Origin of the sequence: Actinobacillus delphinicola (genome assembly GCF_900638385.1) — a bacterium.
In the GTDB taxonomy this organism is placed as follows: domain Bacteria; phylum Pseudomonadota; class Gammaproteobacteria; order Enterobacterales; family Pasteurellaceae; genus Actinobacillus_C; species Actinobacillus_C delphinicola.
In genome coordinates this window covers 1153431-1268773 of record NZ_LR134510.1, presented here as the reverse complement: position 1 = coordinate 1268773, position 115343 = coordinate 1153431, and the positions used below count along the sequence as shown (strand labels likewise).

At 38.1% G+C, this 115343-nt stretch carries 115 protein-coding genes, 5 tRNA genes, 3 rRNA genes and 1 other RNA gene (2 of these 124 cut by a window edge); 42 read left to right on the top strand and 82 right to left on the bottom strand.

Annotated features, from left to right (window positions below):
* The 19 genes from terL to EL259_RS05920 all read right to left on the bottom strand — a co-directional run.
* Positions 1–392, bottom strand: the 5' end (the start) of a protein-coding gene (gene terL / locus EL259_RS06005; protein ID WP_126599908.1) for a phage terminase large subunit. 1237 nt of this gene lie to the left of the window's left edge; the window shows 392 of its 1629 coding nt (coding positions 1–392); its start codon is at positions 390–392; the stop codon falls past the left edge of the window.
* Positions 393–479: 87 nt separating this feature from the next.
* Entirely contained in the window at positions 480–980 is a 501-nt protein-coding gene (locus EL259_RS06000; protein ID WP_126599906.1) for a DUF1804 family protein, read from the bottom strand.
* 1 nt (position 981) lies between these two features.
* Positions 982–1212, bottom strand: a complete 231-nt coding sequence (locus tag EL259_RS05995; RefSeq protein ID WP_126599904.1) for a hypothetical protein — start codon at positions 1210–1212, stop codon at positions 982–984.
* Complete coding sequence (locus tag EL259_RS05990; RefSeq protein ID WP_172594227.1) at positions 1209–1445, bottom strand: DUF2730 family protein; 237 nt, start codon at positions 1443–1445, stop codon at positions 1209–1211. Before EL259_RS05990 ends, EL259_RS05995 begins: the two co-directional genes overlap by 4 nt.
* A complete protein-coding gene (locus EL259_RS08580) occupies positions 1438–1662 on the bottom strand; it encodes a hypothetical protein (RefSeq protein ID WP_172594194.1) in 225 nt (74 codons plus the stop codon). Before EL259_RS08580 ends, EL259_RS05990 begins: the two co-directional genes overlap by 8 nt.
* Positions 1663–1818: 156 nt before the next feature.
* The gene (locus EL259_RS05980; RefSeq protein ID WP_126599898.1) at positions 1819–2049 is read right to left on the bottom strand and encodes a DUF2644 domain-containing protein; all 231 of its coding nucleotides are present in this window, start codon (positions 2047–2049) and stop codon (positions 1819–1821) included.
* 17 nt (positions 2050–2066) lie between these two features.
* Entirely contained in the window at positions 2067–2546 is a 480-nt protein-coding gene (locus tag EL259_RS05975; protein WP_126599896.1) for an N-acetylmuramoyl-L-alanine amidase, read from the bottom strand.
* 72 nt (positions 2547–2618) lie between these two features.
* Complete coding sequence (locus EL259_RS05970) at positions 2619–3041, bottom strand: Mor transcription activator family protein (protein ID WP_126599894.1); 423 nt, start codon at positions 3039–3041, stop codon at positions 2619–2621.
* Positions 3041–3454, bottom strand: coding sequence for a gp16 family protein (locus tag EL259_RS05965; RefSeq protein ID WP_126599893.1), 414 nt, complete (start codon positions 3452–3454; stop codon positions 3041–3043). The genes EL259_RS05970 and EL259_RS05965 overlap by 1 nt, the downstream gene beginning before the upstream one ends.
* 92 nt (positions 3455–3546) lie before the next feature.
* On the bottom strand, positions 3547–3858 hold the full coding sequence (locus tag EL259_RS05960; RefSeq protein ID WP_126599891.1) for a hypothetical protein: 312 nt from the start codon (positions 3856–3858) through the stop codon (positions 3547–3549).
* A gap of 41 nt (positions 3859–3899) precedes the next feature.
* A complete protein-coding gene (locus EL259_RS05955; RefSeq protein WP_126599889.1) occupies positions 3900–4115 on the bottom strand; it encodes a hypothetical protein in 216 nt (71 codons plus the stop codon).
* 12 nt (positions 4116–4127) lie between these two features.
* Positions 4128–4646: a host-nuclease inhibitor Gam family protein gene (locus tag EL259_RS05950; protein WP_126599887.1), complete on the bottom strand. Its 519-nt coding sequence runs from the start codon at positions 4644–4646 to the stop codon at positions 4128–4130.
* Between the two features lie 95 nt (positions 4647–4741).
* The gene (locus tag EL259_RS05945; RefSeq protein ID WP_126599885.1) at positions 4742–5068 is read right to left on the bottom strand and encodes a hypothetical protein; all 327 of its coding nucleotides are present in this window, start codon (positions 5066–5068) and stop codon (positions 4742–4744) included.
* Complete coding sequence (locus EL259_RS05940; protein ID WP_126599884.1) at positions 5065–5514, bottom strand: hypothetical protein; 450 nt, start codon at positions 5512–5514, stop codon at positions 5065–5067. The genes EL259_RS05945 and EL259_RS05940 overlap by 4 nt, the downstream gene beginning before the upstream one ends.
* 12 nt (positions 5515–5526) lie before the next feature.
* Positions 5527–6405, bottom strand: a complete 879-nt coding sequence (locus EL259_RS05935; protein WP_126599882.1) for an AAA family ATPase — start codon at positions 6403–6405, stop codon at positions 5527–5529.
* Positions 6406–6571: 166 nt separating this feature from the next.
* Positions 6572–6724, bottom strand: a complete 153-nt coding sequence (locus tag EL259_RS08575) for a hypothetical protein (protein WP_172594225.1) — start codon at positions 6722–6724, stop codon at positions 6572–6574.
* A 60-nt stretch (positions 6725–6784) separates the two neighbouring features.
* Complete coding sequence (locus EL259_RS05930) at positions 6785–7147, bottom strand: hypothetical protein (protein ID WP_126599880.1); 363 nt, start codon at positions 7145–7147, stop codon at positions 6785–6787.
* A 2-nt stretch (positions 7148–7149) separates the two neighbouring features.
* Positions 7150–9126, bottom strand: a complete 1977-nt coding sequence (locus EL259_RS05925; RefSeq protein ID WP_126599878.1) for a Mu transposase C-terminal domain-containing protein — start codon at positions 9124–9126, stop codon at positions 7150–7152.
* 157 nt (positions 9127–9283) lie between these two features.
* Positions 9284–9478 (bottom strand): helix-turn-helix domain-containing protein, encoded by a 195-nt coding sequence (locus EL259_RS05920; protein ID WP_232019025.1) that lies wholly within the window; start codon positions 9476–9478, stop codon positions 9284–9286.
* A gap of 149 nt (positions 9479–9627) precedes the next feature.
* Here EL259_RS05920 and EL259_RS05915 point away from each other — a divergent pair, with 149 nt between their 5' ends.
* Together EL259_RS05915 and hpt are read left to right on the top strand one after the other, a co-directional pair.
* Positions 9628–10512 (top strand): ORF6C domain-containing protein, encoded by an 885-nt coding sequence (locus tag EL259_RS05915; RefSeq protein WP_232019024.1) that lies wholly within the window; start codon positions 9628–9630, stop codon positions 10510–10512.
* Between the two features lie 347 nt (positions 10513–10859).
* Positions 10860–11399 carry a hypoxanthine phosphoribosyltransferase gene (hpt, locus tag EL259_RS05910; protein ID WP_126599876.1) on the top strand — a complete coding sequence of 180 codons (540 nt, stop codon included), beginning with the start codon at positions 10860–10862 and terminating at the stop codon, positions 11397–11399.
* Positions 11400–11480: 81 nt separating this feature from the next.
* Here the strand turns inward: hpt and EL259_RS05905 are convergent, their stop codons facing one another.
* The 4 genes from EL259_RS05905 to rpe form a co-directional block, all read right to left on the bottom strand.
* Positions 11481–13439 carry an LTA synthase family protein gene (locus EL259_RS05905; protein WP_232019023.1) on the bottom strand — a complete coding sequence of 653 codons (1959 nt, stop codon included), beginning with the start codon at positions 13437–13439 and terminating at the stop codon, positions 11481–11483.
* A 174-nt stretch (positions 13440–13613) separates the two neighbouring features.
* Positions 13614–14615: a tryptophan--tRNA ligase gene (gene trpS / locus EL259_RS05900; protein ID WP_126599874.1), complete on the bottom strand. Its 1002-nt coding sequence runs from the start codon at positions 14613–14615 to the stop codon at positions 13614–13616.
* 14 nt (positions 14616–14629) lie between these two features.
* A complete protein-coding gene (locus EL259_RS05895) occupies positions 14630–15304 on the bottom strand; it encodes a phosphoglycolate phosphatase (protein WP_126599872.1) in 675 nt (224 codons plus the stop codon).
* 22 nt (positions 15305–15326) lie between these two features.
* Positions 15327–16001, bottom strand: coding sequence for a ribulose-phosphate 3-epimerase (rpe, locus tag EL259_RS05890; RefSeq protein ID WP_126600880.1), 675 nt, complete (start codon positions 15999–16001; stop codon positions 15327–15329).
* Between the two features lie 429 nt (positions 16002–16430).
* Here rpe and EL259_RS05885 point away from each other — a divergent pair, with 429 nt between their 5' ends.
* The 7 genes from EL259_RS05885 (at position 16431) to nrfF (ending at position 24478) form a co-directional block, all read left to right on the top strand.
* Complete coding sequence (locus tag EL259_RS05885; RefSeq protein ID WP_126599870.1) at positions 16431–17552, top strand: alanine dehydrogenase; 1122 nt, start codon at positions 16431–16433, stop codon at positions 17550–17552.
* Between the two features lie 172 nt (positions 17553–17724).
* Positions 17725–19230, top strand: a complete 1506-nt coding sequence (gene nrfA / locus EL259_RS05880; RefSeq protein WP_232019022.1) for an ammonia-forming nitrite reductase cytochrome c552 subunit — start codon at positions 17725–17727, stop codon at positions 19228–19230.
* A gap of 17 nt (positions 19231–19247) precedes the next feature.
* Positions 19248–19901: a cytochrome c nitrite reductase pentaheme subunit gene (nrfB, locus tag EL259_RS05875; protein ID WP_126599869.1), complete on the top strand. Its 654-nt coding sequence runs from the start codon at positions 19248–19250 to the stop codon at positions 19899–19901.
* Positions 19894–20571 (top strand): cytochrome c nitrite reductase Fe-S protein, encoded by a 678-nt coding sequence (nrfC, locus tag EL259_RS05870; protein WP_126599868.1) that lies wholly within the window; start codon positions 19894–19896, stop codon positions 20569–20571. The genes nrfB and nrfC overlap by 8 nt, the downstream gene beginning before the upstream one ends.
* Positions 20568–21530: a cytochrome c nitrite reductase subunit NrfD gene (gene nrfD, locus EL259_RS05865; RefSeq protein WP_126599867.1), complete on the top strand. Its 963-nt coding sequence runs from the start codon at positions 20568–20570 to the stop codon at positions 21528–21530. The genes nrfC and nrfD overlap by 4 nt, the downstream gene beginning before the upstream one ends.
* Before the next feature lie 4 nt (positions 21531–21534).
* Positions 21535–23421: a heme lyase CcmF/NrfE family subunit gene (locus EL259_RS05860; protein WP_126599866.1), complete on the top strand. Its 1887-nt coding sequence runs from the start codon at positions 21535–21537 to the stop codon at positions 23419–23421.
* Positions 23414–24478 (top strand): heme lyase NrfEFG subunit NrfF, encoded by a 1065-nt coding sequence (nrfF, locus tag EL259_RS05855; protein WP_126599865.1) that lies wholly within the window; start codon positions 23414–23416, stop codon positions 24476–24478. The genes EL259_RS05860 and nrfF overlap by 8 nt, the downstream gene beginning before the upstream one ends.
* A 37-nt stretch (positions 24479–24515) precedes the next feature.
* On the opposite strand, the gene EL259_RS05850 is transcribed toward nrfF, so the two are convergent.
* The 4 genes from EL259_RS05850 to EL259_RS05835 form a co-directional block, all read right to left on the bottom strand.
* Positions 24516–25676: an iron-containing alcohol dehydrogenase gene (locus EL259_RS05850; protein ID WP_126599864.1), complete on the bottom strand. Its 1161-nt coding sequence runs from the start codon at positions 25674–25676 to the stop codon at positions 24516–24518.
* Positions 25677–25880: 204 nt separating this feature from the next.
* Positions 25881–28124 carry a DNA topoisomerase IV subunit A gene (parC, locus tag EL259_RS05845; protein ID WP_126599863.1) on the bottom strand — a complete coding sequence of 748 codons (2244 nt, stop codon included), beginning with the start codon at positions 28122–28124 and terminating at the stop codon, positions 25881–25883.
* A gap of 87 nt (positions 28125–28211) precedes the next feature.
* Positions 28212–30107: a DNA topoisomerase IV subunit B gene (parE, locus tag EL259_RS05840; protein ID WP_126599862.1), complete on the bottom strand. Its 1896-nt coding sequence runs from the start codon at positions 30105–30107 to the stop codon at positions 28212–28214.
* An 86-nt stretch (positions 30108–30193) separates the two neighbouring features.
* A complete protein-coding gene (locus tag EL259_RS05835) occupies positions 30194–31135 on the bottom strand; it encodes a cupin domain-containing protein (protein ID WP_126599861.1) in 942 nt (313 codons plus the stop codon).
* A gap of 103 nt (positions 31136–31238) precedes the next feature.
* On the opposite strand from EL259_RS05835, the gene EL259_RS05830 reads away from it, so the two are divergent.
* The 3 genes from EL259_RS05830 to EL259_RS05820 all read left to right on the top strand — a co-directional run bounded on the left by EL259_RS05830 (position 31239) and on the right by EL259_RS05820 (position 33828).
* Positions 31239–31577 carry a carboxymuconolactone decarboxylase family protein gene (locus EL259_RS05830; protein ID WP_126599860.1) on the top strand — a complete coding sequence of 113 codons (339 nt, stop codon included), beginning with the start codon at positions 31239–31241 and terminating at the stop codon, positions 31575–31577.
* 138 nt (positions 31578–31715) lie between these two features.
* Positions 31716–32339 (top strand): fused MFS/spermidine synthase, encoded by a 624-nt coding sequence (locus tag EL259_RS05825; RefSeq protein WP_126599859.1) that lies wholly within the window; start codon positions 31716–31718, stop codon positions 32337–32339.
* Positions 32332–33828: a spermine/spermidine synthase domain-containing protein gene (locus tag EL259_RS05820; RefSeq protein WP_126599858.1), complete on the top strand. Its 1497-nt coding sequence runs from the start codon at positions 32332–32334 to the stop codon at positions 33826–33828. The genes EL259_RS05825 and EL259_RS05820 overlap by 8 nt, the downstream gene beginning before the upstream one ends.
* Positions 33829–33945: 117 nt before the next feature.
* Here EL259_RS05820 and gorA read toward each other — a convergent pair whose 3' ends face one another.
* The 8 genes from gorA to argR all read right to left on the bottom strand — a co-directional run bounded on the left by gorA (position 33946) and on the right by argR (position 39851).
* Complete coding sequence (gene gorA / locus EL259_RS05815; protein ID WP_126599856.1) at positions 33946–35307, bottom strand: glutathione-disulfide reductase; 1362 nt, start codon at positions 35305–35307, stop codon at positions 33946–33948.
* A gap of 39 nt (positions 35308–35346) precedes the next feature.
* Entirely contained in the window at positions 35347–35787 is a 441-nt protein-coding gene (locus tag EL259_RS05810) for a DUF2489 domain-containing protein (RefSeq protein ID WP_126599854.1), read from the bottom strand.
* Between the two features lie 9 nt (positions 35788–35796).
* Positions 35797–36363: a Der GTPase-activating protein YihI gene (yihI, locus tag EL259_RS05805; RefSeq protein ID WP_126599852.1), complete on the bottom strand. Its 567-nt coding sequence runs from the start codon at positions 36361–36363 to the stop codon at positions 35797–35799.
* A 162-nt stretch (positions 36364–36525) separates the two neighbouring features.
* Positions 36526–37293 carry a TIGR01619 family protein gene (locus tag EL259_RS05800; protein ID WP_126599850.1) on the bottom strand — a complete coding sequence of 256 codons (768 nt, stop codon included), beginning with the start codon at positions 37291–37293 and terminating at the stop codon, positions 36526–36528.
* A 7-nt stretch (positions 37294–37300) separates the two neighbouring features.
* Complete coding sequence (xthA, locus tag EL259_RS05795) at positions 37301–38104, bottom strand: exodeoxyribonuclease III (protein ID WP_126599848.1); 804 nt, start codon at positions 38102–38104, stop codon at positions 37301–37303.
* A gap of 8 nt (positions 38105–38112) precedes the next feature.
* A complete protein-coding gene (locus EL259_RS05790) occupies positions 38113–38403 on the bottom strand; it encodes a YcgL domain-containing protein (protein ID WP_126599846.1) in 291 nt (96 codons plus the stop codon).
* Positions 38404–38466: 63 nt separating this feature from the next.
* Complete coding sequence (locus EL259_RS05785) at positions 38467–39354, bottom strand: TIGR01777 family oxidoreductase (RefSeq protein WP_126599844.1); 888 nt, start codon at positions 39352–39354, stop codon at positions 38467–38469.
* Positions 39355–39386: 32 nt separating this feature from the next.
* Entirely contained in the window at positions 39387–39851 is a 465-nt protein-coding gene (argR, locus tag EL259_RS05780; RefSeq protein WP_126599842.1) for a transcriptional regulator ArgR, read from the bottom strand.
* 182 nt (positions 39852–40033) lie between these two features.
* On the opposite strand from argR, the gene EL259_RS05775 reads away from it, so the two are divergent.
* The 6 genes from EL259_RS05775 to aroA are packed head-to-tail and all read left to right on the top strand — an operon-like array spanning position 40034 to position 45137.
* Positions 40034–40324, top strand: a complete 291-nt coding sequence (locus EL259_RS05775) for an RnfH family protein (RefSeq protein WP_126599840.1) — start codon at positions 40034–40036, stop codon at positions 40322–40324.
* 29 nt (positions 40325–40353) lie between these two features.
* Positions 40354–41565 (top strand): ribosomal protein uL16 3-hydroxylase, encoded by a 1212-nt coding sequence (locus tag EL259_RS05770; RefSeq protein WP_408608238.1) that lies wholly within the window; start codon positions 40354–40356, stop codon positions 41563–41565.
* Between the two features lie 30 nt (positions 41566–41595).
* On the top strand, positions 41596–42462 hold the full coding sequence (gene rpoH / locus EL259_RS05765; RefSeq protein ID WP_232019021.1) for an RNA polymerase sigma factor RpoH: 867 nt from the start codon (positions 41596–41598) through the stop codon (positions 42460–42462).
* Positions 42463–42489: 27 nt separating this feature from the next.
* A complete protein-coding gene (locus EL259_RS05760) occupies positions 42490–43350 on the top strand; it encodes a virulence factor BrkB family protein (RefSeq protein ID WP_126599834.1) in 861 nt (286 codons plus the stop codon).
* Positions 43347–43781 carry a D-aminoacyl-tRNA deacylase gene (gene dtd / locus EL259_RS05755; protein WP_126599832.1) on the top strand — a complete coding sequence of 145 codons (435 nt, stop codon included), beginning with the start codon at positions 43347–43349 and terminating at the stop codon, positions 43779–43781. Before EL259_RS05760 ends, dtd begins: the two co-directional genes overlap by 4 nt.
* 57 nt (positions 43782–43838) lie before the next feature.
* Positions 43839–45137 (top strand): 3-phosphoshikimate 1-carboxyvinyltransferase, encoded by a 1299-nt coding sequence (aroA, locus tag EL259_RS05750; RefSeq protein ID WP_126599830.1) that lies wholly within the window; start codon positions 43839–43841, stop codon positions 45135–45137.
* On the opposite strand, the gene tilS is transcribed toward aroA, so the two are convergent.
* The 4 genes from tilS to EL259_RS05730 all read right to left on the bottom strand — a co-directional run bounded on the left by tilS (position 45121) and on the right by EL259_RS05730 (position 47782).
* The gene (tilS, locus tag EL259_RS05745; RefSeq protein ID WP_126599828.1) at positions 45121–46419 is read right to left on the bottom strand and encodes a tRNA lysidine(34) synthetase TilS; all 1299 of its coding nucleotides are present in this window, start codon (positions 46417–46419) and stop codon (positions 45121–45123) included. The two genes, aroA and tilS, sit on opposite strands and share 17 nt — an antisense overlap.
* Before the next feature lie 80 nt (positions 46420–46499).
* Entirely contained in the window at positions 46500–46769 is a 270-nt protein-coding gene (gene rpsO, locus EL259_RS05740; protein WP_126599826.1) for a 30S ribosomal protein S15, read from the bottom strand.
* A gap of 117 nt (positions 46770–46886) precedes the next feature.
* Positions 46887–47216 carry a hypothetical protein gene (locus tag EL259_RS05735; protein ID WP_126599824.1) on the bottom strand — a complete coding sequence of 110 codons (330 nt, stop codon included), beginning with the start codon at positions 47214–47216 and terminating at the stop codon, positions 46887–46889.
* Complete coding sequence (locus tag EL259_RS05730) at positions 47213–47782, bottom strand: VOC family protein (RefSeq protein ID WP_126599822.1); 570 nt, start codon at positions 47780–47782, stop codon at positions 47213–47215. The genes EL259_RS05735 and EL259_RS05730 overlap by 4 nt, the downstream gene beginning before the upstream one ends.
* Before the next feature lie 82 nt (positions 47783–47864).
* On the opposite strand from EL259_RS05730, the gene argS reads away from it, so the two are divergent.
* On the top strand, positions 47865–49598 hold the full coding sequence (gene argS / locus EL259_RS05725) for an arginine--tRNA ligase (protein WP_126599820.1): 1734 nt from the start codon (positions 47865–47867) through the stop codon (positions 49596–49598).
* A 69-nt stretch (positions 49599–49667) separates the two neighbouring features.
* Here the strand turns inward: argS and znuA are convergent, their stop codons facing one another.
* The gene (gene znuA, locus EL259_RS05720; protein ID WP_126599818.1) at positions 49668–50579 is read right to left on the bottom strand and encodes a zinc ABC transporter substrate-binding protein ZnuA; all 912 of its coding nucleotides are present in this window, start codon (positions 50577–50579) and stop codon (positions 49668–49670) included.
* Positions 50580–50595: 16 nt separating this feature from the next.
* A complete protein-coding gene (gene tcdA / locus EL259_RS05715; RefSeq protein ID WP_126599816.1) occupies positions 50596–51378 on the bottom strand; it encodes a tRNA cyclic N6-threonylcarbamoyladenosine(37) synthase TcdA in 783 nt (260 codons plus the stop codon).
* Between the two features lie 186 nt (positions 51379–51564).
* On the opposite strand from tcdA, the gene EL259_RS05710 reads away from it, so the two are divergent.
* Positions 51565–51641 (top strand) — tRNA-Met (locus EL259_RS05710).
* A gap of 68 nt (positions 51642–51709) precedes the next feature.
* On the opposite strand, the gene pnuC is transcribed toward EL259_RS05710, so the two are convergent.
* From pnuC to EL259_RS05695, 3 genes are all read right to left on the bottom strand, one after another.
* Positions 51710–52414, bottom strand: a complete 705-nt coding sequence (pnuC, locus tag EL259_RS05705; RefSeq protein WP_126599814.1) for a nicotinamide riboside transporter PnuC — start codon at positions 52412–52414, stop codon at positions 51710–51712.
* 132 nt (positions 52415–52546) lie between these two features.
* Positions 52547–52623: transfer RNA gene (locus EL259_RS05700), tRNA-Arg, on the bottom strand.
* Positions 52624–52645: 22 nt separating this feature from the next.
* Positions 52646–52722, bottom strand: a tRNA-Pro gene (locus EL259_RS05695).
* Positions 52723–52893: 171 nt separating this feature from the next.
* On the opposite strand from EL259_RS05695, the gene folD reads away from it, so the two are divergent.
* Positions 52894–53751, top strand: a complete 858-nt coding sequence (gene folD / locus EL259_RS05690; RefSeq protein ID WP_126599812.1) for a bifunctional methylenetetrahydrofolate dehydrogenase/methenyltetrahydrofolate cyclohydrolase FolD — start codon at positions 52894–52896, stop codon at positions 53749–53751.
* Positions 53752–53872: 121 nt separating this feature from the next.
* Here folD and rpsI read toward each other — a convergent pair whose 3' ends face one another.
* The 5 genes from rpsI to rnpB all read right to left on the bottom strand — a co-directional run bounded on the left by rpsI (position 53873) and on the right by rnpB (position 56715).
* The gene (gene rpsI / locus EL259_RS05685) at positions 53873–54265 is read right to left on the bottom strand and encodes a 30S ribosomal protein S9 (protein ID WP_126599811.1); all 393 of its coding nucleotides are present in this window, start codon (positions 54263–54265) and stop codon (positions 53873–53875) included.
* Between the two features lie 16 nt (positions 54266–54281).
* Positions 54282–54710, bottom strand: a complete 429-nt coding sequence (gene rplM, locus EL259_RS05680) for a 50S ribosomal protein L13 (RefSeq protein ID WP_126599809.1) — start codon at positions 54708–54710, stop codon at positions 54282–54284.
* 236 nt (positions 54711–54946) lie between these two features.
* The gene (locus tag EL259_RS05675) at positions 54947–55588 is read right to left on the bottom strand and encodes an OmpW family outer membrane protein (RefSeq protein WP_126599807.1); all 642 of its coding nucleotides are present in this window, start codon (positions 55586–55588) and stop codon (positions 54947–54949) included.
* A 160-nt stretch (positions 55589–55748) separates the two neighbouring features.
* Positions 55749–56276 carry an HdeD family acid-resistance protein gene (locus tag EL259_RS05670; protein WP_172594224.1) on the bottom strand — a complete coding sequence of 176 codons (528 nt, stop codon included), beginning with the start codon at positions 56274–56276 and terminating at the stop codon, positions 55749–55751.
* 61 nt (positions 56277–56337) lie between these two features.
* An RNA gene (gene rnpB, locus EL259_RS05665) (RNase P RNA component class A) lies at positions 56338–56715 on the bottom strand.
* A 269-nt stretch (positions 56716–56984) separates the two neighbouring features.
* Here rnpB and hemA point away from each other — a divergent pair.
* The 9 genes from hemA (at position 56985) to xseA (ending at position 67516) form a co-directional block, all read left to right on the top strand.
* Positions 56985–58250: a glutamyl-tRNA reductase gene (gene hemA / locus EL259_RS05660; protein WP_126599803.1), complete on the top strand. Its 1266-nt coding sequence runs from the start codon at positions 56985–56987 to the stop codon at positions 58248–58250.
* The gene (gene hemC, locus EL259_RS05655) at positions 58237–59820 is read left to right on the top strand and encodes a hydroxymethylbilane synthase (protein ID WP_126599801.1); all 1584 of its coding nucleotides are present in this window, start codon (positions 58237–58239) and stop codon (positions 59818–59820) included. Before hemA ends, hemC begins: the two co-directional genes overlap by 14 nt.
* Positions 59821–59833: 13 nt before the next feature.
* The gene (gene hemB, locus EL259_RS05650) at positions 59834–60808 is read left to right on the top strand and encodes a porphobilinogen synthase (protein ID WP_126599799.1); all 975 of its coding nucleotides are present in this window, start codon (positions 59834–59836) and stop codon (positions 60806–60808) included.
* A 16-nt stretch (positions 60809–60824) separates the two neighbouring features.
* A complete protein-coding gene (hemL, locus tag EL259_RS05645) occupies positions 60825–62117 on the top strand; it encodes a glutamate-1-semialdehyde 2,1-aminomutase (RefSeq protein ID WP_126599797.1) in 1293 nt (430 codons plus the stop codon).
* A 29-nt stretch (positions 62118–62146) separates the two neighbouring features.
* Complete coding sequence (hemE, locus tag EL259_RS05640; RefSeq protein WP_126599795.1) at positions 62147–63175, top strand: uroporphyrinogen decarboxylase; 1029 nt, start codon at positions 62147–62149, stop codon at positions 63173–63175.
* 15 nt (positions 63176–63190) lie between these two features.
* Entirely contained in the window at positions 63191–64552 is a 1362-nt protein-coding gene (gene hemN, locus EL259_RS05635) for an oxygen-independent coproporphyrinogen III oxidase (protein ID WP_126599785.1), read from the top strand.
* A gap of 67 nt (positions 64553–64619) precedes the next feature.
* Positions 64620–65555: a KpsF/GutQ family sugar isomerase gene (locus EL259_RS05630; RefSeq protein ID WP_126599783.1), complete on the top strand. Its 936-nt coding sequence runs from the start codon at positions 64620–64622 to the stop codon at positions 65553–65555.
* 9 nt (positions 65556–65564) lie between these two features.
* Complete coding sequence (locus tag EL259_RS05625) at positions 65565–66116, top strand: KdsC family phosphatase (RefSeq protein ID WP_126599781.1); 552 nt, start codon at positions 65565–65567, stop codon at positions 66114–66116.
* Positions 66117–66172: 56 nt separating this feature from the next.
* Positions 66173–67516, top strand: coding sequence for an exodeoxyribonuclease VII large subunit (gene xseA, locus EL259_RS05620; protein WP_126599779.1), 1344 nt, complete (start codon positions 66173–66175; stop codon positions 67514–67516).
* Between the two features lie 24 nt (positions 67517–67540).
* On the opposite strand, the gene EL259_RS05615 is transcribed toward xseA, so the two are convergent.
* The 3 genes from EL259_RS05615 to EL259_RS05605 form a co-directional block, all read right to left on the bottom strand.
* Positions 67541–68026, bottom strand: coding sequence for a SprT family zinc-dependent metalloprotease (locus EL259_RS05615; protein ID WP_126599777.1), 486 nt, complete (start codon positions 68024–68026; stop codon positions 67541–67543).
* A gap of 58 nt (positions 68027–68084) precedes the next feature.
* Positions 68085–69239: a methionine adenosyltransferase gene (gene metK, locus EL259_RS05610; protein WP_126599775.1), complete on the bottom strand. Its 1155-nt coding sequence runs from the start codon at positions 69237–69239 to the stop codon at positions 68085–68087.
* A 92-nt stretch (positions 69240–69331) separates the two neighbouring features.
* Positions 69332–70378, bottom strand: coding sequence for a glycosyltransferase family 9 protein (locus tag EL259_RS05605; protein WP_126599774.1), 1047 nt, complete (start codon positions 70376–70378; stop codon positions 69332–69334).
* Positions 70379–70570: 192 nt separating this feature from the next.
* Here EL259_RS05605 and rpsP point away from each other — a divergent pair, with 192 nt between their 5' ends.
* Genes rpsP through rplS form a run of 4 tightly spaced genes read left to right on the top strand, consistent with a single transcriptional unit; the run spans position 70571 to position 72579 of the window.
* A complete protein-coding gene (gene rpsP / locus EL259_RS05600) occupies positions 70571–70819 on the top strand; it encodes a 30S ribosomal protein S16 (protein ID WP_126599772.1) in 249 nt (82 codons plus the stop codon).
* Between the two features lie 25 nt (positions 70820–70844).
* Positions 70845–71375 carry a ribosome maturation factor RimM gene (gene rimM / locus EL259_RS05595; protein ID WP_126599770.1) on the top strand — a complete coding sequence of 177 codons (531 nt, stop codon included), beginning with the start codon at positions 70845–70847 and terminating at the stop codon, positions 71373–71375.
* 52 nt (positions 71376–71427) lie between these two features.
* Positions 71428–72216, top strand: coding sequence for a tRNA (guanosine(37)-N1)-methyltransferase TrmD (gene trmD / locus EL259_RS05590; protein WP_126599768.1), 789 nt, complete (start codon positions 71428–71430; stop codon positions 72214–72216).
* 12 nt (positions 72217–72228) lie between these two features.
* Positions 72229–72579 (top strand): 50S ribosomal protein L19, encoded by a 351-nt coding sequence (rplS, locus tag EL259_RS05585; protein ID WP_126599766.1) that lies wholly within the window; start codon positions 72229–72231, stop codon positions 72577–72579.
* Between the two features lie 124 nt (positions 72580–72703).
* Here rplS and EL259_RS05580 read toward each other — a convergent pair whose 3' ends face one another.
* Genes EL259_RS05580 through aroK form a run of 3 tightly spaced genes read right to left on the bottom strand, consistent with a single transcriptional unit; the run spans position 72704 to position 75206 of the window.
* On the bottom strand, positions 72704–73519 hold the full coding sequence (locus EL259_RS05580; protein WP_232019020.1) for a Dam family site-specific DNA-(adenine-N6)-methyltransferase: 816 nt from the start codon (positions 73517–73519) through the stop codon (positions 72704–72706).
* Positions 73520–73557: 38 nt separating this feature from the next.
* Positions 73558–74661, bottom strand: a complete 1104-nt coding sequence (aroB, locus tag EL259_RS05575; RefSeq protein WP_126599762.1) for a 3-dehydroquinate synthase — start codon at positions 74659–74661, stop codon at positions 73558–73560.
* A 17-nt stretch (positions 74662–74678) separates the two neighbouring features.
* The gene (aroK, locus tag EL259_RS05570; RefSeq protein WP_126599761.1) at positions 74679–75206 is read right to left on the bottom strand and encodes a shikimate kinase AroK; all 528 of its coding nucleotides are present in this window, start codon (positions 75204–75206) and stop codon (positions 74679–74681) included.
* 367 nt (positions 75207–75573) lie between these two features.
* Here aroK and fabI point away from each other — a divergent pair, with 367 nt between their 5' ends.
* The 3 genes from fabI (at position 75574) to pfkA (ending at position 79502) form a co-directional block, all read left to right on the top strand.
* Positions 75574–76365: an enoyl-ACP reductase FabI gene (fabI, locus tag EL259_RS05565; RefSeq protein WP_126599759.1), complete on the top strand. Its 792-nt coding sequence runs from the start codon at positions 75574–75576 to the stop codon at positions 76363–76365.
* Between the two features lie 54 nt (positions 76366–76419).
* Positions 76420–78396, top strand: a complete 1977-nt coding sequence (gene rnb, locus EL259_RS05560) for an exoribonuclease II (RefSeq protein WP_126599757.1) — start codon at positions 76420–76422, stop codon at positions 78394–78396.
* A 143-nt stretch (positions 78397–78539) separates the two neighbouring features.
* On the top strand, positions 78540–79502 hold the full coding sequence (gene pfkA / locus EL259_RS05555; RefSeq protein ID WP_126599755.1) for a 6-phosphofructokinase: 963 nt from the start codon (positions 78540–78542) through the stop codon (positions 79500–79502).
* A gap of 117 nt (positions 79503–79619) precedes the next feature.
* Here the strand turns inward: pfkA and ppa are convergent, their stop codons facing one another.
* The 15 genes from ppa to gmk form a co-directional block, all read right to left on the bottom strand.
* Positions 79620–80150, bottom strand: a complete 531-nt coding sequence (gene ppa, locus EL259_RS05550; RefSeq protein ID WP_126599753.1) for an inorganic diphosphatase — start codon at positions 80148–80150, stop codon at positions 79620–79622.
* A gap of 90 nt (positions 80151–80240) precedes the next feature.
* Complete coding sequence (gene murB, locus EL259_RS05545) at positions 80241–81266, bottom strand: UDP-N-acetylmuramate dehydrogenase (RefSeq protein WP_126599751.1); 1026 nt, start codon at positions 81264–81266, stop codon at positions 80241–80243.
* Between the two features lie 12 nt (positions 81267–81278).
* Positions 81279–82979, bottom strand: a complete 1701-nt coding sequence (narQ, locus tag EL259_RS05540) for a nitrate/nitrite two-component system sensor histidine kinase NarQ (protein WP_126599749.1) — start codon at positions 82977–82979, stop codon at positions 81279–81281.
* Positions 82980–84370: 1391 nt separating this feature from the next.
* Positions 84371–84730: an arsenate reductase family protein gene (locus EL259_RS05535; RefSeq protein WP_126599747.1), complete on the bottom strand. Its 360-nt coding sequence runs from the start codon at positions 84728–84730 to the stop codon at positions 84371–84373.
* 70 nt (positions 84731–84800) lie between these two features.
* Positions 84801–85283, bottom strand: a complete 483-nt coding sequence (locus EL259_RS05530) for a hypothetical protein (RefSeq protein ID WP_126599745.1) — start codon at positions 85281–85283, stop codon at positions 84801–84803.
* Between the two features lie 731 nt (positions 85284–86014).
* Positions 86015–86130, bottom strand: a 5S ribosomal RNA gene (gene rrf / locus EL259_RS05525).
* A gap of 147 nt (positions 86131–86277) precedes the next feature.
* Positions 86278–89178 (bottom strand): 23S ribosomal RNA (locus EL259_RS05520).
* A 214-nt stretch (positions 89179–89392) separates the two neighbouring features.
* Positions 89393–89468, bottom strand: a tRNA-Ala gene (locus EL259_RS05515).
* Between the two features lie 49 nt (positions 89469–89517).
* Positions 89518–89594: transfer RNA gene (locus EL259_RS05510), tRNA-Ile, on the bottom strand.
* A 73-nt stretch (positions 89595–89667) separates the two neighbouring features.
* Positions 89668–91210 (bottom strand): 16S ribosomal RNA (locus EL259_RS05505).
* Together the 16S, 23S and 5S rRNA genes with 2 tRNA genes alongside form the textbook arrangement of a ribosomal RNA operon.
* 435 nt (positions 91211–91645) lie before the next feature.
* Positions 91646–92440, bottom strand: coding sequence for a glutamate racemase (gene murI / locus EL259_RS05500; RefSeq protein WP_408608223.1), 795 nt, complete (start codon positions 92438–92440; stop codon positions 91646–91648).
* Positions 92441–92519: 79 nt separating this feature from the next.
* The gene (recG, locus tag EL259_RS05495) at positions 92520–94601 is read right to left on the bottom strand and encodes an ATP-dependent DNA helicase RecG (RefSeq protein ID WP_126599743.1); all 2082 of its coding nucleotides are present in this window, start codon (positions 94599–94601) and stop codon (positions 92520–92522) included.
* Positions 94601–96718: a bifunctional GTP diphosphokinase/guanosine-3',5'-bis pyrophosphate 3'-pyrophosphohydrolase gene (gene spoT / locus EL259_RS05490; RefSeq protein ID WP_126599741.1), complete on the bottom strand. Its 2118-nt coding sequence runs from the start codon at positions 96716–96718 to the stop codon at positions 94601–94603. The genes recG and spoT overlap by 1 nt, the downstream gene beginning before the upstream one ends.
* A 120-nt stretch (positions 96719–96838) precedes the next feature.
* Positions 96839–97108: a DNA-directed RNA polymerase subunit omega gene (gene rpoZ / locus EL259_RS05485; RefSeq protein WP_126599739.1), complete on the bottom strand. Its 270-nt coding sequence runs from the start codon at positions 97106–97108 to the stop codon at positions 96839–96841.
* 89 nt (positions 97109–97197) lie between these two features.
* Positions 97198–97824: a guanylate kinase gene (gmk, locus tag EL259_RS05480; RefSeq protein ID WP_126599737.1), complete on the bottom strand. Its 627-nt coding sequence runs from the start codon at positions 97822–97824 to the stop codon at positions 97198–97200.
* Between the two features lie 254 nt (positions 97825–98078).
* On the opposite strand from gmk, the gene gap reads away from it, so the two are divergent.
* On the top strand, positions 98079–99086 hold the full coding sequence (gene gap, locus EL259_RS05475; RefSeq protein ID WP_126599735.1) for a type I glyceraldehyde-3-phosphate dehydrogenase: 1008 nt from the start codon (positions 98079–98081) through the stop codon (positions 99084–99086).
* 153 nt (positions 99087–99239) lie between these two features.
* Here gap and cadA read toward each other — a convergent pair whose 3' ends face one another.
* From cadA to queA, 3 genes are all read right to left on the bottom strand, one after another.
* Positions 99240–101372, bottom strand: a complete 2133-nt coding sequence (cadA, locus tag EL259_RS05470) for a lysine decarboxylase (RefSeq protein WP_126599733.1) — start codon at positions 101370–101372, stop codon at positions 99240–99242.
* A gap of 511 nt (positions 101373–101883) precedes the next feature.
* Positions 101884–103020: a tRNA guanosine(34) transglycosylase Tgt gene (tgt, locus tag EL259_RS05465; RefSeq protein ID WP_126599731.1), complete on the bottom strand. Its 1137-nt coding sequence runs from the start codon at positions 103018–103020 to the stop codon at positions 101884–101886.
* A gap of 89 nt (positions 103021–103109) precedes the next feature.
* A complete protein-coding gene (gene queA, locus EL259_RS05460; protein WP_126599729.1) occupies positions 103110–104186 on the bottom strand; it encodes a tRNA preQ1(34) S-adenosylmethionine ribosyltransferase-isomerase QueA in 1077 nt (358 codons plus the stop codon).
* A gap of 600 nt (positions 104187–104786) precedes the next feature.
* On the opposite strand from queA, the gene EL259_RS05455 reads away from it, so the two are divergent.
* Positions 104787–105389 (top strand): opacity family porin, encoded by a 603-nt coding sequence (locus EL259_RS05455; RefSeq protein ID WP_126599727.1) that lies wholly within the window; start codon positions 104787–104789, stop codon positions 105387–105389.
* An 8-nt stretch (positions 105390–105397) separates the two neighbouring features.
* Entirely contained in the window at positions 105398–105838 is a 441-nt protein-coding gene (locus tag EL259_RS05450) for a DUF2846 domain-containing protein (RefSeq protein ID WP_126599725.1), read from the top strand.
* 43 nt (positions 105839–105881) lie between these two features.
* On the opposite strand, the gene trhP is transcribed toward EL259_RS05450, so the two are convergent.
* From trhP to lexA, 6 genes are all read right to left on the bottom strand, one after another.
* Positions 105882–107246, bottom strand: coding sequence for a prephenate-dependent tRNA uridine(34) hydroxylase TrhP (gene trhP / locus EL259_RS05445; protein WP_126599723.1), 1365 nt, complete (start codon positions 107244–107246; stop codon positions 105882–105884).
* A gap of 158 nt (positions 107247–107404) precedes the next feature.
* Positions 107405–107854 carry a 50S ribosomal protein L9 gene (gene rplI, locus EL259_RS05440; RefSeq protein WP_126599721.1) on the bottom strand — a complete coding sequence of 150 codons (450 nt, stop codon included), beginning with the start codon at positions 107852–107854 and terminating at the stop codon, positions 107405–107407.
* 18 nt (positions 107855–107872) lie between these two features.
* Positions 107873–108100, bottom strand: a complete 228-nt coding sequence (gene rpsR / locus EL259_RS05435; protein WP_126599720.1) for a 30S ribosomal protein S18 — start codon at positions 108098–108100, stop codon at positions 107873–107875.
* Positions 108101–108112: 12 nt separating this feature from the next.
* On the bottom strand, positions 108113–108367 hold the full coding sequence (priB, locus tag EL259_RS05430; protein WP_232019098.1) for a primosomal replication protein N: 255 nt from the start codon (positions 108365–108367) through the stop codon (positions 108113–108115).
* Between the two features lie 57 nt (positions 108368–108424).
* Positions 108425–108802, bottom strand: coding sequence for a 30S ribosomal protein S6 (rpsF, locus tag EL259_RS05425; RefSeq protein ID WP_126599718.1), 378 nt, complete (start codon positions 108800–108802; stop codon positions 108425–108427).
* A 173-nt stretch (positions 108803–108975) separates the two neighbouring features.
* The gene (gene lexA / locus EL259_RS05420; RefSeq protein WP_408608222.1) at positions 108976–109599 is read right to left on the bottom strand and encodes a transcriptional repressor LexA; all 624 of its coding nucleotides are present in this window, start codon (positions 109597–109599) and stop codon (positions 108976–108978) included.
* Between the two features lie 152 nt (positions 109600–109751).
* Here lexA and plsB point away from each other — a divergent pair, with 152 nt between their 5' ends.
* Entirely contained in the window at positions 109752–112184 is a 2433-nt protein-coding gene (plsB, locus tag EL259_RS05415) for a glycerol-3-phosphate 1-O-acyltransferase PlsB (protein ID WP_126599716.1), read from the top strand.
* A gap of 48 nt (positions 112185–112232) precedes the next feature.
* On the opposite strand, the gene plsY is transcribed toward plsB, so the two are convergent.
* Positions 112233–112832, bottom strand: coding sequence for a glycerol-3-phosphate 1-O-acyltransferase PlsY (gene plsY, locus EL259_RS05410; RefSeq protein WP_126599714.1), 600 nt, complete (start codon positions 112830–112832; stop codon positions 112233–112235).
* Positions 112833–112915: 83 nt separating this feature from the next.
* Between plsY and folB the strand changes: the two genes are divergently transcribed.
* A complete protein-coding gene (gene folB / locus EL259_RS05405; protein WP_126599712.1) occupies positions 112916–113281 on the top strand; it encodes a dihydroneopterin aldolase in 366 nt (121 codons plus the stop codon).
* Between the two features lie 54 nt (positions 113282–113335).
* Here the strand turns inward: folB and EL259_RS05400 are convergent, their stop codons facing one another.
* Both EL259_RS05400 and ccmI read right to left on the bottom strand, forming a co-directional pair.
* Positions 113336–114460: an SEL1-like repeat protein gene (locus tag EL259_RS05400; protein ID WP_126599710.1), complete on the bottom strand. Its 1125-nt coding sequence runs from the start codon at positions 114458–114460 to the stop codon at positions 113336–113338.
* A gap of 196 nt (positions 114461–114656) precedes the next feature.
* Positions 114657–115343, bottom strand: the 3' portion of a protein-coding gene (gene ccmI / locus EL259_RS08775) for a c-type cytochrome biogenesis protein CcmI (protein WP_126599708.1). Its footprint extends 270 nt past the window's final position; 687 of the gene's 957 nt are visible here — the last part of the coding sequence; its start codon lies beyond the right edge, outside the window — the gene reads right to left on this strand; its stop codon occupies positions 114657–114659.

Here is a 115343-nt window from a genome sequence, read left to right as displayed (position 1 = left end):
TAAGCTTGGTCGATACTATCCATGACAATTAAAGCGTAATGTTTTTTCTGTGTAATTAAACACCACAGTACAAATAGTTGCGACACGATAGTGGACTTCGCTTCGCCACGAGGAGCAGCGATAGCGTCAAGGCATTTATTCGGGCTTTGAATAATTTCAGGTAAACGCTTAAACAAATATTTATGTAGTTCACTTTGATGTGGCGAGCGGACATAGTGGGGAAAATAGTTTTGCACAAAAAAAGCAAAACCATTTTTACCATCAAACACACTTTCACGGCGTTTTTGAACCGCTTTTGCACTATCGTCCCAGTGGTTGTAACTAGCCTCAATGGTGCGTTGCAGTTGGGAGCGAAGGGCGGCGAGTTCGACGCTAAATTCTTTTGCTTTCATTGTGGTTCCTTAGCTAGGCTAGATTTTTTTGAGAAAATTTTGTAAAAAATTCCAGAGTTGCTTTTGGTTTTAAATGGGGTTTAAAGGCTATTTAAACTGGGTTTGTACGCGGCGTTCCATTTCGTCTAGCAGTTCTAGAAAATCACTGAGTAAGTGTGGCTTTTTCTCTTTAACCACGTTGGCAAAGAGTTCAATGACTTTCATTGCTGTAGCCATTTCTGTAGTTTGTGGAATGAGTTTTTTGCTCGCTGCTGTCATTTTTGAAAAACTATCAGATAACGAACTTAATAATTGTACTTTTTCGGTACTGGCGATTTCTTCATTGTTTTGTAATTCATCCATTGTGGTACGATATTGAATGATGAAACCAGCAAGTAACCCTTTTGAAATATCTTCAATTTCTGCTCCTGCCATGACTTGTACGTCTCTGGCTTTTTCCCAGTCATCACCTGCTAATTCTGCCTCTCGTTTCCAACGACGAGCAGTACCAAAAGATACCTCCGCACGTTCAGCACTTTGCTCTAAAGTTAAGCGTTCGAATACATAATAACGGCGTAAGTTCGTTTTAACTTGCGGATCAAATGCCACATTATCCCCCTAATTTCATACGAATCAGTTCAAACCCAATGGCAGCAATCCCACCGCCTAAACCACCTGCTAATAAGGCTTGTTTTCGATTACGTTTTTCCATTTGATCAATAAGTTCACGTAAGCTACCCATTTCCTTACGTAAATTGACAATAGCGGTTTCTTGTTCCGTTACACTATGATGAATCTCACGAGTAAGCGATAATAATTCATCAAGTTTGTCATTGTTCATTTGTTTAGCTCCTTTTTCATTAGCATATTTAAAATTTCTTGGCTTTTTTGTATGTGAACTTCGAGGGTCGTCATCGTTTTTTCAATGCGCAACAACGATTGCCGTAGTTCATGTAGATCATTTTTCTTGGCATAACGTGCATCGAGTTTTAACCAGACGAAAGGGCTAACAACAGTAATGATCCCCACTAAAAATCCCCAGTATTCTTTAAGCCACATCAGTATCTCACTCATTTTTCTTACCTTGTTTACCGCAAATTTTTTCATAAATTTGATTATGGGTTAGAATTTGGCGTTTTGTGTCGGTCGTATCTTTCTTACTTGCATAAATAAGCCTGAAACTTGCACAGTTATTCACTTCTAAAATATCCACTGTTTTGCAATTTGTTATCAACATCGTCATCAGACAAAGTACGGTTAGTTTGATTAATTTTTTTTGCCAACATTGCATTGTCTAACTCCTTTTGGATGAGATTTAGATGCCGTTTTAATTCATAATTTTCTTGTTTTAAATGTGTATTTTTAGATCGTAAAACCCATATAATTAAACTCATCACTAAGATAAGTCCCAAGCATCCTGTCATTGCATAGGTAACCATCATTCCCATCATTCACCCTTATATTCTGGTCTATCTCTACGCTGGATTGCTTGGGCAAACCCTTTTGTGGCAGCGCCTCCACCGCAAAAGGCGGCGAATGTTATGTATAATTCGCCTACATAGGAACGGTCTAAGTACACTGCGTACACTAAAATGGCTGCCATTAGTAATGCACCGCCGAATTGAATAAATGCTGTAGTCGACAAGCGACCATCACCATTGGTAATAAGTTCTTTCATTAAATTTCCTTTTAAAACTATTCACACAAATGGGCGTTAACCACCTTATCCATATCGAATAAATAATCTTTCACACTGAAACCAGGGCAACTTTTGTGGACGTTTGGAAAATCTCTATGCCCTACAATTTGGGCGTTAGGATATTTGTCTTTCAATTTATCTAAGAGACGTGCGAGGGCATGCCATTGCTGACGTGTAAATTTGTCAGTACCTACTAGACAAATCCCTAAAGAATTTTCATTCCAGCCTTTAACATGGGCGCCTTGTTCCCAGATAGCACGTCCAGTGTATTGTTGACCGTCCGTATCGATGACGAAGTGATAACCGATAGCGGCTAATTCATAATTGAAATAATGACGAGCTTGCACCGAACGGTGAAAGCCACGTTCTTGATGCCAGCCATCAATGATTTGAGATGCAGTTGCAGCATTATGGGATAACTTTTTACCATTTTGCGTCGCCGCACAATGGATTACAATATAGTTAATTTTTTCCATTAAAAAACTCGCTTTAATTAGTATTTAAAGCGAGTTTAAAGGTAATTGAATATGAATACGTGATGAGGGTGTTCAGCGAGCAAATAAATCCCCTTGTGGTGAATGGTGACGCATTGAAGATATAATTTTCCAACCATAACGATCGCTAATTTTATATTTAGGGCAAAGCTCAATCATAGCAATTCTAGCACTTTTACCTTCAGTGTCAGTCAAATAGCAAAAATCACGGTAAAATCGAAACTTTTTAAGCTCCTGTAATGCTCGTTTACATTGGGGAATATAGATTTTTTCACATTGAAAATAATGATAAAACCGTGCCGCATTATTTTCACCAAGTTTTTCTTTCAAACGTTGATAATATACATTCCCGTTAGAAAAATTAAATGTTGTACCACCAAAATTTTCCACTAATTTTTCTGTAAGTTCTAATCCCATTACATCAATCATTTCTTTAATAATTGGTGGTAAATATTCTTCAACAAAACTTAAATTCATTATTTTACTCGCTTACCTTGTCTATGTAGGTGGGATGCTAGAATTTGAATGACAGTGTACAATTCTTCACTCGTACACCACTGTAATCGTTGTTTTTTTACTGCTTTGCGACAAATTCCTGTAGCGTATTCCCAACTTAATTTATTATCTGAGATCATTGCTTCAATTTTATTTAAATAGCTTTGGCATAATTTTTCATTAGCGCCAATAGTTGGACGTTTATATTTTTTTGCATTTGGTTTAAAACCCGCTTTTTTCATCGTATTTAATACTAAATTTAATTCGGGTATAGTCATATCCTTACAACTTGTTTTACTTGTAATACGATTTAATAAAAAACGATAAGTATCATCATCAAGATTGAGTTCTTTTTTACCAATATGAATTTTTGTTATGAGTGATTTTCTTTGCATTTTTATCTCCTTATTCAGTCGGAATTTGTGAAAAAATTTTAATAAAAATACTTTCAAAAATTTCGAGAAGGGGGCATCCCCTTTATTAATTTTTATTTACACTTAGGATTATTCTTTTCTTGTATAATTTTGATTGCACGCAACAAGATCTGCTGATCTTCCTTGGGTAAGTCGTTTAAAACCTTTCTATTGTCTAATAATAATTGTACACATACATATATCACTGCCTCCTTGTATTGATTAGATATGCCTTTAAAAACATATTTACCTAATAACGTTTTAAAAAATTTTACGACTGTTCTCATTGCCCACTGATATGTTTCTTTTTCGTCCATTTTTATTTTCCCTATTGTTTGTTTTTTTAAATGAATATTTCCAAAGTCTTCTACAGGTTTTACTTTCATTGGTTTCTGTCTACAAGGGGGTCCCTCCCCTTGTATTAGGTCTAGCCAACGAATTGGCAAGTGGCAACTATATCTTTCGCCTGTTTAATAATATCAACCGCACGTTGCAAATCGTTTTCCAATGTTGGATTTTCACTAAGTAAACCTACTTCAATTGCCTCTTGTGCAAAAACTGCTAAACATCTCACAGCGAGTGGATAGGCTTTTTGCATTTCTTCTAAATATTCTTGCTCTTCTGCTTCAGTTAATTTTTTCATTTTCTATCCCTACTATTGTTGTTCAAAAGGAGTAATTACAAAGTCTTCTACTCCCTGTTTAATACTGATACCGTTTACAGTGTTAGCGAGATCAGGTTCTAGTAACATTGCTTCCTTGTTGATCTCTTCCTTATTGCGAATAAAACGACTTAACCCTAAAAGTTTTAAATTTTCCAAAATGGTTGGTATGCCACGTGCTATTACGCTTGGCGGACATTGTCGCCATTGCACGTTACCAGTGTTGAATTTCGCAGTTTTACTCTTGCCGTTTTGAGTAAGTTCCGCTCGATTTGCCTCACACCACGCTTGCACGGCGTCTTGCAAATGGGTAATTTGTTCCTTGTACGCCAATAATTTTGGGGCGTAATGGTCAGTAATTTGGGCGATTTCATCATTCTGTTGTACTTGTAAACGTAAGTATTCACGCTGCAAGTTACCAATTTTAGTAATTGCTACTTCTACCTCTTCACGACAGTGAATGGTTTCAGTGAGTGCTGGTTTTTTCAACCGTACTTTGGTTGGTTTTGCCATAGATTGCTCCTTAGTTTTGGCTTGATTTGATACTTTTCAAAAGGACTTTAAGGAACCTTAAAACCCTTTTGAAAAGCAGGTAACCCTGCTTTTGTTTATTGCTTACGGCGAAAATGAACAGTAATGCTTTCGTTATCTGGGATCATAAATTCGTACAAATTAAAATATTCTTTACCATTGAACACCCGTCCATATAACGGATCTTGTGTTGTTCGTAGTGCGACTTGTAAGGCATTAAAAGATCCTAAAACTTCAATTCGTACACAGTGTGGAGAAACAATATTCACGTTAATTACCTGTAATCTATTTACAGTTAGCCATTTAATTGCTTGCTGAATTTTAATTTGTTGATAGTACATCTCACGGTTTTGAGAGCATCCCCATTTAATTCGTGCTACTATTTGATGTTGCGTATTCATCATTTTGTTTCTCCCCCCTCAATCGTTCTTAAATGCTCTTGTTTATTAGCTTCAAAATTTTCTTTAATTTGTTTAGAAATTTCTGCTATTTCTTTAGAAAAAGTAACTCTAGAACTTGCTAAACAGGTTTCATATAATTTCATAAAATCAAGAACAGCAATGAAACCTGCAATAAAGTAATCTTCGTTGTTATTTTCAAAAAGTGCTTTATCACATGCGAAGGCAGCAAACAGACCAAGATCATCAGTTTCTATTTTTTCATTCATTTGTTGTGCCGTTAAAAGCTGTGTTAATTTTTCAATACCTTCCTTAATTGTGATGCTTGCTTGATTTTTGTATCCGTCGAGTTCTTGATAGATGGCAACTTGTAAGAGGTCGCAAATATCTGATAAATCACCGCATCTATTTAGTTTTACTGTCGTTTCATCAGTCAGTTGTTTTGCTTGCATTGCTTTATCCTCCTAGTTAATGAGTTTTTTACTAAATTGTTGAATTAATGCCTCGTTGATTGGACGTTCATTGAGTTTTGCGGTGCGAACTACGCCTCGAATAAGTTTTGATAAACGTCTTGCATTTCCTTTGGCGGCTTTCATTAGTGGAGCGTTAAATTCATTGGTGCCAAGTGTTTGTTCAATTAGTAACGCCATATCATCATCGTTTAAGGCTTGCCCTAAGTTTTGGGCTGTTCCTACGCGGCTATAAAGTTGGGCTAACTCGTTATTTTTGCCTTGTAGATTCACTAATAAACGTGGCATTCCAGCAAGCACTACACCAATATTTGCCTTGTCGTGAATACGGCGTAGAAATTCGAGAGAGCGAGTGTTTAACAACTCCGCCTCGTCTACCAACAACACTCGATCACTATTTTCGAGTTTGTCTAAAATGGCAGCGAGTAAGTCGTGGTTACTGCCACGTGCTGTTGCACCGATTTTTTCGCAAATTTGCGTGAGCAATACTTTTGGTGTGCAACTTGGATCGACTTCAATCAAGACTGCACTGCTGTGTTCTTTGGCGTACTGTTTGAGTAACTGGGTTTTACCAATACCTGCGGCACCGTAAATCACGTTAATATCTGCACTAGCATGAGCATAACGGATAGTTTCAAACCCAATTTTTGCCACAAGTGTAGGTACAAAATGTTCGTTATACTTCACCGTTGCTTTTTCGGTATAAAGGGCTATCAATTCGTCTACTTTACGGTCTAATTCGCTCACATCGCCGTTATACAGGCCTCGTAGATATTGGCTAACCGTAGAAATGGATTTGCCAAAATGCTGTGCTACTTGTTTTTGCCCCCAGTTGTAGGTTTCCATAAATTGTTTTAGTGCGTTTTGGTTCATTAGGTTTTCCTTTTGTTTTGCCTTCGCTTGTTAGCCACGTTGTGGCTGGAGTTTGTTCCTGCTAGTTTGCTAGGTCGGAATTTTTGAAAAAATTTTATTTAAAATTCTTTTAAAAATTTCGTCGTGGCTACTGGGGTAGATAAGGGGGCAAGCCCCCTTTGTTGGGTTAGCCTAGAAGTTTTAGCCACTTCATTTTTAAGCGGTAACGTAAGGTGCTTTTACGTTTTTGTTCTTGGCGGTTTTTCTCTGCGTAAGCGTTGATTTGCACTTGTACTAATGGGTCTAAGTACGCTGGGGCCTCTAGGTTGATGGTTTTCATTGGGTTCTCCTATGTTGTAAAATGGTTTTAATGGTTGTTTAAAATAGCGTTATAAGGGGATTACAATGACGACTGATCAACGTCTGCAATGGCTTGAAGACCGTGTACTACTTTTACAGGCACAATCGGACTTTTTAATTCATCTCTTGCTTGAATTGTCACTAGATCTTGCAACTCAGCAGGAAGACTGGCTTGCAGATTATCAAGCAGCTGTTGAGCGAGCATTTGTAAAAATGCCGGCTTACGACCGACGAACGCGTACAGCTCGTCGCCTTGAAGAGGTGCGTGATCTGTTTCTATCAGATTCGGCAATGGTGCATCTGGAAAAACGATGTTCACAATTACGCGCTCAGAAAGCCCGTCAATATTCAACTGAAGCTCACGACAAACATGATTAAGGTTGCTTGATTTAACTAAGTTCATTGTTATTCTCCTACTGCCTTACGGTGTTGTTGTTCCCAGTGGTCTTTTTCTGCTTGGGTTAAAAAAATCGGTTGTTCTTCTTGGTCAATTTCTAGCAATTCGCTACGAGCTAGGCTTTCCAGTAGTTCATCGTCTGCTTGTAACGTAATGGCTGGGTTGAGTTCACGGTTATTACGCTCAATACGTGTTTGTAGGCGTTTATTTTGGGCGGCGACACTTTTCGCTTTGGCACGTTCCACCACCGATTGTGGGAATGCCGCCACTTTGTTGCCGTCTAGTTCCGCTTTACAAATCCATTCGCCGTCCATTGTTTTGACGAATACGTAACTTGGATCGTGAATGTCATATAGCACTCGCACTTTCTCGTTGTGGTATGTCGCCAACTGCGTGGAAAAATAACGGTTAGTAAACAGTTCAATTTCACCACGTCGCACTTGGCGTACCGTTTCAGGGCGGAATAACAACTCTTCTTCCAGTGGGTGCAATTTTCTTGGCGTAATGCGTTCTGCTTTCATAATCCAGTTAGCGTATTCAAGCGGGCTAAAATGCTCGCCGTTGTCTTTTTTCGGCAAACTGCTATGTGGACGGTTGTTGTAATCCGCAAAACAGCGTTCCACGTCTGCCACGAAGTCTAAAAAGTGCGGCATTTTTTTATAAAAACGGCGTTGCTCGGTCGAAAGTTCCTTGCCTTTTTCAATGGCATTCACCGCACTTTCAATACGGCGATAAATCAGGTGCTTAGTACTGCCGTCCATTGTTGAACCTGTGTAGGTTTCATAACTTCTCGCCAGCGGAATGAGCGTGCTTTGCCATAATCGTTCAATAATGCCTCGCCCTTGCGGATTGCCCGCAATGCCTGTTTCGTGGCTTATGCCTAAGCGTGGCAACATACCCGTTACATCGTCATCAAGTGTTTTGTTGGTTTCACCACCACCGTTATCGGAGTAGTAAATGTACGGCGTTCCCCAGTTTTGAATAGCGTGGCGAAGGGCGTCTGCTACTGCAAGACTGCTTTCACTTTGTGCCACCGACCAGCCCACGATTAAACGGCTACGCCCATCAATCAACGCCGTAATTTCTGGTTGAAATCCGTGTGCGTGTTCAGGGTGTTTCACTTTGGCTTTGAAACCGTGACCATCGCCGATAAAGCAGTCAAATAACGACAACTGCGACCAATCACGGCGCACGCAAGGCAATAAGGCTCGGTATTGCGCCCCTGTCAAACGCCCTTTTTCTAAGAAAATCTCAGGCAATTTCGCCACCACCCGTTGCACGGCGCTTAAACTGGGGGCTTTGTAGCTCACCGCACGTTCAAAACGGCGGTAAGCGTGGGTCACTTTCACCCCTTGCGCCACACGGTAAAAGGTTAAGAAATCGTGAAGCCATGCTAGTTGAGTTACGTCTGTTTGTGGTCGTCCTTGGCGTTTAGGTGCTTGTCGAAGTACACGTTCCCCCGTACTTTGACTTTTCTCGTAGTTGAGTAGGCAATCCATCAATGTGCGCTTACTGATTTTTGCCTCGCCTTTACTTCTAGCGTTCGCTTTACGTATAGCTTCCATAATGTGTGGTGGTAAATCGCCCACTTTGAGTTTATCCAAAAAGGTATCCACCACCTTATTGCGTACGCATTTGCGCCCCCCTTCGAGCAGTAATAAATACTGTCCTAGTACATTACGTGCATCTGAGATGGATAGTTGCTTTTGGTTTAAATTTCGTACTGCTTGTTCATCAAAAGCTACAGGTACTTGCGGTTGTTTCTCCGTTAAATCCGATGCCAATTTGTGGCGCAGAGCGGTTTGCACTGTTTTTGGGAGAGAAGTTATGGCGTATTCGTAGCCACCACCTCTTGCTTGTCTTGGACGTGATACCCAATTTTCTCTGTTAGCTTTTTGAATGATTCCTTTTACAGTAATAGGTAGGTCTTTAAGATTTAAACTTAATAATTCTCGTGCGGTATAATACAGTTTTGAATTGTTCATTTCTCAGTCCCTTAGTTTTACCTATCTAGGTAAAAGTTTTCTCTATAATATGTATGAAAGTCTTTATTTAACTTATTGTTTTTTATTTGTTTTTATAACTTTTACTTGGTAAAAGTTCATTTTCCAAAAAGTAAATGTTTAAAATTTAAGTTTTACCTTAATCTTCATCATAAAAACCAAGCTTGTTTGCTATAAGTAAACTTTTTCCTACTCGTCCTTTACGTTCGCCGTTAAGTAGCGAATAAACATTTTTAACGTTAAAACCGTTCTTTTCCGCCCATTGCTTAATAGTCAATCCTTGAGAGTAGATTTTAGCTTTTGCATTACGCAATTTTTGTTCACTGTGCATCATAAATAGCCTCTTAATACTGATAAAGTGTGGTAAAATTACCCTGTTTTCTTTCCTACAACCCCGCTTTTGCGTTGTTATAGGATTATAATAGTTATACATTTGTATACTTTCAAGAGAAAAATTAAACATTTTTATATTTTAGAGGCTGTATGACTAATATTTCATCAGAAAGATTAAAAAACGAACGTATCCGTATAGGTTTTACGCAAGAAGAACTAGGAAATAAGTGCGGAGTGACTAAACTGGCTCAATTTAACTATGAAAAAGGGACTAGGTTTCCAACATCTGAATATTTAGAAAAAGCGGCTCAACTAGGCGTGGATGTGCAATATGTGATTACAGGAACGCCATCACACAGCAATATAAATGCCGAAGAAGCCTTTTTATTACAACAATTTAGACAACTAACGGCAGATCAGAAAAAAATGATGTTGAGTTTCTTACTAGGTGGATTTACTGGTATGAATCAACCAGCACAAGCGACTAGCCCAATGGTTGGAGGAAATAATACAGGAAGCCTTATCATTGGTGATAAAGGTACTATAAACAATATAAAAACAGAGAAATACATAACTAGAACGAAAGCCGAAGTTAAGCCAAATGAAACACATATTAGTCAAGAAATGGCTAGAAAAATTAAAGATTTAGTTGATGAAATTGTAGCATTAGAACTCAAAATTAGAAAAAATCCTAGAACTTATTCAGGTGTATGGGCAGCATTGAATAAGCACTGTGGTGTTACAACCTATAAACTAATTCCTCTTGATCGCTACACAAAAGCCGAAACTTATTTACGGAAATGGATTGGGCGCTTACAGTCGACCAAATCAGCTCCTAAAAAAATGGGCAGTGATTATCGCAATAAGAAATACGCATACATAAAACTGAATATGAAACAACTTGGGATAGAAGGATGGCTTGATGAGTTGTTAAGAGTTAAATACGGGGTAACAAGCCTTAAAGATTTAACTGATGAAGAGTTGCAAAAGGTTTATAATTCCGTGTCCTCCAAAAAAGCAAGTGCTAAACGCTAAGCATAAAATAAGCACCTTGTATTAAAAGGTGCTTAAACAGCGATTAAAACTAACTTAAATACTGCTAATTTTATGCAGATATTTGGGCATTTTTTTACTATTTTTGCTCATTTTCAAAAACCACTTTTTCCTGCATAAACTTTTCTTCTTAAATCTGAAATTCCTTGATATATCTAGCTTCTCACAACTATTTCTTATTTTTTCTTCACCTATTTATTTATGCAAGAATTAACAGTACCCCATAAATCCCATTCTAACAGTCGAAGTTATCTTAACTTCGACTTTTTTTTTTGATAAAGTACAGAATCCTTAGATTTTCACAACTAACATTTACAAGGATTACGTACATGAAAAAACATCATATAGAAACGCTTATTCCAAAAGAAGATGTTCGCGATCGTATTCGCGAGCTGGGTGCTGAAATTACGCGGTTTTATAAAGAAAAAGGCGCAGAAAATCTTGTCGTTATAGGGTTATTGCGTGGTTCTTTTATGTTTATGGCGGACTTGGTACGCAGTATTGATATTCCGCTTGAAATCGATTTCATGACAGCATCAAGTTACGGCAATTCTATGGAAACTAGCCATGATGTGAAAATTAACAAGGATTTGGACGGTGACATTTATCATCGCCATGTACTTATTGTTGAAGATATTATTGATACGGGGTGTACTTTACAAAAAATTCGTGAAATTTTACAACTTCGCGAACCAGCTTCTTTACAAATTTGCACACTGTTGGATAAACCGTTCCGCCGTGAGGTAGAAGTCCCTGTAAAATGGGCAGGTTTCCCAATTCCTGATGAGTTTGTTGTGGGATATGGTATTGATTATGCGCAATATTACCGAAATCTTGATTACATTGGTAAAGTTGTGATTGAAGAATAAGTTGTAAATTTAAGTTAAAAATAACACGCCCCGATTTTCCTAAAAATTTATGCGAAAATCGGGGCGTGTTTTACTAAAACTCTACTTCGTGCCTTTTAGCAGATAATTCATCTGCCATGACCAATACTCATTATATTCACTGATCCATTTTGCTTTTGCTTCTGACAAAGTATGTGGTTTTTTCACTAATAAATCATTTTCCCATTGATAAGCCACATAGGGAATTTGTTGTAAATCCACAACATGTTCTTGATCGGCATAAATACAGACATTATAGGCAAATTTACTCCATTCTGGCTGATTTTGTGCCAAGATATTTCGCCCACCTAAATTCCAATATTCCGCATCCGATAAACTCATGGCATAAAGCGTTGGGAAAATATCTTTATGCGAACCAAGTCGTTTTAGATCAAATACTGCTCCCGTTTTTTCAACAATAGTAGTTGGAACATAAAGATAAAAAGGAACACTATAACTTAAAAATAATTCCTCTGGCATACGGTAAGTCATCCCTCGTAAATGATGATCACCGCTTGCACCAATAATGACTCGTTCTTTTAAATCACTTTGTTTTATTTGCGTAACAAAGTTTCCTAGACAACTGGTTGCATATTGATAAGCGGTCAGAATATTTTTACGTTCTTTCGTATTTTCCCCTAAACGTCCTTCTAAAGTTTGCGGATTAACAGGATAAGGTTCATAGCTTTCTGGTGCTTTGTATGGCGGATGATTAGTTACCGTTAAAATGTAAATAAATAACGGTTCCTTTGCCTCTTTTAAGCATTTTTCTGCAAATTTAAATGCAAACTCATCTGCAACGCCCCAGTAAGACAAGGTATCTTTTGCTTCTGGGAAAGTATCTATCAGCGTATTTTGGTCATAAACTTCATGAAAACCTTGCTCAATAAAGTAAGTCGATAAACTACGCCACATCGCATTACCTGATGTCACAAAAATGACTTTATAACCTTTATCTAAATAAGGCTTAAATGCCGTATGAGCAAGATGTGTTTTTTGTTCGGTAGATTGGCTCAAGTTTTCATTAATACTGTAAAAACATTGTCCCAATAACGATGATGCTGTACCATTGCTATAAGATAAAAAACGGCGGAAAAAATAATCCTGCTGTGTATGTGGACGCAACGTGCCAAGCACATCATTTTCGCCTTCTTTATCAAGCGCTAAAATATTACCGCCAAAACTTTCCATCAAACTAAAAACAACATGCGGTCTATTTTCCGCTAAAAATGTATTATTTGGCGTATGGCACGTCATCGCTTTTTGCTGAAATAAATCTTCTCGTAACTGTTCACCTTCAGCCGCACTCACCGCAGCAAAATGACTCGCTTTACGATGATCTTTAATTGCCCACATCAATGCCATTACCCCATTCGGCACAAGGTAGTTAATGGTTTTCAAAGAAGAAACTTGTGCATGCAATTTGTTAAGCGGTTTGGATTTTAACGTTCCGCGAATCGCTAATACGCATAGCACAAGCATCACGATAGAGCTCGTAATACTTTCCCATGAATTTCCCACTGGTGAATCGGATAAAATGCCATAGCTTAACCAAGCTGGAATGAGTGCAAGAATAAAGGTTGCAAGGGTGCTACGTGCAATTGGATAATCATCCCACATATTTTGCATTACAGCTTTTGTATCATCTTCAAAAAAGGCAAAAATAAAAGTATCAAAATACGTATTATAGGTTTTGTAGTAATAATAATTACCGATACAAAAACCAACAAAAATAAAGCCTAGTACAAACGTAATAATTGCGTAGGTCCATGCTAAAATATCGGATGAAAAATCCAAAAATTGTAAGAAACTCGTGATGAGATATGGAACAGCAAGAAACTCGGCAACCATTTTTAAGTCAAAACGAATGCCTAAGATTTGCATGCGTTTAAGCGCAGCTTGATTACTTGAATTCTGAACAATTTCTTGTGATAGAAAACTCGCTTTCATCCATTGACGATGAGCGAAACAGAAAACCATAAAATAAATAAAAATTCCGATTGTAAGCAAAGTTAAGGACATAGCAAATTTTCCATAAAAGTTTTTCTGCCATTCTACCATAAAGTTGTAGATGAGGGAGTTTGAAAACGTTTAGAAAAATTCACGCCCCCGTTTTCGGAAAAGTTTATAAAAAAATCCCCTTGGCATACCAGGGGATTTTTAAGTGATAGCGTGTTTAATTAGCGTTATTTCCGATTAAGGAAGAACAAAACCAACTGCTTCGTACACTTTTTCTAATGTACTTTTCGCATGACGACGAGCTTTTTCAGCACCTTCTGCTGCGATACGTTTTAATAACGCTTCATCATTACGGAAGTGGTGGAAACGTTCTTGTAATTCTGTCAACATTTCACTTACCGCATCTGCTACCGCACCTTTCAAGTGACCATACATTTTGCCTTCAAATTCAGCTTCAAGCTCAGCAATACTTTTGCCTGTTACACCTGAAAGAATATCAAGTAAGTTAGATACGCCTGCTTTATTTTCAACATCATAACGCACTACAGGTGGCTCATCAGAATCCGTGACCGCACGTTTAATTTTCTTCGCTACGGCTTTCGGCTCTTCTAAAAGACCGATAACGTTATTACGGTTTTCATCTGATTTAGACATTTTTTTATTCGGTTCTTGCAACGACATTACGCGAGCGCCTGATTTTGCAATAAACGCTTTTGGAATAGTAAAAATATCACCATAAATCTTGTTAAAGCGATCTGCAATATCTCGTGTAATTTCAAGATGTTGGCGTTGATCGTCGCCGACTGGTACTTCTTGTGCCTGATAAAGCAAAATATCCGCTGCCATTAATACTGGATAGGTAAACAACCCAACATTGATGTTATCTGAGTGGCGTGCTGACTTATCTTTAAATTGTGTCATACGACTCATTTCACCAAAATAGGTATAGCAATTTAACACCCATGCTAACTGCGCATGTTCTGGCACTTGTGATTGAATAAATATTGTGCTTTTTTCAGGATCGATACCACAAGCAAGATAAAGTGCTAAAACATCTAGTGTTGCTTTGCGTAATTTTTCTGGATCTTGACGAACCGTAATCGCATGCTGATCCACAATACAGAATAAACATTCATGATCATCTTGCATTTTTACCCATTGGCGTAAAGCACCGAGGTAGTTACCAATCGTTAATTCCCCTGAAGGTTGAACGCCACTAAAAACAATGGGTTTGCTCATATTCATTCCTTAAATTAATCTAAAATTGTTAAAAGTTGTGCAAAGTCATCAAATACCCAATCAGGATTTGAATCTGCAATCGGGATATTATAATTATAACCGTAAGTTAAACCAACTACTGGCGCACCAGCCATATTGGCTGCCAAAATATCATTACGTGAGTCACCCACGAAAAGCATTTGTTTAGGGAAAATACCATATTTACCACACACATAATAAAGTGGTGCTGGATGCGGTTTAATAGATGGTAAAGAATGTCCACCAAGCATCTCACTGAAAAGATGTGCAATACCAAATGCTTCCAAAACAGGTTTTACGTGTACTGTAGGTTTATTGGTAATAACAACTAACGTATAACCTCGACGTTTTAATTCTTCTAAGGTTTCTTTAACATTCGGGAATAAACGACTTTTATTACAAATATTTTCGCCATAATAGAAGTTGAATTTCTCAATCAATTCATGCTTATCTTTTGGCGTTAATTCACGCATTTCTTGTTGGCATGCCCATTCAATGGCGCGTTGAATTAATACATTCGCACCATTACCAATCCAAGTAAGAACAAGATCCTCTGGTGCTTCTGGTAAATCGAAATCAACTAATGCTGAATTTACCGAAAGGGCAAGATCTGGAAGACTATTTACGAGAGTTCCATCTAAATCGAACCCAACAACTTTAAATTGACTCATTTTTCTATCCTTCTATCATTTTCTAATCATCTACTTGGGCTAATTGTTCACGCATTGCATCAATAACAGCTTTATAATCAGGTTGTCCAAAAATAGCAGATCCCGCTACAAACATATCAGCGCCTGCCTCCGCAATTTCACGAATGTTCTCAATTTTTACCCCACCATCAATTTCTAAACGAATATCACGCCCACTCGCCTTAATCATTTCACGTGCTTGGCGTAATTTGCCTAATGTCTGTGGAATAAACTTTTGCCCACCAAAACCTGGATTTACCGACATCAATAAAATGCTATCCAATTTATCAATTGTATATTCTAAATAATTCAAAGAAGTTGCGGGATTAAATACTAATCCTGCTTTACATCCATTATCCTTAATAAGCTGAATAGTACGATCAATATGCTCACTTGCTTCTGGATGAAAAGTAATATACGTCGCACCCGCCTTAGCAAAATCTGGGATAATCCGATCGACAGGCTTTACCATCAAATGTACATCAATCGGCGCCGTAATACCATAATCTCGCAACGCTTTACATACAGCAGGACCAAACGTCAAATTAGGCACATAGTGATTATCCATCACATCAAAATGAATAACATCGGCCCCACTCGCAAGAACTTTCTTAACATCTTCCCCTAATTGTGCCAAATCCGCTGATAAAATTGAAGGTGCAATTAAATAAGGTTTCATCATCATCTTCTCCTAAATATTTCTCCATCTCCATTTTACCACGTCCAATACAATTTAGCGTGCTCCAAAATAATTTTTGTGATTGGTGAGGTAAAATGAAACCTAATAGCATCGTCAACCTACTTTAGGATCAGTTAGAGCCGGTGGATTGCGCCGTTGCTTGCTGTGCTTATCATTATGATAATGCTTATATTAAGCATTGGTGTCATTGTATAAATGTTACTAATAACTAATTAATTTTAATCAAATATGCCGTTTTTGTTATATAAAGACGGCATATTTAGGTTATTTTATATACTTAAATATTAATAATTACTTTTAATTAGCTTCTATTTAATTTATTTTTTGTTTTTATGTTTATAATACGCTATGGTGGTAAGGAAAATTTTTATATAAAATCAGACGTAATTAAAAAATAAGAAAGGTATTATGATAATAGGTTGCCCGAGAGAAATTAAAGCACAGGAATATCGTGTGGGTCTCACGCCAAGTAATGTTAGGACTTATATTGAGCATGGCCATACTGTATATATTGAATATAACGCTGGTATCGGGGCTGGTTTTCCTGACAAAGACTACCAACAAGCGGGGGCTATTTTAGCTGATAAGAAAACTGTATTTACTCAAGCAGAAATGATTATCAAAGTGAAGGAACCTCTACCTGAAGAATTTCACTTATTCCGTGAAGGACAAATTTTATTTAGCTATCTTCATCTTGCCATTCATAAACCTCTCGCAGAAATGCTCCTATCCAAAAAGATTCGTGCCATTGCCTATGAAACAATAAAAACCCATTTAGGATTACCATGTTTAAGCCCTATGAGTCGTGTAGCAGGAAGAATTGCCGCAATAGATGCAATCCAACATGTACAAAAAAAATACCATCGTGATGAACTCATGATGAATAAATCTATTGGACTTTCTAAAGGACATATTCTTATCCTTGGCGGTGGGACAGTTGGAATAACAATCGCTCAAATGGCACTTGGTGTTGGAATTGAAGTCACTATCTTAGAATCCAATCCTGCTCGCTTTAATCAACTTAATGATCTATTTGAATTTCATGCAACACTTTTAGAAAGTACACGTGGAAATATACTTCACTATATCCAACATGCGGATGTTATTATCGGTGCTGCACTTACCAGTGGTAAAAAGGCTCCAACACTCCTATATAAACATGATCTAGCACATATTAAAAAAGATTCCTTGCTGATTGATGTTGCAATCAATCAGGGCGGATGTTTCGAAACATCTCGTCCTACAACATTTGATGAGCCAACGTTTGAAGAAGAAGGTATTACTCATTCATGTATTGAGAATATTGCTGGTTGTGTCGCCTTAACCGCTACTCAATCACTCACTGCAACAACCCTTGAATATGGTTTAAAACTTGCAGATTTTGGTGTTAAAAAAGCCTGCTTAAAAGATTATGCTCTCTTACATGGCTTAAATACTTATGATGGTAAATGTACTTTTGCAGGCGTATCTGAATCGCTTAATTTACCTTACACTATTCCTGAAGTAATACTCAATTCAAAAGATAATTAACTTAAAATATTTAGATAAACTTACAATTGTTTATTTTTTGATATAAATCAAGCAATTTTTAAAAAATATAACTTTTTCCTATAACTGATAACTATTCTTAACTATAAAAAGTTTTTTTTGCGTACAATACCCTCAATTATTATTTATTTTTCATACTTTATAGGGTCACATTATGCAAACAAAAAAATATTTGTGGGTACACATTCCTATACTCACAACAATGGCAGCTCTGACGATTCATTCAACCCAAGCGGTAGAATCACACTCTTACTCGACGACAAGTGGTCAATATCCCGTTCCCGTTTCTAATCTTGCTAAACCATCTGATATCGTTATTCAATCTAAAAATTCTCAGTTCAGTCAAAATTATCCCCGCCAATATCAAAGCTGGTATAAAACTTCAGAAAGTACGGATGTCGTACCTGCATTAGAAGAAGATCCGCGTTTAATCGTACTATGGGGCGGATATGGTTTTTCTAAAGAATATAATAAGCCACGAGGACACTTCTATACGGTTACTGATGTCCGTAATATTTTGCGTACTGGCGCACCAATGACCCCAACAGAAGGTCCTATGCCAATGGCTTGTTGGACATGTAAAGGTCCTGATGTACCTCGTTTAATCGCAGAATGGGGAGAAAAAGACTTCTTCTCTGGGAAATGGGCAAAAGCGGGTAACCAAATTGTAAATTCTGTAGGCTGTGCCGACTGTCACGATACGACTTCCAAAGACTTTGAAGAAGGAAAACCTGCATTACGCATTGCTCGACCACACGTATTACGTGCGTTAGACGTTATCGGTAAGAATTTCAATCAAATGGATACAACAGATAAACGTACGGCTATCTGTGCAAATTGTCACGTTGAATATTATTTTGACAAAAATGGCGTGAATAATGTTGTTTTCCCATGGTTCAATGGTTTAAGTGTTGATGACATGGAAAAATTCTACGATAACATCCAATTTAGCGACTGGACCCATTCACTTTCTAAAGCACCAATGCTTAAAGCTCAACACCCTGATTTTGAAACATGGTCAATGGGAATCCACGGTAAAAATGGAGTAAGTTGTGTGGACTGTCATATGCCGAAAGTACAGGGTGCAGATGGTAAAGTTTATACGGATCACAATGTTGGTAATCCATTTAATAATTTCCAAAATACCTGTGCGAACTGCCATACTCAGAAAAAAGAAACACTTCAAAATATTGTTGAATCGCGTAAACAAAATATTAAAGAAGTCATGCTGAAACTTGAAGATCAATTAGTCCATGCACACTTTGAGGCTAAAGCTGCTTGGGATGCAGGTGCGACCAAAGAAGAAATGCAACCAGCATTAACTGCGATTCGTCATGCACAATGGCGTTGGGATTATGCAGCGGCAACTCATGGCGGCTATATGCATGCACCTGATGTCATCTTAAAAGTGCTAGGTACAGGGTTAGATCGTGTCGCTACTGCACGTGCAGATTTAGCTACTATTTTGGCAGAACATCATGTGAAAACTCCTGTTCCAATTCCTGATATTTCAACAGCAAATGCAGCATGGAAGGCTATGGGAATTGATATCCAAAAAGCACGTGCTGAAAAAGCAAAATTCTTAAAAGAAATTGTGCCAGAATGGAATAAGGAAGCTATTAGCAAAGGTCTTATTGATACTCCCCCACCAGCGCACTAATTGCAACTTGCCATCCTATGAAAATGGGATGGCATAACAAAAAGGAAAATTCTATGAATATGACAAAATTTTTTCCGAAAATTGGGGCGTTGATTTTGGGCTTATGCTTTGCAACTTCTTTATTTGCCGCTCAAACTTATGAACCCCAATTGGAACATCAACGCAATCCCAATGACTACTGCGTAAAATGCCATAAATTTAGTGGTGATGGTACGCAACATGGCGGTCAATGGCACTTAGGTAAATTCTACGGTATCCATTTAACCAAAATGAATCCCAATAATGGTAAACCGATTACCTGTGTAAGCTGTCACGGCAATATTTCCGAGAATCACCGCCGTGGTGCTAAAGATGTGATGCGTTTCCAATCTGATATCTTTAGTAAAACGAAACCGATGTACACGGTAGAACAACAAAATCAGGTTTGTTTTGCTTGCCATAATCCAGACAAAATGCGCGAAAAACTTTGGGTGCATGATGTTCATGCGATGAAACTACCTTGTGCTGCTTGCCACGTTTTACATCCAAAAGATGATCCAATGCATGGATTAAACCAAAAAGAACAAGTAAAACTTTGTGTTGATTGTCATGGAAAACAACAACGAGAACATACAAATATCCAACATGCTCAAATGCCTCATATTGATACAAAGGAGCTAAAAAATGAGTAATTGTTCGCGTCGTCTTTTTCTTCAAGGGGTAGGAGCAAGTCTCCTTACCCTTGCACCGTCTGTCGGTTTTTCTAAAATAAACAAAGTGACGGATAAACCAATCCGCTACGGGATGCTCCACGATGAAAATCTGTGTATCGGTTGCACCGCTTGTATGGACGCATGCAGAGAAGTCAATCATGTGCCAGAGGGAGTGACGCGTTTAGAGATCATTCGTACTGGTCCATATGGCGAATTTCCCGATATTAGCTATAGATTCTTCCGCCATTCTTGCCAACATTGTACCAACGCTCCTTGTGTCGCCGTATGCCCAACTGGCGCATCGTATATTGATATTAAAAATGGGATTGTTGATGTCAATCCTGATCTCTGTGTCGGTTGCCAATATTGTATTGCCGTTTGCCCATACCGTGTGCGCTACATTAATCCTGTTACATTAACAGCGGATAAATGTAATTTCTGCCGTAATACCAATCTTGCAAAAGGAAAACTCCCCGCTTGCGTGGAGGTGTGCCCAACGAAGGCGCTCACTTTTGGCGATCTTAATGATCCTTATAGTGCGATCTCGTTAAAATTAAAAGAAAAGGTAACATACCGTACAAAAGTGGCTTTAGGTACAGAGCCTAATTTATATCATGTACCCAACTTTATTGGAGAAATTCACGAATGACAACGCCCTTCCATTTTCCGTCTCTAGTATGGGGAGAAAGTATTGCCATTTATCTCTTCCTCCTAGGTATCTCTGCAGGTTCAACTATGATGATAATCCTATTAAAACGAGCTGGATTAATCCATGGTGAACTCTCACAAAACTATCTCATTAAAATTAATGCTTTCCTCGCACCAATTACAGTTATCTGTGGTCTAACACTTCTCATATTCCACTTAGCTCGACCTTGGACTTTCTGGAAACTCATGTTCCACTATTCCCATACATCTATCATGTCATGCGGTGTTATGCTTTTCCAAGGCTACTTTATTACATTAACCCTATGGTTGCTTCACATTTATCAAACACAGGTTAAACAATTAATTCAACACCGTTTTCCAAGTTTGATGGCATTTGCAAATTTTGCTTATCGCATCATTGGGTATATCCAAGGTATCGTAGAATTTTTACTGCTCCTTATCGCCATTGCTTTAGGGGCTTATACAGGGTTCTTACTCTCTGCGTTAATTAGTTATCCGATGCTCAATAACCCTGTATTACCGGTCTTATTCTTAGCATCTGGAATGTCATCAGGGATCGCATCTCTCACGCTTTGTGCCCTATTTTTTACCAAAACTAATCCACAAGATACCTTGCTCGTCTGGTTACACAAGGTAGAGCGTTTTGTGCTACTCACTGAATTATTCCTCTTATTCGCCTATTTCTTCGGCCTATATCTTGGTGGTGGACAAAAAACACAATCGTTTTATACCGCACTCGGACACGGTTTCTGGGCGCAAGTATTTTGGATTGGTGTAGTATTTATCGGTATTTTATTACCTCTCGGTCTAAATCAATTTAGTAAACCGTCATTAAGACACCGTAAATCTTTTGTGTACCTTGTCGCAGGTAGCACGCTTTTCGGCGTTCTTTGCCTCCGATTCTTCATTCTATATGCAGGGCAAATGACCTTAGCTTAATTTTATGATACTGGCTGAATTTGGATATATCACTCTCATCGCAAGTAGCTTAAGTGCATTGCTACTTGCGATGTTACCTTATATAAAATTTAACTTTGTCATGAATAACTGTAAGTCTATTATGACCGCTACAGTGTTTTCACTCTTTTTCTTCGTTGCCACAACTTTTGGTATTTTAATTGCCTTACTCGTGCAAGATGATTTTTCCGTTCGTTATGTGGCTAATCATAGTAATCATCTGTTACCGACACTTTATAAGGTTGCAGCCAGCTGGGCTGGACATAGTGGTTCAATGCTTTTCTTAGTCGTACTATTTAGCATTTGGTCACTATTATTCTGTTGTACTCAACGCCATCGATTTAATCAGGATAATCAACGAGTACTCGCATTTTTAGGCATTATCAATGCGATATTTTTATTATTCTTAATTTTTTTCTCAAATCCTTTTACACGCATTTTTCCAGCACCATTAGAAGGAGGCGATCTTAATCCAATGTTGCAAGATATTGGCTTAATCTTCCACCCCCCGTTACTCTATCTAGGATACAGTGCATTTGCTGTTGTATTTTCCATCACTTTAACTTACTTGATAAAAGGTAACTTTCCATCATCTTTTGCACTTGATATAAAACCCTGGGTACTAATCGGCTGGGTTTTCTTAACATTAGGGATTATGCTTGGTGCATGGTGGGCTTACTATGAACTTGGCTGGGGCGGCTGGTGGTTTTGGGATCCCAGTGAAAATGCATCACTTATGCCATGGTTAATCGCAACGGCACTTTTACATAGCCTTTCTGCCAATATAAAATCAAACGCATTCCCATACTGGACAATCCTGCTTGCACTTTGCGTTTTTATTCTAAGTTTACTCGGCATTTTTATCGTGCGTTCGGGAATCCTTACCTCGGTTCACGCCTTTGCCCAAGACAATAGCCGAGGTCTCGGCCTATTAATTATTTTCTGCTTTTTCAGCTTACTTGCCTTTGGCTTTTTTGCTACTCGATTAAAAACCCTAATGACACCACCGCGATACGGATTTTGGCTTTATCTTTTACTCGGGGTTAATATTCTATTTAGCCTAGCCACATTCATTGTTTTTCTAGGCAGTTTCTATCCACTTTTTTACCATATCTTTGATTTAGGTAGTATTTCAGTAGGAGCACCTTATTTTAACAAACTATTCTTACCGCTCGTGATCCTAGCTCTAATTGGCATGAGTACAATTCTTCTCCCCCCTATCAAAAAATGGCGTAATGGGTTACCTTATTTGATATTAGAGATACTAAGCGTGGGGATCGCATACTGGATAGTGATAAGCTATCTACCAAAAGCCGATACGTTTCCTTGGCAAGCTTTCCTCTTCTTAATTCTCGCCATTACGTTGATAATATTTACTCTTTGGAAAATCGTAATAGGACCACGCAATTTAGCAATGTTACTTTCTCATAGTGGCATCGCGCTCGTTGTTTTTGCAACAACAATGGCCAGCTATTTTACTCAAACACAAAATATTGCCCTTGCCCCTCATCAGAAGACAGCCTTCGCAGGCTATCATCTGGCATATAAAGATTTCCAAAATCTTTTAGGAAGCAATTTCGTTACAGAACAGGCACAATTTTTGCTTTCGAAGGAAGCATTACCCATCGCGACAATTTATACGGAAAAACGCTACTACGATGTGCGTGATGTACAAATGTCAGAGATTGGGATCAATTCGACCCCCAAAGGTGATATGTATATCGTTATGGGGGATAAACGCGGTAATGGGGCATTTGCATTTCGTATTCAGTATAAACCGTTTATGATATGGCTATGGATTGGTGGCTTCTGTATCGCATTAGGTGGTGTAATTGGTCTTTTACAACGCGTACGAGGGAAACGTTATGATTAAACGCTTACTTTTAGGTTTCCTCTTTTCCTTTATGCTAATGGCAACCACCGTGCAGGCTACGATGGTAGATACTTTCCATTTTCGTGATAATGCAACCCAAGAACGAGCATTTGCCTTAGCAAAAGTATTACGTTGCCCACAATGCAAGAATCAAAACCTTTTAGAATCAAATTCACCAATCGCCTCAGATTTACGCCTTGAAGTCTATAAAATGGCAAATGCGGGTGAAACCGATCAACAAATCATTCAAAAAATGACAGCACGGTTTGGGAATTTCGTGTTGTACGATCCGCCCCTTATTCCTTCAACCTATCTACTATGGGGCTTACCAATTTTGTTATTCATTTCCCTGAGTGGCTATCTTTTCTATTTTTTACGCAAAAGGGGGGCAACTTCCATAAACCCCAATCATACTCCTGATTGTACTACCACAATTTCTTCTAGTGAAAATTGGCAATTTTCGCTTAAATATTTGAGTGGCACGGGATTATTTCTTCTGTTTACAAGTGGAATTTTGTACCTATTCACGCCCCAATTTTCGCAATTTTTTATGGGGAAAAAAGTCGAGCAAAAAACACAAGTAGCACTAAACGTTTCTGCTACCCAGAAAAAAGAAACTTACATTCACCTGATTCAACAAGAACTTCGTAAAGATCCTAATGATGCCTCAAAATGGCTTGAACTCGCACAAGCTTATATGCAAGCGGAAGATTTTAATTCAGCCTTGACTTGCTATGCGAATGCAGAAAAACTTGCTGGAAGTACGCCTAAAATTTTAGGATTAGCGGCGACCGCATACTTTTATCAAAGCCACCAACAGATAACGCCGAAAGTGCAACAATTACTCAACGTTGCCTTGAAAAAAGATCCGTCTGAGATAAGTAGTCTTTCGCTTAAAGCGCACGTGGCTTTTCAACAACATCATTACGCTGAAGCCATCCAACTTTGGCAAAAAATTCTTGATTCTGATAATGCGGATATGGATCGGAGAACTCTTGTAGAACGTATCCAAGTTGCGAAATTCTTAATGCACGATAATAAAAAAACCGCTGAATAATCAGCGGTTTCATTTCCCTTAGATTCTATTCTTACACTTACAAAGTACCTTGGAATGCAGCTAAATACATTTCAATCACTTCTTCTAGACTCGCTTTGCGTGGATTTGTTAATTGACATGCATCTTTTTTCGCATTTTCTGCCATAAGTTTAAAGTCAGATTCTTTTACACCTAATTCAGCAAGATTTGCTGGAATACCTAATTCTGCGCCAAAATCTTTGATGAATTTCACCAATTCAGTGCCAATTTGCTGATCAGTTTTCCCTTTTGTTACAATGCCCATTGCTTTTGCAATATCAACAAAACGTTTGGTTGCGCCAATAAGATTGAATTTACATACAAACGGTAATAACAACGCATTGCAAACCCCGTGTGGTAAATTATATACACCGCCTAATTGATGTGCCATTGCATGCACATAACCTAAAGACGCATTATTAAATGCGACCCCAGCAAGATATTGAGCATACGCCATTTGTTCACGGGCATCTAAATCTTCCCCATTCGCCACGGCACGTGGTAAATATTCTGTAATAAGTTGAATCGCTTTTAATGCTGCACAATCAGTTAATGGATTATGTGCAGTAGAAACATAAGCTTCGATAGCATGAGTCAATGCATCCATCCCTGTTGCGGCGGTTAAATGTGATGGCATAGTTGCCATCATTTCTGCATCATTAATTGCGATAAGTGGCGTAACACGCCAATCGATAATTGCCATTTTAACGTGGCGGGTGGTATCCGTAATGATAGCAAAACGGGTCATTTCTGCTGCGGTACCTGCAGTCGTATTAATTGATAATAATGGCATTAAGGTTTGAGTTGACACATCAATCCCTTCAAAATCTTGGATTTTTCCACCATTTTGGCAAACTAGAGCAATCCCTTTACCGCAGTCATGTGATGAACCGCCACCTAAGGTAATAATCGCATCACATTGTTCTTTTTTATATAAAGCTTCGCCTGCTTCTACATTTTTATCCGTTGGATTTGGTACGACTTCATCAAAAATCACACTACCGACATTCGCTTTTTTCAAAATATCTGCAATGCGATTTGCGACACCACTTTGACTTAAAAATTTATCGGTAACGATTAAGGCTTTTTTCATCCCTAATGAATTGGCAATTTCACCCGTATCTTCTACGCATCCCGCACCAAAAACACTTTTTGTAGGAATAAAATAGTATGTTGACATAATGACTCCTCGTTAGTTTTATCTTTTTAAAATCATTATAAGAGATAGTTATAAAATATGTAGAATAACGCTTTTTTAATCTTTTCCTTTGTGAGTCAGCTCACATTAATTTCCTTTAAATGAGCAATAATTATTCAAAAAAATACGCCCCAATTTTCAAAAAATTTTATGAAAATTGGGGCGTAGGATGCTTTTTATTAATGATTATTCTGCAACGATTTCAATTTCGTTTTCATAACGCACGCCGCGTGGCAGGCTCGTTCCTTTGCGTCCACGTTCTGCACGGAATTTTTGAATATCTTGTGGTTTAAGCGTAATTTTACGTTTTCCAGAATGGAATACGAGGCTATCATTTTCACTGATGAGCAATAACTTCGCTAACACATCCTTGCCTTCTTTCGCATCGGCTGCCGAAATATTGATAATTTTATTCCCTTTACCTTTGTTTAAGACAGGTAAATCGGCAACAGGGAATACAAGCATACGTCCACCTTTACTGATAGAAACCAGAAGATCTTTGCCTTCTGATAGCATTTGTGGTGGTAATACTTGCGCATTTTCAGGGAGAGTTAGGAGGCGTTTACCCGCTTTATTACGCGTATTTAAATCGGCAAGCGTACAAATAAATCCGTAACCCGCATCCGATGCCATTAAAATTTGTTGATTTTCATCACCCATAATGACATCCACAAGATTTGCGCCCGCTGGTAAATTTAATTTACCCGTCAATGGCTCGCCCTGTGAGCGTGCGGATGGTAATGCAAGCGGTTCTAGTGCGTAGCTACGTCCTGTGTTATCTAGGAATAAGGCAGCTTGATTGCTCTTACCATGCGCATGGGCATGATAATTATCCCCTGCTTTGTAATTAAGATTTTGAACATCAATGTCGTGTCCTTTCGCACAACGTGCCCAACCCATTTGTGAAAGTACAACCGTTACAGCTTCAGCAGGTAACATATCCGCTTCGCTAATTGCTTTCGCCTCTTCTCGTTCTACTAATGGTGAGCGACGTGGGCTTGCATAGGCAATCGCATCATTACGAATTTCGTGTTTAACTAACGCATCTAATTCTTTCGCTGAGCCTAAGATTTTTTCTAAATAACGACGTTCATCAGCTAAATCATCGCTTTCTGCACGCAGGGTATTTTCTTCTAATTTCGCTAATTGACGTAAGCGTAAATTTAAAATCGCCTCGGCTTGGACTTCAGATAAATTAAAGCGCTTAATGAGTTCTGCTTTTGGATTATCATGATGACGAATAATCTCAATCACTTCTTCTACATTTAAGAACGTTACCATTAACCCTTCTAAAATGTGTAAGCGATCTAATACTTTATCTAAGCGATGTTGTAAGCGGCGAGTAACAGTCGTACGGCGGAAACTCAACCATTCTGTTAAAATTTCAAGTAAATTTTTAACCGCAGGTTTATTGTCTAAGCCGATCATGTTCATATTCACACGATAGCTTTTTTCCAGATCCGTGGTGGCAAAAAGGTGCGTCATTACCGCATCGAGATCCACACGATTTGAGCGTGGTACAAGCACGATACGCACTGGATTATCGTGATCCGCCTCGTCACGGATATCTTCTAGCATAGGTAATTTTTTCGCTGCCATTTGATCCGCAATTTGCGTAATGATCTTACTTGGCGATGCTTGATACGGCAGTGCGGTGATGACGATCTCACCTTGATCTTTTTGCCATACCGCACGCATTTTGAGCGATCCACGTCCCATGGCATACATCTTGCGAATTTCTGCTTTTGGCGTAATGATTTCTGCTTCCGTTGGGTAATCAGGCGCTTGAACATGTTGCATGACATCATCAAGGGTGGCTTGTGGATTATCTAAAAGCATCACGGCGGCTTCTGCCACTTCATTTAAGTTGTGTGGCGGGATATCCGTTGCCATACCTACTGCGATCCCTGTCGTACCATTTAATAAAATATGCGGTAAACGGGCTGGAAGGTATTGAGGTTCCGTCAACGTACCATCAAAGTTTGGTTGGAAATCAACGGTACCTTGTCCTAATTCAGATAAAAGGATTTCAGAAATTTTAGCAAGGCGTGATTCGGTATAACGCATCGCCGCAAAAGATTTTGGATCATCGGCTGCCCCCCAGTTCCCTTGCCCATCAATCAATGGATAACGGTAAGAGAAAGGTTGTGCCATAAGTACCATCGCCTCGTAACACGCACTATCACCATGCGGGTGGAATTTACCGAGTACGTCCCCGACTGTACGGGCAGATTTTTTATATTTAGCTGTGGCATTTAGCCCCAATTCACTCATCGCATAGATAATACGACGTTGTACAGGTTTTAAACCGTCGCCAATAAAGGGTAAAGCACGATCCATAATTACATACATGGAATAATTTAAATAGGCGCTTTCTGTAAATTGGCGGATCGGCATTTGCTCAATGCCTTCGTAATTAATTTCACTCATAATTGTTATCTTTCGTTTTCTTCGCTCACAAGGGCAACCCAATTTCCACTTTCTACATAATTTTTTATGAAAATTGGGGCGTGATAATTAGTTTAATTCTGCGTGATCGCCGTTGTCTTGAAGCCATTTTTTACGATCTTCAGCACGTTTTTTCGCAAGCAGCATATCCATCATTTCAAAGGTCGCATTGCTTTCTTCTTCTACGTTTTCAAAAGTTAATTGCACAAGACGACGGGTATTCGGATCCATCGTGGTTTCACGTAATTGACTTGGGTTCATTTCACCTAACCCTTTAAAGCGTTGTACGCCGATTTTGCCTTTTTTCTTACGTAAACGATCTAAAATCGCTTCTTTTTCACTTTCATCCAATGCGTAGTAAACGTCATTACCGATATCAATACGATAAAGTGGTGGCATTGCTACGTAAACATGACCATCTTCAACCAGTTTTGGAAAATGGCGCAAGAATAATGCACAAAGTAGCGTAGCGATATGTAATCCATCTGAGTCCGCATCGGCAAGAATACATACTTTCCCGTAGCGTAATTGTGATAAATCGTCGCTATCTGGATCGATCCCGAGAGCGACGGCAATGTCATGCACTTCATTTGAAGCAAGCACTTGATCTGCGGACACTTCCCATGTGTTTAAAATTTTCCCACGCAACGGCAAGATCGCTTGGTAATCACGGTTACGTGCCTGCTTTGCACTACCGCCCGCAGAATCCCCTTCTACTAAGAATAGTTCGGTTTTATTTAAATCTTGTTGCGTACAATCCGCTAATTTTCCTGGTAAGGCAGGACCTGAAACGATTTTTTTACGCACTACTTTTTTGGAAGCTCGTAAACGTTTTTCAGCAGAAGAAATCGCCATGCGTGCTAATAATTCTGCTTCTTGAACGTTTTGATTTAGCCACAAACTAAAGGTGTCTTTCACCACGCCACTTACAAATACACTACTTTGGCGAGAAGAAAGGCGTTCTTTGGTTTGCCCAGCAAATTGTGGTTCTTGCATTTTTAAGGAAAGTACATACGCACAACGATCCCAAATATCATCTGCGGTTAACTTCACATTTTTTGGTAAAAGATTTCTAAATTCGCAAAACTCACGCATTGCGTCTAATAAGCCTTGGCGTAAACCATTGACGTGCGTACCGCCCTGTGCGGTTGGGATCAAGTTCACATAACTTTCACCCAGTAATTCACCGCCATTCGGTAACCAGCAAAGCGCCCAACTTACCGCTTCCGCTTCGCCTTGAAAATCTCCTACGAATGGTTTTTCAGGTAGAGTTTCATAACCGTTTACCGCTTCACTTAGATAAGCACTCAAACCATCTTCGTAGTACCATTTGTCTTCAGTATGGTTCACTTTATCAATAAAGATAACTTCTAGTCCTGAGCAAAGCACAGCTTTTGCGCGCAATAAATGACGTAATTGTGAAACGGAAAAATGGGCATTATCAAAATATTTTGGATTTGGTTTAAAACGAACAGTCGTTCCTGTGGTACGGCGACCGCAAGTACCGATCACTTCTAATTCTTCCACTTTGTGACCGTTTTCAAAAGCAATATGATAAATTTCGCCACCACGTTTTACTTCGACATCAACTCGGTCAGATAACGCATTTACGACTGAAATCCCTACGCCATGTAAGCCACCAGAGATTTTATAGTTATCATTATTAAATTTACCACCCGCATGTAATTTTGTCAGGATTAGCTCTACCCCTGAAATTTTTTCAACGGGGTGAATATCAACTGGCATCCCACGTCCGTTATCAATGACTTCGATAGAATGATCTTCATGTAAAATCACTTCTACACGTGTCGCATAGCCTGCGAGTGCTTCATCGACACTATTATCAATCACTTCTTGGGCAAGATGATTTGGACGGGTGGTGATGGTGTACATACCTGGACGAAGCTGTACAGGTTCAAGATCTTTTAAAACTGTTATTTCGTTAGCTGAATATTGCTTATTCATTGGTTTCATTCTTATTGTGAGGCAAAAATTTCCTAGGATTCTAACAGAAAAATACTGGGGATTGAACTGTATAGAACGGTCACTATTCAAGCAGAGACTATCTTTATCGCATCATCATGCTCATTTTCTGCTTGCCCTATCCTATAACTTTTCGGTGTTATGGAGTAATGTTTTTTAAAGGCTTTAATAAAATGTGTTTCCGTTTGAAAGCCAACTAAAGCGGAAATATTATTGACTGAGTGCAAAGTCGTTTTTAATAAATAAGCTGCTTGCTGTAAGCGTATTTTTTGCACGAAGAAATGAGGCGTCATGCCCATTTGTTGCTTAAAAATCCGAATAAATTGCGCTCTTGATAAAAATGTTCTTTTAGACATTTCTGAAATCGTCCATTCAATGGCTGGGTTCTTAACGATCTCATAGAGAAGTGGTGCTAGTCTAGGATCCTGCATCCCATGCAAAATTCCAATCGTATCTGCACCATGTTCACTAAGATAAGTTCTTAAAATAAGGGTAAATAATACCGTAGAAAGATTATCTATAATCTGCTGGTGCCCTGATTTAGTTTCTATTTCTTGGGAAAGCAATGACCACAAGGGTTGCCATTGATTATCTGGTAGATTCACCTTAAACCAACGAGGTAAGTTTTGAAATAATACCGCTTTTTTATCATAAGAAAAATGAGCACAGAATAATTTAAAATTCACAACTGTCCCACTTGAATGACGCACGGTTAGATATTCTTGTGATTTAGTATAAGGAATCGCTAACGTATTATCGCAATGGGATTGGCTACTTAGAATATGTGCTTCCCCTCTCGGAAAAAATAAAATATCCCCTTTCGTAATATGAATGACTTTGGGTTCGCCTTTAATCTTTAGATAGCCTTCTCCCTCAACGATCATATGTAAAACTGCATTTGGTGCATTAGCGGTATTATCTAAATACCAACTTCCATCTAATTGGCAAACTGTATCAATTCCACCCGAAATCTGCGCTAACTTAATCAGATTACTTAATATATCAATCATACTTTACCTCTACAAAATGAGATTTTTTAACGATTTTAATTCCTAAAAAATAGCAAAAATAAATACCGTTACATCACTTATTAAACATACATAAGGAGAAAATATGGAATTTAATAACTGGAAAAATCATACCACATTAGTAAAACAATCTTTTGGTAAACTCGGACAGAACCATCCTAAAATGTTGGAGGCTTATAAAGCACTCGGCACCGCTGCTGCTGCCGAAGCACTTGATCATAAAACACGTGAATTAATTGCTTTAGCCGTTGCCATAACTACACGTTGCGAAAGCTGTATTAGTGTTCATGCTGAAGAAGCAGCAAAGGCAGGTGCAACTGAGAGTGAAATTGCTGGTGCACTAGCTACTGCTATCGCTCTAAATGCTGGCGCGGCTTATACCTACGCCTTACGTGCATTAGAGGCCGTTGATCAGCAAAAATAACACATAAAATCTAGGCATCCAAAGGGGGTATCATGCCCCCTCATTTAATAGTCTTTCCCAATCCTATGATCTCGATCATAGTACATCTTTCATAAATTAACTAAAATTAATTATCTTTGGAGTGATATAGGATGATTTATGAAATTACTTAATATTTTTATCAAAATAATTTTCTTTATGTCAGGATTCTCTGCCCTTGTCTATCAAATTGCATGGCAACGAATGCTATTTACTGCCTTCGGCGTGGATTTGGAATCTATTACGGTCATTATTAGCGTTTTTATGGCAGGTCTTGGCGTGGGAGCTTATTTTGGCGGACGCATTGCGGATAAACTTTTACCGAATACCGCTAATATCATTATTTTCTTTGCATTAACTGAGATAGGTATCGGTTGTTTTGGTTTTGCTAGCCCAAGTATTTTAATGTGGTCACAAGAAACTTTCCTTTATAGTTCCACATTTATGATCGCTTTCGCTAACTTTGTGCTATTACTTTTCCCAACTTTCTTAATGGGCTGTACTCTTCCACTTCTTACTACTTATCTTCAACAATATAATCCTAATATTGGTGATAATATCGGTTGGCTTTATTTTACTAACACCATTGGTGCTGGCGCAGCTTGTTTTGCAACGGGTTTTATTCTCTTTACCTCTTACACACTCGATCAAACAATCTATATTGCGGCAACCATTAATCTTATCGTCGCAACCTCTATTTTTGTCGTATTATCATCAATTAGAAAGGTGACCGCTCATGAATAAAAAAGCCGCATTACTTTCATTCATCGGAGGCTTTTTAAGTCTTAGTATTGAAGTTATTTATATCCGTATTTTTGGGTTTATTACTCATTCACTTCCACAAGCCTTTTCACTTACCTTAGCATTATTCCTTTTTGGTATTGCGATTGGTTCTTTGATCGGTAAACAGCTCTGTAAACAAGAACTCGTCTCTATTCCTAATATTGGTCACGTGTTTTTTATCGCAAATCTATTTGATATCGTCGCACTTTGCTATTTCTGTTTAGGTAATCCATCGTTTTGGAATGCTGCGTTATGCATGATTATTACCGCTATGTTACGTGGTATTGTGTTCCCAATGGTTCATCACCTTGGTACTGAAAAAGTAAAAACAGGCGCTGCAATTTCTAATGTTTATTTTGCAAATGTTTTGGGATGTACGATTGCACCTATTTTTGTTGGATTTTATCTTTTAGATATTTTCAATACACAACAAATGTACCTTCTCATTATTACCATGACCTTTGTTGTGATTTTTTTCTGCGTATCCAAAATCTGGATAAAAATTCTTTCAGCAATTATTGGTATCATCACTTTAGTGAGTATTTTCACTCTTCCTGAAACCATGATTCATAATCTAGGTCGTTACCAAGGAATGACATTAGAAACCCTTATTGAAAATAAAAATGGCTTTATCCAAGTTTATGATCAAGAAAAAACTCATGATAAATTTGTTTTTGGGAATAATGTTTATGATGGCAAATTAAATACCAGTTTAATCAAAGATAATAATATGGTGGAACGTGCTTATCTGCTTCCAGTTATTGCACCCAAAGCACAAAATATCTTGGTTGTTGGACTTTCTACAGGATCATGGGTAGAAATTTTAGCGGCAATTCCAACTTTAAAACATATGACCGTGGTTGAAATTAATCCTGCTTATGTGGATTTTGCAAAATTCTATCCAGCTATGAATCATTTATTGAAAGATAAACGTATCACTATTATTGCTGATGATGGTCGTCGTTGGTTAGCACGTCATAAGGATCTGAAGTTTGATTACATTCTTATGAACACTACCTGGTACTGGCGTAACTATTCAACCAACTTATTAAGTAAGGAATTTCTAACATTGGCAAAAGAACACCTTAATCCAAATGGTTTCCTTTCTTATAATACAACTTGGTTTATGGATGCATTCTATACAGCAAAACACGTTTTCCCTGAAGTCTATCAATACGAAAATTTTGCAATTGCAAGTCTAAAACCAATCCAACCGCTTACTCGTGAAAAAATAGAAACAGCACTCAGCAAGATGGTGTGGCCTTATAACCAGCAACCTGTATTTAAAGATGATGAAGAATTGAAGATTGGTACGAATAAGATTTTTGAACATAAACTTATTCCATACGATCAAATTGACTTCTCTCGTATACATCGCCCATTAGAAATCATTACTGATCACAACATGATTCCTGAATATAAATACGGGGGCATTGGTAATCAACAATAGCGACATTGTCCCTATCTGGTTAAAAGATAGGGACAACATATTCCTATAAAAACACGCCCCGATTTTCATAAATTTTTTTGAAAATCGGGGCGTGATATTATTTTTTTAACGCAAAAATTAGCGCATTGTCACAAATTCTTCAGAACCTGTTGGGTGAATGGCTACCGTATTATCAAAGTCCGCTTTTGTTGCCCCCATTTTGATTGCCACGGCAAAACCTTGAATCATTTCATCCACCCCAAAACCGATACCGTGTAGTCCCACAACTTTTTCATCTTCACCTACACACACCAGTTTCATACGGCATGCTTGACGATATTTTGGATCGGCAATCGCCGTGTACATTGGGGTAAATTTACTTTGATATACTTTTACGTTTTCTTTACCATATTTTTCAATCGCTTTTGGCTCTGTTAAACCGACATTACCAATTGGTGGGTGAGAGAAAACCACAGATGGCACAAGATTATAATCTAAGTGTTCATTTGGTTTATTGTTAAATAAACGTTCAGATAAGCGACGACCTGCGGCAACCGCAACTGGTGTTAATTCAATTCCGCCTTCAATAATATCACCAACTGCATATACACCAGGTACATTGGTATTTTGGAATTTATCTACTTTAATGAAACCACGATCATTTGTTTCTACGCCTGCTGCTTGTAAATTAATTTTATCAGTGGTTGGAACACGACCAATCGCCCAAATTAGACAATCTGTTTTATGTGATTTTCCATTTTCAAAGGTAATAGTGTAAGTATTATCCGCATTTTTAATCACTTCTTGTGGAACACTAAAAGTGTGAATCTCAATGCCTTGGCGTGCATATTCATCACAAAGGGTTTCCACAATAAGAGGATCGAAACTACGTAATGGCGTACCTTGGCGCACAAATAAATGCGTATCTACACCAAAACTATTCATAACACCTGCAATCTCAACGGCGATATAACCTGCCCCAATAATTGCAACAGATTTTGGTAAACTTTCTAATTCAAAGAAACCATCAGAATCAATACCATACTCGGCACCTTTAATATTTGGACGGGCAGGACGACCACCAACAGCAATCAGAATATGATCAGCCGTAATTTTTTCACCATTCACTTCTACAGTATGAGCGTCAACAAAGGTTGCAAAACCACGAATAACATCAACGTGATTATTCGCTAATACGTTATTATAAGATTGATGAATACGATCAATATAAGCTTGGCGATTAGTTACCAATTTTTTATAGTCAAACTTTTTGACATCAACATCGAAACCATAAGCGGGTGCATATTCATGTAATGCTTCTGCCATTTGAGCGCCATACCACATCACTTTTTTAGGTACACAACCTACGTTTACACATGTACCACCTAGTTCTTTTGCTTCGATAATGGCACATTTTTTACCATATTGTGCTGCACGGTTAATGGATGCAATACCACCACTACCGCCACCAATCGCAAGGTAATCATAATGTTTTGTCATAAAGTTCTCCTCTGATTAATCGTTATATCTCGTAAATCTTTAATTAATTACGTATGCCTTTACTTCTTGAATTAATGTCGGCAATTCTTGATGAATAGAGTCTTGATAATCATCTTCAGCTTTTTCACGAATTAAATCAAGGCGCATACGTTCGTTGCGTTTCAAGGCTTTGCGTGCATCATGAGTCGGCATATCCATCACTACGTTATACAAATTCTGCATAGCGGGATAGCGCATGAAATCAAGCCCAAGTGGTTGTAGTAACATTTTGATGCGAATCACACCTTCTGAGAAATTACAGTCACCACTTTGCATGGCTTTTGCGATAATTAAAATGCTTTCTTTCAAACGTTCTGCTCTCGCTTGGCGAGCTTTACGAAACGCTAATTTTTGTTTTTTAAGTTTTAATAAAAGATAAACAGCATATGCCAGCATCACTGCAATAATGATGATACCTAAACTAAATAGTCCCCATAACATTGGTATATCCTATTTGAATTGGTTAATATCAATTTTCTCAAAAGTACGGTAAAGATCATCTTCATTTTCTTCATCCGCTAAACCAAGTTGATCCATCAATTCTTCGATACGAGCTAAACATTCGTCAACGAATTGTTGATCTTCATGAGATAATTTTTTACCTGCTTCTAAATCATCTAAAAGTTGATTTAAACATTCATTATTTTCCAATTGCATTAATTCAACATTTGGATCTAACGCAGTTGGTTTAACGATTTCGATTACATCTTTTGATTTCGCAATAGGTTTTAAGTTTTTACCAACAACTTCTTCCACAATAAGAGGCACTTTTTTACGACTACCTACACGTGGATCTTGTGGCATACTCTGATTTTTAATTTCTTTTTTCTCAACGCCTCCATTACGACTACCAGAAGAAAGCCCTTTATGTTTACGTTTTTTCTTATCTTCACGGGCTTGTGCATCTAGCTCATAACGGCTCATTTGGCGACGATTTTTAGGCATCGGCACTTTTTTGTCAGCCTTTCGGGTTGGCATAATATCTGAAATTTTACGTGTTTTCTTTTGACGAGCCATAACTGCTTCACTCTCACTTACTCAAATTGTTTTTCTAATAATTACTCTAGGGATTGTAACACCCTTACCTTTAATTCTCACAATCAATTTTATCTATTACTGTGAAAAAAAATGCGGGAAATATTTTTCTTTCCCGCACTAGAATTAAAATATTTAAAAAGATTAATTTAAATATTTTTCATCCATTACCGAGTTTTGTGGACGCCATCCAAGATAACGTCCTTGAAATTCCTGACTCGTTTGTTCAAAAAATTCAACGGTATCAAAAATAATATTTTCTTCTAAATTGACTTCTTGCTCTACTTTGACTAGATACGCATTTTCATTTTCTCGAACTGGGACTGGCATATTACTATGTTGCAAAGATAAAAAATCTTTATCTTGTTCAGCCACATATTCTAAAAATTCCTGCATATCTTGTTCTTGATAGAAATAAAAACGATGATCAACCTTATACGCTTTATCCAATTCTTCACCACGTTGTCGCAAAATAGACAACATTTCCTCTGTTGCCGTCATTTTAATTTCTAAAGGTGATGGGATAAGAAAATCAAAATAAATATCCCACGTTGGATCAAGTTGAGCTTTAACCTTTTGGCAATTTGCATGCTCTAGGATTGCCATTAACTCTGTTTTATCTTCATAGGTACAATAAAAATAAACCTGTGCAACCCCATTACAAAGCCAATACCCCACATAACTTACCTTGTCTAATGAGTTAATCAATGAAGTGACTTTAATTAAATCTCGGATAAAACGTTTAAAGTTACTTTCTGATGGCAGTCCATCACTTTCTGCTTCAAAAGGTAATTCAAATTGCACTACGGTAGATGCATCCATTCTTTGTTCATCTACATAACTCAAATTCACAGAAAAAAGCGCTTCATTACCATTTACATTAGTACGGTAATGCTGCCATTGTGCTGCCATAATTTCCTCACTTAAACGTCGCCCAAACAGGTGCGTGATCAGATGGTTTTTCCATGTTACGAATTTCTAAATCAATACCCACATCAACACAGTGTTGCATCAACATGTCATTAACTAAAATATGATCAATTCGTAATCCTCGATTATCTAAAATGCCTTTTGAACGGTAATCAAACCACGAATATTTATCATACGCGAGTGGATTAAGTTGACGGAAACTGTCTTTTAATCCCGCATCATAAAGTCGTTGATACCATTCACGCTCCTCTGGTAAAAATGCACAAACGCCACGACTTAACCAACGTTTTCTATTTACCTCCCCAATACCAATATCTAAATCACTTGGGCAAATATTCATATCACCCATAATGAGAATTGGATTCTCTGGATTATGTTCTTTCGTCACGTAATGCAACAAATCTGCATAAAATTTTTCTTTTAATGGAAATTTCGTTTCATGTTTACGAGATTCTCCTTGTGGAAAATAACCATTAATTACAGTAAGTAATCCAAATTCTGTTTCAATATCTGCCATAATAAGGCGACGTTGAGCGTCAGGTGCATCAGTACTAAAGCCTTTGCGTACAGCAACAGGTTGTTTCTTACAAAGTAATGCTACGCCGTAATGTCCTTTTTGACCATGATGAAAAACGTGATAGCCACAATTTTCAAACAAATGATGCGGAAAGTCTTCATCAGATACTTTAATTTCTTGCAAACCAATCACATCAGGTTGATGCTTTTCAATAATCGCCTCTAATTGATGAGGTCTTGCTCTCAAGCCATTAATATTAAATGAAATAAATTTCATATGTATTCCTAATCATTTTTAATTTTTTGTTTCTTATTTTGAGCGACCCATTCTTCAAAAAGGTTTTCACTCTTTGGGGGATAATGGAGATAAAATCCCGTTTCTTCAAGTTTTTGTTCAACAATTTTTTTGTCACATTGTGCAAGTACCTTTTCACCCGCTAGGTTAAATAACATTACAAAAATCGGTTTGCCGAAATGTTCTAGCAATGCTTCTGGAACATCATCAAATTGATCTCGTTTTTTGATGTAAAGATACATGCCTTCTTTTTTATGGCTTTTATAAATAGCACAAAGCATCCCAAAATCCTTCTTAATATAAAAGGGAAAATTCTAACGGAATTTTCCCTTTTTTGCTCGTTTTTATTTCAATGGAAGCGATTGTAAAAAATCAGCGAAATCTTTATTTTGAAAAACAAAACCTGCTTTTAATAATTTTTCTGGTCGTCCTTTTTGACTATCAAGCAATAAATCTGCCCGCTCACCAAGGACATAGCGTAAAATAAAAGTTGGTGCAGCAAAGAAGGCTGGGCGATGTAAATAATGTGAAAGCTGACGAGTAAAGGTTTCATTCGTCATAAGTTCAGGAGTAACAAAATTAAATGGTCCATCACAGTTCGGATGCGTAAGCAAGAACATAATACCACGGACCATATCCGTCAAACTAATCCATGACCAATATTGTGTACCAGCACCTAATTTACCACCCAGTCCCCATTTGAATAGTCGATAGATTCGAGGAAAAGCTCCACCATGTAATGCAAACACAATCCCCGTTCTAACAAGGCAAACCCGAGTATTTGCCTGTAAAGCAGCCGCTTCCCACTTCCGACATAATTCTGCGGTAAAATTTTTTCCAGACGATGATTTTTCAGTTAATAACATCTCTCCACTATCGCCATAAAATCCCATCGCTGATCCTGAAATAAAGACTTTAGGCGGTGTTTGGCTAGCATTGATAAGAGAAGATAATTGCTGAGTAATACCTACTCGACTTTGAGTAAGTTTATCTTTCTGCGCATCGTTCCATGCCTTATCAAATATAGGTTCACCTGCTAAATTAATTACCGCATCAAAATGATCAAAATTTGAAAATATCCCTAATTGCTCCACCCACTCTATTTCGGGTAACCGTCCTTGCGCTTTTTGAGCATTGCGTGTTAACGCAACAATCTGATGTCCATCTGCCAATAATGCTTTTGTTAAAGCGGTTCCTACAAATCCCGTTGCACCGGTGACAAATATTTTCATCTGCTTCCCCTACGTCATGTTAAGAAAAACTTTTATAAAGCTGCGTCAAATAATGCCTCGATATCTCCCATTAATTTGGTAATTTCACAATTCTGCGTTGGTGTAATAAAAATCGTATCGTCCCCAGCGATTGTCCCTAAGATCCCTTCGCTTTTTCCTAAATTATCTAATAATCTTGCGATGAGCTGAGCAGCCCCAGGACTCGTTTTTACGACAATAATTGCATGATTGTGATCGATATCTAAAACTAAATTTTTAATCGGACTTGTTGTTGAGGGTACACTTAATTCATTAGGTAAACAATAGACTGTTTCGCCTTTTGTATTACGAATGCGTACTGCCCCAAATCGACTCAACATACGTGAAACTTTGGATTGATTAATTTGGTGAAAGCCTTGTTCTTGTAAGGCATTAACGATTTCTAATTGTGAAGAGCAACGTTCCTCTGCCAATAACGTCTTAAATGCGAGAGATAAACTATCAGGCTTATTACTCATTCTTTCCTCCTCATAATATAGTTGTTCAGATTCTTGCATAAAAATATCGTTTTATTAAATACTTTTTCAACGTATAAAATTTTTATTCGTATTTTAGTTAATGGAAAAATAACTTCAGGTATAATGGAAATTTCATCATAAAATTATTCTGTCATTTTACAGGATTATCGAAGGAGAAATTTGTGTCTGATATCCGCATTACGATTGCTTATGCATTACCAAAACGTCATTTTCTAAAAAGTTATACTGTTTCTGAAGGCACAACCGTAGAAGAGGCAATTCTGCACTCTAAACTGCTCGAAAAATTTCCTAACATTGATTTACATAAAAACAAAGTAGGGATTTTTAGTCGTCCAGTCACGCTCAAAGACACGGTAAATAATGGCGATCGCATTGAGATCTATCGTCCATTACTTGCTGATCCTCGTGAAATCCGTCGTCAACGTGCTAAAGAACAAGCAATGAATTCCTAACCTGATGTTATAGCTTAAAGTTTTAAATTATATCAAAGAGATTCTCTATGAAAACCATACTTCCAGCTTCAATTACACCTGAAATATTTTTACGTGATTATTGGCAAAAAAAACCATTACTTATTCGTCAAGGATTGCCCCAAATTATAGGTCAATTTGAACCAGCTGATATTATTGAATTAGCTCAAAATGAAGATGCAACAGCACGTCTTGTAAAACAATTTAGCGACGATGATTGGCGTTTAAGCAGAAGTCCATTACACGAAAAAGATTTTAAAAATTTACCCGAAAAATGGTCCGTACTTGTCCAAAATATGGAACAATGGTCATTAGAGCTAGGTAATCTTTGGCAAGCCTTTGATTTTATTCCACAATGGGCTCGTGATGATATCATGGTTTCCTATGCGCCTAAAGGCGGATCCGTAGGAAAACATTACGATGAATATGATGTATTTTTGGTGCAAGGTTATGGTGAGCGTCATTGGCAATTAGGAAAATGGTGCGATCCAACTACTGAATTTAAACCTAACCAACCTATCCGTATTTTTGATGATATGGGAGAATTGGTTATTGATGAAACCATGCAACCGGGAGATGTCCTTTATATCCCATCTCGTATGGCGCATTATGGTGTTGCAAAATCCGACTGTTTAACTTTTTCTTTTGGTTTGCGTTTAACCAATCCCGCAGCTCTTTTAGATGCGAACGCACAAATGCTAAATCATGATAACGGGGATAATCGTTCTGTCTTACAAATTCCTGTCCGCTTTACCCCACCTGCCCAGCCATGTGGTGAGCTAACGCCTGAGACACTTTCAGAGTTAAAAAGACAATTTTTACAAACTTTATCAGAAAGCGCTGCTTTTGATGATATTTTTCAACAAGCCGTTGCTAAAGAACTCAGTTCACGCCGTTATGATCTTCTTCCTACCGAAGAAATGGCTGATATTGAGGAAATTGAAACACAGCTTATGCATACAAATGCTCGCTTACGCCAAGATAATAATGCCAAAATTATTTATTGTGAAAACCCACTTCGGATCTATGCAAATGGTGAATGGCTTGATGAATTAACAACAGAAGAAGCACAATTGTTAAAACGTCTTGCCAATGGTGAAAGTTTTAATTATAAAGAACTTCTAAATTTATGGCACAATCCTACAGATAAAGAAGCAATTTGGCTCATTTTAGACAGTATTTGCAACTGGCTTGATGACGGTCTGATTTATATTGAAGATTAATCTCTCTAAGACATTAGAAGGAAGATGCAAGTGAAAGATAGTACCCAAGAAAAGTCACAGAATCGTAGTTTAACCTTAGTTCCAAATGGTAATATTGAAAGTTACATTCATCTTGCCTACGAACAACCTATGCTTTCTGCGGAGGAAGAAAAAGAACTTGCCGAACGTGTTTTTTATGAAGGCGATGTCGCTGCAGCTCGTAAACTTGTTCTCTCTCACTTGCGTTTTGTTATTCATGTTGCCCGTGGTTATTCTGGTTATGGCTTACCGCTTGCAGATTTAATTCAAGAAGGTACTGTTGGTCTGATGAAAGCCGTTAAACGTTTTAATCCAGATATGGGGGTTCGCTTAGTTTCTTTCGCCGTCCACTGGATTAAAGCCGAAATTCATGAATACGTGCTAAAAAACTGGCGTATTGTCAAAGTTGCGACCACAAAATCGCAGCGTAAACTGTTCTTCAATCTACGCAAAAATAAAAAACGCCTTGGTTGGTTTAACGATCAAGAAGTGAAAATGGTGGCGGAAGAATTAGGGGTCTCGCCCAAAGACGTCATCGAAATGGAAAGTCGTATGACGGGGGCAGATTTAGGGTACGATCTTCCAACAGAAGATAAAGAAGAAAATAGCTTTTCGCCTACTCTTTACCTTGAGGATAAAAGTTCTAATTTTGCTGCTGAACTTGAAGACGAAAACTATGAAACCCAAGCGACAGAACAAATTGCAAGTGCATTAGATGCACTTGATGAAAGAAGCCAAGATATCATTCGTTCACGTTGGCTAGATGATGACAAAGCAACGCTTCAAGATTTGGCGGATAAATATCACATTTCAGCAGAACGGGTACGCCAATTGGAAAATAATGCATTAAAAAAATTAAAAAATGCGGTATCTATTTAATTTTTTAATAAATATTATAAATATCTTATGCACGCTAAAAAACTTACATTATTTATCAAACTTTTTTTAATTCGCTTTCAACAAAACAACCTCCCTCAAGCAGCAGGCTATCTGACTTATAGCACAATGCTTGCTTTTGTTCCTTTGCTGATGGTGGTTTTTTCTATTTTTTCCCATTTTCCCCTTTTCGCACAGTTAAGTGATCGTTTACAAAATTTTGTTTATTCAAATTTTTCACCAACCACAGGGGATATTGTTGGACACTACCTACAACAATTCGTTGAAAACTCACGTCAAATGAGTGCGATTGGAATTATCAGTTTATTCTTCGTTGCCTTACTCCTGATTCACTCTATTGATGTAACGCTCAATAAAATTTGGCGTAATACGCGCAAAAGACCGCTTGTATATTCTTTCGGAATCTACTGGTTAATCCTGCTTATTGGTCCTATTTTAATGGCACTAAGCCTTGCTGTAACAAGTTATGTGACGCTTTTTGCCTCGCATTTAATACCAAGTAGTTTTTCGTTACCATTTGGCATCAATTTTCTCAAAATTGTGCCATTTTTCATTACCTGGATCATCTTTACTTTTATTTATTTAATCGTGCCTAACACGAAAATTAATTGGCGCGATTCCGCAGTCGGTGCTTTAGTCGCAGCAGTATTTTTTACACTTGGTAAAAAATGTTTTAATTGGTACATCGTTACTTTCCCATCTTACCATCTCATCTATGGTGCCATGGCAACATTACCTATCCTTTTACTCTGGTTACAACTGAGTTGGCTTGCCATTTTACTTGGTGCACAATTAGCAGCTGCACTCCAAGATTTAAGAACCATGTATGAAAAAAATATGACTTTAGAACAAATTAAGGAACAACAATGATCGCATTTATTCAACGTGTAAAATCCGCCTCTGTCGAAGTTGATCAAAAAATTATCGGAAATATTTCGCAAGGTATTCTTGTTTTACTTGGCGTTGAACAAGATGATAATGAAGAAAAAGCACGTAAATTATTGGAAAAAGTCCTAAATTACCGTATTTTTGCCGATGAAAATGGCAAAATGAATCTCGGCTTAAAAAGCATTCAAGGTGAATTATTAGTCGTTTCTCAATTCACTTTAGTAGCGGATACGCAAAAAGGTCTGCGTCCAAGTTTTTCTAAAGGTGCTGTTCCTGCCAAAGCAGAGGCACTTTATGACTATTTTGTTGCTGAAGCACAAAAACAAATCCATACAGAAACAGGGCAATTTGCTGCAGATATGCAAGTCAGCCTTGTTAATGACGGTCCCGTTAGTTTCTGGTTACAAGTTTAATTTTCGTGGCAATCACGCCACGATTTTCATAAAATTTTATTAAATATTGTTCAAATTATGCCATCTAAAATTACCCTACCGCCCCTTACTGAAGCAAAAGGTGAAATTCATCTTCCTGGCTCAAAAAGTCTGACTAATCGTGCCTTACTTCTTGCTGCACTTAGTCACGGCACAACAACACTTTATAATTTACTTGATAGTGACGACACTCGCTACATGCGTGAGGCTTTGCACCAACTTGGCGTGACTATGCATTTTTTAGACGATTTTAAAACGTGCCAGATTACAGGTTGTGGCGGTATTTTTAAATCCCCAGCATCTCCTGCCCTTTTCCTTGGTAATGCTGGAACCGCCATGCGTTTTCTTACCGCTGCGTTAACATTAAAAACACCAATGCCACAGAGTATTGTACTCACTGGGGAAGAACGCATGCAGAATCGTCCTATCGGACATCTAGTTGACGCGCTACGCCAAGCAGGCGCAGACATTCAATATCAAAATAAATTAAATTATCCACCACTTCGCATTAAAAGTACGGGATTAGGGGGCGGTCATATTCAAATTGATGGTTCTATTTCTTCCCAATTTTTAAGTGCTTTATTAATGGTTGCCCCTTTTTGTGAGCAAGATACGCATATCGAAATTGTAGGCGAATTAGTTTCAAAACCTTACATTGAAATGACTATCCGAATGATGGAAATTTTTGGAGTAAAGGTAGAATGGCAAGGGCAAAATCTCTTTATTAAAGCCAAACAATCTTATCAAAATCCCGAAAACTACTTTGTAGAGGGAGATGCTTCAAGTGCTTCTTATTTTCTAGCCCTAGGTGCATTAGCAGGAAAAGTCCGCGTTTATGGTATTGATAAAAATAGCCTACAAGGTGATGCAACCTTTGCCGAAGTTCTTGCCCAAATGGGGGCGAAAATCACCTATGGCGATCATTTTATTGAGGCAGAAAAAGGTGAATTACACGGTGTTGATTTAGACTTCAATGCTATTCCAGATGCAGCAATGACGATCGCCACCACCGCCCTTTTTGCCAAAGGGGATACCTATATCCGCAATGTCTATAACTGGCGGGTTAAAGAAACAGATCGTCTTAGCGCAATGGCAACTGAATTACGCAAAATCGGTGCTACGGTTGAGGAAGGTGAAGACTTTATTCATGTCTATCCACTCGCAGAAAATGCGTTCCAACACGCCGAGATCGAAACATACCGTGATCATCGTATTGCCATGTGCTTTGCGCTGACCAGTTTTGCAGGGAAAGGAATTACTCTACTCGATCCAAGTTGTGTGAATAAAACTTTCCCTACATTCTTTGAAGAATGGCAACGCATTACTGAGCCGACTTAAACGCCCCTAATGCAGTCATAAAGGTTTCGCCGTAAAAAATAAGCGGAGTGCGTTGACGCTCCCACGGCGGAACCCTAGCCTTTTGCCAACATTTTTTCATCGTTTCCTGATGACCATTCGCCTGTTTTACCGTGCCTGAATAATGAAAACGAATACAGATTGGTTCTGCGGTTAATGGCAAATGTACCATGATATTTTGCTTAGCCGTATGCCACTGAAAACAATTCGTTTGTCCATCACTTTGCAAACTCAAATTCCCCAAGCCATCAGGTAAAACAATTTCCTCCTCTACGCTTATCGGAAGGCATACTTTTTCCAAAGGCATAAATTTTTCCGTCAAATACAATTTCTGCTGATAACGGCGTAAAATCTTGTTACCAAGTTGAAAAGCAGGATTTTTATCTGATTGAGCAAAAACAACATCTTGGCGAATCTGGATAAGTTGCTTTTGACTCGGCATCGGTTGCCCTAAATGGCAAAGCCACATTCGGAGTAACGCATTTTGCTTTTCTGGTGAAAATGCTACAAATTGATTTACAGCTAACGCCCCACTTTCTGGCAAAAAATTTTCCGAAAAAACGGGCGTGAGTAATTCATTTAATAATTTTTGTTGTTCGCTACAAAGTTGAGCGGAACGAGCAACGGTTTGGTCAAAGGCTTGCCAACGATGTCGTAAAATCGGCAATACGTCGTGACGCAAAAAATTACGGTCATAATCCGTGTCATTATTACTCTCATCTTCCACCCAATGTAATTGATGAGCCTTGGCATATTGTTCGATTTGTGCGCGTGAAAAATTGAGTAAAGGTCGAAATAAGGGGATGTCGCCCAATTGCGAAAATTGCCCCATACTGGATAAACCTTGCAAGCCACTGCCTCGTTTTAAAGCAAGGAAAAAAGTTTCAACTTGATCGTTTCGATGATGTGCGGTTACAAAGATTTCATTTGGCTGTAAATGCTGAGCAATCGCTTGATAACGTGCTTGACGAGCCGCATCTTCAAGACTTTTACCCTCACGCTGAACCGATACATTTTCTGTCAAAAATGGGATACCCAATTCATCACAAAAATGACGGCAATAATTCTGCCATTCATTTGCATTTTTACTCAAACCATGATGAATATGAATCACGCGTAGCGGATAACGCCCCATTTTTCGAGAAATTTTATGCAATAAATGCACTAAAACAACAGAATCCACCCCACCACTTAATCCAATAAGTAATGGTTGTGAATTAGGAAAAAATTGCTCAAATTGTCGTTCAAAATCATGGCTAAACATAGGATATCCTTCTATTGATTTTCCCATATTCTAAAACAAAAAAGGCTTTCCTAAGAAAGCCTTTTTGATATCCATACGGATTAGCGACGTAAACCTAAACGTTCGATTGTGCTTAAGTAAAGCTCAAGGTTAGTACGTTTTAAGTAGTCTAATAGTTTACGACGACGAGAAACCATACGTAATAAACCACGACGACCGTGATGGTCTTTTTTGTGCACTGCAAAGTGTTGTTGTAAGTGGTTGATTTGTGCAGTTAAAAGTGCGATTTGAACTTCTGAAGAACCAGTGTCTTTCGCATCACGACCAAATTCAGCAACGATTTGTGCTTTTTTTTCTGTACTTAGAGACATAATGTATCCTTTTCAAGAATAGTGTTAATCATACATCGCACGCCGATCTCTAACTCAGCGACGATAAGAGTCGGAAAGTGTAACAATGAACGACTAAAAATGCAATGAAATTTTAGGTTAGTACATACCTGTACGCGCCATCATATCGTTAGATTTTGAACGTGAAATATTTTCTACATTTTGAAGCTGACCTTGACCATTACGATCATAACGTACACAAGAACCTACCACTAAATTTGAATTATACGGTACAGTAATTGAATAAGTTTCTAAGTGTTTGGTCGTAGATAACTTTTGACAATCATTTTTTGCCAAAGTTAACGTCATATTATTACCTTGTACCTGACTTGCAATAACTTCACCACGATAAGTTTGTGTATCTTTTGATTGATGAGCACAAGCGGCGAGTAAACTTGTCGCAAGAACGATAAAAAGTGCTTTTTTCATTTTAATACCTCAATGATTGATTCAATTGTATAAGGATGAACTTTAATGCAACAATGATTATGCATTGATTCTTTAAAGCTCACTGCAATAGATGGATTTGGCTTTTGTTCGCCCTCTACCTGTGGTTGACTACATTTTACCTTTAAACTTTCGTTATCTAACCAACCATAATGAGTTAAAATGCGCTTTTCCCAATCCTCAATACTTTCTTTATCCAAAAAAGGCATAACAATTTCTAAATGCTCCCAGCCTGTAACAGGATAAATTTTTTTAGGAAACGGCAATTCAATCACGCTAACTTGATTATTAAAAATCGTTATCGGCATTGCTAGTTTAATTAAGTAAATAGGTCGACCATTAACCTCGTTTTGACTAATGATTGTACCGTACTTTAGTAATAAATCTAGCCATTTCTGTGCTTCATCTTGCTCATTAACACGAATTGCTAAATGATCAATTTCTTGTTCGGTTAAATCGAGATGCATAGCTTGTGATAATTGCATAATTTTTTGCTGAAATTCTTCAAATGTGAATAAAATTTCGGGATTTTTGAGGAATATTGTCATTTTTAATCCGTGTTACTTTTATATTAACTTAATAGGCGGTATGATAGCTGATCATTTAATTAGTGTAAATTTAAGGTATGTCATGACTATTCAATCTCTTTTATCAGATAAAATTCAAAAAGCCATGGTAGCTGCAGGGGCAAGCGATGAATGCAACCCAATGATTCGTCAATCAGCAAAAGCACAATTTGGCGATTATCAGGCAAATGGTGCGATGGCAGAAGCAAAAAAACTAGGAAAAAACCCTCGTGACTTCGCACAAGAAATTATCCAAAACGTGGATAAAGGCGATATGATCGAAAAAATGGAAGTCGCTGGTCCTGGTTTTATCAACATTTTCTTAACACCTGCATGGCTAGCAAATAAAGTAGATGCGGCAGTTAAAGATGAAAAATTAGGTATCGATGCAATCCCATTTGAAACTGTGGCAATTGACTACTCATCACCAAATGTTGCGAAAGAAATGCACGTTGGACACCTTCGTTCAACTATCATCGGTGATGCGGTTGTTCGTACATTAGAATTTTTAGGTAACCGTGTTATCCGTGCTAACCACATCGGTGACTGGGGTACGCAATTCGGGATGTTAATCGCATACCTTGAAAAAATGGAAAATGAACACGCAACCGAAATGGAATTATCTGATTTAGAAGCGTTCTATCGTGATGCGAAAAAACACTATGATGAAGATCCTGAATTTGCACAAAAAGCACGTAGTTATGTAGTAAAACTTCAAGGTGGTGATGAATATTGCCGTACCATGTGGAAAAAACTGGTAAACATCACTATGCAACAAAACCAACGTAACTATGATCGTTTAAACGTAAGTTTAACTAACGATGATATCATGGGGGAAAGCCTTTATAACCCTATGTTGCCAGGCGTTGTAGCAACCTTAAAAGAAAAAGGTTTAGCGGTTGAAGACGATGGCGCACTTGTTGTTTATCTTGATGAATACAAAAATAAAGAAGGCGACCCTATGGGCGTTATCGTTCAGAAAAAAGATGGTGGTTACCTTTATACTACAACAGATATCGCCGCAGCAGCTTATCGTTGCCACGAGTTAAAATCTGATCGTGTCCTTGTTTTCTCTGATTCACGTCAAAGCCAACATATGCAATCAGCATGGTTAATCGCACGTAAAGGTGGATTCGTTCCTGCAGAATTTAAGCTTGAACACAAAAACTTCGGTATGATGTTAGGCAAAGATGGTAAACCATTCAAAACCCGTAGCGGTGGTACAGTGAAACTTGCTGATCTTTTAGATGAAGCAGTTGAACGTGCGGATAAATTAATTTCTGAAAAATCAACCCACCTTTCTCCTGAAGAAAAAGCAGCCGTTGTTGAAGCGGTAGGTATCGGTGCGGTGAAATACGCAGATCTTTCTAAAAACCGTACAACAGACTACGTATTCGACTGGGATAACATGCTAAGTTTTGAAGGTAATACAGCACCTTACATGCAATACGCATATGCACGTATTCAATCAATCTTTAGCAAAGTTGATATTGATATGCAATACGTTGAAAATGCGCCAATCATCCTTGAAGATGATAAAGAGCGTGCATTAGCACTTAAATTAATGCAATTTGATGAAGCATTACACGTTGTTGCTAAAGAAGGTACACCACACATTCTTTGTGCTTACCTTTACGAACTTGCTGGTACGTTCTCAAGCTTCTATGAAAATTGCCCAATCTTAACTGCAAATAGCGAAGCATTAAAATTAAGCCGTTTAAAACTTGCTTTATTAACAGGTAAAACATTAAAAACTGGCTTAGATCTTCTTGGTATTAAAACCGTAGAAAAAATGTAATTCTAAGTTGATTACACAAAATAAAGGGGCGTTTTATCACGCCCCTTTTTTCGTAAAAATTTATTTAATTTACCCTAAGCACTTCGCATAGCCATTTGCAAGGCTTTGAAGGAATTGCATATAGGCGTCTTTGTTAAGTGGAATATCACTTCCCATCGGATCGAGTACCCCTACTTTGACATGCATTTCTTTATGCAAGATATCGATCATTTTCGGCGTAAACTGGGGTTCTGTAAATAAACATTGCACCGCATGATCAGCGACTTCTTTTTTAATTGCAGCTAAGGTTTTTGCTCCAGGTGTAATCATTGGATTAATCGTGAAATAACCTAATTGTTTTAAATCATATGCACGATTAAAATAACCGTATGCGTCGTGGAACACATAAAAACCTTTATCTTTTAACGGGCTCAATTCTTGCTTAATTACGCTATTTTCTTTCGCCAGATTTTGTTGGAATTGCACTAAATTTGCTTTAATTTGTGCCGTTTTATCTGGGTAAATTTTTTCTAAACGTGTCGCAATGGCTTCTGCAATAAAATTACCAATCTTAGGCGATAACCAGATATGCCAATTAATCCCTTCATCATCCTCATCGGCTTCCTCAGCATGATCATGGTCGTGTGCCTCTTCATTTAAAAGTAACGCAGGATCTTGTTTAAATTGCGGTAAATCAGCCAGAGTTAACACCTCATTTTGTGGTAACTGATCAATCGCGCTATCTAAAAAGCTGTCCACATGCTTACCGACCCAAACCACTAAATTTCCTGACCGTAATTTTAAGATATCTGTTGGTTTTAAGCTGTAATCATGGGGTGATGCGTATGCGGGGACAATAACTTCAGTATCAGTGACCCCATTGGCAATGCTGGACGCAATAAAACCGAGAGGTTTAACGGAAGTAACGATAGTTGCTTGAGCAATACTAGATAGCCCTAGTACCGCACTAGCTAATAATGTTTTTTTTAATAAGACCGACATTCTTTTCTCCTTCTTATTAATGACCTTCTTGGGCTTGTTTAACAACAAGTTTTTCTAAAACACGAGATACAGCAAAAAATGCAAAAGTTGCTGTAATCATCGTTGCCGCACCAAATCCATTGGCACAATTCATTGTGGCTGAAACCGCACAGCCATCCCCCATTTTTGGAAAAATAAGCGGTTGTGTTGAATAAACACAATCGACACTAAATTTACGCTTAGGATTCTGGCTGAATCCATATTCTTTACGCAAAAGCGAACGCACTTTAGCAGCTAGCGGATCTTGGATCGTTTTAGTTAAATCTGCAATTTTAATTTGCGTTGGATCTGTTTGTCCGCCAGCACCACCCACTGTGATAATTTTAATTTTATTACGCTTACAATAAGCAATCATCGCAGCTTTAACCTTAACCTGATCAATAGCATCAATCACATAATCATAGTCTTTTGTTAAATATTCCGCCATATTTTCTGGTGTTAGGAAATCATCAATAATCTCTACTTCACATTCAGGATTAATCAGCTTAATTCTCTCGGCCATCGCTTCAGTTTTAAGTTGCCCTATCGTACCTGATAAAGCATGTAATTGACGGTTAATGTTAGTCACGCAAATATCATCAAGATCAATCATCGTAATTTTACCAATACCTGATCGTGCCAGCGCTTCCACTGCCCATGAACCAACACCGCCAATCCCAACAACGCAAACATGAGCTTGACGAAAATAAGCTAAGGCTTCAGGCGTATATAATCGTCCAATACCACCAAATCGTTGTTCGTAATTATCAACGCGTTCCATTCTAATTATCCTTTCATTCTAAAAATTTCCATAAACTAGCAAAAATTTGTTACAAAATCATTATAAAAACAAGAAAATATCGCTACTCATCATGGTTAATATGCCTATTTTTATAGCACTCAGTGCATTTTAGCTATTTTAACACTTGCTTTACAAAAATAATCAGGTATATTAACAACCATCTGACGCGGGGTGGAGCAGCTTGGTAGCTCGTCGGGCTCATAACCCGAAGGTCGTTGGTTCAAATCCAGCCCCCGCAACCACTTCTAAAAGTTTCGTACTGACTCGCAATTTCCCCCTTTTTATTCATCTATCAAGTCATTAATATTTTTTATAGCCCATTTTTTGCTAGTTGGCGCCAATTTATATAACCATATAAAGAATTAAGTAAATAAGCACTGTACATCACATACATTGACGGCGTATCTGCCCACAGCATAATAGATAATACATTAATCAAAATCCATAAAATCCATTGTTCACTGTAACGGTAAATCATCAATAATTGAGCTGCAATAACCAATACTGTTGTTAGCCCATCTAATCCAATAGAATGCCCATCCGTCGTACGTAAAAAAAGATAAAACGCTATGGTTGCCACAACAACACTTATAGTTAAAATCCCCCAACCTTTTAAAGTTAGCATTTTAGATTTTACTAATTCACCTTGAGTTTCATTGACCATGTTTTGCTTCCACATAAAATAGCCAATAAATTGTGCAGGAATATATACAAAAAGTGCTGTACTCATTTCGCCATAAAATTTATTGTCCCATGCCATATAAAAATAACTATACGCAAAAATAAGACCGAATAAATAATTACTAATTTTCCCTTTACCAACAAAAACTACGCATAAAATTCCAGAGATACCTGAAATCATACCTAAAATTGAGTCAGGGGTGACATAGTAAGCCCAAATTTGAGCAATTAAAAAAAGGCTAAGCCAAATAATTTCAAAAGGTTTCCACCCATTAAAAAATTCTTGTTTTAGACCTTTGATGGTCAATAACGTGGGTTGAGTTGAAATCGTCATAGTTCTCTCCTAGTTAGGTTAAAATACACATTAAATTGTACCTAAAGCTAGAAGGAGATAAAACCATAGAGATAACATTATCTGAACAAATGAATATTTTGAAATATATGAAGTTTAGAAAGAATTGTATAATGGCACGCCCTATTGGATTCGAACCAATGACCTACGGCTTAGAAGGCCGTTGCTCTATCCAACTGAGCTAAGGGCGCATTTCAAATGGATAAGAAGAGGTGGTCGGCGAGATAGGATTTGAACCTACGACCCACTGGTCCCAAACCAGTTGCGCTACCAAGCTGCGCTACTCGCCGATAAGTGTTTTGCATTATAGTTTTCTTTTTCTTGTAGTCAAACTTTTTTTTTTATTTATTGATTTAAGTGCCTAATTTTCTAGCAAAAGCGCTTACTTTTTCATTTTTTTTCTGCGAGAATAATTTTCTTTTTTTATAAATTTTCCTGTTTAAGGAAATAAGGGAGTAACTATGACGGCAAAAATTCTTTCTGGCACAGAATTAAGTACAAAAATAAAACAACAATTACAACAAAAAATAAAAAATTATACAGACCAAAATTTAAGACAGCCATCCCTTGCCGTTATCCTCGTTGGTGAAGATCCCGCATCCCAAATCTATGTCCGCAATAAACAACGTAGTTGTGAGGCACTTAATATCCGTTCTATCTCTCACCATTTACCAGAAACTACTACGGAAGCAGAATTACTGCACCTAATTGATGAATTAAATGCGGATGATTCTGTGGATGGTATTCTCGTACAATTACCTTTACCTAAACATATTGATACAGTAAAAGTGACTGAACGCATTGTACCGCATAAGGATGTTGATGGCTTTCATCCTTACAATATAGGTCGTCTTTGCCAAGGAATCCCTACCCTACGCTCTTGCACCCCTTATGGCGTGATGAAACTTTTAGAAGAAAGTGGTATTGAATTGCGGGGTAAACATGCAGTGATTGTGGGTACATCTAAAATTGTGGGTCGCCCTATGGCATTAGAGCTTCTTGCAGCAAAATGTACGGTTACGATGACACATAGTGCTACTGTTGATTTGGCTTCACATGTTAAACAAGCGGATATTGTCATTGTTGCGGTAGGTAAGCCCCATTTTATTCCAGGTGAATGGATTAAAGATGGTGCTATTGTGATAGATGTTGGTATTAATCGTGTTGACGGTAAACTTGTCGGTGATGTCGATTTTGAAAGTGCATCGCAACATGCAAGCTTTATTACCCCCGTTCCAGGTGGTGTCGGACCAATGACCATTGCAATGTTAATGGCAAATACGTTACAAGCGTATGAGGAACACCTTAATCTCGCTTAAATGCTAAAATAAAATACGCCCCGATTTTCCATAAAATTTATCGAAAATCGGGGCGTATTTTTTTGACAAAAAAAATTGCAAGCCAAATGGCTTGCAATTTTCTGATAAATTGACGTCGAAATTAACGTTTTGAGAATTGTGGACGACGACGTGCTTTGCGTAAACCCACTTTTTTACGTTCAACGTGACGAGCATCACGGGTAACGAAGCCAGCTGCACGTAATGCAGGGCGTAGAGTTTCATCGTATTCCATTAATGCACGTGTGATACCTAAACGGATCGCACCTGCTTGACCAGAAATACCACCACCAGTTACAGTGATGTATAAGTCTAATTTATCTGCTAATTCAACTAACTCTAATGGTTGCATTACTACCATACGAGCTGTATCACGACCGAAGTAAACATCTAATGAACGGCCGTTGATTGTCATTTTACCACTGCCCGCTTTAACGAATACACGAGCTGAAGAGCTTTTGCGGCGACCTGTGCCGTAGTATTGATTCTCTGCCATTTTTATTACCTCGTGATTAAATATCTAAAACTTGTGGTTGTTGTGCTGCGTGTTCATGTTTGTCACCCGCATACACTTTCATTTTACGATACATTGCACGGCCTAATGGACCTTTTGGCAACATACCTTTTACCGCAATTTCAATCACAGATTCAGGACGGCGTTGAAGCATTTCAGTGAAAGTCGCTTGTTTGATTCCACCAACATAACCAGTGTGCCAGTAATATAATTTATCAGTGGCTTTTTTACCTGTTACCACAACTTTTTCAGCGTTGATAACAACAATGTAATCACCAGTGTCAACGTGTGGTGTGTATTCTGCTTTATGTTTACCGCGTAAACGACGCGCAATTTCAGTTGCTAGACGACCAAGAGTTTTACCTGATGCATCTACTACGTACCAGTCACGTTTTACTGTCTCTGGTTTTGCTACAAAAGTTTTCATTAATAAATACCAATAATTTTTATTTTAAACCCAGTGTTTGAATTTCAAACACAACCAATGTCATCACCACACCCCTTCGAGTGTTTCATAACAAAAAATAATGAGCGGTGGGAATCCGCTCATCAACAGGGTTTTGCGATTATACAGGATTTTTTTATAAAAGCGAATAAAAATGACGCTTTATATAAAAAAATCGCCACATAGGTGGCGAAAATTGTTGAAGAAATACGTCTAGATTAAAAGCGATAACCCACACCCATGAAGAAAATCATTGGATTAAGTTTAACATCTGCTTTTTGATCTTGCCCTGCTAACTTAAATGTCGCTTTTGATTTAATTCGAGCATACCAAATAGAAGTATTAAAGAATAAATTATCTGTTATACCTATATCCAACCCAGCATTCACAGCAGGTCCCCAGGACTGTTTGAGATGCAAATCAGTTAAGCCAGCAAGCTTTTCTTTTTCATCAAAGAATTTTGTATAGTTCAACCCAACGCCAACATAAGGACGCGCAGGAGAATCAGCATCTAGGAAATACCATTGTGCGGAGAGTGTTGGTGGAAGTTGTTTGGTTTTTGCAATCGTTTTATCACCTAACTGTGCCAATTTAATTTCATGGCTAAATGGTGTTGCAGCTAAAAGTTCAATACCAATATGATCTGTCGCCATGTAAGTGCCTGTTAACCCCAGTTGAGCATTAGAACTGACATCGAAGTCATATGGCATTACATTATTGCTACCTTGATCAGTTGTATCCGTATTTGGTACGACGAGAATAGGACCGCCACGGACGAAAAAATCACCCGCAGAATGGATGGCGAATGCACTACTAGAAACTAATGATAATGCAAGGGTGGCGAGAATTTGCTTTTTCATAGAATGCTCCTTAAATGTAAAGCGTACTTTTTAAGCATTCTATGATCTCAATTTAATCTTTTATTTGAGTTAGATCATTTTTTATTCAATTTATATATAAAAAAAACAGTCACTTCATAATGTGACTGCTTTTTCATTTCTGTCTAAAAAAGATATTCTGTTATTCTGCCAATTTTTCTTGTTTTTTGAAAAATAAGCTAACCATAACTAAAGATGCACCACTGAAAAGTAGTTCTACTGAGAGGAGAATACCTAGGATAGATGCAGCAGATTCTGGGAAATAACCAAAAATTAAGGCTGCAAGTGCAATTGAAATTAAACCTGAGATGACATGCATCCAGAAATAATTTTCACCACGTAACATAAATGAATAAGCAAGTTTAACAATACCGCTGACAAGGAAAAGTACCGCCAATGCGATAGTTAACGTATAAATACCTTGGACTGGCCAAAAAAGTAAAAAACCACCGATCAGCAAGGCAATGATGGCACTGGATACTAATGTCCAAAAAATGCCTTTTACATGTTTTACTCGAATGGCAGAAAAAACTTCCATAAACCCGACGAATAAGAATAGCCATGCTGCAAGTTGTTCAGCAGAAATAGTTGCTGCTAAAGGATCAAAGAAAGCAAAAATACCGGCTAAGATTGAAAGGATTCCGACAACAAAAATTAAAGCACTGTTCATTTTTCGTTTCTCCCTGCACATAGGCAATATATCGATGATTGAACATGATGAGATAAGTAGAAATGCGAGTTGGTCGATAAGCCGAGTTCTGTCGTGGACAATCATTCCTCTAGGCGTTAATTCACACTAACGCTCAAGCAACCTACCCGTTCGCTTGCCGGGCCAGCAATTGCGAACCTATTTGGTCTTGCTACGAGTGGAGTTTACCATGCTGCCATCAGTTACCTGTGGCACGGTGCGCTCTTACCGCACCCTTTCACCCTTACCTTCAAAAGAAGGCGGTCTGCTCTCTGTTGCACTGGTCGTGGGCTCACGCCCCCCAGACGTTATCTGGCACTCTGCCCTGTGTAGCTCGGACTTTCCTCTCGTTTATTTGTCTCACTTGTTTGTTAAAAACAATTAAGGACTTCAATAAACCAGCGATTGTCTAACCAACTCTTCTCGGCAGTATATCCAACTTTATTTTAAAAAACTAGAAAAAATTTAACAGATTAGCGATATTTTACAAAACGATTAATTTCTATATCACTCGTTTATAACGCTATATCCAGTACTTTTTTCAAAATAAAGCCCTATCAATTTAATTACAAAAACAATCTTATTTTCTGATATATTAACATTAGAAATAGTTTGATATGAAATTACTTTGGTGCTATTTTATTCCCCTTATTTTTAGACATTTACTTTACTGTAAAAGGATATTTGACTATGCAACCAACGCCAGCAAAAACCCTTGCACTTTATAATGTTGGAATTAGCTATGAAAAAGCTAATACTAATATTAGAGGGCGTTTTAGCTTAAATAATGCAGCGCAAGAGGCACTTTTAAAAGAAGCAAAATCACTGGGCTTGAACGCACTTTTCGTACTTTCCACCTGTAATCGTACCGAGATCATGGGCTTTGCACATCATCCCTATGAGCTTATTAATCTTTTATTAAAGCACTGCCAAGGATCCATGGATGTATTTTCGGAAGTTGCTATCATCCATAAAGATACGCAGGCAATTAATCATCTTTTCCGTACAGCGTCTGGTTTAAATAGTCAAATTTTAGGTGATCACGAAATCGCTGGTCAGTTAAAACTTGCCTTTCAACAAGCCCGCGATATGGGAACGGTAAACGTATATCTTGATCGTTTATTCAATACCGTTCTTCAAGCTAGCAAAGAAGTGAAATCCTGTACCCAGTTTAGCATGGGAACAACTTCGGTTGCCTATGCTGCCGTGAAATATCTGTTAGACAATATTGAAAATACTTCTGAAAAAAATATCCTACTTTATGGATTAGGTAAAATTGGTAAAAATACGTGTAAGCATTTACTTACCCATACCGATAGTCAAATATCTTTAATCAATCGCACACACGCAACCGCATTAAAGTTCCAAGAAGAATTACCAAACCTTATCGTGCATGAAGAAAGCCATCTCGTAAACGCAATTCAGGCAAATGATATCTTAATCGTATCAACAGGTGCTGATAAACCAACCATTACGCCAGATCTCATTTCTCCAGAAAGATCTCTTACTATCTTAGATCTTTCAATTCCTGAAAACGTTGCTCCCGAAATTAAAAACTTTTCAAATGTAACGGTGATGAATGTTGATGCACTTTCTAAAGTAACTGATGCGACTATTGAAAATCGTCAAGCAAAAATTCCACTTGTCGAAAAAATAATCGACAACTATCAACAAGAATTTTTAGATTGGGTTGCTCAGCGTAAACTTTCTCCAACTATTCAAGCACTCAAGCAAGCATTTACGGATATTCAACAAAAGGAAATTGCAGGCGCAGCTCGCAATATTGAGAACTTCAATCCTGAGCAGGCAAATGTACTTTCTGGACGTATTATTCAAAAAATTCTCAATCAGTTTGTCACCTACTTAAAAGATCCAAATACATCAATTGATAGTAGCACACAACTTATTCAGGATATTTTTAATTTAACGGAGTCTAACCAGTATGAACACCATTAGAATTGGCACTCGTGATAGCCAACTTGCATTGTGGCAAGCGATTCAGGTTCAAAATAAATTAAATCAATTAGGTTATAAAACTGAGCTCGTGCCGCTAAAAGCCACAGGGGACGTGATTTTAGATAAACCGTTATATGAATTAGGCATCACTGGCGTCTTTACACGTCATCTAGACATTGCAATGTTACGTGGCGAAATTGATATCGCTGTACATTCTATGAAAGATGTGCCGACAATCCTCCCTAAAGGTATCGTGCAAGCTGCCGTTTTAGAGCGAGCTAATTTCCATGATATTTTAGTTTATAAAGATAACTTAGATTTTCTTAATGCCACGCACGGTATTGTAGCAACCAGTAGCTTACGCCGTAAAGCACAATGGCTAAACCGCTATCCCCACCATCACGTTGAAAGTTTACGTGGTAATGTGCAAACCCGCTTAAATAAACTCGCTACCAATGACTGGAACGGTGCTATCTTTGCGGCAGCAGGTTTAGAACGAATTAATTTACGTCCAGAAAATAGTTTAGATTTAGATTGGATGGTTCCTGCTCCTGCCCAAGGCGTCATTATGATTACCGCAATGGCAGAAAATTTACCGATTTTGGCGGCGTGTGAAAAAATCAATCATAAAGAAACTGAAATTTGTTCCCGCATTGAACGCGATTTCTTAAACCTTCTTGAAGGGGGTTGTAGTGCTCCTATCGGCGCGCTGGCTCAATTAGATAAAGATAATCAATCTATCAATTTTACAGGAATTTTATTAAGCCAAGACGGGACCAAGAAAATTGAGGTTCATCGCCATGTTGCTGTTACTGAGGCAAATAGCATTGCTAAAAGTTGTGCTGATGAAGTTATCGCACAAGGTGGTAAACAAATTATGCAAATGGACGGCAGAACGTTTAAGGTGAAAGTGCTTTCTACCAAAGTCTTAACACCTGCTCAATGCGCCCTCTTTTCAGATGAGTTTGAAGTAAGTTGCCAACCTTTCATTAAAACTGAAACAAATACACTAGCGCCTGAAGTGATTAAAACTATTCAGCCACACGTTATCTTTACCAGTAAAAATGCAGTTCAAGCTTTATTGGAGAATTTCTCTGCTGATCAACTCCGATTTGAAAATTTATATTGTGTCGGGGAAGAAACGACAAAATTAGTAGAAGAAAAATTTGGGAAAGTGACAACGACCGCCCCCTCTTCTCAGGCATTAGCAGAAGCGATTATTCCTTTACTCAAAGGTCAAAAAGTCACTTATTTTTGTGGCAATAAACGCCTAGGTCATATTGCTCGCCAATTTGCTGATAAAGAGATTGAATTACAAGAAATTGAAGTTTACCAAACGCATCTTTGCCCAACTAAAGTGCAAGATGAGATCGATGCTGTTTTATTCTTTAGCCCTTCAGCGGTAGAAAGTTTTATTCAGCAAAATAACACAAATAAACTGGCGTTTTGTATCGGTGAAAGTACTGCACAAACCGCTAAAAAATATTTTGAAAAAGTCCATGTTGCTCGCTCACCACGTATTGAAGACGTGATCGCAGAGGCCCAACAAAGCTTAATGAAACAATTATAAGAGGAATACGATAATGAATTTCCAACGCACTCGTCGCTTACGCAAAAATACTAACATTCGTCGCCTTGTTCGTGAGACTCAACTTTCTGTTGATGATTTTGTATATCCAATTTTTATTGAAGAAGGGGAAAATATTGAGGCTGAAATTCCTTCTATGCCGGGCATCAAACGCTGGTCATTAGATACGGTGAGTAAAGAACTTGATGAAGTGGTCGCTTTGAACATCCCTGCAATTATGCTTTTCGGTATTCCAAAACATAAAGACAGCGAAGGTTCAAGTAGTTGGCAAGATGATGGCATTATGCAACAAGCCGTCCGTTTCATTAAACAACATTATCCACAACTTTATGTAATTACCGACGTATGTTTCTGCGAATACACAGATCATGGTCATTGCGGTCCTATCTGCGATCACGATGTTGATAATGATGCGACCTTGGCTAATATTGCTAAACAAGTCGTTTCTCACGCAAAAGCGGGCGTTGATATGGTGGCACCATCTGGCATGATGGATGGTATGATTGCCACTATCCGCCAGGCATTAGATGATGCAGGCTTTCCTAATTTACCAATTATGTCCTATGCCGTGAAATACGCCTCTGCATTTTACGGTCCATTCCGTGATGCGGCAGATTCAACTCCAACTTTTGGGGATCGTCGCACTTATCAAATGGATCCTGCAAATCGTGATGAAGCAATGCGTGAAGCGATGTTAGATTTTGAAGAACAAGCCGATATCTTAATGGTAAAACCTGCGTTGAGTTATTTGGATATTATCCGTGATGTTAAAAATCAGTTCCCAGTTCCAATCGCTTGCTACAACGTCAGTGGTGAATACGCAATGGTCAAAGCAGCTGCTGAAAAAGGCTGGATTGATGGCACCCGTGTCATGATGGAAAGTTTACTTTCAATGAAACGTGCAGGCGCTAATATCATCATTACTTATTTTGCAAAAGAAGCGGCAATTTGCCTTCAACAACAGCATTAATTATTCAGGAATTATTATGAAAACAACAAAATCTGCAGAACTCTATGCTAAAGCCCAACAACATCTTGTCGGTGGTGTAAACTCACCTGTGCGTGCGTTTAAATCCGTAGGCGGCTCCCCTATTTTTATTGAAAAAGGGCTTGGTAGCAAAATTTACGATGTTGATGGCAATGAATATATCGATTTCGTCCAAGCTTATGGTCCAATGATCCTCGGACATCGTGCGCCAGCAGTTGAAAGTGCGCTTGAAGAAACCTTAAAAGTGGGCTACGCCTTTGGTGCAACTACCGAGCTTGAAATTCAACTTGCAGAAATCGTTTGTGATGCTTTCCCGCATATGGATAAAGTCCGTTTTGTGAACTCAGGTACTGAGGCAGTATTCAGTGCATTGCGTCTAGCACGTGCTTACACAGGCAAAGATAAAATCATTAAATTCTCTGGTTGCTACCATGGTCATGCAGATTCACTTTTAGTGGCAGCAGGTTCTGGTGTCGCCACATTCAGCTTACCAGATAGCAAGGGCGTGCCAGCGGATGCGGTTAAGAATACCATTATTGCTGAATACAACAATTTAGAAAGCGTTAAAGCATTGGTTGAAGCCTTTCCAAATGATATTGCTGCAATGATCATTGAGCCTATCGCAGGAAATATGGGCGTGGTTTTACCTGAACCAGCCTTTATTGAAGGGATTCAAAAACTCGCGCGTGAAAATAATATTTTAATCATTGTTGATGAAGTGATGACGGGTTTCCGCTCTAAATTTGGTGGTGCGCAAGATCTTATCGGTTTAAAAGCAGATATCACTACTTTCGGTAAAATTATTGGTGGTGGTTTCCCTGTGGGTGCATACGGTGCGCGTGACGAAATTATGCAAAAAGTTTCGCCACTTGGCGATATGTATCAAGCGGGTACTCTGTCTGGCAACCCTATGTCAATGAGCGCTGGCTTAGCGACCCTCAAAGAATTGAAAAAACAAAATCCTTACGCCCAATTTGAAAAAAATGCCGCATTCCTTGAAGAAACGTTCTATCAAGCAGCGAAAAAACATGGTGTAGATATTCAAGTTAACCGTTTTGGTTCAATGCTTACCCCATTCTTCACCGCAGAAAAAGTGACGAATTTTAAAACGGCTCAACAAGCGGATACGCAAAAATTCAAAACTTTCTTCTGGGCAATGATGGAAAAAGGTGTGTTCTTGCCACCATCACAATTTGAATCTTGGTTCTTAAGCAGTGCTATGACTCAAGAAGATTTACAAAAAGTGGCTACCGCCATTGATTATGCCTTACAACAGGTAGCAAATAGCTAATATTAACGAATACTTTTTTGGGATTTATTATGATTAAAAATCGCTTATTTCTTGATGCCCTTGAAGGCAAATCTGTTCCACGTCCACCAGTGTGGATGATGCGTCAAGCTGGGCGTTATTTACCAGAATTTCAAGCAATTAAAGCTAAATATGATTTCTTCACTCGTTGTCGTATCCCAGAATTAGCGAGTGAATTAACTGTGCAACCTATTCGCCGTTTCGGTATGGACGCTGCCATTCTGTTTTCTGATATTCTCGTTGTTCCACAAGCAATGAATATTGATGTCGAAATGAAAGCGGGCATCGGTCCGTGGTTACCAAATCCGATACGTACCCAACAAGACATTGATAACGTAATCATTCCTGATATTAATGATAGCCTCGGCTACGTGATGGATGCAGTTAAAGCGACAAAAGAATTATTAAATGATGAAGTGCCGCTCATCGGCTTTGCGGGATCACCGTGGACAATTTTATGCTATTGCGTGCAAGGTCAAGGCTCAAAAACCTTTGATCAAGCTAAAGCATTTTGCTTTACACACCCGCAATTAGCGCATCAACTTTTACAAAAAATTACCGATACCACAATCGCTTACTTACGAGCCAAAGTAAAAGCAGGTGTAAATGCCCTGCAAATTTTTGATTCTTGGGGTGGCATGTTAAGTCCTGATGACTATCAAACTTTCTCTTGGCAATATATTCTACAGATCATCAATGCATTAAAAGATGAAGCCCCTGTAATCGCTTTTGCAAAAGGCTGTTGGTTTGCATTGGATGAAATGGCAAACTCTCCTGCTGCCGCTCTTGGTATCGACTGGACTGTGCGCCCACAATTAGCTCGTCAGTTAACACATAATAAAATTACCTTACAAGGGAATTTTGATCCAGCACGCTTACTTTCTTCGCCAGCAACGATCACCAAAATGGTAACAGAAATGATCGACCAGTTTGGTAAAGATAAATATATCGCCAACCTCGGTCATGGTATCTTACCTAACATACCACTTGAGAATGTGCATGCCTTTGTTGAGGCCGTCAAAAATTATTCCGAAAAATAGGGCGTGAGGTGAAAAATGGATAAAGCGCTTATTCGTAAATACAATATTCCAGGTCCACGCTATACAAGCTACCCTACGGTTCCTTTTTGGAATCCTGCAGGTATTCAACTAATTGATTGGCAAGCCAGTGTCGCTCAATCTTTTCGGCAAAGTAATCAAACCGAAGGGATTAGCCTTTATATTCACTTACCGTTTTGTGTTAGCCTTTGTACATTCTGTGCTTGCCATAAGAAAATCAGCAAAACACATGATGTAGAGTTGCCTTATATTCAGACAGTATTAAAGGAATGGGCGCTTTATCGTCAATTATTTTCTGAAAAACCCCAAATTAAAGAAATTCATCTGGGGGGCGGTACGCCGACTTTTTTCTCAGCAGAAAATTTACGTCTTCTGATTGAAGGATTGCTTAAAGATAGTATTAAACATCCAGACTTTGTGCTTAGCTACGAAGCTCACCCTAATCATACGTCGGCAGAACAAGTGCAAACTCTGTACGATCTCGGTGCACGCCGCAATAGTTTTGGGATTCAAGATTACGATCCTACTGTACAAACAGCGATCCATCGCATTCAAAGTTTTGAGCAAGTTAAAGCGATCCACGATCTTTCTCGTGAAATTGGCTACACCTCTATTAGCCACGATCTAATCTTTGGCTTACCATTCCAAACGGAGTCTAGTATCCGTGATACGATCGAAAAAACGGTTTCCCTACGTCCTGATCGTATTGCTTATTACAGTTATGCGCACGTGCCTTGGGTAAAAGGTGTTATGCAACGTGGCTTTGATGAAAATGATTTACCGAAAGATGTAGAAAAACGTCATTTTTACGAATTAGGTAAAGAAATGCTATTTGCCAATGGTTATGTTGAAATTGGTATGGATCACTTTGCCCTACCGACTGATACCCTTTATCAAGCATTAGAAAATCATCAATTACACCGTAATTTTATGGGCTATACGGCAGGGAAAACGCAATTAATGATTGGGCTAGGCATGTCTTCTATCAGTGATTCTTGGTATGCCTTCGCACAAAATGAAAAATCATTAAAAGCTTACACACAACGTGTTGAGAATAATCAATTACCGATTATGAAAGGTCACTTGCTCACGGCAGAAGACCTGATTATGCGTCAACATATCCTAAACTTAATGTGCCATCTAGAAACCGATCTTGCAGTTGGTTTATCGGAAGATATGCAACGTCAAATCCGCCAACAACTTCAAGAAATGGAAAAAGATGCTTTGTTAACCTATGACGGTACCAAACTACACATTACCGAAAAAGGACGTATGTTTGTGCGTAATATTTGCATGACCTTCGACTTGCGTTTAATGCGCCATAAACCTGAAACGCGTATTTTTTCAATGACAATTTAGCAAAATTCCTCTTTTTTCCTCTTTTAAAGTAGAATAGTGCTATTTGAAGTGATTACGAGGAAAAAAGATGGATTATTTAAAGATTGCCCAAGAAACCTTATCCATAGAAAAAAATGCCTTAACCCGCTTAAGCGATCATCTTGATGATAATTTTAATCAAGTTATCGATCTTATTTTAGGTTGCCAAGGGCGTTTAGTCATTGGTGGCATTGGAAAATCTGGCTTAATTGGTAAAAAAATGGTGGCAACCTTTGCCTCTACGGGAACACCGAGCTTTTTTCTTCATCCCACAGAGGCATTTCATGGCGATTTAGGGATGCTCAAACCCATTGATGTCGTCATGCTGATTTCAAACAGTGGCGAAACAGATGATGTCAATAAACTCATTCCAAGCCTCAAAAGTTTTGGTAATAAAATCATTGCCTTAACGGGAAATCCACATTCTACGCTTGCCCGTCATGCAGACTATATTCTTGATATTTCGGTTGAGCGTGAAGCCTGCCCGAATAACCTCGCTCCGACAACTTCTGCACTGGTTACACTTGCATTAGGTGATGCACTTGCGGTCGCCCTCATTAAAGCCCGCAACTTCTGCCCGCTTGATTTTGCTAAATTCCATCCAGGTGGCAGTTTAGGTCGCCGTTTATTGTGTCGAGTTAAAGATCAAATGCAAACTCGCTTACCGATTGCTTTACCTTCCACCACCTTTACAGATTGCCTAAGCATTATGAATGAAGGGCGCATGGGTGTGGCATTAGTCATGGAAAATCAAAAATTACTTGGCATCATTACCGACGGCGATATCCGCCGTGCATTAACCGCTAAAGGCGCAGATATTCTCAATAAAACCGCTCAAGAACTTATGACTACTCAGCCGAAAACAATTTCGGCAGAAAGTTACCTTTCTCAAGCCGAAGACTTTATGAAAAAACATAAAATTCATTCCCTCGTGGTTGTGGATGAAAATCAACAAGTTGTCGGATTAGTCGAATTTTCAAGTTAAGGATATAAAATGCAACATATTGAAAATAAATTAAAAAATATCAAACTTGTGATTACGGATGTTGATGGCGTATTAACAGACGGTTCATTAATTTACAGTAGTGAAGGTGAAATCCTTAAAATTTTCAATGTCAAAGATGGCCTAGGGATCCGTCTTCTAATGGAAAATGGCGTACAAGTTGCGGTTCTTTCTGGACGTGATTCTGCTGTTTTACGCAAACGCATTAGTGATTTAGGCATTCAACATTTTCAATTAGGCAAACTTGAAAAGGAAACGGCTTGTTATCAGCTTATGCAAGCGGTAGGCGTTCGTCCAGAGGAAACCGCCTACATCGGTGATGACAGTGTCGATCTTCCTGCATTTGCAGTGTGTGGTTTAAGCATCGCAGTTGCCGATGGCCTATCATATGTAAAAAATCAAGCAGATCTTGTATTAGAAACCTGTGGTGGTCGTGGCGCTTTTCGTGAGTTAGCCGATAAAATCCTTATGGCACAAGGTAAAGCAGAGAATTATCAGACCGCACAAGGTTTTTTAAAACAAGCACAAAAAATGGCTCAATAACGCCACAATTTTCGTAAAAATTTATGCGATTGTAACGCTAAAAATAAGGACGCACTATGCAACAATCTCGTCCACCAGTTTATTCAATCTCAGAATTAAACGCAGCAGTAAAAGCACAACTTGAAGGCAATTTTCGCCAAGTCTGGCTAAGCGGTGAGATTTCCAACTTCACTCAGCCTGTTTCTGGACACTGGTATTTTTCTCTGAAAGACAATGCGGCACAAGTCCGTGGTGCAATGTTTCGTGGATATAATTCCCGCACCCCATTCCGTCCTCAAAACGGGATGCAAGTTATCGTCTGTGCTAAAGTCAGTTTGTACGAACCCCGAGGTGACTATCAAATTATCGTAGAACAAATGCTTCCTGCAGGTGATGGGATGTTACAACAGCAGTTCGAGGCATTAAAATTAAAACTGGCTGAACGTGGTTGGTTTGACGCACATCTAAAAAAATCTTTACCGCAAAATTGCCAACGTGTGGGTATCGTTACCTCATCAACAGGTGCTGCCCTCCACGATATTCTTAAGGTGCTACGCCGTCGTGATCCGAGTTTAGAAGTCGTGATCTATCCAAGTCTAGTGCAAGGAAAAGAAGCGGCAGCAAATATTGCAGAAATGATAGATCTCGCTAACCGCCGCCAAGAAGTCGATGTCCTTATTGTCGGACGTGGAGGCGGATCGCTTGAAGATCTTTGGTGCTTTAATGAAGAGGTTGTTGCCGAAGCAATTTATCGTTCGCAACTTCCGATTATCAGTGCGGTGGGGCATGAGGTGGATGTCACGATCGCTGATTTCGTTGCAGACGTGCGTGCAGCAACACCGTCCGTCGCTGCCGAATTAGTTAGCCGTGATCGCCAAGCCTTGTTAGATCGTTTACAAAATGCAACCCAACACTTAGGTATGGCATTGGATCGCTGCTTTGGGGTAAAAACTTATCAACTCCACCAGCTAAAAATGCGTCTTTTACAATGCCACCCACAAAAACATTTAGCGGATCGTCAGCAACGTTTCCAAGCTTTTAATTACGCATTACAGACAGCTATGCAAAAATACATAGCTACACAGCAAACGCAGATGCAATCCTTACAGCAACGTTTACAGCACAATCCATTACCATTAAAAATACAAAAAGATCAACAATATTGTTTAGCACTCACCCAACGCTTACAACAACAAGTACAAGGGCAATTCCAGCACCAGAAATATCATTTTGCAAAACTCTGTGCAGAATTAAATCAGCTTAGCCCACTGGCTATTCTTGGTCGAGGCTATTCTATTACCTTGAACAGCAAAGAACACGTGATTAAAGAAGCAAATGATGTGCAAAAAAACGAGATTATTCAAACACGTTTAGCAAAAGGAATCGTTATAAGCCGAGTCGAAGAAATAAAAACTGCATAAATTTTTGCGAAAAATGGGGCGTGATTATTCGTTAATTTTACGTAATGTTCCGCCACATTTTTTACAAATATAGCGCATTCGATCTCGAACGATTTTATTATGGCGGCGCACGGTTAAATGATGAATTTGACAACCGCAATGGTAAGTAAAAAGTTGTTTAACGGTGTTCGTTGTATCAAATTGATGGCGTACCTCAGGGGGCAAGCCAAAAATATTTTGCATAATATTTTGCCACTCCGCACCATGCGGTTTAACACGCCCAAATTGTTGGTAAGCAATAATATGAGCAACTTCATGTGGCACAACTTGATAAATGAAATCTTGAGTATTTTCTTGCAATAAAATCGGATTAAATCGCACCTCATTTTGGGCAAGATAAGCAACACCTGCTTTCTGACCACGCACTCGATAATTAATATCAGGCATCACAAACGATCGTTGAAAGTAGGTTTCAGCAAGTTGCATACATTCTTTAACCCGCCGTAAAACTTGTATTGCCAAAATTCTCATACGTCATCCTATAAAATAAAAAAGGCAGGAAAGCCTGCCTTTTTCAATCATTGTAAGATTATTTTAAACCTGCTGCAGAACGTAATTCTTCTACGCGATCTAGTTTTTCCCAAGGGAATTGCTCACGACCAAAGTGACCGTAAGCCGCTGTATCGCGGTAGATTGGTTGAATTAAGTCTAACATTTTAATTAAACCGTACGGACGAAGATCAAAGATTTCGCGTACAAGTTTTACTAATAAGCTTTCGTCAACTTTTGCTGTACCAAAGGTTTCTACCATGATAGAAGTTGGTTCAGCCACACCGATTGCGTAAGAAAGTTGAATTTCACAACGATCCGCAAGACCTGCCGCAACGATATGTTTTGCGACGTAACGTGCTGCATAAGCTGCACTACGGTCAACTTTTGATGGATCTTTACCAGAGAATGCACCACCACCGTGACGTGCAGCACCGCCGTAAGTATCGACGATAATTTTACGACCCGTTAAACCGCAATCACCCATAGGACCACCGATTACGAAACGACCTGTTGGGTTGATAAAGAATTTGGTATCTTTTGATAATAATTCTGCAGGAAGTACAGGTTTGATGATTTCATCCATTACCGCTTCGTGAAGCATTTTTTGGTCAACACTATCTGCGTGTTGAGTTGAAAGTACAACTGCGTCGATTCCTACTGCTTTACCATCTTCATATTTTAACGTAACTTGGCTTTTCGCATCTGGACGTAACCAAGGTAATGTACCATTTTTACGCACTTCTGCTTGGCGTTCCATCAAACGGTGCGCATAAGTAATTGCTGCTGGCATAAATACATCGGTTTCGTTTGTTGCATAACCGAACATAATACCTTGGTCACCTGCACCTTGTTCTAGCGGAGTTTCACGGTCAACACCTTGGTTGATATCTGATGATTGTTTACCAATTACATTTAATACCGCACATGAATTGCCATCAAAGCCCATATCTGAACTGGTGTAACCAATATCGCAGATAACTTGACGAGCCAGGTTTTCTACATCAACCCATGCGGATGTAGTGATTTCGCCACCCACGAGCGCCATACCTGTTTTTACATAAGTTTCACAAGCCACACGAGCTTTCGGATCTTGTTTTAAAATTTCATCAAGAACAGCGTCTGAAATTTGATCGGCAATTTTATCTGGATGCCCTTCTGACACTGATTCAGAAGTAAATAAATAACTTGACATATTCTCTCATTCCTTTTTTATTTGGATGTTTAAACGTATGGATGGCTATAATACGCCTTTATCTTAAAAATACAAGCAACGAATATAAAAAATTAGTCATATTTTCGACAAAATTGTTTTTCTACAAAAGACATAATTTCAGGAAAAATCTCATCTATCGAAATTAAACTTAAATCCATTTCTGTATGCTTTCCAGCTGGTGCTGAAAAACTTAGGCGTTCATCATTAACTGTTTGCCAGCGTAAGGCAGTCGCAGAGCGTCTTGCAGGATAAAAAGCAATGGTTGGAACATTTAACGCACTACTGATATGTAACGGCCCAGTCGAGCCACTAATAAACAAATCGGCACACGCCAAAGAATATGTAAAATCAACCAAACCATCATGACTTTCATATACAACAACATGTTGAGGCTCATGAATGAGTTTTTCAAGTCGCTCTACTCTTTCAAGTTCACCTGGTCCCGCCGTTAATAGTACTTGTGCGTCAAATTTTTCCAATAATGCATGAATAATGTCGGCATATTGCTGTAAAGTTAAATTTGTCGCACTTCCGCCTGAGCCACAATGGACAAAAATCCACTTCTTATCCAATTTTAAAATCCGTTGACTTAGTGCAATTAATTTATTGCGTTGCTGCTCAATTCTTTCTGGATTCAAGAAAAGATAAGGCGCATGCACTTCTATTTGCGATGCATCAATTCCTTCTTCTTGCAGAAAAGCACGTGCTAAATCTAAATTGTATTCATATTCTGGTTTAATAGAATGTGAACGACGTTGTTTAATACGATAGTTATATAGAAGTTGAAAAATTTTCGTTGCTGGCGCAAAACGTTTTTTAATACGACTTAAAAAACAGATTTTAGCATTATGTAAACTCGCATAAAAATTAATCGTAGCATCAAATTGCTGCTCACGTATTTCAGTGATGAGTGCTTTAACTGCTTTTTTATCTTCAGAAGGAACATCCAAGATGATTTTATCAATATAAGGACAAATTTTCGCCATTGGTGCCGTATATTCTGGCACTAATGCTGTAATTTCTAATTCTGGCATAGCTTTTTTGAGCAAGGCTAATGCGGGTAGAATTAACATAAAGTCACCAAGCTTATCATTTCTAATAACCAGTAATTTTTTCATTCCTAAACTCCATCTGAATGATCCTTTTAAAGGGAGCGAATTTTAGCAAACTTCTTGCCGTATTTCTTGCAATTTTTATTAATTTACGTATAATTCCTTCGCTTTTTGTCTATATATACAGAGAAAAAAGTAAGCAATCCCACACGTTGTTTTGTGGGTTTCTTTTTATTTTTAAATTATTAGAGGAAGGTTATGGTAACCATTCGTTTATCTCGTGGTGGCGCTAAAAAACGCCCATTTTATCAAATCGTAGTAGCTGACAGCCGTTGCCCACGCGATGGTCGTTTCATTGAACGTGTTGGTTTTTTCAACCCATTAGCACAAGGTAAAGCAGAACGTCTTCGTGTAAACCTAGAACGTGTTGATGCATGGATGGAAAAAGGTGCAACTTTATCTGACCGTGTTGCTAACTTAGTAAAAGAAGCACGTAAAGCTGCTTAATTACGAAAGATAAAAGGTGAATAAAATGGAACAGCAACAACAAATCGAAGTTGTCGGTAAACTCGGCGCTACTTATGGTATCCGCGGCTGGCTTCGCGTTTATTCATCCACAGAACAAGCTGAAAGTATCTTTGATTACCAGCCTTGGTTTTTAAAAATTAAAGGTCAATGGCAACCTGTTGAATTAGAAAGCTTTAAACATCACAATCATGAATTCATTGCTAAAATTAAAGGCTTTGATGATCGTGAAAGTGCACAAGCGTTAACTAATGCAGAAATTGGGGTAAACCTTGAAGTATTCCCTGAACTTGAAGATGGCGACTACTACTGGCACGATTTAATCGGCTGCCAAGTGGTTAATCTACAAGGTTATAATTTAGGTAAAGTTTCTGAATTAATGGAAACTGGCTCTAATGATGTATTAGTTGTAAAAGCCAACAGCAAAGATGCTTTCGGAAAACAAGAACGGTTAATTCCGTTTTTGTTTGACAATGTAGTTAAAAGAGTCGATCTCAGTACGAAGACTATTGACGTAGACTGGGACGCTGGTTTCTAACCTAAGGTAAACTGAACGGCTTTGCGTCGAACATTAAACACAAGGAATTTTTATGTGGATTGGGGTTATTAGTCTTTTCCCTGAAATGTTTAAAGCTGTATCAGAATACGGGGTAACAGGTCGTGCAGTTAAGCACGATTTACTTGAAATTGAATGTTGGAATCCTCGTGATTTCACATTTGATAAGCATAAAACTGTCGATGACCGCCCTTATGGCGGAGGTCCAGGTATGCTTATGATGGTGCAACCGTTGCGTGATGCAATTCATGCAGCAAAAAAAGTAGCACTATCAAAATGTAATCCAGATTCACCAGATGATGTGAAAGTCATTTATCTTTCCCCTCAAGGTCGTAAATTGGATCAAGCGGGTGTTGAGTCTTTAGCGAAAACTAAGAATCTTATTTTAGTTTGTGGTCGTTATGAAGGCATTGACGAACGTGTAATTGAAACAGAAATCGATGAAGAGTGGTCTATTGGTGATTATGTATTGACGGGTGGTGAATTACCTGCAATGGTATTAATTGATAGCGTTGCACGGTTTATTCCTAACGTATTGGGGAAAATGGCCTCCGCAGAAGAAGATTCTTTTGCTCAAGGTCTTTTAGATTGTCCTCATTATACACGTCCTGAAATCTTAGAAGATCTGGCTGTTCCACCTGTATTGATGTCGGGTAATCATGAAGAAATTCGTAAATGGCGGTTAATGCAATCGCTTGAAAGAACATGGTTACGTCGCCCTGAGCTCTTAGAAGGCCTAGCTCTGACTGACGAACAACAAAAACTGTTAAAGCAAATTAAAGCTAAACACAGTCAATCACAATCAGTTAATTCTAGGAATTAAAAGGTAAACATTATGAGTAACATCATTAAACAAATCGAACAAGAACAATTAAAACAAAACGTACCTAGCTTCCGTCCAGGTGACACTTTAGAAGTTAAAGTATGGGTTGTTGAAGGTAACAAACGTCGTCTTCAAGCATTTGAAGGTGTTGTTATCGCTATCCGTAACCGTGGTTTACACAGTGCATTCACTTTACGTAAAACTTCTAACGGTGTTGGCGTTGAACGTGTATTCCAAACTCACTCTCCAGTGATCGATAGCATCAGCGTTAAACGTAAAGGTGCGGTACGTCAAGCTAAACTTTACTACTTACGTGAACGTTCTGGTAAAGCTGCACGTATCAAAGAACGTCTTGGTAAATAATTTATTTATTACCCAAGTGTGGAAAAGGCTAAACTTAGGTTTAGCCTTTTTTGTTATCTAAATTAAAAAAACACGCCCCAATTTTCATAAATTTTTTTGAAAATTGGGGCGTGTGCTATTTTCTCTAAAAAATTGCAAATAATTCTTTAACACATAACCGTTGTTCGGCGTTCTGACTAATAAAACGTTGTACACGCAATTCTTTAATATAGGCATCATGATAAATCTTACGTGTAAACGGCGTATCATGATTTGAAATAATAACGGGAATATCCAGCTGTTTAGCGGTAGTTCGAGAAATTTCTGCCAAAGTTTCCTGATGCTCTAAGGTAAATTTATTTCCCGCATAGCCTGTAAAATTCGTCGTCTGATCTAATGGTGCGTAAGGAGGATCACAATAAATTACGCAATCATCATCTGCATATTGAAATGCTTCGGTAAAATCTGCACATCTAAATTCTGCTTTTTGAGCTTTTTTTGCGAAATATCGCAACTCTTTCTCGGGGAAATAAATACTTTTAAAACGTCCGAAAGGGACATTAAATTCATTACGCAAGTTATAGCGACACAATCCATTATAGCCAAAACGATTGAGATACAAGAACAAAACCGCACGCTCAAAAGGATGTTTTGATTGATTAAATTTATTTCTCTGATGATAGTAAAAAGCTTCACTATTACTTTTAGGATGTTCAAAATATCTTTTAGCATAGCGGATATATGTTTCAACATCACGCTTTACTAAATTAAACAGATCAATTAAATCGGGATTAATATCAAATAAAAGATAATGTTCAAAATTAGTGTTAAGAAAAACCGAGCCTGCACCGACAAAAGGTTCAATTAAACAAGTTTTATCCGTTGGTAAAACTTGATTAATTTCATGCATAAGACGACCCTTTCCGCCTGCCCATTTTAAAAAAGCACGATGATTTGGCATAGTAATTAAGCTCGATATTTTCATAATAAAAGCAAGTATCAGTGATAACAGGTTTGTAAAACCTGCTCAATATCTGTTTTAGGAATATCACTATCTACATAGCTTTTTCCAAGTGAACGCAATAGGACAAGTCGTATTTGTCCATGCATAACTTTTTTATCGTGTTGCATATGAACAAAAAATTGTTCTACTGGCATATTTTTAGGGATACCCGTAGGTAAGCCAGCCTGTTTTAAAAGATTACATAAAGCTGTAACATCGATTTCTGATAAAACAATTTTATTATCTTCTTTTTGTTTGAGCTTAGCAGAAAGCTTGGTGGCAATATACATACCCACTGCAACTGCTTCACCATGTAACCATTTGCCATATCCCATTTCGGTTTCGATAGCATGCCCAAAGGTATGTCCAAAATTTAATAATGCACGTTGTCCAGTTTCTCTTTCATCTTGCATAACAATATGCGCTTTTAACTGACAACAACGAGAAACTGCATACGCCAATGTTTCAAGATCTAATTGATTTAAATGAGTTATATTCTGAGAAAGCCACGCAAAAAAGTCTTTATCCAGTGCAACACCGTATTTGATGACCTCTGCAAGTCCTGCGGAAACTTCTCGCGATGGTAATGTTTTTAACGTATTAAGATCAATAATGACCGCCTGAGGTGGATAAAATGCTCCTATCATATTTTTTCCCAATGGGTGATTCACTGCTGTTTTTCCACCAACAGAAGAATCGACTTGAGCAAGAAGCGTTGTCGGAACCTGGATAAAGCGAACACCACGTTGATAAGTCGCGGCTGCAAGCCCACACACATCACCAACAACACCACCACCTAATGCAATGAGCATACAATCTCGACCATAATTTTTCTCTAACAATGTTGTATAAATGTGATTGAGCGTTTCTAAATTTTTATAAGCTTCACCATCGCCGATAAAACAAACATTGGTTTCACATCCCAAATCATTTAAGGTCTGACGAAGTGTCTCTAAATAATATTGTGCAACCGTTTCATTGGTAACAATCATCACCTTATCACCTGCTTTTACAGGAAATAATGTGCCATCGCTTAGTAAATTATTACCAATATAAATGGGATACTGTCCATCAGAATGTAAAACGTCCACGCACAACATTATCTTAAGAACCTCTATTAATCTTGAAAATTATCAATAAGATCCACGATCTGATTTGCCATGACTTTTGCACTTTGCTCATCAGTCGTTAAAGTAATATCTGCAATTTCTTCATAAAGTGGATTACGTTCTTTTGCAAGATCTTCCAAAATTGCTCTAGTATCTTCTTCGCCTTGTAATAATGGGCGTTTTTTATCACGTTGTGTACGTTCTACTTGTTTATCGATGGTTGTTTCTAAGTAAATAACAATTCCACGTGCTGACAAATGTTTACGATTTTCTTTTGATAAAATCGCTCCACCACCAGTAGAAATTACGGTGCCTTGTAGCTGAGTTAATTCATTTAAAACGCGCTCTTCACGTTTACGAAAACCCTCTTCACCTTCAATATCAAAGATCCAGCTGATATCTGCCCCCGCACGAGTTTCAATCTCAGTATCAGAATCTACAAAATTCATACCAAGAATTTGAGCGAGTTGGCGACCAATAGTGCTTTTCCCCGCACCCATAGGACCAATTAGAAAAATATTACGCTTTTCTGCCATAACTCTTATCTTAAAATGTCATAAAATTTGAAAAGAATGATCTTATAAAAACACAAACAACCGTCAAAAACGGCTGTAAAAGATCGCTTAAAAAAATGAGTTAGATTTTCTCAATTATTCCTCTCTTTTTCAACCAAAACATCACGATTTTTGGCGATTTGATAATATTCTCAACAATTTTTAACTCCTGTATTTTTACCTAATTAGACAACCATTTTTCTTAAATGAATAAATAAAAAATAAAATTTTTCCTTAGGCTGTTTAAATATTTTTCAACAAAAATAATCTCATGTTACCTTGTGAATTGGTTTTCTATAAAAATTACCTTATACTATTGATCATTTTTTAATGACTAATAGGATTCTTTATGGGATTTTTAGTAAACAAACGTATCTTAATCGCTGGTGTCGCAAGTAATCGCTCTATCGCTTACGGTATTGCACAAGCAATGCACCGTGAAGGTGCTGAACTTGCATTCACTTACCAAAATGAAAAATTAAAACCTCGTGTTGAAAAATTAGCAGCTGAATTTGGCTCAGACATTGTCATTCCATGTGATGTGGCTGATGATGCTAGCATTACTGAATGTTTCAACGAACTTGGTAAAAAATGGGAAAAATTTGACGGTTTCGTCCACTCTATTGCTTATGCGCCAGCAGATCAATTAGATGGAGATTACGTTGATGCTGTAAATCGTGAAGGTTTCCGTATCGCTCATGACATCAGTTCTTATAGCTTTGTTGCTATGGCAAAAGCTGCTCGCCCTATGTTAAACGAAGGTGCAGGCTTAGTGACTTTAACTTACCTTGGTGCAGAACGTGCTATCCCTAACTATAATACTATGGGTCTTGCTAAAGCCTCTCTTGAAGCAAATACACGTTTCATGGCACAAGCAATGGGAAAAGATGGCGTACGTGTTAATGCAATTTCAGCGGGTCCAATCCGCACTCTTGCTGCATCAGGTATTAAAAATTTCAAAAAAATGCTTGCAGCCTGCGAAAAAACAACCCCTATCCGCCGTACAGTAACAATCGAAGATGTTGGTAATACCGCCGCTTTCTTATGCTCTCCATTAGCGAGCGGAATCTCTGGTGAAGTTATCCATGTTGACGGTGGCTTTAGTATCGTTGCTATGAGTGAATTAGCAGACGAAGAATAAACTTCTTTGCCGCACTCTCCGAGTGCGGTTTTTTCTTTTTTAGATTTAATTATTATGTTTCAAGATAATCCTTTACTTGCTCAATTAAAACAAAAAATCCATGATGCAAAACCCAAAGTGGAAGGTATCGTCCGTGCAACCGATAAATCGTATGGCTTTTTAGAATGCGATAAAAATAGCTATTTTCTCCCGCCTCCGGCAATGAAAAAGTTAGTCCATGGCGATAAAATCCGTGCGGCAATCGAAACAATTGGAGATAAAGAGCAAGCGGAACCATTAGAATTAATAGAACCAATGCTTACTCGCTTTATTGCGAAAGTACGTTTTAATAAAGATAATAAATTACAAGTCATTGTTGATCATCCGCAAATTAATCAACCTATTGGTGCCAAACAAGCAAAATCCCTCACTGAATCATTACAAGCAGGTGACTGGGTTGTTGCTACACTAAAAACACATCCATTACGTGATGACCGCTTTCTCTTTGCAGAAATTACGCAATTTATTTGTCATGAAGATGATGAATTTGCACCTTGGTGGGTAACACTAGCAAAACATGAACAATCTCGTTACCCTGTCGAAGGTCAAGCAGAATATCACATGTTAGATACACAAGAACGCCTTGATTTAACTGATTTACATTTTGTAACCATCGATAGCGAAAGCACTCAAGACATGGATGATGCCCTGTATATCGAACCAACACTAAATGAAAATAATCAACAAGTTGGTTGGAAAATGGTTGTAGCTATCGCAGATCCGACCGCTTATATTGCAGAAGATAGCGATATTGAATCGGCGGCAAGACAGCGTTGCTTCACAAACTATTTACCAGGATTTAATATCCCAATGTTGCCACGTGAACTTGCTGATGATCTTTGTTCCCTTACCCCAAATGATACTAAAGCAGCCCTTGTTTGTACCATCCAAACAGATATGCATGGTAACGTCATTGAAAAACCTGTTTTCGTATCAGCTTATGTGCAATCAAAAGCGAAATTAGCCTACGATAAAGTTTCTGATTATCTTGAAAAAGTAGCAGATGCGTGGCAACCAGAAGATGAAAAAACATTAGCGCAAATTAATTACTTATTCCAATTTACTAAGACACGTATCGAGTGGCGTAAACAAAATTCTTTATTATTTAAAGAAAATCCTGATTACTCTTTTGAACTTGCTGAAAATGGTAAAGTCCTTGCTATTCATGCAAGTTATCGTCGCATTGCAAATCAAATCGTAGAAGAAGCCATGATTCTTGCCAATATGTGTGCCGCTGAATACCTAAATGAAAATATCGGGTGTGGTATTTTCAACACTCACATGGGATTTGATAGTAAAAATCTTACCGCAGCTAAAGAGTTTCTACTCAATCAAGTCACATTAGAAGATAAAGCAACACGTTATACAGAAGAAACATTATCTACTTTAGATGGATATCGCCAAATGCGTCAAGATATTGATGATGCAGACAGTGACTATTTAGAATTACGCTTACGTCGTTACCTCACTTTTGCTGAGTTTAAACCGCAACTTGCTCCGCATTTTGGATTGGGTCTAACAGGTTATGCAACTTGGACGTCACCGATTCGTAAATATAGCGATATGGTAAACCATCGTCTAATTAAATCTTTCATTCAAGGCAAAACAGATTTTACCGAACCTTCTGAGAATGTACTGCAACGCTTACAAGAGGCTCGTCGTCAAAATCGTTTGGTTGAACGTGATATCGCAGATTGGTTGTATTGTCGTTATCTCGCAGATAAAGTTGAAGCAAAACCACAATTTGATGCTAAAATTCAAGATATCAGTCGTGGTGGAATGCGTGTACAATTAACTGAAAATGGTGCAAGTATTTTCGTGCCAGCATCAACAATTACCGAAAATAAAGATGATTACCAGTTTAATAGTGACGAACTGGCACTTTATATTAAAGGTGAACGTCGCTACAAGATTGGAGATATCGTAAATATCCAGCTAAGTGAAGTAAAAGAAGAAACAAGAAGCTTAATTGGGGTATTAATTTCCGAATAAATAATTAAAAATTTTTCGGAAAATAGGGGCGTATAGTTTTCGCCCCTTAGAATAATGAATACTGGCTAAGAGAAGATGGAAGTATTCTTTTGCCTTGTATAAATCTTTTCTAAAAATTATGTAAATTACAATAAGGTAAAACTATGAAAAAAATTGCAGTATTAACAAGTGGTGGTGATGCACCAGGGATGAATGCCGCTATTCGTGGAGTTGTACGTTCTGCATTAAAATCAGGACTTGAGGTTTTTGGGATTTATGAGGGGTACTATGGTTTATATCACGATAAAATTAAACCACTAGATCGCTATTCAGTCTCAGATATCATCAACCGTGGTGGTACAATTCTTGGCTCTGCACGTTTTCCAGAATTTAAAAATCCAGAAATCCGTGCAAAATGTGCTGATATCTTACGTTCGCATAATATTGATGCGCTTGTTGTTATCGGTGGGGACGGTTCTTATATGGGAGCAAAACTCTTGACTGAAGAACACGGTATCCAATGTATCGGTATCCCAGGCACTATTGATAATGATGTTGCAGGTACAGACTATACTATTGGTTATCAAACCGCATTGGAAACAGCCGTTGAAGCAGTCGATCGTTTACGAGATACTTCAAGTTCCCACCAACGTATTTCTATTTTAGAAATCATGGGTCGTCACTGCAGTGACTTAACTATCGCAGCAGGTATTGCTGGCGGTGCGGAATATATCGTGCCATCCGAAATGGAATTTAATCGTGAAGAGTTAATTCGTAAGATTGAACGTTGTATTGCAAAAGGTAAACGTCATGCGATTATTTGTATTACGGAAATGATCTGTGATGTAAATCAGCTTGCTCGTGAAATTGAATCTCGTGTGCATAAAGAAACTCGTGCAACTGTTCTTGGTCACGTCCAACGTGGCGGTTCACCTTGTGCATTTGACCGCATTCTTGGCTCACGTATGGGAGCTTATGCAGTCGATTTACTTCTTGCTGGTAAAGGTGGCTACTGTGTAGGTATTCAAAATGAACATCTTGTTCATCACGATATTATTGATGCTATCAATAACATGCAACGTGAATTCAAAAAAGGTCTATTGGAATTAGCTGAACGCTTAGAATAACTTTTTTACTGCAATTTAAATTTACATAAAATCCCAGTTTTTCAACTGGGATTTTTTATATATAAAAAAATACCCTCATTACATAATGAGGGCATAAAAGGCACTAATAATCAAAGATTATTTGTTATTTGCACGTGCATAAGAATCTAAAATTTCTTTACGTGCAGCTTCAACATCGCCCCAACCTTCAACTTTTACCCATTTACCTTTTTCTAATGCTTTGTAGCTTTCGAAGAAGTGTTGGATTTGTGCTTTTAATAAAGCTGGAACGTCATCGATGTTTTGAATGTGGCTGTATTCTTTAGATAGTTTTTCGTGTGGTACAGCGATGATTTTTGCATCTGGACCATTTTCGTCAGTCATTAATAATACGCCAACTGGACGGCAACGAATTACAGAACCTGGTAGAAGTGGGTACGGAGTTGGTACTAATACGTCAACTGGGTCGCCATCTTCAGAAAGAGTATGGTTTACATAACCGTAGTTTGCTGGGTAGAACATTGCAGTTGCCATAAAACGGTCAACGAATAAAGCACCGCTTTCTTTGTCAACTTCGTATTTAATTGGATCTGCATTCGCAGGAATTTCGATTACTGCATAAATATCATCAGGTAATTCTTTACCTGCAGGAACGTTTAATAAACTCATTTCTATTTCCTCTCGGTTTATTATAAATACTTTTCAATTATAACTTAATTTTAACTTTTTTGTCGAGATAAGCAATATAGCTCTCGCCTATCAACTTATTAAAGATGAGGCATCAATTTCGCCATTATTTCCAATAAATCGAACTTCAGGTTCTAAAGCTACGCCAAATTTTGCCAAAACTTTTTCACGCACATAGCGTGCCAACGCTACTACATCATCTGCAGTCGCATTTCCTACATTAACTAAAACAAGTGCTTGTTTAGGATGAACTTTTGCACCGCCAATTTGATAACCTTTTAACTGGCACTGATCAATCAACCAGCCTGCGGCTAATTTTACTGTACCATCTGTTTGTGGATAATGTGGCATTTGTGGATATTGTTTTTCTAATACAGAAAAAATATCTTGATCAACAATAGGATTTTTAAAAAAACTTCCTGCATTACCTTCAATACGAGGATCCGGCAGTTTATTTGCCCGAATTTCGCAGACTTTATCAAATATTCCTTGTGGCGTTCTTAATTCAATAGGTAGTATTGCTAATTCCCCATATGTTACTTGTGGTTGCCATTTCTTCGGTAATTTAAAGGTAACTTCAATAATAATATGACGATCCTTTAAAGCATGTTTAAAAATACTTTCACGGTAACCAAATTGACATTCGTCGTTAGTCAAAGTTGAAATATTTTGTGTATCTAAATCAAGCACTTTGACTTCTTTTAGAAAGTCCTTCACTTCAACGCCATAAGCCCCAATATTTTGGATAGGAGCAGAACCAACGCATCCTGGAATTAACGCTAAATTTTCTAAACCACCGATACCTTGTTGTACACACCATTTCACAAACTGATGCCAATTTTCGCCACCAGCAATTGTTAAATAATGATAATCATCATCTTCATAATGTTTTTTACCCAACATGCGGTTGATAGCAACTGTTCCTGAAAAATTTTCAGTAAAAAGAACATCACTTCCTTCTCCAATAAAAAGAAACGGTTTTTCAAGTACTTTAGTTTTCTGATAACACGCTAATAGTTGAGGAAGTGTTGTAATTTCTTCTACTGCAAATGCATTAACAGGAATAGAAAAGGTATGAAACCTTTTTAAATCATGCATAAATCTTCTTACCTAAATATGTTTTCTATTTGCTTTAAAAATTAATCTGATTTCTGTACCTTGATTATTTAAGATAGACAAGCGGGCCCCTAATCGATTTGCACGTTCAGTCATAATATTTAAACCATAATGCCCTGTCGGTTCATCTAAACTCTTAATCCCTACACCATCATCTTTCACAAGAATTTCATATTCACCATCTTCATTAATATGAGCAATAACATCTAAATGTTTTGCATTAGAATGCTTAATCGCATTTAAAATTGCTTCACGGATAATCTGTAAAATATGAATAAGATCTTGAGCACTAAAGACTTCTGTCGGCAAATCACAATCCACATCCATAACAATATTAGTTTGTGATTGAAGCGAATTAACTACCTCAACTAAGGTTGTCTTCAAATTTGCCTCTTGAATAGTCAATCGGAATGTTGCCAATAACTCACGTAGCTGCGAATAAGCAGATACTAATGCATCTTCAAAATCATTCACTATCGTCATAGTTCCAGCACTAATATTTTCCTCTTTAGATAGCGAACGTTTTAATAATGAAAGTTGTATTTTTAAAAATGATAATACTTGAGCTAAACTATCGTGTAACTCACGGGCAATGATACTACGTTCTTCCAAGATCAATAGATATTCTTGCTGTTTTTGTACTTCGTAATAATATAACGCACGTGCGATCATTTGTGTCGCATTTTTAATCATTCGTTCATCTGTACGAGTTAATGACTGCCAATATGAAGTACCTAAAACATAGTCATCAATAACCAATTTTTCCTGTTGCATAGCTAAGAGCTCTTTTTTCTCGCCTAATTCAACATTCCAACTTGGCTGATTTTTGATTTCTAATTTTAAATACATAAAGTTTTCACAATCAAAAATTTTTCGTAAAACTTCTAGCAATAAAGGATAAGATAATTTTTTACCCGTTAAAATCTGAGAACATTCATATAATGTCGTCAATCGACGATTCACTTTAGCCAGTTTCTCAGTTTTTTCATTCATACGCCCTTCAAGTTTCACATATAACTGCTTCAACGTATTTGACATTTGCGTAAATGCACATCCCAAATGCCCAATCTCATTGTCCTCACTGGTTTCAACAAGAATATTTTCAAATTGTCCAATCTGAATTTGTGAACTTGCTAGCATCAACATTTTTAGCGGTTTAGTTACTCGTTGATAAAGGAAAAAAATAAGATAAGAAACAATGAAAATGATGATAACGACCATCCCTAAAAGAAAGTGTACAATGATCTCATTACGTCTATCCATATATTTTTGTAATAACAGAACAAAATTATCGATTTGGTTGACATAACTTTTCAAATCACTGCGATACAATCGATAATTAGACTCATATGCATATTGTTTCATCTGAGTCCAACTTTTTATGATTTCTTGATACCCCACTTTTATCTTACGGGGAACAAAATACTGTCGATCTAAATCAGTTAAAATGGTCGCAGATAATGTTGAACTATGTAGTAACATTTTAAGCTGTACATCTTGCTTATTTTCATGCTCCATTGCATACAAAAGTTGATAAGCTTGTGTACGTAATGAACCAGTAGTATTAATCAATTCTGCATCCGAACGATGGCTTGCAATAATCAACATACCAACACTCGTCATGATACCTGCTAATAATAAAATTAATAATAGATAGGTACCAATTTTTACTGCAATAGATGTTCTTCTAATCATAAAATTTTTTCCCTAAACAACAAAGATGACTATTGTATAACAAATCTAAGCACTATTAGCTAAATTTGATTAATTTTTTATGAAGACTCTCAAATAACAAGCAAGATTATTCGTTAAACTAGGTATAAAAAAAGCCACTTCCAAAACTGAAAGTGGCTTGTTGCACTAAGAGAAATGAGGATTATATATGCTTAAGATTTATTAGAAATCAACTTCAGTGTTGTAGTACGCTGTTTTGAAAAGGGCGGTCATTACAGCGTTGTTGATCTCATAAGAGATAATACTTGTACAAGGGGCAAGTACTACCTTTAAAGCAATTTCGCCTACACGATTTAGGAGGAGTTTCTTGAAAGTCCGTAATCTTTGAAACTCACTAGTATGTTCATACCGTTATGTGAACAGTACCTAAAATTGCATTCGAAAATGCCATACCTGCAAGATTTTGTGCAACATGCACACTTTACATGCTTCCATGTCCCAACGATAAAAGACAATGAGATTCTCCATAATCATTTCAATTGTTTTTATCGCCAACGTATCATAAATAGGGCTGCTACGTCATTGGTGTAAAGCTTCAATTGCATTAATTAGAGCGTCCCTCTCTATATTTGCAACTAAATCTTGCGGTAATATTTCTATCAAAATTATATACTTAAACGCTACATCTAATTCGATGTTGAAGTCAGCGCCAAAATATTTAATACTACTTGTTATTAAATAGTGACTGAAGATAAAGAGATTTCAATCATAGCAACGCTCGTCATCGCCACCATAACAAAATAACTTTTCACACAGCTTTGATAGAGAAAATTGTTTTACAGCTTTCTCAACTTATATCGTTTCTGCTGCATTAATTGGTAAATCATTACCATCCCAACCACAAAGTCGAGATAAAATTCATTTTCACCAGATTGCAAAACAGATTACTAAGCCATAGTAAAAATCATGCTTCCAAGACTGGCTTAACGTAACCACTTTAAAAATAAAGTGTTTTACTTCTTTCAAATAAAAACTACCATCACTAATAGCAATAAATTAACTAATTAGATAGCTAATTAATTCACTGTCGTTTAGTCCCATAAACTTTTCAGAATCTTATTTAGTTTAATTAATAGCAGTTCCTGTTTCTTGTGGCGTACTATACTCCCCCCTACTATAGTTCGCAAGAAGGCACTTTTTAGTGTACCAGGCACCTTTTGGTATGATTTACGTAATAACAAGGATTTATGTAGAAAATTTTTTTTAATTTTTTGTAAACACCAAAAAATATCGTATTAAATACATACAATTTTGTCCGTAAAAAATAAAATGACGCCCTGCTTTTCAAAAAAATTTATTTCTACTCAATAAAAATGCCACTAATCTTTCAGTGGCATACAATCTAAAGTTATTTAACGTCCTTCATTAACAACATCAATCATATGTTGTACTTTTTTAGGCGCGTTCCCAATAAAAATTTGTCCATCATACAAAACAACAGGACGTGCCAAGAATGTATAATGTTCCAATAAATAATGCTTATAGCCCTCTTCTGTAAGATTTTTACTTTTTAAATCAAGCTGACGATAAAGCTGAGCACGTTTACTAAATAACTTCTCATAGCTTCCTGTATATTGGTAAAGCTCATCTAACTGAGCTTCAGTTAATGGCTGTTCTTTAATATTTTGAATATCAAAACGTTCTTTATCTTTAATCTGATCTAAGATTTTTTGACAAGTTGAACAATTCAAAAGTGTATAAATTTTATTCATAAAATATCCTCAATGTGTTTCATATAACGGTTAAAATAATAACGAATTACCATTAAGCACTTCAAGTTATTTAAAATAAATCACTAAAAATAGCTGACCATAATGATTTCAACGTATAGCGTGTTAGTTGTGCTTTACTTTCTAACAATCTAAAGGTCGTTACTAAATAATGTCCATCGCCAACATAATCTAATCGGAAGAAGATCCTTGTCCCCTTTCTAAACGAATCCCATTTCGTGGCATGTTGTACTTTGCTTAGGTAATAATGCTTTTGTCCCGATAAAACCGTAGCATATTCATTATTTTTTGCAATCACTTTCCCCATACGAGAAATAGAATGATGAACGTAATGAGGATTAAGTAATTCAATAGCCTTAGCAAAAAATTTTCCACTCGCCATACGTGTTGGAAGAAATGCCACACAAAATCCAACAGCAAGTTTATCCCATAGCTTATGATTATATTCACGTGTAAATACGTAAGAAATCCCATTAGTAAAGGCATAACCATATTCCTGGTTAATAAAAGTAATTGTTCCTTCTAACTTTTTCATATTAACTACGATACCGCTTGAGTTAATGATTTAAATTATGATTCTAAAATAACAAGATCTTATAAAGAACTAAAAACTCACTGAAAGAACCGATATGCTCAATGTCCAAACGATATTCGCTTTATAAAATAGCAATTCATTTCACTTTATAAATAATCATATAATTTCTTAAAATCTATGTGCTTGAACTTACTTCTCTAAACTACATAAATTTCACGGAAAATCGAGGCATGTTAAATGAATATTTAGAAAATAAAGAAATCGCTTTATTGTTTTAATGATCTTAAAAAATCACTTTTAACTTAGAATCAAAAACAATATTCCCCATCTTATAACTTATAAATAGATTTCACGTCTTTCCAAAACAAAACATACGCCCCATTTTCCTAAAAATTTATGCGATTACAGGCAGTCATACAAAGTACATAAAATTTACGAAAAATCGGGGCGTGAGGTGTAACTCAGTGATGGAAAGGCAACAAATGTGTGTAGAGGAATAATCTATAAAACTTATGTAAGTTTGTGAGCAATTTAAAACGCATAAATTTTTAGGAAAAATAGGGCATGTTTTCAATTTTTTAGGATAAAAATAATAATAAAAAAATTAGAGATGAATATGAATAAGAAGAGAAAAATAAGCAGGGATAAAATGGTGATAGCCTTTCTTAATCTTTTTTCTTGATTTTCAGGTATAAAAAAACCTCTTGATTACTCAAGAGGTTGGTATGGGAACCTGGCAGTGTCCTACTCTCGCATGGAGGAACTCCACACTACCATCGGCGTTACAGCGTTTCACTTCTGAGTTCGGCATGGGGTCAGGTGGGACCACTGCACTTTCGCCGCCAGGATTATTCTTTATAATCTGTCTTTTCGTCGTTCTTTACTTAACGTTTTATCTTTGCGTTTATTTTCTCTTCGCTTCGTTAAGCCTTTAAAATCTCACTGAAAACTGACTTTCTTTCAAATCTTTTCTCTAAAAATATTTGAGTGTTGTATGGTTAAGCCTCTCGGGCAATTAGTATCTGTTAGCTCAACGCCTCACAGCGCTTACACATCAGACCTATCAACGTCTTAGTCTCAAACAACCCTTACCGACTTTAAGTCGGGGAGAACTCATCTCTTGGCAAGTTTCGTGCTTAGATGCTTTCAGCACTTATCTCTTCCGCATGTAGCTACCCAGCAATGCCTCTGGCGAGACAACTGGAACACCAGTGATGCGTCCACTCCGGTCCTCTCGTACTAGGAGCAGCCCCAATCAATTCTCCAACGCCCACGGCAGATAGGGACCGAACTGTCTCACGACGTTCTAAACCCAGCTCGCGTACCACTTTAAATGGCGAACAGCCATACCCTTGGGACCTACTTCAGCCCCAGGATGTGATGAGCCGACATCGAGGTGCCAAACACCGCCGTCGATATGAACTCTTGGGCGGTATCAGCCTGTTATCCCCGGAGTACCTTTTATCCGTTGAGCGATGGCCCTTCCATGCAGAACCACCGGATCACTATGACCTACTTTCGTACCTGCTCGACTTGTCTGTCTCGCAGTTAAGCTTGCTTATACCATTGCACTAACCTCACGATGTCCGACCGTGATTAGCAAACCTTCGTGCTCCTCCGTTACTCTTTGGGAGGAGACCGCCCCAGTCAAACTACCCACCAGACACTGTCCGAGTACCCGTTTCAGGTACGTCGTTAGAACATCAAACGTTAAAGGGTGGTATTTCAACAACGACTCCACAAGAACTGGCGTTCTCGCTTCATAGTCTCCCACCTATCCTACACATTAAAATTCAAGGTTCAGTGTCAAGCTATAGTAAAGGTTCACGGGGTCTTTCCGTCTAGCCGCGGGTACACCGCATCTTCACGGCGATTTCAATTTCACTGAGTCTCGGGTGGAGACAGCCTGGCCATCATTATGCCATTCGTGCAGGTCGGAACTTACCCGACAAGGAATTTCGCTACCTTAGGACCGTTATAGTTACGGCCGCCGTTTACTGGGGCTTCGATCAGGAGCTTCGCTTGCGCTAACCCCATCAATTAACCTTCCAGCACCGGGCAGGCATCACACCCTATACGTCCACTTTCGTGTTTGCAGAGTGCTGTGTTTTTAATAAACAGTTGCAGCCAGCTGGTATCTTCGACCGGATTCGCCTTCGTCCGCGAGGGACTACAACTACCACCGGCGCACCTTCTCCCGAAGTTACGGTGCTATTTTGCCTAGTTCCTTCACCCGAGTTCTCTCAAGCGCCTGAGTATTCTCTACCTGATCACCTGTGTCGGTTTACAGTACGATTTATAATAACCTGAAGCTTAGTGGCTTTTCCTGGAAGTGTGGTATCAGTTACTTCACAACCGTAGTTGCTCGTCATCACTTCTCGGCGTTAAGAATATCCGGATTTGCCTAGATATTCCGCCTACCGGCTTAAACCATCTAATCCAAAAGATGGCTAACCTAACCTACTCCGTCCCCACATCGCAGTTATTACAAGTACGGGAATATTAACCCGTTTCCCATCGACTACGCTTTTCAGCCTTGCCTTAGGGGTCGACTCACCCTGCCCCGATTAACGTTGGACAGGAAACCTTGATCTTCCGGCGAACGAGTTTTTCACTCGTTTTATCGTTACTTATGTCAGCATTCGCACTTCTGATACGTCCAGCATACTTCTCAGTACACCTTCATCCGCTTACAGAACGCTCCCCTACCCAACAGACTTACGTCTGATGCCGCAGCTTCGGTGCTATATTTGAGCCCCGTTACATCTTCCGCGCAGGCCGACTCGACTAGTGAGCTATTACGCTTTCTTTAAATGATGGCTGCTTCTAAGCCAACATCCTAGCTGTCTAAGCCTTCCCACTTCGTTTCCCACTTAATATAGACTTTGGGACCTTAGCTGGCGGTCTGGGTTGTTTCCCTCTCCACGACGAACGTTAGCACCCGCCGTGTGTCTCCTGAGTATCACTCTTTGGTATTCGGAGTTTGCATCGGGTTGGTAAGCCGGGATGGCCCCCTAGCCGAAACAGTGCTCTACCCCCAAAGGTGTCCGCTCAAGGCTCTACCTAAATAGATTTCGGGGAGAACCAGCTATCTCCCGGTTTGATTGGCCTTTCACCCCCAGCCACAGGTCATCCGCTAATTTTTCAACATTAGTCGGTTCGGTCCTCCAGTTAGTGTTACCCAACCTTCAACCTGCCCATGGCTAGATCACCGGGTTTCGGGTCTATATCTTGCAACTAGTCGCCCAGTTAAGACTCGGTTTCCCTACGGCTCCCTTATTCAGTTAACCTCGCTACAAAATATAAGTCGCTGACCCATTATACAAAAGGTACGCAGTCACCACACGAAGTGGCTCCCACTGCTTGTACGTACAGGGTTTCAGGTTCTATTTCACTCCCCTCACAGGGGTTCTTTTCGCCTTTCCTTCACAGTACTGGTTCACTATCGGTCAATCAGGAGTATTTAGCCTTGGAGGATGGTCCCCCCATCTTCAGACAAGATAACACGTGTCCCGCCCTACTTATCGTAAGCTCAGTACCACAAAAGCGTTTTAAGATACGGGACTATCACCCTCTATGATTGAGCTTCCCAGCTCATTCTCCTAACGCTTTTGCTATCACTTACAGGCTCTTCCGCTTTCGCTCGCCGCTACTAACAGAATCTCGGTTGATTTCTTTTCCTCGGGGTACTTAGATGTTTCAGTTCTCCCGGTTTGCTTCTCTTTCCTATATATTCAAAAAGAGATGATAGATTCTTCATCTATCGGGTTTCCCCATTCGGATATCTCGGGTTATAACGGCTCTTATCGCCTTACCCAAGCTTTTCGCAGATTAGCACGTCCTTCATCGCCTCTGATTGCCAAGGCATCCGCCCTGTACGCTTAGTCACTTAACCATACAACCTCAAATATTTTCATATTAAGATTGCGATTAACAACTCGACTTATGCTGCCTTTTTCAGCATAAGATTTTTAACTACTCAGACTTTACTTGAAAGTCTCTTTAGTTTTCAGCTTGATTTTAAATTTTTAAAGAACAATTCGACAATTTTAACAAATTATCATTAGAAAGTGAAAAAATTTTTTCTTCTTCCCTTTGTAATGAAAATTTGGTGGAGATAAGCGGGATCGAACCGCTGACCTCCTGCGTGCAAGGCAGGCGCTCTCCCAGCTGAGCTATATCCCCATCTTTTCATTCCTGTGTCACCCCCACTAAACCTTCGTTTCGTTGAGAGTGGTGGGTCTGAGTGGACTTGAACCACCGACCTCACCCTTATCAGGGGTGCGCTCTAACCACCTGAGCTACAGACCCACAGGGCATTGTCTTTCTTTGTCTACAACCACTAAAACAATCTGTGTGAGCACTCACTGTCGCTTCATTTTGGTAAGGAGGTGATCCAACCGCAGGTTCCCCTACGGTTACCTTGTTACGACTTCACCCCAGTCATGAATCATACCGTGGTAAACGCCCTCCCGAAGGTTAAGCTATCTACTTCTGGTACAACCCACTCCCATGGTGTGACGGGCGGTGTGTACAAGGCCCGGGAACGTATTCACCGCGACATTCTGATTCGCGATTACTAGCGATTCCGACTTCATGGAGTCGAGTTGCAGACTCCAATCCGGACTTAGACGTACTTTCTGAGATTCGCTCACCCTCGCAGGCTCGCTGCCCTCTGTATACGCCATTGTAGCACGTGTGTAGCCCTACTCGTAAGGGCCATGATGACTTGACGTCATCCCCACCTTCCTCCAGTTTATCACTGGCAGTCTCCTTTGAGTTCCCGGCCAAACCGCTGGCAACAAAGGATAAGGGTTGCGCTCGTTGCGGGACTTAACCCAACATTTCACAACACGAGCTGACGACAGCCATGCAGCACCTGTCTCATGGTTCCCGAAGGCACCCTCGTATCTCTACAAGGTTCCATGGATGTCAAGAGTAGGTAAGGTTCTTCGCGTTGCATCGAATTAAACCACATGCTCCACCGCTTGTGCGGGCCCCCGTCAATTCATTTGAGTTTTAACCTTGCGGCCGTACTCCCCAGGCGGTCGATTTATCACGTTAGCTACGGGCACCAGACCTAAAGCCCAATCCCCAAATCGACATCGTTTACAGCGTGGACTACCAGGGTATCTAATCCTGTTTGCTCCCCACGCTTTCGCACATGAGCGTCAGTATATTCCCAAGGGGCTGCCTTCGCCTTCGGTATTCCTCCACATCTCTACGCATTTCACCGCTACACGTGGAATTCTACCCCTCCCTAAAATACTCTAGCGACCCAGTATGAAATGCAATTCCTAGGTTAAGCCCAGGGCTTTCACACCTCACTTAAGTCACCGCCTGCGTGCCCTTTACGCCCAGTTATTCCGATTAACGCTCGCACCCTCCGTATTACCGCGGCTGCTGGCACGGAGTTAGCCGGTGCTTCTTCTGTGGCTAACGTCAAGTCAACGTGCTATTAACACGCCAACCTTCCTCACCACCGAAAGAACTTTACAACCCGAAGGCCTTCTTCATTCACGCGGCATGGCTGCATCAGGCTTGCGCCCATTGTGCAATATTCCCCACTGCTGCCTCCCGTAGGAGTCTGGGCCGTGTCTCAGTCCCAGTGTGGCTGGTCATCCTCTCAGACCAGCTAGAGATCGCTGACTTGGTGAGCCATTACCTCACCAACTATCTAATCCCACTTGGGCTCACTTCATGGCATGTGGCCTTGCGGTCCCACACATTTAATCTCTCGATATTACGCGGTATTAGCTACAGTTTCCCGTAGTTATCCCCCTCCATGAAACAGATTCCCAAGCATTACTCACCCGTCCGCCACTCGTCAGCAAAGAAAGCAAGCTTTCTTCCTGTTACCGTTCGACTTGCATGTGTTAAGCCTGCCGCCAGCGTTCAATCTGAGCCATGATCAAACTCTTCAATTCAAAGCTTGATTCGCTCAATAAGCTGACAAAAAGTCTTTCATTTAAAATGAATTTCTAGTTTGACACTCATTAAGACTTAGTTAAATTATTTAAACAAAGTCAATCAACAAGTGCCCACACAGATTGTCTAGTTAGTTGTTAAAGAACAAAAAACAACGACGCGAGAAGTAAATTTTTGTTAACAACGTCGCGTCGTTGTGTGGGGCGTATTATAGATATTTTGAAAACCTTTGCAAGCACTTTTTTCAAAAAAATCTTAATTTTTTTATATTTTTACGTAATTACATAATAAATAGCCACATTTAGATTAAAAACAATTCTATTTTTAAAAACAACAACCATTTTGCTCTTTTTCTTGAAAATAAAATGACTCTATTTTTAAATAAATATTCTTTTTTAATGACTTGTCCTATCCATTTATGATGAAAGAACAGGTTAAACATCAATAATTTTTTCTAGATGAAAACCTAATTCATTAAATAGTGCGATTTTAGCCTCGGACAGTGGTGCTGTTGCGAAAAGTTTTTTGTTTGATACGTCGTTTCCCATGTTCAGATTTATCGCTTTTTCATCAAGTAATGTTTGTATGCGGTTAGCAATCGCTTTCCCTGAATTAATAAATTCCTTCACTTGAGGAAGGCTAGCCCTTAATTCTTCTTCAATAAATGGAAAATGTGTGCAGCCAAGTACGACAATATCTAAATCGGCCATATCTTTTAATTCGTGGATATGTTCATCAAGCTCTTCTCTGTTTACTGGGATACCCTGTAATTTATTCTCCGCCATTTCAACAAGTAAGGTAGATCCAAATTTTTCTACCTGACAGTCTGTGGCAAAATTATGAATAAGTTGGATAACATAAGGTCGTTTAACCGTTCCTTTCGTCGCGATAAGCGCAATGTGCTTTGTTTTTGAAAGCTGTGCGGCAGGTTTAATCGCGGGTACCGTGCCAACAATAGGGAACGAAAATGCCTCGCGCAATGTCGGTAATACGATTGTACTCGCAGTGTTACAGGCAATGACAATAAGATCGAGAGGGTAAAGTGCATTTATTTTCTGGCAAATCGCCTTTGTGCGCCCAATAATCATTTCTTCTGATTTTTCTGAGTAAGGAAATGCACCATTATCTAGGCAATATAGAAATTCGCTATGTGGCAGCAGTTGTTTTGCCTCTTGATAAATGCTTAGACCGCCGATTCCTGAATCAAAAAATAAGATACGCGGTTTCAAAATAACCTTCTTAAAATAGTTAAACGAAAAGTTGGGCAATTATAGCCTAATTTCTTTCTTTCCTATAATTTTCTGATAATTAGGCTTGGGAATAGATATCTTTTGCATTAAGCCATCTATTAATAATTTTTTCCGATATTTGGGGCGTCTTTTGCAAAATCAGCTTTGCTGTTTCTTGTACTTGCGGGATCATTTTACGATCACGCATTAAGTCCGCAACTTTAAAAGCAATACTTCCTGTCTGTCTTGTTCCCAATACTTCACCAGCCCCTCGAATTTCCAGATCTTTTTCTGATATGACAAAACCATCTTGCGTATCACGCATCACTTCTAAACGTTTTCGAGAAATTTTGCCTAGTGGTGAATTATACATCAAAACACAAAATGAGGCCGTAGAACCGCGCCCTACTCGTCCTCGTAATTGATGTAATTGAGACAACCCTAATCGTTCAGCATTTTCAATAATCATTAAGCTTGCATTTGGAACATCGACCCCTACTTCAATCACAGTCGTGGCGACAAGTAAATTAATCTCACCTTCTTTAAATGCTTGCATGACGGCTTGCTTTTCTGCTGGTTTCATACGTCCATGGACTAATCCAATTTGTAAATGTGGTAATAATCGTTGCAGATCCTCACAAATTGCCGTTGCAGCTTGTGCTTCTAACACTTCACTTTCATCAATTAACGTACATACCCAATATGCTTGTCGTTTATCAACAGTACATGCGTGATTAACTCGTGCGATAAGCTCTGCTCGCCTTTCTTCAGAAAGGAGTACAGTTTGAATTGGTGTCCGCCCAGGTGGAAGTTCATCAATAATAGATGTATCAAGATCAGCATAGACCGTCATTGCTAATGTGCGGGGAATAGGTGTCGCTGTCATAATTAATTGGTGTGGATAAAATTCAGCTTGTCGTCCTTTCTCTCGTAATTGTAATCGCTGATCTACACCAAAACGATGCTGTTCATCTACGATCACAAGTGCCAAATCAGAAAAATGCACTTCCTCTTGAAAAAGAGCATGTGTTCCCACCACCATTTTTGCTTGATTATTTACAATTTTTTCTAAAGTTTGGCTACGTTCTTTCCCTTTTACCTTACTCGCCAACCAGGCAACTTCAATACCTAGTGGTTCAAACCATTTTTTAAAGTTTTGCAAATGCTGTTCCGCTAAGATTTCTGTTGGTGCCATCAATGCAACTTGCTTGCCATTGCCAATTACTGAAAGTGCAGCAATAGCGGCAACTAATGTTTTTCCTGAACCTACATCACCTTGAACTAAACGCATCATTGGAAATGGATTACGTAAATCATTTAAAATATCACGACTTACTCTTTTTTGCGCTTCAGTAGGTTCAAAAGGTAGCTGTGTTAAAAATTGTTTAATCAATTCACCCTGCGGTGGCAATGGGAATGCAGAGAATTGCTTTGTTTTTTGACGCAGACTTTGCATCGCTAAATTATGTGCAAGTAATTCTTCAAATATTAGCCGTTTCTGTGCTGGGTGACTTCCCTCTTCTAGCTGATTAAGCAATGTATTCGCAGGTGGGCAATGAAGAAATTGTAACGCTTCTTTTAATTCAAAGGGGTACGGATTAAAAGATTTAGGTAATATTTCACTAACTTGGTAATTATCTAGGCTCTTTAATGCTTGTGGAATTAATTTTCGCCACATTGCCTGTGACATACCTTCCGTTGTTGGATAAATGGGAGTAAACGATTCCGAAAGCGCAGCAATTTGGTTAGGCTGAAGAATTTGATATTCAGGATGCGCCATTTCCGCCATAAAACGTCCACGTTTAATTTCACCAAAGGCACGGACTTTAACACCAACTTGAAAACTATTTTTCATGCCTGCATTAAAATTAAAGAAACGTAACTGAATTTTTGATGTACCGTCTGAGAGTGTAACAAGTAACATTGGACGGCGGCTTACCACCACCTCGCATAGTTGGACAAAACCTTCTATCGTTGTATGCTGATCGACCCGAATTTCAGAAAGAGGCGTTATTTTAGTTCGATCTTCATAACGGCTAGGTAAATGAAGTAACAAATCTTGAAGGTTAAAAATTCCAAGCTTATTTAGCCTTTCTGTCATTGCTTTCCCAACACCCTTCAGGGTACTAAGGGGAATTTCATCTAAAAAAATATCTGCCATTAAGCATTAATGTTCCGTTCTATATGCACAAAACCTGGTAATGTTTTGATTTTTCTTACAATAGAAGCTAAATGTTGCGTATCTTTTGCAGTTAATAAAATAGCAATATCATATAAATGACCGTTTTGCTCTTCTGTCCAAATACTATGGACATTACTTTCAAGGGCTGTTAAAGCAGACATTAAATTAGACAATGTATCTGCCCGATTTAGCATTTCAATGTGTAATTCTGCTTCAAAGGATACTTTTGTATCTGCATTTTCCCATTCAACAGCCATATAATGCATAGCCTTTTGATGACGAACGTTTGAGCAATGGGCATGATGCACTACTAATCCTTTACCAGGACTCACATAAGCAATGATTGGATCGCCTGGAATTGGATGACAACATTGTGCAAAATTAGTTAGTAAATTTTCACCACCTTTAATTTCCAGTGGACTATCACTGTTATATGGTTTTCCGTCCGTATCAATTTCTACTTTCTCATCCAATAAGCGATACGCTACTACTGCACTCATTAAATTTCCCAATCCAATTTGAGTATAAAGCTCATCTAATGTTTTGAGTCCATATATTTCCAAAGCTTGTTGAATATTTTTTTCAGAAATATCCACTAAACGCTTTGGTTGGAGAGCATTAATTAATTGACGTTTACCAAGAATAACTGCGGTATCTGCTTTTAAAGTCTTTAATCTTTGTCTAATTTTCGTTCTAGCTCTTGCAGTTACCACGAAATTTAGCCAATTCGAATTTGGTTGAGCATGTTCTGCTGTAAGAATCTCAACAGTTTGCCCTGATACGAGAGGTTGAGATAATGGATAAGGTTTCCTATCCACCTTTGCTCCAATACAAGCACTTCCAACTCCTGAATGCACAGCATAAGCAAAATCTACTGCCGTAGCCCCTTTCGGTAATTCAACAATACGTCCTTTAGGCGTAAAAACATAAATTTCTTTTGGAAAAAACTCTGATTTAACGCTTTCAATAAATTCAAATGAATTTCCGACGCTTTGCTGTAATTCGACAAGGCTCTTTAACCAACGTTGAGCGCGGATTTGTGGTGTTGTACTATCATTTTTACCACTTTCTTTATAGACCCATTTTGCAGTAACGCCCATATCTGCCATTTGTTGCATTTCTTCAGTACAAATGTGCGCTTCAATAGGTACGCCCTTAGGCCCTATCATTTCAGTTTGTAATGATTGATAGCCATTCGCTTTTGGTACCGCAATATAATCTTTTACTTGTTGTGGGCGTGGTTTATAAAGAGAATGCAGTCGCCCAAGTGCCATATAGCATTGATCGCGATCTTTAACTACAACACAAAAAGAATAAATATCCATAATTGAATGAAATTCCTGTTCCTTTTGGCGTAATTTTTGATAAATTCCATATAGAGGACGCTCTCTAGGAATCACCTGCGCAGGAATATTAGCTTCTTTCAACCGTTCCGTTATCTCTTGCGAGATTTTTTCAATCATATCCTTACGATTATTGCGTGCAATACTTACCGTCTTACTCAACACTTCATAGCGGTGAGGATGCATCGCTTGGAAACCGAGATCTTCTAATTCATTTTTTATATGCTCAATACCTAATCGATGGGCTAATGGAGCATAAATTTCTAATGTTTCTTTAGCAATACGACGACGCTTATCAGGGCGAAGAGCGCCTAATGTGCGCATGTTATGAGTGCGATCGGCAAGTTTAATCAATACCACACGGATATCTTCCGTCATAGCAAGGATCATTTTTTGGAAATTCGCAACTTGTGCTTCTTGACGAGTTCGGAATTTTAATTTATCTAGCTTGGATACGCCTTCCACAATCTCAGCTACACTTTTTCCAAATTCGTCGGTAAGTTGTGCTTCTGTGTAAGGAGTATCTTCAATAACATCATGTAGAAGTGCTGCCATAATCGCTTCATAATCTAACTTCATTTCTGCAACAATACAGGCAACTGCGACTGGATGGGTAATATAAGGTTCACCACTGGAACGATATTGTCCTTCGTGGGCATCACGTGCTAAAACAAAAGCACGTTCAATAGTCTGAATCTGCTCCTCGGGTAAGTAAGTCTGAATAATCTGTTTTAAAGGTTCAAATAATTTCATTTATTTTACCTACCTTAGTTTTGATTCACCTACTTGATGTTATAAATATAAGATGAGAATTAAAAAAAAGAAACAGAAAGGAGATAAAATGAGAGTATTCTTTCTGTTTCTCTCAGAACATTATTCAGCAGTAAGTAAAGAAAGCACTTCGATTTCTGCTTTTTCTTTTTCCAACATAATTGATTGTTCTTGTTGGTTCATAATCATATCATTGATTAAACCTAATTCAATTTCTCGTAAAGCGATCACTGTTGGTTTGTCATTGTCTTTTGGTACTAATGCTTCACGTTGATGTAATTGTAATTGTCTTGCGCGACGAGCCGCAGTTAAAATTAAATCAAAACGATTACCGATTTGGTCTACCGCATCTTGTACTGTTACACGAGCCATAATTCTACTCCGCTTAATTAAGGTATATTCTCGCTATGGAGATCCGTTGGAATTCAAAAATAAAGGAGAAAATTCTACTAAATAATCCTCTATTTTGCTAGCAATTGATCCAATAATTGTGCATTTTGTTTTTGCTGATAACCACAACGCAAGCGTTCTGCTTGTAAAATAGTTTTCAAATCTTGCAATGCTACATCAAAATCTGCGTTTACAATAACATAATCATATTCATTATAGTGAGAGATTTCATCAACTGCTTTAGTCATCCGATCAGCAATCACTTCTTCACTATCTTGACCACGGCCACGCAAACGATTTTCTAATTCCCCAACAGATGGAGGTAAGATAAAAATACTTTGAACGCTAGGTACTTTTTCACGAATCTGACGAGCTCCCTGCCAATCAATATCCAGGAACACATCAATCCCTTCGGCTAGATTCTTCTCAATTGCAGGCAAAGAAGTTCCATAATAATTTCCACCGAAAACTTTGGCGTACTCCAAAAAAGCCCCTTTTTCGATTAACGCTTCAAATTCTTCTACACTCACAAAATGATAATGCACACCATCAACTTCTCCAGGACGAGGGTTACGTGTAGTATGTGAAACTGAAACCATCATCGAATGCATATTTTTTTCTTTTAATAATGCATTAATTAAAGAAGACTTTCCCGCTCCACTTGGTGCGGAAATAATGTACAAATTGCCTTGCGCCATAATTTTACTCCGATAAAAATTTTACTCATTATGCCTTTAAAATGAGAAAATTTCAGTAAAATCCTGTAATTTATTACAATTTTTTTACAAAAATATACTTAATTTTTACAACAAAAACAGAATAGTAATAAATCCAGAGATTATTAGAAAATTTATAAAAGTGCTCCTAAAAAAGCGTGTTATACTTTGCACCAGATTTCAAGAGTAAAACTCTTTAAAGATTTTTATTAACTTAACGCTAGAGGAAGAATCTTATGGCAATTAAAATTGGTATTAATGGTTTTGGCCGTATCGGTCGTATCGTATTCCGCGCAGCTCAAGAACGTGATGATATTGAAGTCGTAGGGATCAATGACTTAATTGATGCTGAATATATGGCATATATGTTGAAATATGACTCTACTCACGGTCGTTTTAACGGTACCGTTGAAGTTGTAGATGGTCACTTAGTTGTTAATGGTAAAAAAATCCACGTTTCTTCAGAACGCGATCCTGCAAACCTTAAATGGGGTGAATTAGGCGTTGACGTTGCTGTTGAAGCAACTGGTCTTTTCCTAACTGATGAAAAAGCACGCGCTCACATTGCTCAAGCGGGTGCTAAAAAAGTTGTAATGACTGGTCCATCTAAAGATTCTACTCCTATGTTCGTAAATGGTGTTAACTTCCATGAATATGCAGGTCAAGATATCGTTTCTAACGCATCATGTACAACTAACTGTCTTGCTCCATTAGCAAAAGTTATCAATGACAAATTTGGTATCGTTGATGGTTTAATGACAACTGTTCACGCAACTACAGCAACTCAAAAAACTGTGGATGGTCCATCATTAAAAGACTGGCGTGGTGGTCGCGGTGCAAGCCAAAACATCATCCCATCAAGTACTGGTGCGGCTAAAGCAGTAGGTAAAGTTATCCCTGCATTAAACGGCAAATTAACTGGTATGGCATTCCGCGTACCAACTCCAAACGTTTCTGTAGTTGACTTAACTGTTAACCTTGCAAAACCTGCAACTTATGAAGAAATCTGTGCAGAAATCAAACGTGCAAGTGAAAACGAAATGAAAGGTGTTTTAGGTTACACTGAAGATGCAGTTGTTTCTACTGACTTCAATGGTTGCCCTATGACATCTATTTTCGATGCTAAAGCTGGTATCCAATTAACTCCAACATTCGTTAAATTAGTATCTTGGTACGATAACGAAGTAGGTTACTCTAACAAAGTATTAGATTTAGTTAGCTTAGTTCATAACTACAAAAAATAATTAAGAGCTTGTCGTTCTTATAAAAAATCCCTTCCAATTGGAAGGGATTTTTGTATAAAATAAAATTATATAGAGCTATAACCAGTTTTCCTAAACAAGTTCTAATAAAAATCCCCTCCTGTTGGAAGGGATTTTTTTAGTATCAAACTATAATCACTTTCGGATCACTTTTACTTTATAGATACCATCTTCAAAATAAACGCCATGAATATCAGTCTCAAATCCTGGATAATGGTTCCCAATTTCACACAACATTTCTAGAAAATCTAATACAGGACGAGATTTTTCAGTTACCATTTCGCCAGGTAAAACTAAAGGTACACCTGGTGGATATGGTAAAATCATATTGGCACTTACCTCATTCATCATATCAGACAATGGGATACCTACAGCATGCCCATGTAACTCTTCTTGCCATGCATGATGTGGTGTCATCTTCATTTCTGGAAGAACATCAAAAGCTTTATACATTAAATCTGGTAATTTATATTTAATTACTAAATTATGAATCCCCTGTGCAAGCTCTTGTACTCTCATTTTTTCATAAAATACTGGATCTTCAGCATACAATGAAGGTAAGAAATCTTTAACTAATTGATTTTGATCGTAACCACGTTTAAATTCAATCAATGCTCTAAGTAATTGCATTGATTTTGTATTATCAATACCAATCGAGAACAAGAAAAGCATACTGTATGGACCTGTTTTTTCAACAACAATACCATGATCATCTAAAAATTTAGAAACAATAGCAGCAGGAATACCTCTATCTGCTAATGTCCCATTTTCTTTCATCCCTGGTGTCAAAATGGTTACTTTAATTGGATCTAAGAACATATGATCTGCATCAATATCTTTGAATCCATGCCAATGATCTTCAGGTTTTAATGGCCAGCATTCCATTGTATCAATATTTTCTGGTTGCCATACATCAAAAAACCATGAATCGGACTCTGAGCGTAATTTTTTAATTTCCTTTCTAAATTTTATAGCACGATCGATAGAACTTTGAATGAGTCGGTGTCCAGATTTTCCTTTCATCATTGCCGCAGAAATTTCTGCCGATGCTACTATTCCATATAGTGGTGAGGTCGATGTATGCATCATATAAGCTTCATTAAATGATTCATCATCAACTTCGCCTTTAATATGTATCATAGATGCTTGAGAAAAGGCTGCTAATAATTTATGTGTAGATTGTGTTTCATAAAACACTTTACCAGGGATTGCATCGCCACTCATTCCAGCTTTTCCAGCATAAATCTCATTAAAGTTAGTGTAAGGGACCCACGCACTATCAAAATGGATAAATTTAGTATTTAACTGTTCTTTAATGAATCGTGTATTGTAAAATAAACCGTCATAAGTTGAATTAGTAATCACAGCATACGTTGGTTGAGTTGCACCCGGGGTAGATGCAATTTTTTGTTCAATTACCTCTTGTGTAAATTCACTTTTTGGTATTCCACCCAAGATCCCATATGCATTTCTAGTTGGTCTGAAATAAATTGGAACAACATCCGACATCATCATCATGTGTGTAATAGATTTATGACAGTTTCTATCAATTAAAACTGTACTACCAGCTGGTGCTGAATACATCCCTACAATTTTATTAGCTGTAGATGTACCATTTGTAACAATATAAGATCTATCAGCATTAAATGTTTTTGCAATATATTTTTCTGCATCTTTATGTGGTCCAGAATGATCTAGCAAAGATCCTAATTCCCCCATTGAAATAGAAATATCTGCCTTAAATGCATTAGGTCCATAAAATTCATAGAATAAGCTACCAACAGGACTCTTCGTAAATGCTGTTCCTCCCATATGGCCAGGAGTACAAAACGTATATTTTTCAGCATTAACATACTTAAATAAGGCTTTAGTGAGAGGAGGTAAAATAGTATCTTTATACTCATCTGTAGCTTGTTGAATCTTATGGACAATATCTTCAACGTTACTCAATGCATATTCAAAAAAGTAAATGTTAGATTTTAAATCATTGAGTTCAATATCTAGCGAATTAGTATTACTTGAAAAGGCGTAGATAGGTAATAATTCATTAATATTTGAAATATTATGGCAAAGTGTTAGAGAATAAACATCCCAATCAAAAATAACACCGCATACTCTAGGATTTATTTCTAGAAGATTAATTAAATCTTCCTCATTTTTGACAGATAAAATATCATATCCTAGCTCTCGAAGAGAGCATTCAATTTTATTCTCTGGATCCTTTTTAAAACAATCTTCTGGATTATTCAAAATAGCAATAGTTTTCATATTACATCTCCTATACTAAAAAATTAATAGAATTTAATAAAAATATTCATTAATTAAATAATTTTATTAGATGAAAATCGTAATCTTTAAAACTAGTTTTAGTTTCTATTTATCGCTTTTAAGCGTACCAATTTACGAGCATAATATATAAAAATACTTAATGAAATAACAGCAAATTTCCCTACCAAAAAAATCTATCAATAGCAATGAAGATAATAAATATATAATTCATTATTTCATACAACTAATTCAGTAAATTTTAATCAAATTTACCTTATATTAATAAATAATTGCAATATTAGATTTATTATCTTAACTATCATTATAGTTAAATTAAATTTAGACCAAACATCTTCAGAATATATTTAATATCATAATGCTACGCTCAGTATTCTATAACTTTACTATTAAGAGGGTATTATAAATAGAGATAGTCTTAATTTAGATCAATTTTTACTCAAAAAAAAAAAAATAAGTGCAATTACTTGCACTTATTTTTAGAATAAAAAAATTATTTTTGCAAAGGTGGCACTTCGCGTCCGCGGGCTGCGTAAAATTCTTTTACGAATTCATCGAAGGTGCCTTCTTCAATACGTTGGCGAATTTTAGCCATTAGGCGTTGGTAGTAACGTAAGTTATGAATGGTGTTTAAGCGTGCGCCTAAAATTTCATTACATTTATCAAGATGATAGAGATAAGCTCGTGTGTAATTTTTACATGTATAGCAATCACATTCTGGATCTAATGGACTTGTGTCATCACGGTATTTTGCGTTACGAATTTTCACTACGCCACCTGTTACGAATAAATGACCATTACGTGCATTGCGAGTTGGCATCACGCAGTCAAACATATCGATTCCACGGCGAACACCCTCTACCAAGTCTTCTGGTTTACCCACACCCATTAGGTAACGTGGTTTATCTTCTGGTAATTGCGGGCAGGTAAATTCAAGAATTCGGTGCATATCTTCTTTTGGTTCGCCAACAGCTAATCCACCCACAGCATAACCATCAAAGCCAATTTCTTTCAATCCATCGAGGGATACTTGACGTAACTCTTCAAAGACACCACCTTGTACAATCCCGAAAAGTGCATTTTTATTTTCTAATTCATCAAAGCGATCACGGCTGCGTTTTGCCCAACGTAGGGACATTTCCATTGATTTTTTGGTGTAGTCAAAGGTTGATGGGTATGGCGCACACTCATCGAAGATCATTACAATGTCAGATCCTAGATCATATTGGATCTCCATTGATTTTTCTGGTGATAAGAAAATGCGTTCACCATTAATTGGATTTTGGAATTTAACCCCTTCCTCAGTGATCTTTCTTAATTTACCCAAACTAAATACTTGGAAACCGCCACTATCAGTTAAAATTGGGCGATGCCATTGCATGAAATCATGTAGATCACCATGCTTACGCATCACTTCTTGTCCTGGACGCAACCATAAATGGAAAGTATTACCTAAACAAATTTCTGCACCCGTTGCACGGACTTCTTCTGGCGTCATGCCTTTAACTGTACCGTAAGTCCCAACTGGCATAAATGCGGGAGTTTCGACTGTGCACTGCCCTTGCGGACGATCGAATGTCATCGTCCCACGGCGTGCATTACCGTCTTTTTTATGTAATGTAAATTTCATAGAATAAATTTCCTTGAATAAACAGTTCGAGGGTTAAAAGACGCCCCATTTTTCATAAATTTTTATGATTTTTAGGGCGTGATAAAAAATTAAGCTTGATTTTTAGTGATAAACATTGCATCGCCATAACTAAAGAATCGATATTTATTCTCTACCGCCTCTTTATAAGCTTGCATCGTATGATCAAACCCAGCAAAAGCACTCACTAGCATGATAAGGGTACTTTCTGGTAAGTGGAAGTTTGTAATCATTGCATCCACGACACGGAATTTTTTACCAGGATAAATAAAAATACTAGTATCACTGAAGAAAGGCTCAATAATTTGTTGCGCGTGATTTTCTTCTGCGCGTAATGCCGCACTTTCAATAGAGCGAACAGATGTTGTTCCAACAGCGATAACACGTTTACCACGTGCTTTCGTTTCAAGAATTAAATCAACCACATCTTGAGGCACTTCTGCATATTCACTGTGCATCACGTGATCTTCAATTCTTTCTACACGGACTGGTTGAAAAGTTCCCGCCCCAACATGCAAGGTAACAAATGCAAAATTAACGCCTTTCGCTTTAAGTTGGGCTAAGAGTTCATCATCAAAATGTAAACCCGCTGTCGGTGCCGCAACTGCTCCAGGCACTTTGCTATAAACGGTTTGATAAAGCTCTTTATCCGCATCTTCATCAGGACGATCAATATAAGGTGGAAGTGGAATATGCCCTGCTTCTTGTAAACGTTCTAATAAAGTTTCTGTTGTATTTAACAATTTCAACTCAAATAAGGCATCATGACGGGCAACCATTTCCATTTCAAAACCATTCCCCTCACCCAACTTATCTTCACCTAGAATTAAAACAGTCCCTTCTTTAGGCGCTTTAGACGCACGAACATGTGCCAAACAACGTTTATCATCCAAGATGCGTTCAACTAATACCTCAATTTTCCCGCCACTTGTTTTTTTACCAAACATACGGGCTGGAATAACTCGGGTATTATTAAAAATCACTAAATCTCCTTCTTCAATACAATCTAGTACATCAGAAAAGTGACCGTGGCTCAATTCTCCTGTCGTCCCATTTAAAGTTAAAAGACGACAAGACTTACGATCGGGTACTGGGTAACGAGCAATCAGCTCATCAGGTAAATCAAAATAAAAATCAGAAACTCGCATAATTCATTACGTAATAAGAAATAAAAAAACAAGACGCTAGTCTAGTGGTATTTGGCATGAACCTCAAGGATGAGGATAAAAAAAAGCCCCATTGAGGAAATGGGGCTAAAGTTTGGAGTCATACTTTTAGGGTATGAGGCGTATTATAGACTTTTAATTCACATTTGCAACACTTTTTTAACAAAAAAATAATATTTATTTGTTTTTTACAAAATTTATATACAAAAATTAAGGTTTTTGATCTGTTTTCTTACATATTGGGTCAATTAATACACTAATTTTAGACAGGGTAAAAATTTAATTGGTTAGTTTAAGAAAATGAGAGGGGTAATATCTTGAATTTAAAATAAAAAAAAGCCCCATTGAGGAAATGGGGCTAAAGTTTGGAGTCATACTTTTAGGGTATGAGGCGTATTATAGACTTTTATTTTACATTTGCAACATTTTTTTAACATTTTTTCAATCTATTTCTTTTTATTGATTAAAAATCATAAACTTTCTTTTAGTGTTGTTTTTTTTTTGTACAATTATGTATCGTTACATGATGTAACAAACGAATCTTTTAAACTTTATAAAACAAATTAATTTTTGGAAATTTTTATGAAAAAAACACTTTTTGTACTCATTCCAAGCCTTATGCTTAGTGCAGCAGCTTATGCTGATAATTTTAATAATGCCGCAGAAATCGATAATAATACTGGTTTTTATATTTCTGCCAATGCAAATTTTGCAAAAACAAAAATGCCATTCGATTCTGTCGATGCTGATCTTCAACCATTAGAACGCTCTGGTTTCACTCCAGCAGTAGCTATAGGTTATGATTTCGGCCCTGTTCGTACTGAAATTAATTATGAAGATTTAGGTACATTGACCAGTAGCGATCCCTACATTAAAGGCGATTTAAAAGTCAGAAATGTAGGTATCACGACTGTATATAACTTTAGACCTCAAGCGGATATTCAGCCATATGTAGGCGGACGTGTGATGTACACACAATTTAAAGCTGATGATCAATTAACTCAAAGCTTAGCTGCTCAAGGAATTGAATTAAAATCAAACCATATGGGATTGGGCGTTGTTGGCGGCGTTGAATACAAAGTAATTGATAACTTACTTGTAGGCGTAAACGCGAATTGGGATCTACTTAGTGGCGATCCTGCAAACTCGCTTGGCGGTGGCTTAACACTTCGCTTTAAATTCTAAGAGGCATTATGAAAAAATATATTCTTGCATTACTTGGCGCAAGCCTATTAAGTGGTTGTGCAACTGTACCACTCGCTACTCAAGAGGCCGATCAACAAGCTAAACAATTTGTTGCACCGAAAGATAAAGCTGCATTATATATTTATCGTAATTCATTTTTTGGGGGGGCAGTAAAGAAAACCCTCGTAGTTGATAAAAAGCCTATTGGGGAAACTGGTGCTTATGTGTACTTTTATAAACAGCTCAAACCAGGTGAACATCAACTTGCTACCGAATCTGTATTGACTTACAACCATTACAAAGTAAATATGCAAGCAGGCAAAATATATTGTTTCCACCAATATCTGTGGCCTAGTTTGCTATGGGCAGGATCAAGTTTGTCACAAGTTTCACTAGAAACTTGTAAAAAAGCAATAAGTTCTCTGCAACTAGGAAAATCTTTCGGATAAAAGCAAAGGCATCATTACGATGCCTTTTTATTTTTTATCTGATTTATTTGCTATGTGGATTACGTGTATTCGTATCGGTTAGATTACGCATAAGTAAAGCAAAATTCAGATCTAAATCTTGAGGAACATCAAGGAATACAAAATGTCCATCGCCTTTACCTGCCTCTACTTCTTCACCTTTACGGTTCACTAGGCGATTAATTTGCATCGTGATATTACCTTGCGGAGTCATCACTTCTACACTATCCCCTAGTAGGAATTTATTTTTAACTGCAACTTCTGCCATGCCTTCTGCATTACGGTTTCCAGTAAATTCACCTACAAATTGTTGACGTTCAGAGATGGAATAACCGTAATCATAATTTTGATATTCATCATGGGTATGACGGCGTAAGAAGCCTTCTGTATAGCCACGGTGGGCAAGACTTTCTAAGGTTGTCATTAAGCTTTCGTCAAATGGTTTGCCCGCTGCGGCATCATCAATCGCTTTACGGTAAACTTGAGCGGTACGTGCGCAGTAATAGAAAGATTTAGTACGACCTTCGATTTTTAGAGAATGCACGCCAAGTTTTGTCAATTCTTCGACATGTTGAACTGCACGTAAATCTTTAGAGTTCATAATGTAAGTGCCATGTTCATCTTCAAATGCCGCCATTTGTTCTTCAGGGCGTTGGCTTTCTGCTAATAAGAAAACTTTTTCTGTTGTTGGACCTTCACCTAAAGTTGGTGCAATATTTTTAACAGGGATTTCTTCACCTACGTTAACGATATTTCCGACTTCGTCTTCTTTGCCCTCAGTTACGGAATATTCCCAACGGCACGCATTGGTACAAGTTCCTTGGTTAGGATCACGTTTATTGATGTATCCAGAAAGTAAGCAACGACCAGAGTATGCCATGCAAAGTGCACCATGGACGAACACTTCAAGTTCCATCTCTGGGACTTTTTCACGAATTTCTGCGATCTCTTGGATTGATAATTCGCGAGATAAAATAACACGGGTTAAGCCCATTTGTTGCCAGAATTTAACTGTTGCCCAGTTTACTGCATTCGCTTGAACCGAAAGATGAATTGGCATATCAGGAAATGCTTCACGCACCATCATAATAAGCCCTGCATCAGACATGATTAGTGCATCAGGCTTCATTGCCACAACAGGCTCTAAGTCTTTGATAAATGTTTTTAATTTTGAGTTATGCGGTGCAATATTCACCACAACATAAAATTTCTTACCAAGTGCGTGAGCTTCATCAATACCGATTTTTAAATTAGCGTGGTTAAATTCATTGTTACGCACACGTAAACTATAACGTGGTTGCCCCGCATAAACGGCATCAGCACCATACGCAAATGCATAGCGCATATTTTTAAGTGAGCCCGCTGGGGAAAGTAATTCTGGTTTATTCATTTTGTTCTCTCTGAGTTCAGGTCAGTCATCGCTATGGCGATGAATTAAAAGAAAATTATTATAATTTTAAGTAGTAATTTTTCTCAAAAAATCACTGCTTTCAAAAATATAAAAAAACCTAGCCCAAAGGCTAGGTTTTCTACATTGTGAAGAATAAATTATTCTGCAACAACGTCTACGATTAAGCTTGCAAATACTTCTGGGTGAAGTTGGAAACGAACTTCGTGTTCACCAAGGGTACGGATAGGACCAGTTGATAAACGAACTTCACTTTTCGCAACTTGAACGCCAGCAGCAGTTACTGCATCAGCAACATCGCGAGTAGTGATTGAACCGAATAAACGACCTTCATCACCAGCTTTAGAAGCGATAGTTACTTTAGCTAATTCAGCTAATTGTGCAGCACGAGCTTGTGCTTGAGCTAAAACTTCAGCAGCTTTTGCTTCAAGTTCAGCACGACGGCTTTCAAAATATTCTACGTTTGCTGCGGTTGCCATTACTGCTTTACCTTGTGGGATTAAGTAGTTACGTGCAAAACCTGCTTTAACGTTCACTTGTTCACCGATGTTACCAAGGTGAGCGAGTTTTTCTAATAAAATAACTTGCATTTACTGTACTCCTTGCAACTAGTGTTGGTTGTCAGTGTATGGAAGTAACGCTAAGAAACGCGCGCGTTTGATTGCACGAGCTAATTGACGTTGATACTTCGCACGAGTACCAGTAATACGGCTTGGGACAATTTTGCCGCTTTCAGAAATGTAGTTCTTTAATGTTGCGATATCTTTGTAATCGATTTCAGTAACATTTTCCGCTGTGAAACGGCAGAACTTACGACGACGGAAATAACGTGCCATGTGGCGATTCTCCTAATCTATAAATTCGATCTGCTCGGCGTGTAATACTAATTGCGTTAATTGATTTGGCGCTTTTTGCGAAATCAAGAAACCAACAATAAAGAGATCCACACCGACCGTAATGCTTTGTGTCTTTGCTATTAAATCTGCCCCGCTAATTTGAACCGGGATTTTACACCAAACTTGGCGCTGAAATCCTGCTTCTTGGCGGTAAGAACGATGCTCAAAAATAAATTGGCAATGTTCTATACCATTCGGGGTTCTCATCCTTTTAGGGAAAGTGGAAACTTTACCCGTTAAAGATAAACGATTTGAAATAGACAATTACTCGCCAGCATCCTCAGTATCGTTGATTTCAACTTCAGTTACAGCTTTGCGTTCGTCGCGTGCTTTAACCATTGGGGACGCTTCTGTTACGGCGTGCTTAGTGCGCATAATCGCGTTACGAAGAACTGCATCGTTGTAACGGAATGTTGTTTCTAGCTCGTCGATTACTGTTTGAGGCGCTTCTACATTCATAAGCACATAGTGTGCTTTATGTAATTTGTTGATTGGGTATGCTAATTGACGGCGACCCCAATCTTCTAAACGATGAATTTTACCACCAGCTTCTGTGATAGAGTTGGTGTAACGTTCAATCATCGCAGGTACTTGTTCGCTTTGGTCTGGATGAACCATAAAAACGATTTCGTAGTGACGCATTGCTGCTCCTTACGGGTTAATCAGCCTCCGACTGTAAGACCAGTCGCCAATCTTGCGGAAGCAAGGAACGAAAAAATGAACACGACTGTAAGTTGCGGAATTATACAGTGCTTATTTTAAATAACAAGATTTTTTATAATAAATCAAAAAATTTTCCGATTTTCGGGGCGTGATTACATCCAGCGATTATTGCGGATAATCCCTACCGCTACACCTTCAATTTCAAAAGTCGGATTCTGATTTAAATCTACGACAATCGGTGCGAAGTCATCGTTTTCCGCATGAAGGTAAATCATATTACCCTGTTTAACCAAACGTTTTACTGTGACTTCATCGTCAATGCGAGCAACAACAACCTGCCCATTACGTACGTCTTTCGTATGATGAACAGCAAGAAGATCACCATCTAAAATGCCAATATTCTTCATTGATTCTCCATACACACGTAACAAGAAATCTGCTGCAGGATTAAACATTTGCGGATCGATATGATAAATACTATCAATATGTTCTTCCGCTAAAATCGGCTCGCCCGCTGCCACTCTCCCAATCAGAGGAATCCCCTCCTCTACAGGTTCATCTTCAGCAATTAAACGAATACCACGAGATACACCCGATAGAATTTCAATAACCCCTTTTCGAGCCAAGGCTTTTAAATGTTCTTCGGCAGCATTCGCTGAGCGAAATCCAAGTTCTTTGGCGATTTCTGCACGAGTAGGTGGCATGCCCGTACTATCGATATGACTTTTCAGCAAATTATAGACTTGCTGTTGTCTTTCTGTTAACTTTTTGAGCATTTTTATTGCAACCCCTGTTTTTTTATACAATATATTTATGTCATTCTATACATCTTTATTCATTATGCAATGCTTTCTTTCGCACAAAAAGCTAACTTTTTGAGGTAAAATAAGGTAAATTATTCTTAATTTATTAATCACTGGTAATAAATATGTCTTTTTTATTAAACCTTTACCGACAGGCCTTAGATTTTCCCTTGTCATTTTTGGTAAAAAATAATCCTATTCCACAACATCCAATTGATGAACTAAATTTAGATCTATCACAACCGGTTGTTTATATTCTCCCTTATACTTCACAAACAGACTTTGTCATTTTACGCAGAAACTGTTTAAGCGTAGGATTGCCAGATCCTGCGGAACACAATGATATTGCAGGAAAATCCTTACCTCGATATGTTTTTTTAGACAAAGGTAACAGTGTTTTTCGTGGTAAAACGGCTAAAAAAGAAACCATTAATATTTTCAATCAATATTTAGATTTACATCGTAAAGATCCACATTTAAATGTTCAAATTATTCCAGCATCTGTTTTATGGGGTCGATCACCTGGTCACGAAGGTAGCTCGGGGCTACCAAAACTTCGCTTATTAAATAGCTTACAAAAAATGATTGCAGCAATTTGGTTTGGTCGTGATACCTTCGTACGTTTCTCACAAGCCGTTTCATTGCGTTATATGGTAAATGAGTATGGTAACGATCCAAAATTAGCAACAAAACTAACTCGTGTCGCTAAAATTCATTTTTCTAAACAACGTATTTCTGCAACAGGTCCACGCCTTCCAAACCGCCAGGCTATGTTCCGTAATCTTATGCAATCCCCTGCTGTGCTTCAGGCTATTGATGATGAAATCCGTTTAAAAAATGTCACTCCAGAAAAAGCTAAACGTGAAGCTTATAAAATTATGGATGAGATTGCTGCTAACGTAAATTATGAAGGTTTACGTTTAGCTGACCGTTTCTTACGCTGGCTTTGGAACAAGCTTTATCAAGGGATTAATGTACAAAACGCAGATCGCGTGCGTAAATTGGCATTAGAAGGTCATGAAATTGTTTATATTCCATGTCACCGTAGCCATATTGACTACTTACTACTTTCTTATTTACTCTACCATCAGGGTTTAGTTCCACCGCATATTGCCGCAGGGATTAACCTTAATTTCTGGCCAGTAGGGTCAATGTTCCGCCGTGGTGGCGCATTCTTCATTCGCCGTAGTTTCAAAGGGAATCGTCTTTACGCCACCATTTTCCGTGAATATTTAGCAGAACTCTTTTATCGTGGTTATTCTGTTGAATATTTCATTGAGGGTGGTCGTTCTCGCACAGGACGCTTGCTCACACCAAAAACAGGAATGATGTCAATGACATTGCAAGCCTTGCAACAAGATCAACGTCGTCCGATTTCGATCGTACCTGTGTACATTGGTTATGAGCATGTTATTGAAGTAGATACCTACGCAAAAGAGCTACGTGGTGCAGAAAAAGAAAAAGAAAATGCAGGACTAGTGATTCGCGTTATTAAAAAATTACGTAAACTTGGTAAAGCTTATGTAAACTTTGGTGAACCAATCAGTATTGCGAATTACCTCAACCAACACTATCCAGAATGGAAAGAGAAAGGTGAGGCAGAAAATGATGCACGTGCACCTTGGTTTAGTTCTGCTGTAGAAAATATTTCTAATAAAGTTATGGTGCATATTAATAATGCAGCCGCCGTGAATGCGATGAACTTAATTGGTACTGCGCTCCTTTCTTCACGTCAACGTGCATTAAGTAAAGAGCAACTTATTGAACAATTAGAAAGTTACCAAGATTTCCTGACCAACGTTCCTTATTCTCAAGATATGACACTTCCTCAGGAAACACCTGCCGAAATGGTAGAATATGCCTTCAATTTAGATCGCATGGGACTTTTAGTTGAGAAAGATAACTTTGGTGAAATCATTCGCCTACAACGAGATGCTGCGGTATTGATGACTTATTATCGTAATAATATTCAACATATTTTGGCACTCCCTTCTTTAGTTGCAAGCCTTATCTTGCATTATGAAGCAATCCAAAAGGATTTGGTTATTGATACGGCGAAGAAACTTTATCCATTCTTACAAAAAGAATTATTCTTACGTTTCAACGAAGAAGAACTTCATGCGTATTTGGAAGCAATTATTACAGAATTTGAACGTCAAAATCTCATTCAATGCAATGCCAATATTCTGACATTGAACAAATCTCATGTACGCCCACTCCAACTTTGGTCAGCTGGTGTGCGTGAAATTTTGCAACGTTATAATATTACAATTAGTATTTTACAAAACGAACCTAATATCGCACGTGCTGATTTAGAAAAAAATAGCCAAACAGTTGCACGCCGTTTATCTATTTTACACGGTATCAATGCACCAGAATTCTTTGATAAAGCCGTCTTTACAAACTTCATTAATAGTTTGAAAGAACAAGGCTACATCAATAATCAAGGTATTGCGGATTACCGCAAGCTTTCAAGTTTAAGTACAATTTTAGAACATGTTATTTCAACTGAAGTCACTCTCACAATAAAAAGTGCTGTTGAAACAATCCATGAATAAAATTACATAACAAAAAAGCCACAAAGAAATTTGTGGCTTTTTTATTTTTTAATCTTTATTTTTAACAAAAGAAAATCGGCTTTCTTGTCCACGCCATAGGCGTTGGATATTGTCATGATGACGATAGATAATTAAGCAACACACCATTGCAACAGGGAAAGTAAACTCTGGTTTGACATACCAAACATAAAATGGAACAAGTAATGCGGTAATCACAGCACTTAAAGAGGAGTAACGAGTAAGAACAAAGATGAGAAGCCATGTGCCAAATGTAAATCCAGCGACACTCCAACTAATCGGTGCAATGGCACCAAATGCAGTCGCTACGCCTTTGCCACCTTTAAAGTGGAAAAAAATCGGGAAAATATGTCCTAGACAGGCACAAAGCGCTACCATTCCAAGTTCAAATTGGCTGAGCCCTAAATAATATCCTGCCCAAACTGGAATCATCCCTTTTAAAACATCAAAAATGAATACTGCGAGGGCAACCCAACGACCGCCTAACCTTAATACATTAGTCGCTCCTGGGTTATTAGAGCCAGATTTTCTTGGATCAGGAAGTCCTAAAAAATGACACAATAATATTGCACTGGATACCGAGCCCAGTAAATAGGCACATAACATGTAGAACAAGGCAAATGCTGTCATTTTTTATCCTCTACTTAAAAAAATTTCGTGTATTTTACTCAAAATTGTTAGCATATCGCTACCATAATTTTAGGAGAGACCCAATGGATCATATTTTCATTACTGGATTAACTACAACCGCACAAATCGGTGTTTACGATTGGGAACAACAAATTAGGCAGAAAATCATTTTCGATCTTGAAATGGCTTGGGATTGCCATAAAGCTGCCACCACCGATGATGTGCAATTTTGTTTAAACTATGCCGAAGTTAGCCAAGCTATCATTACATTTTGTCAGGAACATGCTTTCTATTTAGTTGAAAAACTGGCTCATGAAACAGCAATGATGTTATTACAACGTTTCAATATTCCTTGGTTAAAACTCACACTGCATAAACCAAATGCGATTCCTGATGCTCAAAGTGTCGGTATAACAATTGAGCGAACTCACCCCAATTTTTCTTCTTAATTATTTGACGCCCCGATTTTCATAAAAATTTTTATGAAAATCGGGGCGTGATAATCAAATAACGAGCGGATACGAAATCGGATTAATCTTTGTTAATGCTTCTAAGGTGAGCGCTTGCGCCTGTGCGACTTGTTTTTCATCTAATATGCTTTCTAATTGATAAAGTTTCGCCTTAGCATCCGCAATCAAATTACTATCCGCCGTACTATTCACACCATGTGTAAGCATTTGGTTATACCAAGCATAAGCAACAATATTATTTTGTGCAACGCCAAGTCCTTGCTGATAAAGATGGGCAAGATTGTCCTGTGCTTGAATATTATTTTGTTGAGCCGCTGCTTTAAACAAAATAAATGCCTTTTCATAAGATTTTGGCATTCCTAATCCAGAAAGATACATTAATCCTAAATTATTTTGCGCTCGACTTGAACCTGCTTTGGCCGCTTTAGCGTACCATGCTGCTGCGTCAGCGTATGATTGTGATACACCTTTTCCATAATAATAAAGGTCACCCAACACACCCTCTGCCGCACTTGAACCTTGCATAGCGGCATTACGATAAAATTCTGCTGCTTTTTCATAAGATTGTGCAACGCCTTTTCCTTGATAATACATCGTTGCCAAATCAAATTGTGCCTCAACTGAGCCTTGCATCGCTGCTTTTTGGGTCCACATAAATGCTTGCGGATAGGACTGCTCTACCCCTTCCCCTGAAAAATACATTTTCCCTAAATTAGACTCAGCATCAGCGAGTCCTTGCTCTGCAGCTTTAGCCGTCCATTCAGCGGCTTTAGGATAAGACTGAAAAACGCCTTCTCCTTTGTAATACATTAATCCCAAATTATATTGGGCATACGACAATCCTTGTTCTGCTGCTTTTTGGTACCAGTTGGCAGCTTGAATATAAGATTGCTCTACACCTTTGCCATCTTTATACAAGGTAGCAAGATTATACTGTGCTTCTGGATTTCCCTGTTGTGCCGCTTTCATATACCAGTGAACAGCTTGAGAATAAGATCGTGGTACGCCTTTTCCAAGATAATACGCTCTAGCCAAGGCAATTTGGGCGCCGAGATTACCCGTATTTGCTACTTTCTTAATGTGTTGAGTTTGTAAAAAATTCGAACATCCACTAGAAAACAAAGCAATCGCCAATAATGCAGGGAATAACTTTTTCATTATTAAATCCTTATAAATCGCTCATTATGAGAAATCAAAATATAGTAATTATCTCTTATGTAAATTACATAACCGCGCAAGTAACGAATATTCCTTATTCACTTTACTACTTTATTGTTTTCAATCAACTTTTTACAAGGGGTTATTTAGCAAGCCGCCCCAGAATGGTCATCTACCACTCTGAGGCGAATCTTAATTATTTTTGTGCTTGTTGTGCCTCTTTATTTGCTTTAATCCTTTGCGCATCTTCTTTATCTCCCAATTCTTGAGCTTGAAGTTGTGCTTGTGCAGTCATTAGGCTTTTTTCCAATACCGGCACTCTTGGATCATTTGGCGGAAGCAATTGAATCATTAATGCCCAAGTTGCTGCAGCCATGCGATAATCCTGATCTGAAAAATATTGAAATGCCAATAAACCTAATGCTTGCATGTTGGTATGATCTTTGCGAAGAACACTGCGCACAATTGAGATTCCATTTGCTTTATCAACATTACTTTTCGAGAACATCAAGTAACGTGCATAAGAAAGAGCGAAGGCATTATTTTTAGGATCCAATTTATATGCTCTTTCGTAACTATTCATCGCAAGACGCATCTTCGATTGTTTTGTTGCAAGCTCACCCAATCGCCACCAACCTAGTGCATCATCTGGATTTTGTTGCAATTTAACACGGAGTGCAAAAATAAATTGGTTTAATTCATCATTAGTAAGTGGTTTTCCTTTCAAATCATCAATACGTTGATAAAAATAAGGTAAATTTACTACAGTTTTTTCTAGCATTTCCTGTTCTTGCCATGAACCAACTTTAAGGTAAACTGGTAATGCAATAATAAGTAATGATAAAAAACCACACAATGCCCAAACTTTTCCAAAGTGTTTATC

Coding starts and splice junctions, on each gene's coding strand:
- EL259_RS05995 (WP_126599904.1), bottom strand. CDS start 1,212: ATGAACAATGACAAACTTGATGAATTATTATCGCTTACTCGTGAGATT.
- EL259_RS05990 (WP_172594227.1), bottom strand. CDS start 1,445: ATGAGTGAGATACTGATGTGGCTTAAAGAATACTGGGGATTTTTAGTG.
- EL259_RS08580 (WP_172594194.1), bottom strand. CDS start 1,662: ATGCAATGTTGGCAAAAAAAATTAATCAAACTAACCGTACTTTGTCTG.
- EL259_RS05980 (WP_126599898.1), bottom strand. CDS start 2,049: ATGAAAGAACTTATTACCAATGGTGATGGTCGCTTGTCGACTACAGCA.
- EL259_RS05975 (WP_126599896.1), bottom strand. CDS start 2,546: ATGGAAAAAATTAACTATATTGTAATCCATTGTGCGGCGACGCAAAAT.
- EL259_RS05970 (WP_126599894.1), bottom strand. CDS start 3,041: ATGAATTTAAGTTTTGTTGAAGAATATTTACCACCAATTATTAAAGAA.
- EL259_RS05965 (WP_126599893.1), bottom strand. CDS start 3,454: ATGCAAAGAAAATCACTCATAACAAAAATTCATATTGGTAAAAAAGAA.
- EL259_RS05960 (WP_126599891.1), bottom strand. CDS start 3,858: ATGAAAGTAAAACCTGTAGAAGACTTTGGAAATATTCATTTAAAAAAA.
- EL259_RS05955 (WP_126599889.1), bottom strand. CDS start 4,115: ATGAAAAAATTAACTGAAGCAGAAGAGCAAGAATATTTAGAAGAAATG.
- EL259_RS05950 (WP_126599887.1), bottom strand. CDS start 4,646: ATGGCAAAACCAACCAAAGTACGGTTGAAAAAACCAGCACTCACTGAA.
- EL259_RS05945 (WP_126599885.1), bottom strand. CDS start 5,068: ATGATGAATACGCAACATCAAATAGTAGCACGAATTAAATGGGGATGC.
- EL259_RS05940 (WP_126599884.1), bottom strand. CDS start 5,514: ATGCAAGCAAAACAACTGACTGATGAAACGACAGTAAAACTAAATAGA.
- EL259_RS05935 (WP_126599882.1), bottom strand. CDS start 6,405: ATGAACCAAAACGCACTAAAACAATTTATGGAAACCTACAACTGGGGG.
- EL259_RS08575 (WP_172594225.1), bottom strand. CDS start 6,724: ATGAAAACCATCAACCTAGAGGCCCCAGCGTACTTAGACCCATTAGTA.
- EL259_RS05930 (WP_126599880.1), bottom strand. CDS start 7,147: ATGAACTTAGTTAAATCAAGCAACCTTAATCATGTTTGTCGTGAGCTT.
- EL259_RS05925 (WP_126599878.1), bottom strand. CDS start 9,126: ATGAACAATTCAAAACTGTATTATACCGCACGAGAATTATTAAGTTTA.
- EL259_RS05920 (WP_232019025.1), bottom strand. CDS start 9,478: ATGATGCACAGTGAACAAAAATTGCGTAATGCAAAAGCTAAAATCTAC.
- EL259_RS05915 (WP_232019024.1), top strand. CDS start 9,628: ATGACTAATATTTCATCAGAAAGATTAAAAAACGAACGTATCCGTATA.
- hpt (WP_126599876.1), top strand. CDS start 10,860: ATGAAAAAACATCATATAGAAACGCTTATTCCAAAAGAAGATGTTCGC.
- EL259_RS05905 (WP_232019023.1), bottom strand. CDS start 13,439: ATGTCCTTAACTTTGCTTACAATCGGAATTTTTATTTATTTTATGGTT.
- trpS (WP_126599874.1), bottom strand. CDS start 14,615: ATGAGCAAACCCATTGTTTTTAGTGGCGTTCAACCTTCAGGGGAATTA.
- EL259_RS05895 (WP_126599872.1), bottom strand. CDS start 15,304: ATGAGTCAATTTAAAGTTGTTGGGTTCGATTTAGATGGAACTCTCGTA.
- rpe (WP_126600880.1), bottom strand. CDS start 16,001: ATGAAACCTTATTTAATTGCACCTTCAATTTTATCAGCGGATTTGGCA.
- EL259_RS05885 (WP_126599870.1), top strand. CDS start 16,431: ATGATAATAGGTTGCCCGAGAGAAATTAAAGCACAGGAATATCGTGTG.
- nrfA (WP_232019022.1), top strand. CDS start 17,725: ATGCAAACAAAAAAATATTTGTGGGTACACATTCCTATACTCACAACA.
- nrfB (WP_126599869.1), top strand. CDS start 19,248: ATGAAAATGGGATGGCATAACAAAAAGGAAAATTCTATGAATATGACA.
- nrfC (WP_126599868.1), top strand. CDS start 19,894: ATGAGTAATTGTTCGCGTCGTCTTTTTCTTCAAGGGGTAGGAGCAAGT.
- nrfD (WP_126599867.1), top strand. CDS start 20,568: ATGACAACGCCCTTCCATTTTCCGTCTCTAGTATGGGGAGAAAGTATT.
- EL259_RS05860 (WP_126599866.1), top strand. CDS start 21,535: ATGATACTGGCTGAATTTGGATATATCACTCTCATCGCAAGTAGCTTA.
- nrfF (WP_126599865.1), top strand. CDS start 23,414: ATGATTAAACGCTTACTTTTAGGTTTCCTCTTTTCCTTTATGCTAATG.
- EL259_RS05850 (WP_126599864.1), bottom strand. CDS start 25,676: ATGTCAACATACTATTTTATTCCTACAAAAAGTGTTTTTGGTGCGGGA.
- parC (WP_126599863.1), bottom strand. CDS start 28,124: ATGAGTGAAATTAATTACGAAGGCATTGAGCAAATGCCGATCCGCCAA.
- parE (WP_126599862.1), bottom strand. CDS start 30,107: ATGAATAAGCAATATTCAGCTAACGAAATAACAGTTTTAAAAGATCTT.
- EL259_RS05835 (WP_126599861.1), bottom strand. CDS start 31,135: ATGATTGATATATTAAGTAATCTGATTAAGTTAGCGCAGATTTCGGGT.
- EL259_RS05830 (WP_126599860.1), top strand. CDS start 31,239: ATGGAATTTAATAACTGGAAAAATCATACCACATTAGTAAAACAATCT.
- EL259_RS05825 (WP_126599859.1), top strand. CDS start 31,716: ATGAAATTACTTAATATTTTTATCAAAATAATTTTCTTTATGTCAGGA.
- EL259_RS05820 (WP_126599858.1), top strand. CDS start 32,332: ATGAATAAAAAAGCCGCATTACTTTCATTCATCGGAGGCTTTTTAAGT.
- gorA (WP_126599856.1), bottom strand. CDS start 35,307: ATGACAAAACATTATGATTACCTTGCGATTGGTGGCGGTAGTGGTGGT.
- EL259_RS05810 (WP_126599854.1), bottom strand. CDS start 35,787: ATGTTATGGGGACTATTTAGTTTAGGTATCATCATTATTGCAGTGATG.
- yihI (WP_126599852.1), bottom strand. CDS start 36,363: ATGGCTCGTCAAAAGAAAACACGTAAAATTTCAGATATTATGCCAACC.
- EL259_RS05800 (WP_126599850.1), bottom strand. CDS start 37,293: ATGGCAGCACAATGGCAGCATTACCGTACTAATGTAAATGGTAATGAA.
- xthA (WP_126599848.1), bottom strand. CDS start 38,104: ATGAAATTTATTTCATTTAATATTAATGGCTTGAGAGCAAGACCTCAT.
- EL259_RS05790 (WP_126599846.1), bottom strand. CDS start 38,403: ATGCTTTGTGCTATTTATAAAAGCCATAAAAAAGAAGGCATGTATCTT.
- EL259_RS05785 (WP_126599844.1), bottom strand. CDS start 39,354: ATGAAAATATTTGTCACCGGTGCAACGGGATTTGTAGGAACCGCTTTA.
- argR (WP_126599842.1), bottom strand. CDS start 39,851: ATGAGTAATAAGCCTGATAGTTTATCTCTCGCATTTAAGACGTTATTG.
- EL259_RS05760 (WP_126599834.1), top strand. CDS start 42,490: ATGCACGCTAAAAAACTTACATTATTTATCAAACTTTTTTTAATTCGC.
- dtd (WP_126599832.1), top strand. CDS start 43,347: ATGATCGCATTTATTCAACGTGTAAAATCCGCCTCTGTCGAAGTTGAT.
- aroA (WP_126599830.1), top strand. CDS start 43,839: ATGCCATCTAAAATTACCCTACCGCCCCTTACTGAAGCAAAAGGTGAA.
- tilS (WP_126599828.1), bottom strand. CDS start 46,419: ATGTTTAGCCATGATTTTGAACGACAATTTGAGCAATTTTTTCCTAAT.
- rpsO (WP_126599826.1), bottom strand. CDS start 46,769: ATGTCTCTAAGTACAGAAAAAAAAGCACAAATCGTTGCTGAATTTGGT.
- EL259_RS05735 (WP_126599824.1), bottom strand. CDS start 47,216: ATGAAAAAAGCACTTTTTATCGTTCTTGCGACAAGTTTACTCGCCGCT.
- EL259_RS05730 (WP_126599822.1), bottom strand. CDS start 47,782: ATGACAATATTCCTCAAAAATCCCGAAATTTTATTCACATTTGAAGAA.
- argS (WP_126599820.1), top strand. CDS start 47,865: ATGACTATTCAATCTCTTTTATCAGATAAAATTCAAAAAGCCATGGTA.
- znuA (WP_126599818.1), bottom strand. CDS start 50,579: ATGTCGGTCTTATTAAAAAAAACATTATTAGCTAGTGCGGTACTAGGG.
- tcdA (WP_126599816.1), bottom strand. CDS start 51,378: ATGGAACGCGTTGATAATTACGAACAACGATTTGGTGGTATTGGACGA.
- pnuC (WP_126599814.1), bottom strand. CDS start 52,414: ATGACGATTTCAACTCAACCCACGTTATTGACCATCAAAGGTCTAAAA.
- folD (WP_126599812.1), top strand. CDS start 52,894: ATGACGGCAAAAATTCTTTCTGGCACAGAATTAAGTACAAAAATAAAA.
- rpsI (WP_126599811.1), bottom strand. CDS start 54,265: ATGGCAGAGAATCAATACTACGGCACAGGTCGCCGCAAAAGCTCTTCA.
- rplM (WP_126599809.1), bottom strand. CDS start 54,710: ATGAAAACTTTTGTAGCAAAACCAGAGACAGTAAAACGTGACTGGTAC.
- EL259_RS05675 (WP_126599807.1), bottom strand. CDS start 55,588: ATGAAAAAGCAAATTCTCGCCACCCTTGCATTATCATTAGTTTCTAGT.
- EL259_RS05670 (WP_172594224.1), bottom strand. CDS start 56,276: ATGAACAGTGCTTTAATTTTTGTTGTCGGAATCCTTTCAATCTTAGCC.
- hemA (WP_126599803.1), top strand. CDS start 56,985: ATGCAACCAACGCCAGCAAAAACCCTTGCACTTTATAATGTTGGAATT.
- hemC (WP_126599801.1), top strand. CDS start 58,237: ATGAACACCATTAGAATTGGCACTCGTGATAGCCAACTTGCATTGTGG.
- hemB (WP_126599799.1), top strand. CDS start 59,834: ATGAATTTCCAACGCACTCGTCGCTTACGCAAAAATACTAACATTCGT.
- hemL (WP_126599797.1), top strand. CDS start 60,825: ATGAAAACAACAAAATCTGCAGAACTCTATGCTAAAGCCCAACAACAT.
- hemE (WP_126599795.1), top strand. CDS start 62,147: ATGATTAAAAATCGCTTATTTCTTGATGCCCTTGAAGGCAAATCTGTT.
- hemN (WP_126599785.1), top strand. CDS start 63,191: ATGGATAAAGCGCTTATTCGTAAATACAATATTCCAGGTCCACGCTAT.
- EL259_RS05630 (WP_126599783.1), top strand. CDS start 64,620: ATGGATTATTTAAAGATTGCCCAAGAAACCTTATCCATAGAAAAAAAT.
- EL259_RS05625 (WP_126599781.1), top strand. CDS start 65,565: ATGCAACATATTGAAAATAAATTAAAAAATATCAAACTTGTGATTACG.
- xseA (WP_126599779.1), top strand. CDS start 66,173: ATGCAACAATCTCGTCCACCAGTTTATTCAATCTCAGAATTAAACGCA.
- EL259_RS05615 (WP_126599777.1), bottom strand. CDS start 68,026: ATGAGAATTTTGGCAATACAAGTTTTACGGCGGGTTAAAGAATGTATG.
- metK (WP_126599775.1), bottom strand. CDS start 69,239: ATGTCAAGTTATTTATTTACTTCTGAATCAGTGTCAGAAGGGCATCCA.
- EL259_RS05605 (WP_126599774.1), bottom strand. CDS start 70,378: ATGAAAAAATTACTGGTTATTAGAAATGATAAGCTTGGTGACTTTATG.
- rpsP (WP_126599772.1), top strand. CDS start 70,571: ATGGTAACCATTCGTTTATCTCGTGGTGGCGCTAAAAAACGCCCATTT.
- rimM (WP_126599770.1), top strand. CDS start 70,845: ATGGAACAGCAACAACAAATCGAAGTTGTCGGTAAACTCGGCGCTACT.
- trmD (WP_126599768.1), top strand. CDS start 71,428: ATGTGGATTGGGGTTATTAGTCTTTTCCCTGAAATGTTTAAAGCTGTA.
- rplS (WP_126599766.1), top strand. CDS start 72,229: ATGAGTAACATCATTAAACAAATCGAACAAGAACAATTAAAACAAAAC.
- EL259_RS05580 (WP_232019020.1), bottom strand. CDS start 73,519: ATGCCAAATCATCGTGCTTTTTTAAAATGGGCAGGCGGAAAGGGTCGT.
- aroB (WP_126599762.1), bottom strand. CDS start 74,661: ATGTTGTGCGTGGACGTTTTACATTCTGATGGACAGTATCCCATTTAT.
- aroK (WP_126599761.1), bottom strand. CDS start 75,206: ATGGCAGAAAAGCGTAATATTTTTCTAATTGGTCCTATGGGTGCGGGG.
- fabI (WP_126599759.1), top strand. CDS start 75,574: ATGGGATTTTTAGTAAACAAACGTATCTTAATCGCTGGTGTCGCAAGT.
- rnb (WP_126599757.1), top strand. CDS start 76,420: ATGTTTCAAGATAATCCTTTACTTGCTCAATTAAAACAAAAAATCCAT.
- pfkA (WP_126599755.1), top strand. CDS start 78,540: ATGAAAAAAATTGCAGTATTAACAAGTGGTGGTGATGCACCAGGGATG.
- ppa (WP_126599753.1), bottom strand. CDS start 80,150: ATGAGTTTATTAAACGTTCCTGCAGGTAAAGAATTACCTGATGATATT.
- murB (WP_126599751.1), bottom strand. CDS start 81,266: ATGCATGATTTAAAAAGGTTTCATACCTTTTCTATTCCTGTTAATGCA.
- narQ (WP_126599749.1), bottom strand. CDS start 82,979: ATGATTAGAAGAACATCTATTGCAGTAAAAATTGGTACCTATCTATTA.
- EL259_RS05535 (WP_126599747.1), bottom strand. CDS start 84,730: ATGAATAAAATTTATACACTTTTGAATTGTTCAACTTGTCAAAAAATC.
- EL259_RS05530 (WP_126599745.1), bottom strand. CDS start 85,283: ATGAAAAAGTTAGAAGGAACAATTACTTTTATTAACCAGGAATATGGT.
- recG (WP_126599743.1), bottom strand. CDS start 94,601: ATGGCAGATATTTTTTTAGATGAAATTCCCCTTAGTACCCTGAAGGGT.
- spoT (WP_126599741.1), bottom strand. CDS start 96,718: ATGAAATTATTTGAACCTTTAAAACAGATTATTCAGACTTACTTACCC.
- rpoZ (WP_126599739.1), bottom strand. CDS start 97,108: ATGGCTCGTGTAACAGTACAAGATGCGGTAGACCAAATCGGTAATCGT.
- gmk (WP_126599737.1), bottom strand. CDS start 97,824: ATGGCGCAAGGCAATTTGTACATTATTTCCGCACCAAGTGGAGCGGGA.
- gap (WP_126599735.1), top strand. CDS start 98,079: ATGGCAATTAAAATTGGTATTAATGGTTTTGGCCGTATCGGTCGTATC.
- cadA (WP_126599733.1), bottom strand. CDS start 101,372: ATGAAAACTATTGCTATTTTGAATAATCCAGAAGATTGTTTTAAAAAG.
- tgt (WP_126599731.1), bottom strand. CDS start 103,020: ATGAAATTTACATTACATAAAAAAGACGGTAATGCACGCCGTGGGACG.
- queA (WP_126599729.1), bottom strand. CDS start 104,186: ATGCGAGTTTCTGATTTTTATTTTGATTTACCTGATGAGCTGATTGCT.
- EL259_RS05455 (WP_126599727.1), top strand. CDS start 104,787: ATGAAAAAAACACTTTTTGTACTCATTCCAAGCCTTATGCTTAGTGCA.
- EL259_RS05450 (WP_126599725.1), top strand. CDS start 105,398: ATGAAAAAATATATTCTTGCATTACTTGGCGCAAGCCTATTAAGTGGT.
- trhP (WP_126599723.1), bottom strand. CDS start 107,246: ATGAATAAACCAGAATTACTTTCCCCAGCGGGCTCACTTAAAAATATG.
- rplI (WP_126599721.1), bottom strand. CDS start 107,854: ATGCAAGTTATTTTATTAGAAAAACTCGCTCACCTTGGTAACATCGGT.
- rpsR (WP_126599720.1), bottom strand. CDS start 108,100: ATGGCACGTTATTTCCGTCGTCGTAAGTTCTGCCGTTTCACAGCGGAA.
- priB (WP_232019098.1), bottom strand. CDS start 108,367: ATGAGAACCCCGAATGGTATAGAACATTGCCAATTTATTTTTGAGCAT.
- rpsF (WP_126599718.1), bottom strand. CDS start 108,802: ATGCGTCACTACGAAATCGTTTTTATGGTTCATCCAGACCAAAGCGAA.
- lexA (WP_408608222.1), bottom strand. CDS start 109,599: ATGCTCAAAAAGTTAACAGAAAGACAACAGCAAGTCTATAATTTGCTG.
- plsB (WP_126599716.1), top strand. CDS start 109,752: ATGTCTTTTTTATTAAACCTTTACCGACAGGCCTTAGATTTTCCCTTG.
- plsY (WP_126599714.1), bottom strand. CDS start 112,832: ATGACAGCATTTGCCTTGTTCTACATGTTATGTGCCTATTTACTGGGC.
- folB (WP_126599712.1), top strand. CDS start 112,916: ATGGATCATATTTTCATTACTGGATTAACTACAACCGCACAAATCGGT.
- EL259_RS05400 (WP_126599710.1), bottom strand. CDS start 114,460: ATGAAAAAGTTATTCCCTGCATTATTGGCGATTGCTTTGTTTTCTAGT.